This is a genomic window from Rhodococcus sp. Leaf278 (assembly GCF_001426085.1).
Taxonomy (GTDB): Bacteria; Actinomycetota; Actinomycetes; order Mycobacteriales; family Mycobacteriaceae; genus Rhodococcoides.
This window is the reverse complement of record NZ_LMRR01000006.1, coordinates 57,672-168,629: the sequence shown is the minus strand read 5'-3', so window position 1 is coordinate 168,629 and position 110,958 is coordinate 57,672. Positions and strand designations below refer to the sequence as shown.

The following is a 110,958-nucleotide window of genomic DNA, read 5'->3' as shown; positions in this document are numbered from 1 at the left end:
TGGACCCGCTCCACCGCCGCCTCACCCGAGGGATGCTCCGCACCCGCGAGACGTTTACGAAGATCGGCCAATTTACCCGCAGTGGTATGGATATCGGGTTCGGTTGTCGTCATGCAGATGTCCCCTACGTTGTTGGAAAGCCGGGTACGGACCGTCAGTTGGTTGCGAGCGACCGCGCGATGACCAGACGTTGAATCTGGTTGGTGCCCTCGAAGATCTGGGTGATCTTGGCGTCACGCATGTATCGCTCGACGCGGAAGTCCCTGGTGTAGCCGTAACCGCCGAACACCTGAACTGCGTCGGTGGTCACCTTCATGGCGGCGTCCGTGGCGATCAGCTTTGCCACAGAAGCGTTGCGGGAGTAGGGAAGTCCTGCATCCCGGCGACGTGCTGCATCGAGATATGTGGCACGGGCGGAATCGACCGCAGCCGCCATATCGGCCAGCACGAAGCCCAGCCCCTGATGGTCGATGATCTTCTTGCCGAACGCAGTGCGCTCCTGGGCGTACTTCACTGCATCGTCGAGCGCTGCCTGGGCGATACCTACTGCGACAGCAGCAATTCCGAGCCTTCCGGCATCCAGCGCACTGAAGGCGATCTGAAGTCCTTGACCCTCCGCCCCGATTCGCCATTCGGTGGGTACGTGCACGGTGTCGTAGTGCGCGGAGGTCGTCGGGATCGCATGCAACCCCATCTTCTCCTCGGGCTTGCCGAAGCTCAGACCCTCGGTTCCGTTCGGAACGAGGAAGCACGAGATTCCCTTCGAGCCTTCTCCGGTGCGAGCGAAAAGGTTGTAGAAATCAGCCACACCGCCGTGCGTGATCCAGGCCTTCGATCCGTTCACCGTGTAGCCACCGTCGGTTGCCGTGGCCTTGCAACTGAGCGCGGCGGCGTCCGAACCGGCCTGCGCCTCGGACAGCGAGTACGCGCCGATTTGTGCGCCGCCGAGCATGCCGGGGAGCTTGTCTTCCTTCTGCTGATCGGTACCGAACGCCATCATGGGATAGCAGGCCAGACCGTGCACGCTCACCGCGACAGCCACTGCGGCCCAACGTGATGCCAGCTCTTCGAGAACCTGCAGGTAGACCTCGTAGGGCTGGCCGCCACCACCCCACTCTTCGGCGTACGGCAGGCTCAGCAGGCCCGCCTCGCCCAATGTTGCGAACACCCCGTCCGGGTAGGTCTCACGACGTTCGTGTTCGTCGACGATCGGGTCGAGTACCTTGTCCGCCACATCTCGGGTGAGCGCTATGAGGTCACGTGCTTCTGAGGTGGGCAACAGGCGATCGACGGGCACGGACAACCTCCGGGACTTTCAGCATCAGTACTGCAGGGTGATCCGCAGTACTGATGAACAGTACTGCACAAGTCGATGCAGTACCATCCTTGATGTGAACGCACCCGTGACCTCGCACGCCACGGCGCGCCGTTCCGAACTCTTCGACCAACTCGTGAGCCTGTTCTTGACCGAGGGATTCGCGCACCTCACACTCGACACCATCGCGGCACGGCTTCGCTGTTCCAAGTCCACCCTCTACACCCTGGCGTCCAGCAAAGATCAGCTGGTCGGCGCAGCCACAGTGCACTACTTCAAGTCCATGACCACCCAGGTCGAGAACGCCGTCGCCGAGGTGGACGGCACGCGCAATCGCATCACCACCTATCTCACCGCCGTCGGAGCAGCTCTGGAATCGGCATCGGAACAGTTCATGACCGATCTGGCATCACTGGAGTCGGCGCGTTCGGTGTACGAGCGAAACACCGCAATCGCCGCACGACGTGTCCAGGAGCTGATCAGCGAAGGAGTCGCCAGCGGCGAGGTGCGTGACGTGCACGCGGCCTTCGTCGGCGACGTCGCATCCTCGGTCATGGTCCGAATTCAGACGCGAGAGGTGTTCCGACTGACCGGCCTGAGTGACGGAGATGCGTACCTCGAACTGGCGAAATTACTGACGGCCGGCATCGGGGCATAGCAGCACAGTCGGGAATGAATTCACCCAGACACGTGCTGAAGTACAGTGAATATGGTTGATCCTTCAACGAAAGAGCACGTGATGAAGAAGATCGGATTCCTGTCCTTCGGTCACTGGTCCCCGTCCCCGCAGTCACAGACGCGATCGGCGTCGGATGTGCTGCTGCAGTCGATCGATCTTGCGGTGGCAGCCGAAGAACTCGGAGCCGACGGCGCGTACTACCGCGTGCACCACTTCGCCAACCAACTCGCCTCTCCGTTTCCGTTGCTCGCCGCCGTCGGTGCGAGAACGAGCACAATCGAAATCGGTACCGGCGTCATCGACATGCGATACGAGAATCCCTTCTACATGGCCGAGGATTCCGGCTCGGCCGACCTCATCTCGGGCGGGCGGTTACAACTCGGCGTGAGCCGAGGATCGCCCGAGCAGGTCATCGAGGGCTACCGGTACTTCGGATACTCCCCCGCGGAGGGCTCCGATCATGCCGACATGGCTCGCGAGCACACCCGCATCTACCTCGACCTCCTCGAAGGCAAGGGCTTCGCTCAGCCGAACCCGCGGCCGATGTTTCCCAACCCGCCCGGACTGCTGCGCCTCGAACCTCATGCACCAGGTCTGCACCAACGCATCTGGTGGGGTGCGGGCACCCGCGAGACGGCCGAGTGGACAGCACGCCAGGGCATGAACTTGATGAGCTCGACCCTGCTGAGCGAAGACACCGGAGTGCCCTTCCATCAGTTGCAAGCCGAGCAGATCGAGCGTTTTCACAAGACGTGGAGCGACGCAGGCCACGACTTCGCCCCTCGAACATCCGTCAGCCGCAGCATCTTTCCGATCGTGAGCGACCTCGATCGCGCCTACTTCGGACGGGAGGGAAGTGGCGACGACCAAGTCGGCTACCTCGACGGCGGCAAGGCGCGATTCGGCAAGACCTACGCGGGTGAGCCCGATCGGCTGATCGAAGAACTCGCCGCAGACGAGGCGATCGCCGCCGCGGACACTCTCCTGCTCACCGTCCCGAACCAGTTGGGCGTGGACTATTGCGCTCATGTACTGGAGACGCTGCTCAGCGAGGTGGCCCCCGCACTGGGGTGGCGCTGATCACTCCGTGACCAGGCGCGATTGGTTTCGGTGAATACGGGTACTGGCAGCAGGTTCACCCACCGCCACCTGCAGGAGTCCCCATGCTCAAACGTGACGTATCCGCGCGCCTCGATGTAGACATCACCGCCGCCACCACACTCGAATTCCAGATCGCGATTGCCCCGCACCCAGGCACGACGGTCACCGAATCGCTGTCCTTCGTCCTCGACGGCAACCCGATCGAGGCGAAGGAAGTGAGCGGGCCGCACGGCAACCGCATTCACGTCATGCCCGCCGATGTCGGCAACCTTCAGGTTTCGTACGACGCTACGATCCTGGGCAACACCGCTCCGGCTCCGGTCACCGATTACGACATGTCGCTCTATCTGCGACCGAGTCGGTACGCCGAGGCCGACAAGTTCTACGGCTTCGCCGCAACAGAATTCGGCGACTACGCGGACTCCGAGGAACTGCTGGCGAAGATTTCGGCGTGGGTCGGCGCTCGGCTGAGTTACGTTCCGGGAAGCAGTGATCCGATCGACGGTGCTGTCGACACGTTGCTCGCCGGACAGGGCGTCTGCCGGGACTACTCGCACCTCGTGGTCGCCATGCTGCGTGCGGTCAACGTGCCGGCCCGCCTGGTGGCGGTGTACGCACCCGGCTGCGATCCGATGGACTTCCATGCTGTGGCAGAGGCGTTCGTGGGCGGCCAATGGCGCGTTGTCGACGCTACCTGCCTCGCACCCCGGTCGACACTGGTTCGGATCTCCGTCGGTCGCGATGCCGCCGACACGGCATTCCTGGACAACCACAAGGGTGCCATCACGCTGAACAGTTCCGTGGTCACCGCCGTGGTCGACGGCGAGCTTCCGCACGACGACATCACCGAGCTGGTCTCCCTCACCTGATCTCCCGCGTCGCATCAGTGATGTAGATCACACTTCCTCGGCGTTTGCTTTTGGTCGAGAAAACCGACTATTTATCCGTTACCAACATTCACAGCCACCTGAAAGGCGAACACCATGAGCTTCATCGACAAGGCCAAGAACGCAGCAGAAGACGCCATCGGCAAGGCGAAGGAAGTTGTCGGCGACGCCACCAACAACAAGGACCTCGAGGCCGAGGGCAAGAAGGATCAGGGTTCGGCAGGCGTGAAGAAGGTCGGCGAGAACATCAAGGACACCTTCAAGTAACCCCCACCCCATCGAGTGCCGCCGATCTCGATGATCGGCGGCACTTGCACTTCATCCACCTTCACACCCCAGAACGGAAACCCCTCATGACCGCATCGACCGACACCACGACCACCAAGCGCCGCGGCGGATTCGCCTCGAAGCTCGCCCTGCTCATCACGCTCGTACTCGTCGCAGCACTGGTGATCTTCGTACTGCAGAACACCGTGCACACCACGATCAACTTCCTGGGCTGGAACTTCGATCTTGGCCAAGGCGTTTCGCTGCTCGGCGCAGCCGTCGTGGGTGCCGTCATCACGCTGACTGCTACCGCCGCACTGAAGGTACGACGCGCCGTCCGCTGACAGACTCCCACACGAGAGGACCTTTTCGATGCTTCCCTTGCTGGCACGCAAGTACCTGTACCGCTACCTCATCGTGGCGATCGGGCTTCCCATCCTCGCTCGACTGTTGGCTTTTGCTGGGCAGAGCCTCGAAAGGCGAACGGGCAAGGACAACGTCGTGTCCAGGGGCTTGAAATCAGCCGGCAGATTCGCACAACGGCGGGCCGACAAGGCGCAGGGCAAGAAGGAACGCAAGTCCAAGAAATCCCTGCGCTAGGCCGGTCGGCGGACACGTCGACCGGTTGTACCGGCTGCTCGGACTGCGATCAGTGTCCAGCCGGGTCGGTCAGCGACTTGCCTTCCAGGGCCTTGACACGCTTACGCTCCAAGAGGACCAAGGCAACCCCGGCCACGAGAAGAACCGGTGCGGCAATCGCCCCGATCCACACCCACCCGGTGAATCCGTAACCTGCCGCGGTGAGAGTGAGACCGACGCTCACCAATGCCACTCCGATGCAGATGTAGCCGGGCCAGTTGCGGGTGTCGACAATTGCCTCACCCGCGTGCCCGCGGGTTGTCCGATCGTCGTCGGTCGCCCCGGCGTCGGCTTCGCGCGAGTTCTGGTCTGCCATGTGGATCCCCTCCGGATTCGGACCGTTTGCTCTATTCGAGACAAACCGTCCACCTTGCCTGCCCGATCGAGGCCGGAGGTAAACCTGGCGTTGGACCGGACGGTCAGTCGTGCCAGCTCACGGCGGCGAACGGAGCGCGGCTCGCGAGCCGGCCGACGATGCCGGCGTGCGCAAAGTCCTTGGCCGTCGCAACGGCGTCGAGCACGTCCGCGCCCTTGGCCAGCTCTGCGGTGATGGCCGCTGCGAATACGCAGCCCGCACCCGACACGCGTTCTTCGCCTACTTTGGGAGCGCGCAGCACCGTCAGGTCGGAACCGTCGTAGACGACGTCGACGGCTTCGTCGCCGGGCAGCCCGGCACCACCCTTGACCACCACGAACCGCGGTCCGAGGTCGGCGATTCTCTTCGCGGCTTCGCCGAGGTCGTCGACGGTGACGATCTCATCCATTCCGGACAGCGTCTGCGCCTCGAACAGATTGGGGGTGATCACGGAGGCCAGCGGAAGAATGTCGCGGCGAAGGGCATTGTCGGTGTCGAGCGCGGCACCGGGTTCCTGGCCTTTGCAGATCAACACCGGGTCGACGACCACGTGCCGCCACGGCTGCAAACGCAACGAGTTCGCGACCGTGTCGACGGTGCCGGGGGTACCTAGCATGCCGATCTTGACGACATCGAGATCGTGTGCGGCAGTGGCGACTTCGATCTGATCGGCGATGACCGAACTGTCGATGGAGACGAACCGGTGACCCCAGCCGGACTTCGGGTCGAACGAGACGATGCAGGTGATCGTTCCGACGCCGTACACCCCGAGCCGCTCGAATGTCTTGAGGTCTGCCTGCAGACCAGCTCCGCCGGTGGCTTCCGAGCCTGCAATGACATACGCGATTGTCGACATGCACTCAGTATGACAATTCGCGGTCGACCGCGAATCAGGTGGTCGGCATCCGATTGAGTCCGGCAGTTTCGGGGCATACGACCGATTCGGGGCGTTTTCCGACGACCCCACCCCGCGTTGTACATCGACTTCGAGCCCAGGAGCAGCGGACACCACGAGAGTTCGGAGGCCGAATCGTGCCCACCCAGCGGAACACGACAGCCAGCTGTGACGACGTATGGGACGTTCTCACAAACGGATGGAGCTACGCGACATGGGTTGTCGGCGCTTCTCGAATACGTGCCGTCGACAGCAATTGGCCTGCTGCCGGGAGCTCGATCCATCATTCGGTCGGCGCGTGGCCCGCGGTACTCAGTGACGTGACCCGATCGGTGGGAATGCACGTCGGGCGTGAAATCCGACTCGAGGCGCGTGCACTGCCCTTCGGAAAGGCGTCGATCGTGGTGCGATTGCATCCGACAGCGACCGGATGCCGCATCGAGATCATCGAACATGCGATCACTGCACCGTTCGACCTGATGCCGGACCGCATTCAGCATGTGCTCGCGCATCCACGCAACGCCGAGGCGTTGCGCAGGCTTGCACTTCTGGCCGAGCGGTCCACTGCACCGTGAGCAACACTCCACTGCGACAAGCAGTCTCGGGGAAGATGCTGTTCGTGTTCATTCTCGGCGACGTGCTCGGTGCCGGAATCTACGCTCTCGTCGGCGAGATCGCGGGTGAGGTAGGCGGAGCTATCTGGCTTCCTATGCTCGTCGCCCTGCTGATGGCGCTGCTCACCGCGGCGTCGTACGCGGAGTTGGTCACCAAGTACCCACGAGCGGGCGGCGCAGCCGTGTTCGCGCAACAGGCGTACGGAAAACCGCTCGTCTCGTTCCTGGTCGGGTTCTCGATGCTCGCCGCTGGAGTCACCAGCGCGGCCGGTCTGGCGCTTGCATTCTCGGGCGACTATCTGGGCGTGTTCTTAGACGTGCCGGCCGTACCCGCTGCGGTGATCTTCCTGCTGCTCATCGGTTTGCTCAACGCGCGCGGGATCACCGAGTCTCTTCGGGCCAACCTCGTCATGACGGTGGTCGAAGTGTCCGGTCTGGTCGTCGTCATCGCGCTGGCCGGTCTCGTACTGAGCCGCGGCGATGGCACCCCCTCTCGCGTCCTCGAATTCACCGATGAAACAACCCCTACGCTGGCCGTGCTCGGGGCGGCCCTGCTCGCGTTCTACTCGTTCGTGGGCTTCGAGACTTCGGCGAACATCGCCGAAGAAGTCGAGGACGTGCGTCGGGTCTACCCCCGCGCTCTGCTGGGGGCCGTCGCGGCGGCCGGGGTGGTGTACGTGCTCGTCGGGCTCGCAGTCTCGACCGTCGTTCCTGCCGACACGCTGGCGCAATCGACAGGCCCACTGCTCGAGGTCGTCACCGCCGCAGACGCGGGTATCCCGCCCTGGGTGTTCAGCCTGATCGCACTCGTCGCGGTGGCCAACGGCGCGTTGCTGACGATGATCATGGCGTCGCGACTGACATTCGGGATGGCGCGGGACGGTCTGCTCCCCGGAGCGCTGGCCAAGGTTCTGCCCGGTAGGAAGACACCGTGGACGGCCATCGTGGGCACCACCCTCGTCGCAATGATTCTGTGCTCGACCGGTTCCGTGGCAGCATTGGCCGAGACAGTCGTGCTGCTCTTGTTGTTCGTCTTCGTGAGCACCAACGTCGCGGTTCTCGTCCTGCGCGGTGATCGTGCGGATACCGACCACTTCCGAACGCCCACAGCACTTCCCATGCTGGCGCTCATCACCTGCGCGGTACTCCTGACCCAACAGTCGGGAGCAACGTGGCTTCGGGCCGGACTGCTCCTTGCGGTGGGAATCGCGTCGTATTTCGTCAGTAGGGTTCTCAGCAGCAGGAACATCGAGCAGAGGAGCATTTCCCCATGACTTCCACCGAAGTCGACGCAATCGTCATCGGCAGCGGTCACAACGGATTGGTGGCTGCTGCAGCGATGGCCGACGCGGGCTGGGACGTCGTGGTCCTCGAAGCTGCCGAGCAGCCAGGCGGTGCTGTACGCAGTGCCGAGCTGGTTCCGGGCTTCACCAGCGACCTTTACAGCGCCTTCTATCCGATGGCGCTTGCATCGCCGGCCATGACCGCGCTCGAGCTCGAACGACACGGGTTGCAATGGTCGCACTCCCCCGCGGTGTACGGCCACGCCCGGTCTCCACAGGACACCGACGCGCCGGTGGTCCATCATGATGTCGAGACCACGGCCGCAATGCTGGCCGAGCACGACGCGCGCGACGGCGATACCTGGCTGCGGCTCTTCGAGCAATGGGAACTCGTTCGGGGGCCGCTCCTCGGTTCCCTGTTCGGGCCATTCCCGCCCGTGGCACCCGCAGCTCGGTTGGCCCGCGCCCTCGGACCGTCCGAAACTCTGCGTTTCGTGCGTTTCGCGGCCCTTCCCGCCCGGGTGATGACGCACGAGCTGTTTCACAGCGAGGCTGCGCGTTGCTTGCTGCTGGGAAATGCAATGCACGGCGACGTGCCCACCGATGCCCCGGTCAGCGGAATGATGGGCTACCTACTCACGATGCTGGCGCAGGACGTCGGCTACCCCGCCCCTGTCGGTGGCTCATCGGCGCTGACGGGGGCTCTGATTCGCCGAGGGGCCGCATCGGGTGCCGCGCTCGAATGCGGACAGCTGGTCGAGTCGATCGACGTTCGCGGCGGTCGCGCGCGTGCGGTGCACACGGCGGCCGGAGACACGTTCCGCGCCCGTAGGGCAATCGTCGCCGATGTGTCGGCACCGGCTCTGTACGGCTCACTGCTTCCGTTCGACGCAGTTCCGCGCCGAGTGCACGACGATCTCCGCACTTTCGAGTGGGACACCCCGGTCGTGAAGGTCAACTACGCCCTCGATCGTCGAATACCCTGGAACTCACCGTCTTTGGCGGACGCGGGCACAGTTCACCTCGGTGCCGACGACAACGGCCTGGTGCACTGGGCAGCCGACCTCACCACCGGAAACCTTCCACAGAGCCCGTTCATGCTGTTCGGCCAGATGACCACGGCCGATCGGACCAGATCGCCGGAAGGTACCGAAAGCGCGTGGGCCTACACCCATCTACCGAGAGGCGTCGTCGACGATGCGTCGGCCGACACCGTCGCCGACCGTGTGGACAGCGTTCTCGAAGCTCATGCGCCGGGATTCGTGGATTCGATCGTCGGCCGGGTCGTGCAGCGACCGAGCGATCTGCACGGGGCCGATCCCAATCTGCATGGGGGCGCAGTGAACGGAGGGACCGCACAGCTGCAGCAACAGTTGATTTTTCGGCCGACGCCGGGGCTGGGACGGTCGGAGACCCCGGTCGAGGGTTTGTTTCTCGGTTCAGCATCGGCACATCCCGGTGGCGGGGTACACGGGGCAGCCGGACTCAACGCGGCACGGGCTGCACTCGGTCAGCGCGGAGTACGCGGCTGGATGAAGAAGAAAGTCACCAGTTCGCTCATCGAATTACTGGCCAGGTAGTGGCGTTATCGAACCGAGATCTTTCGTTATCGGTTCGATACATTCGGCGACGCCTTCCGAAATCGGGCACTGGCATAGTTGACAGCACAACAACTCAGCGCCTCGCGCCGTACGGGTACACCGATCGGCTCGAGCGCTTCGGGGAAGAGGTAACGACATGTTGACGAGCACTGCAACCATGGAACGGTCCCTTCGCGACGACGAAGGCGTATTCCGACTCGAGACGGTTCGCAACCACGGTGGTCACAGCACATTGCGCGTGTTCGGCGAACTGGACATGTCCACCCGGGCCGAATTCGTCCACAGTCTCGACCGCCTGGCGTCCACCAGCGAACAGGTCGTGGTGGACCTGTCCGAGGCGTCGTTCATGTACTCGGGTGTCGCGAACGCGATCATCGACGCGACATACGTACATCCCGGCAAGATCGCAGTCTTCGCACCTGCGCGATCGATGCGCATGGTTCTCGACGTACTCGGTGCCGGTGAGTTGTTGATCGACACTTTTCGGTCGTGAATCGCTCTCGATAACGGGTAACGTCGGAACCATGTCAGAGGAGCCGACCGGAGGGCCGTTCGAGATCGTGTCGGCTGCGCACGACTCGACGACCGTACTCACTGTTCGAGGAGAACTCGATCTCGACACCATCCCCGCACTGTCCGCCACAGCGTTCCCAGCAGCGGATACCGCCGACGGGGGCCTGGTCGTGGACTTGACCGACGTGAGTTTTCTGTCATCGAGCGCAATCACCGTGCTGGTGCGGGTCTGTGATCGACTGCCGGACGCCTCGCGCATGGCGTTGGTCGCAGTGAACGGAGTCGTCGTTCGACCGGTGCAGCTCAGCGGAATCGATCGCGTGATGGCCACCTTCACCACCGTTCCGGACGCGGTTGCGCACGTGCAATCGTCGGCTCACAACGGCGAGGTCGACCGATGACATCCAATAGCCGGCCGGAGCGAAGATCGTGACCGAAAGCACTTCGGCGTCCGCTCCTCTGCGTTGGAGCCACACAGCACAAGCCGAGCCCACAACGGCAAGCACGCTTCGACGGCGGTTGCAGCGCTGGGTTCTCGAACTAGGAGTGAACCGGGCTCTGGTCGACGACATCGTGCTCGGGGTCTACGAAGCCCTCGCCAACGTCGTCGAACACGCTTACCGCACGTCACCCGAGACCGGAACGATGACGATCACCGCGGCATACGATCACGAGACGCTCACCGTGACCGTCTCCGACACCGGAACGTGGCACCCCCCGACACCGACGACCACTCGCAGCCATGGCCTGCAACTGGCCGCCGCCGTGTCGGACGAGTTGTCGGTCGATCACCGCCCCGGACTCGGGACGGTGGTGACCGTCGTGTGGAGCAATCCGCTCGCCGCGGCAGGCCCCATCGGATCGTCCCATCGCGCGACCTGACCAGGAGGAGTGAACATGACCGCTTCGGCTGCCGAACTACTCGCCTCTGCGCCCTGCGGAGTGTTCTCGGTCGACGTCGCCAGCGGAAGAATTCTGTACGCGAACGTGGCCGCCTCTCGAATCACGGCCCGCAGTCGCGAATCCTTGGAAGGAACCCCGGTCGCAGATCTCTTCGGCACCGAGTTCGCGCCGGTGCTGGCCGGCCTGCTCGACGCGGCGTCCACCTCCGAGTCGGACGTGCCTATCGGGACTGCTGCGCATCTGACCGGCGCGCCGGGGCGAGCATCGTCCACCGCGGTGTCCGTGCTGGCCAACAGGCTTCGCTCGGAGTCGGGCGCGATGACCGTCACGATGACGCTGCACAACGAGACCGAACGCCGCGTTCGCGAACAGGATCTGGTCGACGCCCGTATCAATGCCGAGGCAGCTCAGGACGATGCCGAAGCAGCACTCGATCGATCCCAGGATGCGTTGGGAGAGTCGGAGCAAGCCCGGAAACTGGCCGAGGCCGAACGAACTCAAGTACAGATCTTGGCGTCGACGCTGCAGCGGACTCTGCTGCCACCGATCCTTTCCGCTCCCACCGGCATGAACGTAGCAGCTCACTATCACCCCGCGTCCCTCGACGAAGTCGGTGGTGATTTCTACGATGTGTTTCCCCTCGACAAAGACACGTGGGGCTTCTTTCTCGGTGACGTGAGCGGCAAGGGTGCCGGTGCCGCCGCCGTCACGTCTCTGACCCGGTACACCTTGCGGGCCGCGGCGGTGTTCGACCGCAACCCGATTGCGGTGCTGGAGAACCTCAACACCGTTCTGCATCACGAGTTTCACGGCGACGACCCGAGGTTCTGCACGGTGGTGTTCGGCACCATCACTCCGCAACCGAACGGCGCGGTGGTGCACCTCGCGAGCGGCGGGCACCCACCTGCGATACGCGTAACCCACAACGCTGCAGTCGATTTCGTCGACACGACCGGCGGGCAGCTCGTCGGTGCCCTGTCCGAGCCGCACTTCGAGTCGGCATCGGTGACACTCCAACCGGGTGACGTCATGGCTTTCTACACCGACGGCCTCACCGAAGCCATCGTGGGGCCGGGCCGAACCCGCTTCGACGACAACGGGAACCTCGAGACCTTCGTCGCCGAGATGGGGCCCACCACAGCTCCGAAGATCGTCGACGACCTCACTGCCCTGCTGGCGTCGTTCGGCGACGGACTTCAGGACGACGTGGCTCTGCTCGCCTTCGACGTCCCCATTACCGAGACCGGCGCGGTCGAGGCGTAGCTCTCAGAAAGTTCAACGAGACAGCATTCCGGACAGGAACACCCTGAGTACGTTGTCGGCGATTTCCTCCGGAGATTCTGCCGATCGTGTCAGAGATCTGATCACGACGTTGTTGGCGAGCATGGTAGCCAATTCGAGTGCAGACGCATCGGTAGCGAAAACACCTCGGCGCTGCCCGCTTTCGATGATCGGAGTGAGCGCTGACGGCACAGGGAGATGCTCCCTGATGGTGGTGACGGTACCGGGCTCGTGAATTTGCTCGAAACTCAACGCAAGCAACATCCCCGAGCTCATGGCTCGGTTACGCGCCACGAACTCTGCCAAGCGACTGACCGAACGCCTCAGTGCAACAACGGGTTCCACTTCGAGCCGGGCATCGGCGCGGCCCAGCCGAAGAACACGCTCGAATTCGGGGGTGAGTGCGGCGACGATGATGTCGACCTTGCTAGGAAAGAGGCGTTTGAGATCGGTGACGGTCAGCGAGGAGGCCGACGCGATGTCTGCGAGAGTGACCGAGAAATATGCATGTTCCGAGAACAACGTCTCGGCAGCCGCAATGACATCTGATTCGATGTCATCGTGTGCAGGATCGACCGTGTCGAGCGATCGGGGAGCATCGACCTGCTGCGCGGTGCCCTGCCATCGATCCGAATGCACCGGGTCTATCGCCCAGTCCAGCAGCGAATCGACGACCTCGGCCACCCGTGCCGGGGAGATGGTTCCCGGGCTGACAGTTTCCCGAAAAGCGAGGCCGTCGAGCAAGGCAACGAAGACAGTGGACAAGTCGGCCACCGTCAGTGGCCTTTTCACCGAACCGCCGCGAGCGCGAAGCTTGTTCCGAACTGCGCTCGCCGCGGCGCGATCCATGGCATCGAATTCCGGTGCCAGCGACGATCGGGCCCCGGCATGATCGGAGGCGATCATGCCCCCGATCATTCTTCTCCGCATCAACCCTGATGTCAGGTGCTCGAAATAGTCCGCGAGTTCGGAGGAAGACTGCTCGCCGGGCTCGTCGAGCGGCGAGTACTGCAACGACACATGTGCGAGTAGATCCTCCACGAACGCTTCCTTGCCGCCACGTTCCCCGGCACGAGATGAGCCGGGATACACGTTGTGAAAGGTCTGATGCGACAGTCCCGCCTCGTCGACGATCGCGGCAATCGACAACGATTTCGCCAGCACCGACATATCGAGATCGGCCAGCAAGCGCAAACCCGCCCCGAGCAGTTCTTCACGTGGTGTGGATTTCGAGCTCAACGACAGCCGCCTACGGATGTTCGATCTGGTGGATGGACGACTATAGCAATACGCATGTCAGGCAATTCTTTATAGCTACATAAAGTTTGATGGATATCAATGTCCAATTAGGGGTCGATCCTCGAACACAATGGTGTTGTTTCATATTTTGCGGCGTGGTCGGATGAGCGAAACACCCAAGACGACAACGGGGGTCGGATGCCATGCGGAACACGAACACGGGTGCGACGACCACGACGCTCGACAGTGCGTCCGGTGCGCCGATGCACCCGTCACATCGATTTGCGCCTCGTCGAAGCGCGTCGACGGTCCGCTCACGAACCACCGCAAACCCCGGCACCGAGAAGCCTCGGGTGCCGGCCGAGTTCGCTGATCCGGGTTTGACCACGCGCGAAATCGCGGTCCTGGGTGCCTGGTTGCGTTGCGACTCCAAGCAAGAAGTGTGCGCGGTCCTGCATATCGCGCTGGGTACGGTCAACACTCATCTGTCCCGTATTCGCGCGAAATATGCCGGGGTCGGTCGGGCCGCACCCACCAAAGCGTCGCTGGTCGCGAGAGCACTGCAGGACGGCCTGGTCACCCTCGACGACCTGTAACCGATTGCGCCCCCCATCGCACGGTTCGGTGCTAGGTTCCCAGACGCACGTCGATCTCGTTCCGATGGTGGGGGCCATGACAAATCTTGCGGACCATGTGCTGCGCTCGTTCGTAGGTCCAACTGTGTGCGCTGCACTGGTGATATCGGTTGCTGTGGCGGTACCGCCATCAGTCGCTGCCGAGTCGATGACGGGCCGCACCGAACGGAGGATCGAGTCTTCGTCACCCGTCACCGGTGTCGTGGCGACGGTCGTCGGTCTGGACGCACCGCTCCCGGCCGACTTCGGCCCACACCCGGCGGAATGCGATCGACTCTCGTATCTGCGATACCGCGCTGCGGACGGTCCCGAGGATTCAGAAGACGCCGACCGAGTGCTGGTAGCGCAACCCGGGATTTTCGAGGGTGCGGGTGCCTTCGAGTCGGTTGCCCGCAACACCGTCGCCGCAGCCGACGCCGAGGGCAGACACATCGAATTCTGGGCTCTCGACCGTCGCTCGAACTGCCTGGAGGATCACACCGGAACGCAGGCCGCCCTCGCCGCGAACGACCTCGACATCGCCACCGACTACTACTTCGGTGGGGGCACCGCCGACGGCCGAACCTTCGCCGGATACGCAGACGGTGTCGGCACCGCATGGTTGAAAGACCAAGGGCTGGCGCAGACCATGCGCGACCAATACGACGTGCTTCGTCTCGAGTTTCCCGATCAGGCCGTTCGCAAGCAGAAGGTGCTCTGCGGCGGACATTCACTGGGCGGGTTTCTGACCGGCTACTTCGCGAACTGGGATTTCGACGGCAACCCGGCGACCACCGACGACATCGGATACAACCAGTGCTCAGGGTATTTCGCCCTGGACACCGTGATCAAGGCCGGTCCACCGAATCCCGTCAGGAACTTCGAGATTCCCGAGGTTCCGCCCTCACTCGCCGCCCCACTCGAGGCTGCGTCGGGCGCGCTGACAGACGTGTATCCCGTGACGCGGCTCCCGGCCGTCATCAATCCGGAGACCACGAATCTCCTGGCGATGGCGGGGCTTGCCGCGCGATTGAACCCGACCGGAATCAACGACATCGTGGACCGACTTCCGCACAGCCTCAATTTCGACACGACACTACGAACCTTGCTGTCGAAGGACCCGCTGATGGCCGCCACCGGTCGACCCGACGTCCGGACGTTGTACGCGACCAACGACGCAGTTGTCGGCGCTCTGCTCGACGACAATTCCCAGCCACTCGGGTTTCTGCAGACGAGCGTCGGCTTCATCGGCGGCGGCCCCGTTCAGGACAAGTACTTCCCGATGCCCAACCAAGTGATCGCCACGATTCCGTTTCTCGGCCAGCTCTTCGGCAGCGACCGCAAGGCGGCACCGACGAGCTATGGAGATCCGTCCGTCGTCTACACCTGGCAGGACTACGACGAGATGACCCCGAACGACTACACCGATCCTTCGAAGGAGGTCACCTCCATCTCGCAGATCGCGCGGAGCCTGAGCGAACCACCCCTGGACTTCACCGAGTGGTACTTCCCGACGGCTATCACCACCGATCTGGGGCAACCGACCTCGCCGTCGATTGCCGCCCACTACCTCCACCGCGACGGCGTGAGCCGCAACCCCGTGCTGACCCTGCAAGGCGACGGTGGCCTGGATCTGGGTGCGTCCGACAGCCCGAACGACGTTCCGATCACGCTGCACGGATACAACCATCTCGACGTCCTGACGGCGGCGCAGAAGCAGAACGACGGTTTACCGGAGCAAGTGTCGACTCGCCTGGCAGCGTTCAGCCGATGAGGACAAAACCGGCCTTGATGTTGCTGCACGGCGTCACCATGTCGGGAGCTGCGTGGGACGACGTCGTACCGTTGCTCGCCGAACGGTTCGACGTCATTGCTCCCACCGCGGCCGGTCATCGTGGCGGCCCGACGCTCGCCGGCGCAGCCACCATTGCTGCCGTCACCGATGCTGCAGAACGCGAACTCGACTCGCGCGGACTCGATGCAGTACACATCGCCGGAAATTCGATGGGCGGATGGATGGCCGTCGAGCTGGCGAGACGGGGACGCGCGCGTTCGGTCTGTGCATTCTCACCTGCAGGACTGTGGAAGAAGGACGAAAAGCCGGGCGCGAGTCGAGCCACCTTGATCCGTACCAAGAGATTGGCCGACGCGACTCGTCACCTCGCCCCAGCGCTGATGAATTTCGGGCTTGCTCGCCGAATTACAATGCGCGACATCGCAGTTCACGGAGACCGCATGACGCCGCAGCAGGCCGTTCGATCGTTTCGAGATCTCGTCGGGTGCGACGCAGCGTACGAATTATTGAACACTCGTGAAAGCATGGACCCGCTGCTCGAGCTGCCCTGCCCGATCACCGTCTCGTGGGCGGCTCACGATCGCATCTTTCCGCCGGCAGAGTTCGTCCCCATTGCCCGACAGCGCCTGCCCCGGGCCCGGTTCGTCACCGCACCGGACGTCGGCCATGTTCCGATGATCGACGACCCGGCTCTGTGTGCGCGGTTGATCGTCGAGTCGATCGAGGATCAGACGGACTGACGCGTCCCTCGGGCCCACGGGTCGCCGCGTCGCCACAGCGTCGGTAGCTCGAGGACAATTCCGTCTCTTCGCGCGCAGTCGTTCAGCACAGCGATCGAGGCGGGCATATCGTCGAAGGCGTACGGGAGTGCGTGCAGGGGCTTGTGCACAGGTCGAAAGAAGTTGTCCCAGTGCGTCAGAACCACCCGTCGGGCTCCGACCGCCGAAACCGTCTCGCGCCAGTACTGCTCGATGAACGCGCGCGATTGCCGGCCGAGTTGGCCTATCGACAGGTAGGCCACGTCGGCGTGGCTTCCGTCTAGCATGCCGACCCGGAAACCTGCGCTGCTGTGGACGAGTGCGGTCCGGCCACTGGGCATGTGGTTCATCAGCATCGACCACGCCTCGCCGCACCGATATTCGCGCGCTCGTGCGGGCTGGCTCAGTGGTCGCTCGATCTCCCCGTGCGCCCGATCCGGATGAGAGTGCGCGGATTCGACGAAGGTGACGGCGAAATTTCCATGCTCGGTCGTTCTACCGTTCTCCACCACGACGATTCGGTCGTCGGGTAGGTCCGAACCCCGCCCGATGAAACCGGTCGAGGAACCACCGACCAGAACCGCCCCGGTCATCCGAGCCACCGCCGCTGAATCGAGTGCGTGATCGAAATGCGAATGGGCACACAGCACAGCGTCGAGCGAGGTGATTCCTGCTCTGCGCAAGGCAGCGTCGATGCGTTGCATGTCGGAGCGAAGCGGCAACACAAGGGTTTTCGCCAACGAGGGGCGCGAGAAGAACCCATCGGTGAGAATTGCGGATTCGCCGTCGTCGAACAAGACCGTGCTGACACCGAGAAAGGACACCGTCACCGGCGAGCGAGGAGTGGCCGAAGCGGTGGTGGCGATCTCCGACGGGCCCGGCAGTGGGGGCCGACCGAGGCGTCGGAACACCGTCACGCCTGCGCCGCGAGCGCACGCCCGGCTTGGCGGCCCCCGAAGATGCACCCGCCCAGAAACGTTCCCTCCAGGGAGCGATATCCGTGCACTCCTCCACCGCCGAATCCGGCAATCTCGCCTGCCGCCCACAACCCCTCGATCGCCTGCCCCTCGCTGTCGAGAACGCGGCCCTGAAGGTCGGTTTGGATTCCGCCCAACGTCTTTCGGGTGATGATGTTCAATCGCACCGCAATCAACGGCCCCGATTTGGGATCGAGAATCTTGTGCAGAGACGCAGTACGCGCGATGCGCTCCCCGCGCGAACGACGGGAATTGTGAATCGCGGAGACCTGCAGGTCCTTGGTGAACGGATTGTCGACTTCACGGTCGCGAGCCTCGATCTGCCGGCGCAAGTCCACCAGGTCGATCAGGTCCTCGCCGGCGACCTTGTTCATTCCCTGCACGAGTTCACCGATGGTGTCGGCGACAACAAAATCCTCGCCGTTCTTCTTGAACGCCTCGACCGGTTCACTGGCACCGGGCAAGACTCGGCCGAGTACGAGCTTGAGGTTCTTGCCGGTGATGTCCGGGTTCTGCTCCGATCCCGACAGCGCAAATTCCTTCTCGATGATCTTCTGGGTGAGGACGAACCACGAGTACTCGAAACCGCTGTCCTGGATGGCTTTCAATGTTCCGAGGGTGTCGAAGCCCGGGAAGTTGGGAGCCGGGAAGCGGCGGCCACGCGCATCGAACCACATGGACGACGGTCCTGGAATGATCCTGATTCCATGGTTCTTCCAGATCGGGTTCCAGTTCTTGATGCCCTCGGTGTAGTGCCACATCCGGTCCTTGTTGACCAGACGACCGCCGACCTTCTCGGTGATACCGAGCATGCGGCCGTCCACGTGTTCGGGGACTCCCGAGATCAAAGATTTCGGAGCCGTTCCCAGACGAGCCGGCCAATTCTCTCGCACCAGATCGTGATTCGCTCCGATGCCACCTGCAGTGACGAGCACCGCACCGGCGCGCAACTCGAACTCTCCTACCTCGACGCGAGTACTGCCCGCACCGCGCTCCGCTTCGCTGGGCTCGAGAATTGCGCCGCGCACACCCTCGACCACCCCTGCGCTGACGACGAACTCGTCGACCCGATGACGAAAACCGAAGCGCACCAGCCCTTTGTCGGCGGCTTCGCGGACGCGGCGCTCGAACGGTGCGACGACACCCGGCCCGGTGCCCCAGGTCAAGTGGAAGCGTGGAACCGAGTTCCCGTGGCCGTCGGCGAGGTATCCGCCGCGTTCGGCCCAGCCGACGATGGGAACCCACCGCACGCCCTGGGCGTGCAGCCAGGACCGCTTCTCTCCCGCCGCGAAATCGAGGTAGGCCCGCGCCCACTGGTGACCCCAGTAATCCTCGCCGGCGGGATCGTCGATACCGCGGTCGAATGTCGCGGTGCCGAGCCAGTCCTGCCAGGCCAGTTCGGCCGAATCTTTGATACCCATGCGTCGCTGTTCCGGAGTGTCGACCATGAACAGCCCGCCGAGTGACCAGAACGCCTGTCCGCCCAGATTCTGCTCGGGCTCCTGGTCGAGGAGGAGCACACGCTTTCCTGCGTCGGCCAATTCGGCGGTTGCCACCAGTCCGGCCAAGCCTGCGCCCACCACGATCACGTCTGCGTCCATTGCCCCACTCTTCTGCTCGACCCGGATGTCTCCCTCGACTGTGCTGTCGTCGCCGCCGGAACTCAAGGAAATCGACTCGAATGACTATACGATTTATCAGATACTGACAAAATGTGGGGAGGTGGATCGATGTACCCAGCGCGGGTCGCCGTCGTCGCGAAGATCGAATCGGAGCTGGGCCCCGTCGTCGCATCCGCCGTACACGCGATTCGCGACGCGATCCCGGTCTACCGATCACTGCAGGGTGCACAGTTGGCCGATGTCGAGGCCATCGCGTATTGGTCACTGAGGCGTTTGATGGCCCTGTGGGCACACGGCGATCGGACGATCGACGACCGTGACCACAAGAGATTCCGAGCAATAGGTTCCGCGCGCGCCGCAGACGGTCGGCCACTGGCCGATGTGCTGCGCGCGTATCGAGTTGCGTCGAGCGTGTTCGTTCGGCACGTCACAACCGAGTATCTGGATGTACTCGACCCACCGGACATCGCCGAACTCGGCCTCGGCGTGCTCGACGCCATCGATGCCATCTCCGAGGAGATCATCGGCGCGTACGTCGTTGCGCGCGAACAGCTCACATCCAACCGTGCGCAGGCGCACGCCGCGTTGCTCGACGACTTGCTGGCTGCCAGACACAACTCACCCGGGACGGTGTCGGACCGTACTCGCGAACTCGACCTGAAGCTGCCCACACACCCGAACCTGCTCGTGGTGCAATCTGCCGATCCGGGTCGGCCCATGTCCGACGACACCGTCGAATCGCTAGTTCTCGCAGTGGGACTCGTTCCACCGGACCGCACCGCGACGTCCGGTCAGCGGAGCCACCTGGTTACTCGGCACGAGCATCGCGCGATCGTGCTGCTGCCACCATCGATCCACCGCACCGAGGCCGACCTCGCGTGTCGAGATCTGCGGCTGCGTGGATGCTTGGTGGAAAAATCGACCATTACCGGTATCAGTAGTTCGTGGCGACTCGCCTCGGAAGCGCTCGACACCGCACCGGATCACGCGTTCGACGACCGCGCATTGCTCGATCACGGCGACGGGCAACTACTGGCACTGTTGACAGCGCGCCCCACAGCGAACACGTACGAGGTGGTGCGTAGCGTGCTCGGTCCGCTGACCGAGGCGGCGAACGAACATATTCTGCAAGGTCTTTCGGCCTTCATCTCCACCGGGACAGCGACGGCCGCTGCCACCCGTCTGCAGGTGCACCCGCAGACGTTGCGCTATCGGTTGCGGCGGGCTCAGCAATTGACCGGTCGGGATCCGCGTTCGGCGTGGCATCGACTGGCACTGGACACCGCGATCCAACTACGCCAACTCGGTTGACCCGGCTCGGCTGAACCCAGCGTCGTCGGTGATCATGCGCACACGCGACCGTGCCTGATTGCTCGAGCTGGAGTGGTCGATCCTAGGATGACCGGTATGTCGGAACAGGTCACCTTTCCCAGCGCTACCGGACCGACCCTGGCCGGCGTGGTCGATGTTCCCGAGGGTGAGGCGCGAGGGTGGGGCGTATTCGCTCACGGTTTCACGCTGGGCAAGGACTGCCCGGCGGCGAACCGAATGTGCAAGCAGCTCGCGGCCGACGGCATCGGAATGCTTCGCTTCGACAATCTCGGTCTGGGTCACTCCGAGGGCGACTGGGGCGACGGTTCGTTCTCGAACAAGGTGCACGACACCGTCAAGGCCGTCGAGTTCATGAACGCGACCGGTCGCGAGGTGAAGTTGCTCGTCGGCCATTCCTTCGGCGGCTCGGCGGCCATTGCTGCGGCGCACGACTGTCCGACGGTCGAAGCAGTCGCCATCGTCGCCGCCCCGTTTCAGCCCGCGCACGTCGAGCACAACTACGACGCACTCATCCACCGGATCCAGGAGGAGGGCGAAGCGCCGTTCCACGCCGGCGGCAAAGCGCTCACCCTCAAACGACAGTTCGTCGACGACGTCCGCAAAGCTGACTTGCGCGAGCGCATCACCACCCTGCGGAGACCGCTGCTCGTCATGCACTCCCCCACCGACAACACGGTAGGGATCGACAACGCCAGCGAGATCTTCCAGGCCGCCCGCCACCCCCGGAGCTTCGTTTCGCTCGAGGGGGCCAATCACCTTCTCACCGGCAAGAATCAAGCAGCTCGTGCCGGTCGGATCATCAGCGCCTGGGCGGATCCGTACCTCTGACAGGCGGGGTCGAGCGATTCAGTTGATGTTCCACGACTCGACAGCATCGAGTCGCTGGCCGTCGGAGTCGTACGTGTAGAAGCCTTCACCGTCCCCGAGACCGGTCTTTCCCGCGTCGATACCCTTTTGCAGTATGTCGGCAAATTTGACCTGATCCTCGCCACCGTGTGCGCGCGCGATGTGTGCTGCGACGTTGAAGCCGACGGTGTCGTATATCTGGAACGGACCGGCGGGTGCCCCGGTGGCTATGCGCCACACGTTGTCGATGTCTGCCGGATTGGCCACCCCGCCGACGTACAGGTTGGCTCCCGCTTGCAGCAGCGGGATCAGCAGACTGTTCAGCACGTATCCCGGAATTTCCTTTCGGACCGGAACAGGAACGAGACCGATCTCCGAAGCAAAGTTCAATATGACATCGAAGTAGGCAGGATCCGTTGCAGCAGTTGCCATCACCTCACCGGTGTTGTACCGCCACACGAGATTGGCGAAGTGCAATGCAAGAAACTTTTCCGGCCGACCGGTGGCCTCGGCAAAACTGCTGGGTAGTAGCGACGACGAGTTGGTCACGAAGATAGTTTTCGGCGGAGCGGACGCGCCGATATCCGACCAGACCTTCTTCTTCAGGTCGAGATCCTCCGGGACTGCTTCGATCACCAGGTCGGCGTCCGAAACGGCCTCGGCGACGCTGGTGGTGGTCGTGATGGATTCGATGGCCTCGTCGAATCGCGCCTCGTCGAAAGTCTTCAGGTCACGCTTGTAGTATCCGCGCATCCATTCCCAGCGATCCGGCAGCTTGGCAAGTAGTTCGTCGGAAATGTCGTATCCCACAACGGTTTTTCCGTGGTAGGCAGCCTGCATCATGATCTGCGAACCGAGCACTCCGGTTCCGAATACGGTCACGTTCTGAACATCGGTCATGGACGACACACTTCCCTTTGTGGAGTCACTGGCTTCCTGCTCTCCAAGTTCTACCGCTGAGCGCAGAGCCACCGTCTCGTGGGGTCCAACAGTGGATCGACTCGACCGACGACCTGTTCGCACCGCGGGGCCTCACGGCGTTGCGAGCAACTTACTGCGGAACAGGTCGAGTACCTGGTCCAAAGCCTGCCGGGTCGGCTGACCCGGCTCGTCGATGAGTCCTTCGGTGACGACGGAGTGTGGCGGCCCGAATGCTTCCGGATTGAACGCGGAATCAGGCAATTCCACCGACACGAATGCGTCGCCGAGTTGTTCCCTCAGAAACTCGAACCGTGCAGGTGGACACATCTTGTCGCCCTCAAACCGCATACCGAGAACAGTGAGTTCTCCGGCAGCACAACGGCTTTTCACCTTCGAAAGGTCGCCGGCACTGATGTCGATGGAACGACTACGTGACGTCGATGCCGCGAACGGAAGAGACGGTTGGGAGAGCACCGGTGCGATCAATCGGTCGTCGGCGGCCATTGCGAGGGCGAACCCGCCCGTGAAGCACATTCCGATGGCACCGACGCCCGGTCCGCCGCACCGCTGGTGTTCCTCGGCCGCGAGGGCCCGCAGCCACACGACGATCCGCGATGACTTGCCGGTGGCCAGGATGGTGAATTCTCGACTGATGCAGGCCGGCACCATGGCGCGCGACATGGTGGCAACGGTGCCGAGCACTCCCAAGGGCGCGGTCAGCGGGTCCTTCCCGTCGACGCCGAACAGATGCGGAACGATTGCGGTGCATCCGATTCCGGCGACAGTACGTGCGAAGTCCGCCACTTTCGGCGTGATGCCCGGCATTTCGGACATCACGATGACCGCAGGCCCGGTGCCGATGCGATAGACAGGTGCCGTGCGCCCGTCCGCGGTGAACTCGGTTCGCTCGAAATCTGCCAGAGTGTCATCGGCCATCTGAGTACGTCCTTGCGCGAGGGAGTCGACCGCGTCGGGCAGACGCATGTGAGCAACGCTAGATCATCGAATCGGCTTTCGCCCTGGGTCTGAACTACGCAGCAGCAGCGGTACGATCTCGGGCAACATCCGGCCATCAGGGGGTCTGTAGTGCGCAGTAGGACGAAGCGGTTCGGGCTCGGTGTCGTTGCGGTTGTCGTGCTCGCGCTGTCGAGCCCTCCCACCGCCGCAGCATCCCCGATCGCGCACGTCAATCTGGGCGACAGCTTCAGCGCAGGAAGCGGAGTGCTTCCGCTCGCGCCGAGCACTCCCCTTCGGTGTCTGCAATCCGAGCAAAATTTCGCGCACATCGTGGCCAGTCAGCAGGGCTACAGTCTCACCGACATCAGCTGTGGCGGCGCAGCGACCGATGACTTCTACGCCCCGCAGTTCGAGGGCGCGCGAGCGCAGTTCGACGCGTTGTCGCCCTCCACCGACGTGGTGACCGTGATGATCGGCGGGAACGACAGCAGCGTGTTCTCGGGAGCGATCGCCGCGTGTGTGAGCGCTTTGGCGACCCATGCCGGCGCGTTCGATCCGTGCACGCAGCAGAACGGCAGCACCTTCGACGACAAGATTCTCGACAGCACACTGCCGGCCGTTCGACAGGCATTGCGAGACATACACACTCGCGTACCCGAGGCGAAGGTGATCATCGTCGGCTATCCATGGCTGATCCCCGCCTCGAGCACGTGCGCGCCGCAGGTCCCCGTTGCGCTCGGCGACGTTCCGTATTTGCGCAACCTCCAGGCCACGCTGAACGATGCCATCCGCCAGGCTGCAGTGGACACCGACACGACGTTCGTCGACATGTCCGTGGCGTCGGAGGGGCACGATGCATGCCAACCCGTCGGAGTGCGGTGGGTCGAACCACTGCTGTTCGCAAATCAGTTCGTGCCGCTGCACCCCAATGCTCTCGGTGAGGCCGCCATCGCGGCCGCGGTGACCGAGGTCCTGACTGTCTGAAGTCGATCCCCGATCGGCTGCCTCGAAACGGTCGTCGGCCAGTTCATGACGCCACCGGTTCCGCGATCGGAGTCTGGAACGACCACAGATGTCCCTCCGGATCGCGCACGCTGTACTCACGGACGCCGTACGGCATATCGGTGGGCGGGTAGTCGATGGCCGCCCCGGTTGCCGCCACGCGGGCATGGTGGGCATCGACGTCGTCGACGAGGATCGCCAGCGATGCGGTGACCGAGCCGGTGGTCAGTGGCGACACCATGCGATGTTCGGGGGCCTCGCGGTGCAACCAGACCACACCGTCACCGGCGTGCACCTCGCCGTGGACTGCGCGGTCGCCGTCGTATTCGATCTGTCCGGGAGCCAGTCCCAGCACGTCCACGAGGTAGGTATGGGCAGCTGCGATGTCGCGGTAGACCAACAACGTGGTGCGGCGAGTGACTGTGGGCTCGTCGGTCGACAATCCGGACAGCAAGTCCAGTAAGGCGTCGTCGCTCGGGCGAGCACCGTGGAGAAGTCGGTCCTCCACGGCCCGAACGCGCTCACGGACGCGGGCGAGTTCGGCCATCCGGTGATCCAGATCGGCCAGATGCTGCCGTGTCAGGTGTTGGAGGTCCACTGCCTCCGGATCGACGTCTGCAAGCGGAGTGCCCAATTCGCGAAGCAGCCGAATCCGGTAGAGGCGGTCGAGGTCGCCTCCGTCGTACCGACGCCTGCCACCTCCGTCCCGGGTGGGGGTCAACAACCCCAGCTCTTCGTAGTAGCGCAACGTGCGCTCGGTGAGGCCGGTTCTACGGGCCACGTCGCCGATGCCCCAGGTGGTCGAAGCCGTGCTGTTCATGGAGGCAACGGTAGAACCTGACGCCACGTCAGGAGCAAACTCTCGGCCCGCGACGTCGAGCCCTCTACGGTTAGCGCATGACCGCGACCCACAACTGGCGAACCTACGAGGGCTCGAACCTCTCCCCAGCTCTGGCGTCGGCGCTGAACATGTTCGTCGAGCAGGGGTACCACGGCACGTCGGTCCGGCAGATCGCCGCCGGTGCCGGGCTGTCGGTTCCCGGCCTCTACCACCACTTTCCATCGAAGCAGGACCTGCTGGTCGGCATCATGGACGCATCGATGGACGAACTGTTGTACCGAACTCGAGCGGCCGAGGACGGAGCAGGCGCGGCACCCAGCGACCGATTCGACGCAGTCGTGGAGTCCTTGCTGCTGTTCCACATTCACCGGCGCGACGCCGCCTTCGTCTGCTCGACGGAGATCCGCAGTCTCGACGCAGCGAATCGCGCCGCGTACATCGCCAAGCGGGACGAAGAGCAACGCCTGCTCGACGTGATCGTTGCCGACGGAGTCGAATCCGGGGTCTTCGATACCCCACACCCGGCGGACGCCAGCCGTGCCGTCACCACCATGTGCGTCGGCCTCGCCACCTGGTATCGCTCCGACGGACCGATGACACCGAGCGAAGTGGTCGCCGTGTATCTCGATATCGCCCGACGGACGGTCGGTGCCGTGACCGGGATACTCGAGTAGGGGCTGAGGCGGGTTCCTTGACCCTGGCGGGCAGTTGTGCCAACCTTCGAGGAACCGAGCGAGTGTTCGGTCGGTACTGAACAAGGAGCATATGGTGGCCATCGATCTGACGTACGACCCGGACATCGAGAAGCTGATCGACCGGACTCGCGCATTCACTCGAGACCACGTGCTTCCCATCGAGGACCGGTTTCTGGGCAACGTCACCGATGCCGGCGGCGACCGACTCCGCGTCGAGATGCAGGCGGCCGCGAAGGACGCGGGCGTCTTCGCACCACATGCGCCCGTCGAATACGGCGGCCACGGCCTGTCGATGAGCGACCGCGCCCCGGTGTTCGAGGAAGCCGGCTACTCACTGTTCGGCCCCATCGCACTGAACCTCGGTGCCCCCGACGAGGGCAACGTCCATATGCTCGCGCACATCGCGTCGGTGGCGCAGAAGGATCAATTCCTCGCTCCTCTCGCACAGGGAGACGTGCGTTCGGCTTTCGCGATGACCGAACCCGCACCCGGTGCCGGTTCCGATCCTGCGGCATTGACCACGGCGGCCGAACGGGTCGAGGGTGGATGGAAGATCAACGGGCACAAATGGTTCATCACCGGCGCCGACGGTGCGGGGTTCTTCATCATCATGGCGCGAACATCGGGTAAGCCGGGCGATCGAGGCGGAGCAACGATGTTCCTGGCCCCCGCCGACACTGCGGGCATCACGGTCGGCCGACATATCGGCACCTTGGACAAGGCCATGATCGGCGGACACTGCGAGGTGTTCTTCGAGAACGTTTTCGTGCCCGACGAGAACGTGCTGGGAGCCGTCGACGAGGGATTCGCCTACGCCCAGGTTCGGTTGGGGCCGGCCCGCATGACCCATGTGATGCGCTGGCTCGGGGCCTCTCGGCGGGCCCACGACATCGCCGTCGCCCAGGTCGCTCGGCGTGAAGGATTCGGCGGCAAGCTCGGCGATCTCGGCATGGTGCAGAAGATCGTCGCAGACAACGAGATCGACATCGCCGCTACCCGCGCACTGTTGATCAAGGCATGCTTCGAGCTGGACCGGGGTGGTCACGCGAGCAACGAGACATCCATCGCCAAGACGTTCGCAGCGGAGGCGATCTTCCGCATCGTCGACCGCAGCATCCAGATGTGCGGAGGGCTCGGCGTCTCGGACGATCTTCCGCTGGCGAGGCTCTCACGCGAAGTGCGGCCGTTCCGCGTCTACGACGGTCCGTCCGAGGTACATCGCTGGGCCATCGCGAAACGGACGATCGGTGCCGCCAAGCGCGCAGCGCGGGAGGCACAGTCGTGAGCGAGCTGCGGGGTATGAATCGCGATGCGCTCGAACGGTTCCTGCGCGAGAACGATATCGAGCTCGACGGCAGGCTGTCGGTCGAGATGATCAGCGGTGGTCGCTCGAACCTCACCTACAAGGCATACGACGACACCTCCACGTGGGTTGTTCGTCGTCCGCCCACCAGTGGCCTGACCCCATCGGCGCACGACATGGCCCGCGAATGGGCCGTCACCGAAGCTCTTGCATCCACCGACGTCCCCGTCGCCCGGACAGTCGCATTCGATCGCGACGGTTCGGTCCTCGGTGCACCGATGACCGTCGTCGAGTTCGTACCCGGTCGAGTCGTCCGTACGCGCGAGGACCTTTCCGACCTCACCGACACGCAGATCACGTCCAATGCAGAGGAACTGGTCCGGGTGCTCGCCAGGCTGCATGCCGTCGACCCCGCGGCCGTAGGCCTCGGCAGCTTCGGGCGACCCGACGGCTTCGTCACCCGTCAAGTCGCCACCTGGGCTCGGCAGTGGCAGAGCGTCAAGACTCGCGAGCTACCCGATGTCGATCGACTTCATCGCGCACTCGAGGCAGCGATACCGTCGCACTCGGCGTCGTCGATAGTCCACGGAGACTATCGCGTCGACAACACCATTCTCGATGCCGACAACGTCGGATCTGTTGCCGCAGTAGTCGACTGGGAGATGTCCACCCTCGGCGATCCCCTCACCGACGTAGCGCTGATGTGCATCTACCGCCAACCCGTGTTCGATGCGGTCCTGGGCGCGGACGCGGCATGGACGAGCGACCGGTACCCCTCGGCCGACGACCTTGCACAGCAGTACGCCGCGGAATCGGGGCGCGAACTGCAGAATTGGGGCTTCTACCTCGCCCTGGCCAATTTCAAGCTCGGGGTGATCGGTGAGGGCATCACCCACCGCGCGCTGGCAGGTTCCGACACCGGTGCCGGTGCCCGTAACGCTGCAGACGCCACCGGTGAGTTCATCGCGGCCGGGCTCAGGGCGCTCTCCGGGACGAACGAGTAAGCGCGCCTCAGACAGGTTCTCGCATCACGCCGATGTGGCGCACGGTTCCGGACAGGCCCGGGAGCTCCTTCGGTTCGGACCAGCCCACCATGTCCTTGCTGTCCGAGTAGAAGTACTTCTGGTTGGTGTAGTCGTCGTAGTAGAGCCGCCAGGTGCCGTCGGGCAACTCGACGACGGCGGGCCCTTCCTTCAAGGGACCGAAGTCTCGGAAGGTGGGATCCAGAACGTACGGACCACCGAGCGAGGGTGCAATCCAGTGCTCGATGACCTTCTTGTTCTCGCCCTTGGTGAATGCGTGGTAGACGGACCCCGCCTTCACCACCGTGGTGTCGATGTGATCGTTGATGATCCCCGTCAACGGGGTCGGCGAGCTCCATGTGGTCAGGCCTGGATCGGTCGCGGTCATCAGATACGGCACGAACCCGCCGCCGGCAGACAACGACACGATGATGCTGACGCGGTCACCCTCGACGAACCACTCGGGTGCCCAGGCCTTGGTGGTGAACGGCGACAGTGACGGTAGTTCCGATGAGCCCGCCGAGCCGGTGCCTGCTCCGGTACCGGGCAGAAGGAAGCAGCAGAAGGGAATCGGAAGGTTCTGCAGGAACGTCCAATTGACGCGATCGGTGCTGCGCGCGAAGCCGATCTCCGCTCCTCCACCCGTCGTGTACGTCACGTAGTACATGCCGTCGGTGTGCCTGAAAACGCTCGAATCACGCACCACACCGGCCGGCGGTCGGTACGCCCCGGTCTGCAGCGCGGTGTAGTTCGCGGCGTCGCTGGACTGGTAGACGTCCATGTCGCGGTCGCTGTCGTTGCTGAACGCCACCATCGTGTAACGCCACGCAGACGGTGCGGCGGTGCCGGTCCCCGCAGAGGAGAACAACAACCCCGCTACGGCGAGGACGACCATCGACACGGCGACCGATAACTTGCGAATGTTCGATGTCACCGATGCAGTATGTCCGACTCACGTGCACCATGCGTCACATCGAAAGCCGGTACGACAAATCGTTACCGCCGTTGTTACCCCTGCGAGAGAAACTGCGTTGCGGGCTTGGACTGGTACATCTCGTGATCGGCGTCATCGAGGATGTCCATCGCGCTTCGGGTGTCGTCGCGATCGACGGCGACACCACCGATGCTCGCCGTCACCGTCAATACCCGTCCCCCGGTCGTGATGGGAGAGGCCAGTTCGGCGCGCACATCGTCGGCTTCGGTGCCCGCACGATGCGGAATCACTGCCACGAACTCGTCGCCACCGATACGTCCGACGAAGGCGTCAGCCGGAAGTGCCCTAGTCAGGCGCGCGGCAACCACACCGAGCACGGCGTCACCGACGATGTGTCCGTGCAGGTCATTGATCGTCTTGAAGTTGTCGAGGTCGATGAACAGCACTGCCATCGCGCCGTCGCGAGCCGGCCGCGCCAGCTCTTCGTCGAGCCGCGCCAGAATCAGCGGCCGGTTCGGCAACCCGGTCAGATCGTCGTGCGTCGCGGCATGTTCGAGCTTCATGTTCATGCGGTAGGCGTCGGTGATGTCGACGAACGTGGCGACTACGGAGGAGGCCTGGCTGCCCGAAGTCAGCATCGTGGCCGTCAACGACAGCCAGAAGTTCCTGCCGTCTCGTCGACGCTCGACGCCGATCACCGCCTGGCTCGGCTGACCGGTTTTTCTCGTCACGGCGACCGGATGCTCGAACGGGTGAATCGGACTCTCGTCGGTGCCGTACACCCGAAATGGGAGGGATGACGCCCGCCCTGCCGTCTCGGCCCCGACCTGAAGGTCGAGGATGGTCTTCGCAGCGAGGTTCGCCGACTCGACTCGGCCGGTGTGATCGAGCACGACGACCCCGGCTTCGAGTGATTCCACGACCGCGGTGAAGTGGTCCTCGGCCCGTCTCACCGCGCTTCGGTCGGCGCACACCAACACCCAGCCGTCGGGCATCTCGGCCGCGGACACCACCACGGCGAGCGCGGTGCCGTCCGCATGACGATGCGACTCGCACAGCTGTCCACCGGCCCGAAGAATCGAGATCGGATCACACGGAACGCCGACCGCGTACGAGACGCTGCGACCGAGAACGTCGGCCGAGCACCTGCCGTACACCGATTCGGCGGCAGGGTTCCAACTCGACACCAGGCCGTCGGACGAAACACCCACGATGGCATCGCTGACATGCTCGACCAAGGCGGCTTGGTAGCGCAACGCCTTCTGTGCGGCCTTGTGCTCGGTGAGATCTCGCAGAATGACCTGAAATGCAGGCTCGCCGTTCCACACCGTGCGGACGGACACTGCTTCCATCGTCAGCGTCGTCCCGTCGAGTGCAAGTACCGTTGCTTCCGACGCTGCGCTGGCCGTGCCGTGAGTGTCGAGAGCGGCGATGCGCTCGAACATGGGCCCGATCGACTCGGCCGCGATGAAGTCCACGATCGGCCGACCTATGACGTCTCCGGCGCTTTCTGCGCGTAGATACCGCATGCCGGCAGGATTCAGATAGACCAGTACGCCCCGTCGGTGAACTCCGATCGCATCCGGTGAATGCTCGACCAGAACCCGGTAGCGGTCTGCCAATCCAGGCGACGCGGAACTCGAGTCAGGGTCGCCGACGCTCTCGCGCTCCCCTGGGGCCATGCTCGGTCCTCGCGTTCGTAGACAGGCGGTCAACACCCGATTGAACCATCAGATCGTATGTCGGTGCAGTTTCATGCCCGATATGGAACGAACGTCCTGTTCCCGACTGGACCGAGTACCGGTTTCAGGGGCTAAATCGAGGAGCGAGCCGAGTCCGGTTCGTTTACCTCGCAAAGAAACGGATATCGACGATGAGTACTCAGGGGATCGACATCACCGGGATCGGTGCAGTGTCCGGCTACGGCTGGGGCACGGACGCGCTGTGGAATGGTCTCGCCTCGGGCAAGGCGGCGGCCAGTCTCCACCACGATCGCACTCGACCGGGCAGAAATCCGGTGTGGCTGGCGAAAGTACCCGAAGGTGGAGACCACGCCGATGGCAGTCGGTTCGGACGGGCGCTTCGTGGGGCCGCGCGCGAGGCGATCGACGACGCGATGTCACGGGGCTGGCGTCCGGGTCGACGTGTCGGTCTCATCCATGCGGTTGTCCTGGGAGAGGTGGACGAGTGGCGAAACTTCTACCTGGAGGACGGCGGCGAGCGCCGGGTTCGGGACTACTTGACACTGATGCCGTCGACGCCGGTGTCGCTGTTGATGCAGGAGTACGGCTTCCACGGCCCCGCAATGAACGTCTCGGCCATGTGCGCGTCGGGCAACGCGGGTCTGCTGACTGCCAAGATGTGGCTCGATACCGGCTTCGTCGACGACGTCGTGTTCGTCGCCACCGATCTGTCGCTGACGCCGGAGAACATCGATCATTTCGTCAAACTCGGCGTCGGCGTCGTCGACGTGGAGCCCCAGGAGGGCTGCCGGCCGTTCCAGGAAGGCAGCCGAGGGTTCGGAATGGGCGAGGCGGCAACGGCTTTCGTTCTGTCAGATCGGAGCTCTGCGCCGTACGCTCGGGTATTGGGCGGTTCCATGACGCACGACGCCTTCCACGCCACCTCGATCGACCCGTCACTCACTCAGGTGCGGGCCTGTTTCGAGGAGGCGTTGTCCGACGCCGGCGTCACACCCAGCCAGGTGCGGTACCTCAATGCCCACGGACCCGGCACCGCGCAATGCGATGCAGCGGAGACGGAGATGTTGGAGACAGTGCTCGAGTCTCGCGCCCAGGTGTATTCGGTGAAGCCGTTGACCGGACATTGCCAGGGTGCGGCGTCGGCGATCGAAACCATCTCTGCGGTCATGGGATTCGAGCGCGCAATCGTGCCAGCGGCACCTCGGATCTCCGATGCCCATCCCCTGCTGATCGATGGATTCACCACGGCAGAACCGGGATTGACCGTCAAATCGTCATTGGGCATGGGCGGACACAACTCGGCGGTCGTGTTGGCTCCGGCGTGACTCTCGTTTCCTCACACTTGAGTGGCAGCTCCGCAGATTCCGCACTCTTCGAATTCGACGCGCTTCCAACGCGCGACCGGGACGAAGAACAGCGTGAACTGCTGGTACTGCTTCATCCGCATCCACTGAGTGGTGTTGTGGCACCGCGGGCAGCTTCGCGTTGCGCCAGGGCCGACGTGTTTGCGCTTGCTGCCGAAACCGAAGAGTAGGAACATCACCCCAGCATAGGTGGCCCGAACGACCGCCCAGCTCGGCGCAGTACACGTTCGAGCCACCATCGCATTCTCGCGATGGTGGCTCGAACGACTGCCGGGTCGGACGCAGTCAGCCGGCGATCATGCCATGCGGGTCGATGACGAATTTCTGTGCGACACCACTGTCGAATTCGCGGTAGCCGCGCGGTGCGTCGTCGAGCGTGATGACCGTGGCGTTCACAGCCTTGGCGATCGAAACTCGTTCCTTGAGAATTGCATTCATCAATTCGCGGTGATAACTCATCACCGGGCACTGCCCGGTGGCGAAGGACAGCGACTTGGCCCAACCGGTACCGAGACTGAGCGAGAGAGCGCCGCGCTGCGCAGCCTCGTCCACACCACCCGGATCGCCGGTGACGTACAGCCCTGGGATTCCGATGCCACCACCCGCCGTGGTGATGTCCATGAGCGAGTTGAGTACCGTCGCCGGTGCCTCGTGAGACGAATCTCCGCCGTGACCGCGAGCCTCGAAGCCCACTGCGTCCACCGCGGCGTCGACCTCGGGGATACCGAGAATCTGTTCGATCTGATCCTGCGGTGCGCCCTTGCCGACGTCGACGGTCTCGCAGCCGAAGGTTCGCGCTTGGGCCAACCTGTCGGCATTCATGTCGCCGACTATCACCACCGACGCGCCCAGCAGTTGCGCACCGACCGCAGCAGCGAGGCCGACTGGACCCGCACCGGCAATGTAGACCGTCGCACCGGGTTTCACTCCTGCGGTGACGGCTCCGTGAAATCCGGTGGGAAAGATGTCGGACAACATCGTCAGGTCCAGAATCTTCTCCAGCGCTTGGTCCCGGTCGGGAAACTTCAACAGGTTGAAGTCCGCGTACGGCGCCATGACGTACTCGGCCTGGCCTCCGACCCAACCGCCCATGTCCACGTACCCGAACGCCGAGCCGGGTCGATCGGGGTTCACGTTGAGGCAGATACCGGTCTTGCGCTCCTTGCAATTTCGACACCGTCCACACGCGATGTTGAACGGCACCGAGCAGATGTCTCCTACCTTCAGGAATTCGACGTCACGTCCGACCTCGACGATTTCGCCGGTGATCTCATGGCCCAGTACGAGCCCCTCGGGTGCAGTCGTGCGCCCGCGAACCATGTGCTGGTCGCTGCCGCAGATGTTGGTCGAGACGACCTTCAGGATCACACCGTGTTCACATTTGCGGCCGACGTTGGCCGGGTTGACTCCGGGTCCGTCGGTCAGCTCGAGGCCCGGAAAGGCGATGTCCTGAACCTCCACCTTCCCCGGTCCGGCGTACGTGACTGCGCGGTTGTCTGCCATGAGCTCTCCTCTTCGGTGAGTGAAATGCATGACCAGCGGGCCGAGATCATCGACCGGACGCGGATGTGGTCTGCATCACACCAGTATGCACAGTTTTGCATGTGCGCGTCTGCGTGGAACCAAGAACGAGCGCTACTTGACTCACTTGATGTTAGCGCTCACACTGTGTTGCACACGTCACAAGTCGGTGGCACAGCGAAGGAGATCTGCATGCCGGTGGACCAGTACACGGTAGGAGTGGATTACGGCACTCTCTCCGGCCGTGCAGTAGTCGTGCGCGTCTCCGACGGTGCCGAAATAGCATCTGCCGTACACGAATACCGCCACGCCGTGCTCGAGGAAACTCTGCCCGGCAGTACCGTCCGACTGCCCGACGCCTGGGCTCTGCAGGTACCGGACGACTATCGCGACGTCCTCCGCCGCGCGGTTCCCGCAGCAGTAGCGGCCGCCGGAATCGCACCGGACCAGGTAGTGGGCATCGGTACCGACTTCACCGCATGCACCATGGTGCCCACCTACGCGGACGGCACCCCGCTCAACGAAGACCCTCGATTCGCCGATCGACCACACGCATACGTCAAACTCTGGAAACACCACGCAGCGCAGGGACAGGCCGATCGCATCAACGAACTGGCCGCCCGACGCGGCGAGAGCTGGCTCCCCCGCTACGGAGGCTTGATCTCCTCGGAATGGGAATTCGCCAAAGCACTGCAGATTCACGAGGAAGACGCCGAGATCTACGAGGCCATGGACCGGTGGGTCGAGGCAGCCGACTGGATCGTCTGGCAGCTGTGCGGAACCTATGTACGCAACGCCTGCACCGCGGGCTACAAAGGCATCTACCAGGACGGGAAATATCCCTCGGTCGATTTCTTGACCGAGCTCGCGCCCGGTTTCGCTGGATTCGTCGCCGACAAACTCGATCAGCCTCTGGGCGAACTGGGCTCGCGCGCAGGCACATTGACCGCCGCAGCTGCGGCATGGACAGGGCTACCCGAGGGAATTGCCGTCGCGGTCGGCAACGTGGATGCTCACGTCACGGCACCGGCTGCGGGCGCAGTCGAGTCGGGTCGCATGGTCGCCATCATGGGAACCTCCACCTGCCACGTGATGAGTTCGACCGTGTTGACCGACGTTCCCGGCATGTGCGGCGTCGTCGACGGCGGCATCGTGGCCGGCTCCTACGGGTACGAGGCGGGCCAGAGTGGCGTCGGCGACATCTTCGGATGGTTCACGCGCACTTCGGTTCCCGCGTCGTACTCCGACGCAGCGGCGGCAGCCGGGGAGTCGGTGCACGAGTACCTCACTCGTCTCGCGGACATGCAGGATGTGGGCGAGCACGGTCTGGTCGCGCTCGACTGGCACAGCGGCAATCGGTCGGTGCTGGTCGATCACGAACTATCCGGGCTGGTCGTCGGAACCACACTGGCCACTCGGCCCGAGGACACCTATCGCGCACTGCTCGAGGCTACGGCGTTCGGTACCCGCGTCATCGTCGAGACATTTCGTGACAGCGGCGTCCCCGTCGAGGAATTCGTCGTGGCCGGGGGTCTGGCCCGAAACCCACTGCTGATGCAGATCTACGCGGATGTACTGCGAATGCCGTTGTCCGTCATCGCTTCCGCGCAAGGACCCGCACTCGGCTCCGCCATCCATGCCGCTGTAGCCGCCGGCTGCTATCCCGACGTGCCAGTCGCATCGAAATCGATGGGCAAGGTTCGCCGCGGTGCTTACGTTCCGGACGAGACGAGGTCGAAGGCGTACGACTCGCTGTACGAGATCTATCTGGAACTGCACGATCACTTCGGTCGAGACGTGCCGACGATGCGGAGGCTGCGAACACTTCGACGCGCCGCCCTGACAAGGAAGCTGGACGCGAAATGACGGTGGTCGACGACGTCCGCGAGGTCGTCGAGGAAATCCGCAAGGACGTGTGCGCACTGCATGCGGAATTGGTGCGCTACGGACTGGTCGTGTGGACGGCCGGCAATGTGTCCGCGCGCGTTCCCGGACGAGATCTCATGGTCATCAAACCCAGCGGCGTCTCCTACGACGATCTGACGCCGGACAACATGGTGGTGTGCGATCTGCACGGTCGAGTGGTCGAAGGTGAGCATGCGCCCTCCTCGGACACCGAGGCACAGGCATACGTCTATCGCCACCTCGACCACATCAACGGTGTGGTGCACACTCATTCGCCCTATGCAGTCGCATGGGCTGCGCGAGGAGAACCCATTCCGGTCGTCACCACGATGTGCGCCGACGAATTCGGCGGAGACATTCCGGTGGGTCCGTTCGCCGTCATCGGCGACGACTCGATCGGCCGCGGCATCGTCGACACCCTGGCCGGGAGTCGGTCTCCCGCCGTCCTGATGCAGAACCATGGAGTGTTCGCAGTGGGAGCCAGCGCTCGATCCGCGGTGAAGGCGGCTGTCATGTGCGAGGACGTTGCGCGGTCGGTGCATCTGTCTTACCAACTGGGACAACCACTTCGCATTCCGAGCTCCTCGGTCGACGCACTGTACGACCGATACCAGAACGTCTACGGCCAGCGCTGACCAGCGCCACGCACTCTTTCCACGGAAGGCACATTCTCCATGTCCGAAGTATGGTTTCTCACCGGCAGCCAAGGCCTCTACGGTCCCGAAACGCTCGAGCAGGTAGCAGTCCAATCACGAGAGATCGCAGACAAACTCGACGACGCCCTACCGGTGTCGGTCGTCTGGAAGCCGGTGCTGCTGGACGCCTCGTCCATCCTGCGGTGCATGCGCGAGGCCAACGCCGCCGAGGACTGCATCGGCGTCGTCACCTGGATGCACACCTTCTCCCCTGCCAAGATGTGGATCGCAGGCCTCGATGCACTGGACGTTCCGCTGCTGCACCTGCACACCCAAGCCGGAATGTCGTTGCCGTGGTCGACGATCGACATGGAGTTCATGAATCTGAACCAGGCTGCGCACGGTGATCGCGAATTCGGGCACATCGAATCCAGGGTCGGCGTCCTGCGGACCACCGTGGCAGGACACGTCGACAATCCGTCGGTACGGACGCGGGCGGAGCAGTGGGCACGTGCGGCACTCGGCCGGGCCGAGTTGCGATCGCTCAAGCTGGCCCGCTTCGGCGACAACATGCGCGACGTTGCGGTCACCGAGGGCGACAAGGTCGAGGCGCAACTACGCTTCGGCGTTTCCGTGAACACCTACGGCGTCAACGATCTCGTGGACGTGGTCGACAGCGTCGGTGATTCGGCCGTCTCCGAACTCGTCGACGAATATCGGTCGCTCTACGACATCGCCCCCAGTCTGGACAAGGACGGTGACCGCCATGAGTCACTCCGCTACGGTGCCCGCGTCGAAGCCGGTCTGCGGCAGTTCCTGACCGACGGTGGATTCAAGGCATTCACCACCAATTTCGAGGACCTCGGTGGGCTTCGTCAGTTGCCGGGGCTCGCAGTGCAACGACTGATGGCCGACGGCTACGGATTCGGCGGCGAGGGCGACTGGAAGACCTCGATGTTGTTGCGCGGCATGAAGGTGATGGCCGAGGGACTCGACGGGGGCACGTCCTTCATGGAGGACTACACCTACCATCTGGTGCCCGGAGAGGAGAAGATCCTCGGTGCCCACATGCTGGAGGTGTGCCCATCGATCACGACGTCTCGCCCAACGCTGGAAATCCACCCCCTGTCGATCGGCGGCCGTGAAGATCCGGTGCGGCTGCGATTCACCGCAGATCCGGGACACGGGGTCGTGGTCGGGCTGTCCGACGTCGGTGAGCGATTCCGATTGACGGCCAACGTGATCGACGTCGTCGAACCCGATGAGGCTCTGCCGAAACTGCCCGTGGCCTGCGCAGTGTGGGAACCGCAGCCGTCACTGTCGGTGTCGGCAGAATCGTGGTTGACCGCCGGCGCACCTCACCACACGGTTCTCAGTACGGCCATCGGTCTGCCTGTGCTGGAGGCATTCTCGGACATGATCGGAGTCGAGCTGCTCGCCATCGATTCCGGCACCACTACTCGTGGGTTCCAGCAGACTCTCCGATGGAACGCGGCATACCATCGGCTGGCTGCGAGGTTGTGAGCTGGTAGCGCCCATCGATCACCCATGTCGTCGGCGGTATTCCTGCTCGGCTCCGGGGTGCAGCGGAATGCTTCCGGTCATGACGAGCGATCGGGCGTCGAGGAACTGACTACCGACCGCCTGCCCCGGAACCAGTGCTGACGATCGATCCAGCAGTACTCCCACCAACGTCGCGACAACGCCGTCGGGCACCGCGGGGTGCGCCAAAAGCACGTTCGGAATCCCGACGGTGGTCACCTCCGGATGCTCGCCGTATACGTTCGCCGGAACGAGCACCGCCTCGTAGGCGGTACCGAATTCGCGGCGAAGATCAGCGACGACGGCTCCCAGATCGAGCAAGCGGATCGCGGTGCGTGGCTCGGCGAACGCCGGAGTCGGCAATCCACCAGCCCACATCACCGCGTCGATCTTGTTGTCGGCCAACGCATCTGCGGCCGAGGTCATCGACAACTCGACCTGCTCGACCGCAGCCGATCCGGAGACGCCCACCGCGTCGAGAACCCGTTGCGACACCATGGTCGCACCGGACCCCGTGGCTCCGATACTCACCCGACGCCCTCGCAGATCACCTGCAGTCCGAATGTCGGAGTCCGCTCGTACTGCTACCTGGAAATAGTTCTCGTACACGCACCCGACCGCCACGAGATCTGCGCTCGGATGGCTGTACGCCGCATCGATGAGAGTCAGCGCCAATTCGGCCCGTCCGGCATCGAGCGCCTCGAGGTTGTCGATGGAGCCGGCCGACGTCAGCGGAACGACCTCCGCTGCACCGGTGTCTGCGGCACCATCTGCCAACAGTCCGGCGAACTCCCAGAAGAAGCCGCCGACCTCACCGGCGGCGAGACGCAACCGTGGCGGCGGGTCCGAAGCGCACGCTCCCGTCGCAACGGCCACCGAGGAAACGAGAGCGGCCCGCAGAGCTGTCCTTCGAGAGAACAACGCTGCGGGCCGAGACATGTCACTTACTGTAAGACGCCACAGGTCGCTCGAATGCGCGCCCCTGTTCGCGGTCGAGCACGGTCTCGGTCTTGTTCCGCAGCACGAAGATGTACACCAAGAGCGAGATGGCGATGACGATCGTCACGTAGAGGATGAACCAGCCGACGTGCCCACCGTTCTTCGCGGCTTGATAGATCAGCGGAGCGGTACCGCCGAAGGCAGAGTTCGCGAGTGCGTATCCCAAACCGACCCCGAGAGCACGGATGTGAGAGGGGAACAGCTCGGCTTTGACGATCGCATTGATCGAGGTGTAGCCGGTGAGAATGACGTAGCCGACGCAGACCAGCGCCAGCGACTGCACCACCGACGTCGCCGACGGCAGGTAGGTGATGAGCACGTAGGTGTACAGCACCCCGCCGACGCCGAAGAAGACGAGCAGTGGCTTGCGACCGACCTTGTCGCTGATCAACCCGCCGATGGGCTGCAGCAGCATGAGGAAGACCAGCCCGAACAGGTTGATCCATGTTCCGGTCATTCCGCGGTCCTCGTACGCAGCCTTGATCATCGAGGGTGCGTTGACGCTGTAGGTGTAGAACGCGATGGTGCCGCCGGCGGTCACCATGAAGCAGATCAGCAGGGCGCGCCAGTGCTTGGTGACCAGTTCTCTCATGGATCCCGAAGATTGATCGGCTCCGCTACGAACGGCCTCGAGCTGATCCTTGGTGAGCGACTCGTCCATACTGCGGCGCAGCCAGAAGACGACCACGGCGGCGACGCCGCCGATGAAGAACGCGATCCGCCAACCGAAGTCCTCGATCTGCTCCCGCTCGAAGAAGACCTGCATCAACAGCAGCGTCACCTGCGCCAGAACGTGTCCGCCGATCAGCGTGACGTATTGGAACGAGGAGAAGAAGCCGCGACGCTCACGGGTGGCCGCCTCGGACATGTAGGTGGCCGACGCTCCGTACTCACCACCGGTGGCGAAGCCCTGCACCAGACGGCACAGGATCAGAATGACGGCGGCCCACACGCCGATGCTCTCCCGGCCGGGGGTGAACGCGATGACCATCGAGCATGCCGCCATCAGCGAGACACTGAACGTCAACGCTGCACGACGGCCTCTGCGGTCTGCGTAGCGTCCGAAGAACCACGAACCGACCGGACGCATCAGGAAGGTGACAGCGAAGATGCCGTAGACGTAGATCGTCGAGTTCTTGTCTGCCGAGTCGAAGAATTGATTCTCGAAATACGTCGCGAAGACGGTGTAGACGTACACGTCGTACCACTCGACGAGGTTGCCCGACGACCCACGCAATGTGTTGTAGACGGCGCGACGGGTGGCGGCGGGAGACGAGACCGGCGGTGTCGGACGAGATGAACCAGCGGTCGAGGTGGCCTCGTTGGCCATGGGCAGGTCCTTCCACGGATAGTTGTCGGGTGGGTCACCGAACTCGCTTCGGCAACCGAGTCCCTCCACTGTGACCCCCAGCACAGCCAGAACCAAGCTGTTTCGCGATTCCTAACACTCCCTTAGGAAACGGCCCTCGGTAGCCGAATCTCGACATGCAGTCCCGACGGACGACGAGACACGACCCGGAGGGATCCGCCCGCCCGGTCGGTGAGCGCATGAACGATGGACAGACCGAGGCCGGTTCCGTCGCCGTGCGCAGTCGACGCCCGAAAGAATCGATCGACGACTTTCGGCAGCTCGTCGTCGGGAACGCCGGGCCCGGTATCGGACACCCACACCGCGATGTCGGTGTTCGATGTTCGACAGCCCATCTCGACATTCGAACCGGCACCCGCGTACTTGGTTGCGTTGCTCAGTAGGGCATCGAAGATCCGAGTCAGGTCGTCCTCGGACATCGTCACTCGGCAGTCGTCCTCGCACTCCTTCGACGAGACGTGGACAGTCATGCCCGCCAGTACCACTGCACTCGACCAGAACTCCGCTCGATCAACAATGACAGCGCTCGGATCGCACCCTCTCGATCGCGTGCCGGACGGCGCTTCGGCGGCCGCGAGAGCGAGCAGGTCTTCGACGACGGCACTGAGTCGGTCGACCTCCAGGGTGGTCCGACGGTGCGATTCGGCTGCCGAATCGGGCACACGCATCCCGAGCACATCCAATCGTATCCTCAACGCAGCCAACGGGTTACGGAGCGAGTGAGCAGTATCTGCAACCAATCTGCGCTGCGCCGCGGTGGCTGCCTCCACATCGTCGGCCATGGCGTCGAACGCCCGGGACAGCTCGCGAACCTCCGGTGGCCCGTCGTAAGCGGCCGGCTTCGTCGTCGGTGCCTCGTCGACCGGTAGCCGATCGTGGAACTTGCCGCCGAACGAATGAACGCGCGAGGACAATGCAGTCAGGGGCCGAACGACCCAGCGTGACAACGCAACAGCGATCACCGCCACCGTTGCGAGAATCAGGAGAGCTCCGCCGGCGATCACCATCCAGGCAGTACCGACATCCCGACGTGCCGAGGCAGTCGACGCCTCGAGGACCACCGCGCCGTCCACCTGGGTTCCGCCGCCGACCGGTGCGGCGATCAACGCCGTCGGCTGCGACCACGGCACCAGACTCGACGGCATCTCACCCCGTTGGTTTCGCAATGCTCCTGCGATTGCCTCCTGCACGTCGGCACGTTCGAAATCCAGGCCGGAAAGCGCACGCGCCTGCCCGTTGCGATCGACGACGGCGATTCCCTCGCCGTACAGAGTGCTGTAACGCTGAACAGATTCCTGAAGGCGAGGGATCCCGGACCGGTCCTCGCGCGACCCCAGATCTGCGAAAAACGTTGCCGCCGCTGTCCTGTTCTCGGCGAATCGCTGGGTCCGCTCCCTGCCCACCAGCAGGGCCAAGGGGACCGCCAACGCCAGCACGACGACGGTCGAATAGATCATCAGCACCATCAGTACACGCAGTCGCACGTCAGCCGTCCCAGCGGTAGCCGAAGCCGCGAATGGTGACGATGGTGCCGGGCCGATCGAGCTTCGAGCGCAACGCCGTCATGTGCACATCGAGCGTCCGCGAAATCGCAACGTACGCATCACCCCAGATGGAGTCCATCAACTGCTCCCGGCTGACCGCTTCGCCGCGTCGAGTCACCAGATGCGCCAGCAGATCGAATTCCTTCGTGGTCAGCGCGATGTCTCGTCCGTCGACGTCGACCTCTCGACCGACCAGGTCGACGACGATGTCGCCGAGAATAAGCCTGTCTGCGCCGACGTCGCTCGTGGTACTCCGACGCCGCGCCGCCACCTCGAGCCTCGCATGCAACTCCCCCAAACGAGCCGGCTTGACGACGTAATCGTCGGCACCGGTGCGCAGAGCACGCACCACCGACCGCTCGTCATCGCGCGCGGTGAGTACCACAACCGGAATCGAGGTCAGGGTTCTCAGCTTACGAAGGACGTCCAGGCCGTCCATGTCCGGTAGCCCGAGATCCAGGAGCACTATATCCATCCGGTGATAACCCAGGAGCACGTCGGCACCGCGGCGCATGCGGACAGGGGCGTGCCCCACCTCGGTCAACGCGTCCACCAACGCGTCGCCGACTCCGTCGTCGTCCTCCACCACAGCAATGCGCATCGCCCTCGAGATTAAGCCACCACCTGCTTTCGCACGCTCGCTGCCCGGTGGCCAGGCTTCGAATCAGCGTGATTCGAACCGTCGCTATCACGATGCGGACGGGTTAGCTTCGGGGTTGATGCTCTGCTCGAATCGATGTGGTGGACTCCAGGTCTACCCGACAGTGAGGACTCTCCCGTCGTATGGCGCTCAACAACGGAACACTGATTCACCTCGTCGCGAAAGAGGGAAGGCAGGACGAGGTCGCTGCCATTCTCGGCGAAGCCCTGGGGGCCGTGGCTCGCGATCCGAAGACCGCCACATGGTACGCGTACCGAATCACCAACACCGAGTTCGGAATCTTCGACTCCTCCGAGTATTCGGACAGATCGGCCACCGATACCCATCCGGTCCTGACGCGACTGTCGGAGGACCTACTGGACCGCACGCCGTCGGTGCAGCCGTTCGACGTCATCGCAGCCAAAGTCTGAAGCTGCCTGCGAATCCCGCAGCTCGACCTCGTACCCGACACACCGATCGAAAGAGCCAGACATGAACGCAGGGCCGGACACCGCACGCAAGCAGCTCGTTCTGAGCGCTTTCGACATGGCGTGCGTGGTACACCAAAACCCAGGTATGTGGACCGACGCCGATGATCAGACCCACCGATACACCGATATCGAGTACTGGGTGGAACTGGCGCAGACCCTGGAAGCCGCTGGATTCGACATTCTTTTCCTTGCCGACGTACTGGGCTTCTACGACGTGTACGGCGGCAACCGCGATGCTGCGTTGCGCACTGCCGCACAAGCTCCGGTCGCCGATCCACTGTTGACGATCTCCGCCATGGCCGCAGCCACGAAAACGCTGAGCTACGGGGCGACGGTCTCGTCCACCTACGAATTGCCCTACAAGTTCGCCAAGACGATGACGACCCTCGATCACCTCACCAAGGGGCGCGTGGCGTGGAACGTTGTCACGTCCTACCAGCAGAGCGCGGCGGTCAATCTCGGCCTCACACAGCAGATTTCGCACGACGAGCGCTACGAGATCGCAGACGAGTTCATGGAGGTCTGCTACAAGCTGTGGGAGGGCTCGTGGGACGAGGACGCCGTGGTACGCGACCGCGAGCGTGGCGTCTACACCGAGCCGTCGAAAGTGCACGACATCAACCACGCCGGCAAGTACTTCACGGTCCCGGGCGCTCACCTCGGTGAGCCGTCGCCGCAGCGCACACCGTTTCTGTTCCAAGCAGGAGCGTCGGCTCGAGGCCGCAAGTTCGCCGCGAAGCACGCAGAAGCGGTGTTCCTGGTGGGAGTCAACCCGCACGATGTGCGGCCCATCGTCGATCAGTACCGGATGCTCGCAGCCGAACAGGGGCGTGATCCGCGAAGCCTGAAGATCATCATGATGCTCACGCCCATCGTTGCCGAGACCGACGAACTCGCTCACGAAAAGCTGCTGCAGGTTCAGAAGCACGCTCAGGTCGACGCCGCGCTGGCACTGTGGGGCGGCTGGACCGGTGTGGATCTCTCGGGAGCCGACCCCGACAAGCCGTTGGATCAGTTCCGGGGCGACGGCATCCGCGCGTTCAGCGACATGCTCACTCGGGTCGACAGCGAATTGGTATGGACTCCGCGGAAATTGGCGGAATGGCTGTGCGTCGGCGGCATGAGCGCGAGCATCGTCGGATCGCCGAAGACGATCGTCGACCACTTCGAGGAGTGGATGGAGGTGGCAGATGTGGACGGCTTCAACATCGCTCGCGTCACCAACTTCGAGACGTTCCGAGACTTCGGTGAATTGATCACCCCCGAGCTCCGCCGTCGTGGATTGATTCCCGACACCAACCGAACCGAGGCCACCTCCCTCCGTGAACTGGTGCTCGGGCAACCGCGGCTTCGGGACGACCACCCCGGTGCGTCTTTCCGCCCGGCGACGAAGACTGCCCCCAAGCAGGCCCCACCCACGACGATTCGCGTGGCACCTCGCAACGTCGGCCTCCTGGTCACCCTCACGGCTAAGCCCGATACCGTCGATGCTCTCGAAACCTGGCTGACCGAAATGCACGCCCACGCGGTCGACGAGCCCGGAACGACAACGTGGTACGCGATCAAGCTGGGCGACAATCGATTTGCGATCTACGACACCTTCCCCGACGAAGACGGACGCCAGGATCACATCCACGGAACCATCGTGAAATCGCTTCGTGAACGGCAACAGGAGCTTCTCGCGGAGCCGCCGGTCATTCGTCAGGTCGACTTGCTCGCGGTCAAATCCTTGCTCACGGCCTGACCGAGTACGAACTTCGTCACCGATGGCACTGCAGGACTGCCATCGGTGACGAAACAGGCTATTCAGCGGTGTCGACGGACGGCATCGGAGGTATTGCCGCAACCAATCGATCGATCACTGATCGCACGACCTCGGGTGATGGAGCGTGGGTCAACAACCCCTCCACGACGAACGTTCCGATGCGCAGCATGGCATCGGCCTCGGCACCGGACAGGCCCGATTTCTGGATATCGGCGGCGAACAACGACTCGGCAAAAAAATGGAAACCGTTGTGCCAGTTCTCGATTGCTGTCGACTTGGCGACACGGTCGTGCACCGTCGAGACCAGCGGTCCTGCTTTCTGCAGCCGCTCCACCAGCCAGACCAGACGATCCGCGAGTGAGTGATCCGCGACGTTCAGGTAATCCGCCGCATCGTCGGCGGCGATGGCTTCGAGAACTGCGACCAGAATCTCGTCTTTGTCGTCGAAATACCAGTACACCGTGTTCGGAGTGATACCGGCAGCTTTCGCCAGTCGACTGATCGATGCGCGATCGAAGCCGTCGGACACGAACATGGCGCGGGCGGCAGCGACGATGTCGTCTCGCTTGCTCTCCCGGTCATGTAGTCCACGATTTCTGGGCATGCTCGAGAGTTTATCTTGAACGACCATCAAGACACTGCTACCGTTCTTGACGACCGTTCAAGAGAAGGAGCCTGGCAGATGTCGAGTACCGGACGTACAGCACTGATCACCGGCGCGTCGGCAGGCATCGGTGCCGCATTCGCCCGTCATCTCGCCGCCGAGGGGCACAACCTCGTCCTCGTGGCGCGCCGCGAGGATCGGCTGACCGCGCTGGCCGCCGAACTCACCACTCGCTACGGCGTGCACTGCGACGTGGTGGCCGCAGACCTGGCCGATCCGCGCGCCCCACGTTCCATCATCGAACGCACCCATGCACTGGGAGTCGACATCGATATCCTGGTCAACAACGCCGGGATGTCCGGAAATTCGGCGTTTGCAGACGTACCGTTCGAGACACTCGCCGCGGAGATACAGGTAATGGTGACGGCAGTGACAGAACTAGCCCACCTCACCGTTCCCGGTATGAAGCAACGCGGCTACGGACGGATCATCAATCTGTCGTCGCTGGCGGCGCTGCTTCCACCCGCGGCGAGCCTGCTCTACACCGGCATCAAGTCTTATGTACTCAACGTCTCGCAAGCACTCGACATGGAATTGCGTCCGCACGGTGTGCACGTCACTGCGTTGTGCCCGGGATTCACCCACAGCGAGTTCCACGACGTCATGGGAACCAGGGATGCCGCGACCTCCAAGCTCCCCTCACTGCTGTGGCAGAACCCGGAGGATGTCGTCAGGGAGGGATGGCGAGCAGTCGAAAACGGCACCCCGGTGTGCGTTCCAGGCATGGTGAACAAAATTACCGCTGTTGCGTCCAAACCGATCCCGACGCGCATCGGGTACTACCTCGGCAGGACTTTCAATCCGTTCAAACACTGATGTCGAACCTGCACGTCTTGCTGCTGACCAGAGGAACAAGCGCATGATCACTGACGACCACACCGACTTCACCCGGACCGAGACATCGTTCGCTTCGCACGGAATTCGTTGCGCGGTCACGGTTTTTCGTCCCCGGACTCCCGTTGTCACGACTCTGCCGGCAATCGTGATGGCACACGGATTCGGCAGCCCCCGAGCCATGCGCCTGTACGCCTATGCGGAGCGCTTCGTCGCGGCCGGTTATGTGGTGTGCGTCTTCGACTACCGCTTTTTCGGGGACAGCGAGGGCGAACCTCGCCAGCTGTTGGATGTGCAAGAACAGCTCTCCGATTGGCGGAACGCAGTCGAGTTCGCCCGCTCTCTCGACGGTGTCGACGAGAACAGGATCGTCGGCTGGGGTACATCGTTCGCAGGCGGCCACGTACTCACGTTGGCGGGCAACGGTGTTCGGTTCGCAGCGGTCATCGCCCAGGTACCACACATCGACGGCATCGCCGCCGTTCGCGCCACCGGGTTCGGACAGGCATTGCGACTGGCACCGGCCGCCATCACGGACAGCGTTCGTGCAGTCCTGGGGCGATCGCCTTACTACGTGGACAGCGTCGGACTACCCGGCACACGCGCGGTGATGGTCTCACCCGACGCAATTTCAGGGCGTGACCGATTGGTCGGCGAGTCCGGTCTGACCGACGGCGATTACCCCGAAACCGTTGCAGCACGCATTCTTCTGAAGATCTGGCGGTACTCCCCCGGCCGGACGATGTCCGAGATCGAGTGCCCCACGCTCGTGCAGATCGCGTCGAACGATTCGGTCACTCCGGCGGCGGTCGCGCAGCGCGCTGCGGCGAAAGTTCGCAGAGCCACCGTCCGTACGTACGTGGGGGGTCACTTCGATCCTTACACCGAGCCGCTGTTCTCCTCGGTGATCCGAGATCAACTGGCATTTCTCGCCGAGAGTGTGCCTCTGCACCCCCGCGCTGCACCCTCCACCTGACCGCACGAGCGGTACCCCACAGTTCTCGGATTGGACGGCCATGCCACACGGCGCGAGCAGCTCCGAACTCTGGCTGCTGCGAACATATTTCGGTGAGGGTGACGACACCACGTGGGCGTCCTTGATCGACACGGCGCGCAGCGCTCGATCTTCTGTGTCCGGTGCCGCGTTGGTCGTGTCCTCGGATCTGACGCAGTGTCAGCAGCGCATACGGCGGGTCGTCGGACGACTCGCGACGCGCGCGGAGGCAAACGACGGTTTGTACGTCGCGCTCGCCGACAAGCAGACCTTCATGCGTCACGATCGACTGCTGCTCACCATGGACTGTTCCGCAGCTCCGTTGAACGCTGAGCGCATACCGACTACCCGCATGTCCCCTGCGATGGCCTTTCGGTTGGGGATCGATGAACGATCACCCGGGACCGGACTGCCGATCCAACCCGTTCACCTGACTCCACCGAAAACCATTCCTGCGCTCCCGGATTCCGAACGGACGAATACAGATTCGGACGCGAGCGTGCGCGATGCCATCCGAGCCAGCCTGAATTGGCGAAGACAGATGACGCGAGACGGTTCCTTTGGGTAGACACCGCGAATCGCCAGCAAGAACAAGGCCTGCCGACAGACCGGAGGGCCCTCGCCCGCACGACGGAACACCCAACTCGCTGCTGCGATTGGGCGTCGTCGTTCAAACATTGCTGTTCGGTTTCGTCGGCGTCGCCACCACGTTCACACGAGACGGCCCCACCGAGGGTTTCGGAACCGTTCTGACCTATGCCGTGTGCGTCAGCACCATTCCCGTCGCATGGGTGATGAGTGGGGCCGATTTCGGGATGGATTGGTGGTCCCGGCGTTCACCGGTCAACAATTGGTTCGTCGTGTATTGCGAGATCGGTGTCACCGTTGTGACGGCAACATACGCCGATCCGCTGGCCGCAATTCAGGGCTCGATGTTACTTGCGCTGGTCGGTGCGTACGCCGCGCATTTCGCCCGACCGAGGGTGATTTGGCTCCATGTCGTGTGGAGCACGGTGTATGTGCTGGTACTCGGGACTCTGGCGCTGTCGAAGAATCCTACCGACTCCGTGTCGATCGTTCTGCGAATGGCAGTGGCCATCATGGTGATCAACGGCGCTGTCACGTTACTGGCCGCATTCTCGCGAGCGGTTTTGCACTCTTCTCGGGTTCACCTGTCCGATGCGATCACCGACCCGTTGACCGGAGTGCTGAACCGGCGGGGACTCGAAGCCAGAGCAGTCGGTGCCCGCGAGGGCTCCGTCCACCCGGCACTGCTGCTGGTCGATATCGACCACTTCAAAGCCGTCAACGACTACCACGGTCACTCCGCGGGCGATGTCGCGTTGAGGCTGACTGCAATGCGGTTGACAATGAGCGCCGGCCGACACGCGACGGTCTCACGACTGGGCGGCGACGAATTCGTCGTCCTCGTTCCGGATCCGACGCCCACACTCGGAGAATTCGCCGAGCGTCTTCGACGGGCAGTGCACGACGTCGCAGACGATATCCCGATCACCGTCAGCATCGGGGCCGCGCTGCCCCAGGTGAATCCACACTCCACCCAAGCCGAGTTCGACCGAACACTCGCCGCCGCCGACGAAGCTCTCTATCGCGCGAAGCGCAACGGCCGCAATCGCGTCGCGCTAGCGCGTCCGCCGATCGAGGGCGTCCTCTGACCGACGGCACTCATATGCCACCCACACCGCTCTTCGACTCGATCACCCGATCGACCGATGTCACCGACGAATCCCGCCCGGCCCTCCATCCGCACACCGTCAGCGGAATCATTACCGCCAACAGTGCGAGAAGGGGCGCGGTCCACGAGCCGGTCGAGCTGTGGATCGCACCCGTCGCGACGGGTCCCGCGGCGGCAACCAGGTAGCCGATCGACTGCGCCATGGACGACAGGCTTGTTGCCGTCGCAGTGTTCGGAGCTCTCAGGTTGATCAGCGTCAGAGCGAGCGAAAGTTGGCCTCCCTGACCGAGTCCGAGCAGAATGGCCCACACTGGAGCAAGCTCCACGCTGCCTGTCAGGACGCCGATCAAACCGGCGACAGACAACGCCACGACCGCTGTTGCGAGCACACTCTGCCGACGGATGCGGGCGGCGAGTACGGGGACGGTCAGCGCCGTGGCGACGCTCGACACCGACAGTGCTGTCAGCAGCAGTCCCGCGTTTTCGGCACTGAGCCCGCGATCTCGGTAGATCGTGGGGAGCCACGCAATCATCGAATACGCAAGCAGCGATTGAAGTCCCATGAATCCGGTCACAGCCCAGGAGACAGATGATCGTAGAACAGCGGTCTGCCCCCTCGGTACCGAAGACCGGGTCGCGGAAGTCGGCCTGCACTCGACGTGCCGAAACCGCAGTGCGAGAAATGCCATGGCCACCAACGCGAGTGCGGACGGTATCGCCCAGGCCATGAGGGTCGTTCGCCAGTTGTGGAATACCGACGAGTCCAGCGGGACCGTGGCCCCCGAGGCGATTCCTGCGCTGGCACTGACCAGTGCGGTGAACAAGCCCGTCATCAATCCGATTCGGTGTGGAAAGAGCAGTCGGATCAACACCGGACCGAGTACGTTCGCCACTGCGATGCCCATCCCGGCGAGCAGGGTTCCGATCAGTAGCGCCGGCCACGAGGGCGCGCCCCGTAGCCCCGTCCCGACGAGTATCAGCATCAGGCATCCGGTCAACACGACGGGTACGGTCCATCGCCGAACTGCCCTCGTCGCAACGACAGCAAATACGCCCAAGCACAGGACCGGTCCGGTGGTCAGTAATGCGGCCGAACCGGACCCGAGAGCGTAGGACTGCCGAATTTCGGCAAGCACTGCCGACGCACTCCCGAACACCAACCGCAGATCCAGGCCCAGCAGAACGATTGCTGCCACAGCCGCCGTCGTCCCCACCACGGAAAGAGCAGTTCGACCAGAACCCTCCACGCTGCCCGACGGGTGTTTCGAGCCGGTATCGGCCACCGGTGCTCCCATCCTCGAATTGCCATTGCCCGTTGTCGACCATCGCAGGCGGACGCCGGCAAATCAACCACACAGGCACATGAAGTGACCCTGTGGGCAATATCGATGCGTACCATTTCCCCCATGCCAGACCATCCGAGTGACGACAACTGGATCGGACGCAGGATCGCGAGCCACCGGCGCGAACGGGGTTGGACACTCGCCGCCCTCGGGAATCGAGTCGGCCTCTCGACAACTCAGCTCTCACGCATCGAGTCAGGGAGCCGGCAGTCGTCGGTGGGCACGTTGATCGAACTTGCGCGCGCCTTCGAGGTGACATTGAGTGAACTCGTCGCCGAGGAGCCGACGCTCGCGTTTCATCTGGTGAAAGCCGGAGAGCACCGTCCACATGAATCTGCCAACGGATCGATGACGCCCCTGTCCGGCAACTACCCCGGCATCGATGCGGTCCTGCTGACCATCCTTCCGGCCTCGGATGCCCCGGTTGCCCACCACGCCGGCGAGGAATGGCTCTACATCCTCGGCGGCTCGGTGGAAGTCACCATCGGAAACGACACCGTACGACTCCACACCGGCGATGCGCTGCACTTTCCGTCGCTGAACACTCACTCCGTGCGAGCACTCGGTGACGAATCCGCACGTGCACTGTTGGTATCCACCACCTCATGCACCCACTGACGAACGGGCGACGAACAAGTGGCCACCGCAGCTCTGCTCCAACGCCGGGACAGTAGGGTCGGGGAATGACTGTGCGAGCGGGTGTAGTGGTCACGGGAACCGAAGTGCTGGCCGGTCGGGTCGCCGACCGAAACGGCCCGTGGGTCGCCCAGCAGCTACTCGAGCTGGGTGTCGACGTCGCACACATCACGATCTGTGGCGACCGGCCCGATGACCTGACGGCACAGTTGCGATTTCTCGCGGATCAGCGCGTCGATCTGATCGTCACCACCGGCGGCCTCGGCCCGACCGCCGACGACCTCACGGTGGCGACCGTCGCGGCGCTGTACGGCCGACAGATGCACCTCGATGTCCAACTCGAGAAGCGAATCTCCGAGATCGTCGAGCGTTGGCGCAGCCGGCTCAGCTCTGCCGTCGACTCCGAGCCGCTGAAGGCAGGAATTCGCAAGCAAGCGATGGTTCCCGAAGGCGCGCACTCCATCTCGCCGACCGGAACTGCGCCTGGCGTGGCGATCGCAGCGAACGACTCCGGGACGCTGCCCACGGTGCTGATCCTGCCCGGCCCTCCTCGCGAACTACAGGCGATGTGGGAAGAGGCCCTCGCGTCCGCGCCCGTCGCCCAGGTCTTGACGCGACGAGCACAGATCCGTCAGGACACCATTCGCGCCTACAGACTGTCCGAAGCCGATCTCGCCGCGACATTACGGACGGCAGAACGTGACATCGAAGGGTTCGACGCCCTCGAGATCACCACATGCTTGAGCCTCGGAGAACTCGAAATGGTGACCCGCTACGGGGAGTCGGCAGCAACCGCATACTCCGAACTCGTCGCGCTGATCGTCGAAGATTATGGCGAACAGGTCTTTTCGACCGACGGATCCACCATCGACGACATCGTCGCCGACAGACTCACCGGCCATAGAATCGCCACCGCGGAGTCCTGCACCGGAGGCATGATCGCGGCCCGGCTCACCGACCGCGCAGGCTCGTCGGCCTACGTCATCGGCGCAGTGGTGTCCTACGCGAACGAGGCGAAAACGGGCCTACTCGACGTCCCGGCCGAGACCATCGAACAACACGGAGCCGTCAGCGAACCGGTGGCGGCATCGATGGCCGAGGGCGCACGGAATCGACTGGGCGTCGACATCGCAATATCCACCAGCGGAGTCGCAGGACCGGGCGGCGGGACGGAACTCAAGCCGGTCGGCACCGTCTGCTTTGCGATCGCCGCCGCCGACCGACCGACCGTCACCCGCACACTCCTACTCCCGGGCGACCGGGCAAGCGTGCGCGCCCTGTCCACCACAGCAGCGATGCACATGCTCGCCGACGCGTTGAAACCCGACCGGTGACCGAGGACTCCGACCGAGTCACTTCTCGCCGACGATCACCCAAGGGAGCCGCGCGCCGATCGGCGATCCTCGAAGCCGCGTTGAACGTCTATGCGACCAGCGACCGACTCGGTCCACGGCTACGCGACATCGCCGAGGCGGCCGGAGTAACCGAAGCGGGCGTGCTCCACCATTTCGGCTCGAAGGACGAATTGTTCGTCGCAATCCTCCGCCGCCGCGACGAAAACGCAGCGGTGATGCACGATCTCAGTACAGCCGAGGGGCAGAACGCCTATTTGGCGGAGACGACCACCACTCCAGGACTCACGAAGCTCTTCGTCGACATGTCCGCTGCAGCAGCCGATCCCACTCATCCAGCACATACCTTCATGGCCGAGCACCGCGCCGCTGTTGTGAGTGTGATCACCCGACTCGCTCCTGATGCCGACATCGACGCCGTCGAAGCCGTCGCCGCACTCGCCGAGGGGTTACAACTGCAGTGGCTGTCCGATCCCAGCGTCGACGTCGCCGGACGCATGCGAAGGTTCACCGCCATCTTGCTCGAACTGGATCGATAGCACCTCCCCTGTCGTGTTGAAGCGCGATGCCCGGCATATCGTTAAACCTTGCGCGATTCAGTTTTGATGTTATCGTTAGACGAAGTAAGGGCTTGCGCATTCGGCACACCCATCACGCCTTCGGTTACCGGGGTACAACTCAGCAAGGAGTATGCAAGGTGCACAGAAACATTCGGCGAGTCTCGACCCTGCTCGCACTGACAGCAGCAGCGGCAACCTCGGTCGCGGTCGGTACCGCATCGGCCGATCCACTTTCCTCACCGCTGAATCTCGAGACCTACAGCCTGCCCCAGTCGGGGTTCTGTGCCGCCAAGATCGACGTCTCGATTCGCCCCGGCGCGGAATCCAACTCCTACGTGATCGTCGGACCGGACATTCAGTACCTCGGCATCGGCCCATGCGACCTCACCGCCACACTCAGCTGGAAGGAACTGGCCACCGGCAGAACAGGTTCGGACGACATCCCGGTCACCAGCGGTCTGGTGAACTACGGACTGAAAACCTTCTCGGGGCACGGCCTCGTCGAATACACGCTGACCACCAACGGTCCGCACACCACCGACAGAGCGACGGGCACGGTCCAGATTCCCTGAGCAACGCTTCACGAGCAGGAGGCAGCGATGAACCGAACTGGAGTGGTGTCGGCATTCGGGATAGTCGGCCTGATCGCCTTGGCCGGATGCACCACCGTGGAGACGGCACCGTCGGACACCGCGCCCACTCCGTCGACATCGGCTGCGCAACAGCCTGTTCAGGCTGAACCCACCGGCACGTCGTCATCGGGCGGGACCGCGGCCGGCGGTGCCGACAACGAGGTCGGTTCTGGAGGAGCCGCCGTTGCGGCGTGCACCGCCGCGAACATCACTCCCACCCTGGGAGACATCACACCGAGCGATGTTCAAACCACGGTTTCGTTGCGCTACACCAACTCCGGATCCGTACCGTGCAACGTCACAGGCTTTCCCGGCGCAACGCTGCAAGGGCCCGACGTCGACGGTCTCGGACCGGAGTACAACCTGGCTCGCGGCGAGGCCACACCGTCGACCACGATCACGCTGGAGCCTGGGGCGACCGCAGTTGCCGATCTGACTCTCGGCACGGTGAACAAGAACGACGAGCGGGCATGGATCCCGACCGCATTCCTGACCACCGCCCCGGGAGACACGACGGTGATGACGCTTCCCTTCCCCGCAACGGTCGGCGTGCAGCGTCAGGACGGTGCGACGCATCCAGCGAGCTTCATCGGTGCATTCCGCGGGCCCGTCGATTGATGCAACGTCGGAGCGACTGCCAGGTGTAGGTCTGTGTCCGGCGGGGCACTCCCGTACGGTCCTGAAAATGGCGACCAGTCGCCTCGACCCATAGGAGACTCCATGACGATGCCGAGCGACGCAAGCGAAGCAGTCCCGTCCCAGGGAAGCAATGACGGCCCGCGCGAACATACGCCCGAGACCGATGCAGTCGAAGGCGCGCACGTGGACGAAGAGAATGTGCCTCACCCTCCGAAAGACACGGATCCACAGAAATGAGCTTTCGCCCGGTCGCTGCCGACTGACATAGTCGGGGCATGATCGCCTCCCCGTCCATCGAGCAGTTTCGTCGACTGGCACAGTCGTCGCCCTGGCGCTGGAGAACTGTCGAGTTCGAGTTCGTGCCCGCTCGTCACAGTTCCCCGGTGCACGCTTGGATTCGCCGCCCGGACTCCCTACGAGTGGAGACTGCCGACGGCCAGGTCACCGAATTGGTTTCCGCAGCAGGCCCGTTCGCAGGAACGATGGTGGTTTACTCGAACCCTTCCGGCCATCGACCACCTGGCCGTTGGGCAACGGATACAACTCCGGTATTCGACGCCGACGGGATGGTGTCGGAGCTACCGTCGGAGACCGATTCGTGGCTCGTGGACTGGGACGACCCGTTCTACGAGAACTATCAGTGGATCGCGATGCTCAACCCTCTCGAACTGACCCGCTCGGCCCACGATCGTTCGTCCACCACGATATGCACGGAGATGTCCGAGGTGACGGTCGTCGAGCACCACGGCCGGCCGGCGTGGGAGTCGATCGTTCGCACCACCGAGCAGTACGACGCTCGATGCGAATGCTGCCCGTTGTTGAGTGGGCACTACGACTTCGATGCAGACCATTGGGTTCCGGGGCCACCGGCCACCGTGCGCCTCGACGTCCAGACCGGGATCTGCGTCTACGTCGGTGCCACCACCGACCAGCCCACCGGGGGCTTCGATATCGACGTGACGATCCTGTCCGTGGACGACAAGATGGACGACAGCATGTTCGTGCGGAGCTACCGATAGAATTCGGTGCATCGGGCCGACACCTATCCCGAGAAATCACACGAAGGCGCGGAGGAACTCGATCTTCAGACGGTTGTAATCGTCGGTCCACCTCGAACTCACTGCCATGAATCCGTGGTCCAGTTTCGCCTCGTTCTTGGTGTACAAGTTCAGGCGATTGGCGACGCCTACTCTGTCCAGCTTGGCGCTCAATTCGGCTGCCTGGTCGGGGAAGGTACCGGTGTTGCCGTCGGAGATGAAACTGGGTGGGAAGGCGGCTGTGACGTTGTCCATGACGTTCGCCTGCGCCAGCAGAGCCGTGTCGGTGGTGTCCAGGTAGCTCCGGGCCGAGATGTCGAAGAAGAATCCGTTCGACGGGCTCGGTGATTGCGGTTCGCCCGCTCTGCCGACATCGAGGGCGGCGCTCTCGAACACCACCGACTTCAGGGCATTTCGGTCCATGGTCGGCTCGACGCCCAGTGCGCGTGCGTAAACGGGGTCGGTCTGCACGATGGCGTAGTTGCCCACGATGTGGCCACCCGCGCTGGTTCCGGCGAGCACGACGCGACTCATGTCGAGTCCGTACCGGTCGGCGTTCGTGTCGAGGAACCGAATGGCCTGGCCCAGTTGGATTGTCTGCGTGGGAAAGCGGTACTGCGGCGCCAATGCGTAGTTCAGCGACACCACGTTGTAGCCGGCGTCGAGCATGGGGCCCGCCCAGGACGCGCCACCCGAATCTGCACTGGGAGCACCGTCTGCTTTGTCTCCGACGATCCAGCCGCCACCGTGCACCGTGATGTACGTGGGCCGACTGATCGATGCATCGTTGTCCGCGATGTAGATGTCGAGAAACGAATTGGGTAGCGCCGAGCCATATTCGACGTCGCTGGTGCGTCCTGCACCGTTTATCACCGCCGTCGCGGTCTGCGCGTCGGGCTCGAACGAGTTGCTCTGCCCCAAGGCATGCAGGGATCGGATCAGCGGCACCGGACTGGCCGCCGTGGTGATCACCAGGGCGGAGACCACCACCGCGCTCGCCGCAGCGACACCGGCCGATACGACGGCAGCCGCACTTCGGGTACCAGCCCGACGCGATGGGCGCACCGTACGGCCCGCCCAAGCCGACGCGAGCACAAAGGATCCGAGTGCGATCGCGGCGGTCAAACACAGGACCCACAGTGCGTGAACGCCGGTCACCAGCCATGCCAGCTGAGTGACGACGGCGACAGCGCCGAGCGAAATTCCCAACGCTGCGCGCTTCCCGGCATCGATCGAGACGAGCCGCATCGACACCGCTGCCACGGCGATGACCCACAATCCCACCGCGAACTGCTGACGAATGAGGACGAACTCGAGCCATGCGAGTACGACGCTGACGCCTCCGGTCACCGCGAGCGCAGTTGTCATCGCACTCGTACGCTGTCTACTGTCGATTTCGATGCCGTCCTGCACGCGCTTCCCCCTTTGTTATTCGAGTGCGCTACTGCGCAGCAGCGTGACTGCGCCGGTGTAGTTCACGGACGGTATCGCCGAACTCGGCGACCGGCCCGTCGACCACGATCCCCGGCACGATCTGTTCGATGGGCAACGGTGTGATGGCGAGTGGTGCAGCACCCAATTCTTCGAGCCACGTGAGCAATTGAGCGGTAGACGTGGCGTACACGATGCGGCCGAGCCCGACTATTCCGTGGCTCGCAGCGCACATCACGCAGTGCTCACCGGAGGTGTAGACCGTCGATGCCCGACGCTGCACTGGGCTCAGATTGGTGGCAGCCCAACGAGACAGAGCGATCTCGGGGTGCTGGGTGGGATCGTTCCGGTCGCCGACCCGATTTCTGTCCTCGGCCAACACTTCCCCGCCCTCCGAGACGAGTATCGATCCGAACGGATCGTTGCCCGTCTGCACTGCGTCCGCCGCCAAGTCCACAGCACGGGCCAGGAATGCGCGGTCGCTCGAAGAAATACTCACATCGCACCACCGGGTGCGTCGACGATCGAAATGTTCACGTCTCGACCGTACCGCCTGGGCTTTCGCCGCCTGCCGACCCACCGGTCCCGACACCGCGTGCGTTCTGCAGGTCGACGACGACCGATCCTCGGTACGATCATCAGGTGAAATTCTCGGTACGACCTGCTACGTCGTTCGCGGATCTGAGTTCGATTCTCGGTCCCAAGAACCCGACGTCCTCGGTCTGCTGGTGCCTGAGCCACCGTATCGATTCCGCGACCAACAGGGCACTCGTCGGCCCCGAACGCGGTGAGTACGTGGAGAAGCTGACCCGTCGCAGTATCGCGCCGGGGGTACTGGCCTACGACGGCGACGAGGCAGTCGGTTGGGCGGCAGTTGCACCACGCTCGGAGTTGCCGTTCGCACGGTCGAACAAGATTCCGCATGTCGACGATCTGCCCGCCTGGACGGTCTGGTGCTTCCGAGTCAAGGCCGGCCACCGAAAGCGCGGGATCGCACATGCGTTGTTGGACGGTGCAGTTCGGTTCGCGGTCGACCATGACGCCCCGGCGGTCGAGGGGTATCCGGTGGACAACAGGGGTGCGAAGGTCGACCTGACGATGGCATACGTAGGCACCCGCGGGTTGTTCGAGTCGGCGGGCTTCGAGTTCGCTGTGGAAACAACGTCGGTGTCGGGTGGCTTCCCTCGGGTGATCATGCGAAAAGACCTGCGCCACTGAGCTGGTCCGTTTGACCGCTACCCCACAACGGGAACGGGCGTCGCAACCGAGGTGATTCAGCCAGATGCTGCCATCTGGTCGGTGATCCCCGGCAAAACCGACGAGGGGTGTTCTCCCGGTACACCCCTCGACAGAGACTGTCTCGATCTCATCGGCTCATGTTCTATCGAGAGATGACAACTTCCGTGAAGGCCTACGCCGCCACCGCAGCCGACCAGCCCCTGTCCCCCGCCACCATCGAACGCCGCGACCTCGGGCCGCACGACGTTCGCATCGACATCGAATTCGCCGGCATCTGCCACTCCGACATCCACACCGCACGCGGCGAATGGGGACCGATCAGCTACCCGCAGGTCGTCGGACACGAAATCGCCGGCACCGTTGCCGAGGTCGGCTCCCAGGTCACCACGCACGCGGTCTGCGATCGCGTCGGAGTCGGCTGCATGGTCGACTCCTGCGGCGAGTGCGCCCAGTGCGTCAAGGGCCTCGAGCAGTATTGCCTCGTCGGCAATGTCCAGACCTACGGCGGCACCGACCGCGACGGCACTACCACCCAGGGCGGCTACTCCCAGCAGGTCGTCGTCACCGAACACTTCGTGGTGAAGATCCCCGAGGGCATCGAACTCGACGCCGCCGCACCCCTGCTGTGCGCCGGCATCACCACCTACTCACCCCTCCGCCACTGGGGTGCCGGACCCGGCAAGAAGGTCGCCGTCGTCGGCATGGGCGGACTCGGCCACATGGCCGTCAAGATCGCCCACGCCATGGGTGCCGAGGTGACGGTTCTGTCGCAGTCGCTGAAGAAGCAGGAGGACGGACTCCGACTGGGGGCCGACCACTACTACGCAACCAGCGACCCGGACACGTTCGAGACACTCGCGTCCACATTCGATCTGATCATCAATACCGTCAGCGCCTCGATCGACCTGAACGCACACCTGTCACTGCTCGCCGTCGACGGCGCCATGGTCAACGTCGGTGCCCCCGCGGAACCGCTTCCGTTGCAGGTCTTCTCGCTCATCCCCCACCGCAGGACCTTTGCAGGATCGGCCATCGGATCGATCGCCGAAACTCAGGAAATGCTCGACTTCTGCGCCGAGCACCACCTCGGAGCCGAGATCGAGGTCATTTCCGCCGACAAGATCAACGACGCCTGGGAGCGGGTCCTGGCATCCGACGTCCGCTACCGATTCGTCATCGATACCTCGACCCTGGCCTGACGGCCTCGGAACGCGATCAGTAGCCGCAGAAGGAAAGTCCATTATCGATCCGAGAGAAAACGCCGTGTCCTCCACCGAAGAGCGAAAGCCACTACCCTTTCTGGTCACCGTCCTCGCAATGGGTACATTTCTCATGGGAACGTCCGAGTTCGTCGTGGCCGGTCTCCTCCCCGATCTTTCCGCCGATCTGGCAATCGGCATATCGGCAGCAGGCCTCCTCGTCACCGCTTTCGCCATGGGAATGATCGCCACACCCCTGGTCGCGATCGCCGTGCTCAAAATCTCTCAGCGGACCACCCTCGTACTCGCACTCGGTGTGTTCGCCGCCGGTCACATCATCGTGGCACTGACCGATGAGCTGTCGGTCATTCTCGTGACTCGTTTCGTGACAGCCCTTGCGACAGGGGCGTTCTGGTCGATCGCGGCGTCGGTCGCCTCAGCTGCAGTAGAACGGGAATCGAGCGCACGAGCCATCGGTCTGGTACTCAGTGGCGGTATTCTGGCGACGGTGGTCGGCGTGCCGCTCGGATCGGTCGCCGGTCAACTGGTCGGGTGGCGTGGCCCGTTCTGGATCCTCGCGGTTGCAGCGATTCTGGCTGCGTTCGTCATTGCTCGGTTCGTCCCGGGCGGCCGCGCAGACACCGCGGTAGTTCCAGTCCGCTCGCAGCTTGCTGCGCTGGCCACAGGACGATTCTGGTTGGTGATGGCCGCATGCGTGCTGATCTCCGGCGCGGTGATGTCCACGTATTCCTTCATCTCTCCTCTACTCACCGACCGCGGCGGCCTCTCTGCCGATCTACTCCCCCTAGGCCTTGCCGTCTTCGGGGTCGGGGCGGTGACCGGCACTCTGAACAGTGGCCGATTCGCTGATCTTGCGCCATACGGCACTGCGCTGACCGGCGGCATCGTGGTGGTTGTCGCACTCGGCCTGCTGAATGTGTTCTCGCACTATGCCGTGCCCTCGATCGTGTTGCTCGCCCTCGCCGGGATGGCCGGTCTGGGAACGAATCCGGTCCTGATGTCGCTGGCCGTACGATTCGCTCAGGGAGCACCGACCTTGGCGACCTCGCTGTCCACCTCCATGTTCAACCTGGGAACTGCTGTAGGCAGCTGGGTCACCGCGCGCGCGATCGGCACGTCCGGCCCCGCCGCCATTCCACTCGTAGGCGCATTGTTCGCTGTCGCGCTTCTGATTCCGTTGGCGGCGCTCGTTCTCGTCGATAGGGCCCGCCGACGCGGGCAGGAGTCAGCGAAGCTCACGAGGGCCACCGACGACGCGGTGTCGTGTTGAACCCGCGACCGACGGGTCCTGCCGAAGGGTGTACCGGCAGGGCATCGTTCGATCCGAAGAACGGTCTTACCCTTGACGGTATGGACAACAAGGCCGAAGTGCGCGAGTTCCTCATGACCCGCCGAGCCAGGCTCACCCCGGATGCGGCCGGGATCCCGGGTGGAAGCAACCGTCGCAGAGTCGCCGGGCTACGGCGAAGCGAAGTGGCAGCCCTTGCAGGCCTCTCAGTCGAGTATTACGCACGTATCGAGCGCGGTGCCATCGGCGGTGCGTCGGCGTCCGTGCTCGATGCACTTTCGCGCGCTCTGCAACTCGACGACACCGAACACGCACACCTCCTCGATCTGGCCCGAGCCGTCGACGGAGTACCGACGTCCGGGCGTCCGCGGCGTAAGGCGGCGCGTCCTGCAACCCCGAGGATCAGCCTGCAATGGGCGCTGGACTCGATCACGGATGGAATCGCCTTCGTTCGCAACCAGCGTCAAGATCTACTGGCGACCAACGATCTCGCAAAAGCCTTCTACGCTCCGGTGATCGGGGACGGTGGACGAACTCCCAACCTTGCCCGATTCCAGTTTCTGGATCCGTCGTCGCGGGAGTTCTACCCCGACTGGGATACGTTCGCCGAAATGTGCGTAGCCATCATGCGAGCCGAAGCCGGCCGCGACCCACACGACAAGGGACTACAAGACCTCGTGGGTGAGCTGTCCACCCGTGACGAGACATTCCGAAAGCTATGGGGTGCCCACAACGTTCGGAACCACGGAGCGGGAATGAAGCGCTTCGCCCACCCGGTCGTGGGCGAGATCCACCTCGCCTACGAGGCGCTCGCCATCACCGCCGACCCCGGATCTGTCCTCATGGTGTACACCGCCGAACCAGGTTCGTCGAGCGCGGAACGTCTGCGCCTGCTCGGATCATGGGCAGCAGAACATACCGGAGCTCAGACTCAGGCGTGAATGATCTTCCGGTTGGCGAATGTTTCTTGGGGCCGAGGGTGAGATGACGGTTCCGGGACATATCGCACCGACACGCATACCACGCTGTCTACATTGCAGCGCAACGCTTTTCGTCTTCACTCGACTATTGCGAGCGTGTCAGGGTGACGGTCACGTCTCCGTCGATCGAGCCGATTGCCTCGGCCCCTGACGCGGCCATGCTTCCCAAAATGACAATGCCCGGGTATTCGCTCTGATCGCCGTAGTAAAGGACGAAGTCGTTCCCCGGCGCGTAGTACCCGATGTCGCCCGAATCGGGATCCGCACTCCCGGGCGCTCCGTCGGTCGACAACTCGGAAGGGAGCGGCCCTGCCTTCTCCACCGCACCGTGGTCGGACAGCGTCAGTGTCAGAGGAAGCAGCGCGAGGAGATCGCGACTGGCCGCGCTATCGTTCATCGTTCCCACCACAGTCCGTTCACCTATCCGAATGTCGATACGCATGGGCTCTCCGTTCTCACCCTGTACTCGAGCAGATGCACCGGCCACACCTGTAGGCGGACCGATCGAACCTGTGACGCTTGCGGATTCAGTCGAAGATTCCTCGCCGGCCCCGGTCGAACAGGCGGCCAGCACGACCGACAATCCGACCACTGCCATGTACTGCTTCTTCATCGTGCATTCCTATTCGGGTGCTGGGTGCGATGACATCAGCGGCCCTGGTACTGCGCGTCGGTGATGTGCTCCGCCCACGTCGTCGTCGCGGTGGGATCCTCCCCGTTCTGAAGCATCGCGATGTGCTCCATGAACACGCCCGGTGCCGCGGCATGCCAGTGCTCCTCGCCTGGAGGGGTGTACAGCGTCTGGCCCGGGTGAACCTCGATGATGCTGCCGTCGCGACTTCCGAATCGCGCTATTCCCTGTGTGACGCGAAGATATTGGCCGTTCTCGTGTGAATGCCACGCGGTGCGAGCACCGGGTGCAAAACGTACGGTGGCAACCACCATCGACTGGCCCTGTTCGTGCGGCATCGCAATCGGGTCCAGCCACACATCGCCGACAAACTGCGAAGCGGGGTTCTTGGACGTGGGAACAGCAGGTTCGATATTCACGGGACGCTCACTTTCTGCACAGAAAAACCCCGGAAAGAGTGTGCGGTGCGCTCACCGCGAATCGCTGGTTCAGTCAATCGCGAAAACAGAGTTGTGGGGAGTCACTGGCGAGAGGTGTACCGGCAGGGCACCTCTCGCTACCGATTCGATATCCGTAGCGAGGAGTCCGGTGATCATCGACGGTGCTTGCCGGGAGCTCCGTCCGCCGGTCTCGTCAAGGAAGGTGTCGAGCTCGCCGACGGTCATCCGGCCCGTGCGACGAGTCCGACAACCCCACCTGACCCGACGGATGCGCGGCACCGACTACCGCACTATCGGCATGACCTGACGCACCTTCGGATCTCGCAGATACAGCGCGCCCCACGCAAGAACGCCGACGTACGCCGCGAACAAGACCGTGCTGAACAACGGCTTGTCCACTCGCCAATTGGTGAGGACGGCACCACCGAGATATCCGGTCAGAAGCACCGCACCGAGAAATGCGGTGCGCGGTACCAGGTACAGAACCAGGCACACCAGTAGTACGACGCCGATGACGGGCGTCATCTCTTCGCGCAGCCCCAAGTCCACTGTCGCATCTTTCACCTGTTGCACATTCAGCAATTTGCCGACGATATCGAAAATCAGAAACAGCGCGAGCAGGCCCGTCAGGACCCAACCCACGCGTCCTGCGTTGCGCGAGTTGGTCGCAGGTTTTGTCGTCATGGTCATGATGGTCTCCGATGCTCGATAGTGAGGTGTCGCCGGTATCGACTGCCATCGGTACGAAAACTCACCGCCGTCAGCACTAGGTCCGGACTATTCGGGCCTCGATAGTGTCGGGTCGATCATCGAAACCGACCGTTTCGACGTTGTCGAGTCTCCGACTTGTCAGACTCCCGACCACGAGCGCACAATTCGTCACTATGGCACTGATCTCGAAGGGCTTCGTCGGCCGCAGACGCGGCGACGACGGGCGCACTCCCCCCGGTCAGTATCTGACCAAGGATTTTCCCGTCCTCGCGATCGGCCCTGCGCCCGTGGTCGCCACCGACACGTGGTCCTTCTCGATCACCACCGAACGCGGCGAGACTCGCAGCTGGAGCTGGGACGAATTCGCGGCACTTCCGCACGAGACCCCGACCGTCGACATTCACTGTGTCACCAAATGGTCGAAGCTCGACACCACCTGGCGCGGCGTGAGCCTGGACGTTCTGCTGGACGGCCTCGATACCGACGCCGGCTACGTCGTGGTGCACGGCTTCGACGGCTACACCACCAACCTCCCGCTCGAAGACCTCAGGGACGGCAAGGCCTGGCTGGTCACCGAGTTCGACGGCGCTCCGCTGGCCCGCGAACACGGTGGTCCCGCACGGCTTTTGGTCCCGCACCTGTATTTCTGGAAGTCGGCGAAATGGGTCTCGCGTATCGAGCTGACGGTCGAGAACGAACAAGGCTTCTGGGAACGCGGCGGGTATCACGACTACGGAGATCCGTGGCGCGAGCAGCGCTACCAGGGCGACTGACATGGTGATGACCGCTGGGGCAAAACCCTGGCTCGTTGCCACCGTTCGGGCCGTGCGGCGTGAGACACCCACCGCGTCCACTCTCGTTCTGGACGTGGACGATTGGCCCGGTCATCTCGCCGGCCAGCACGTGGACGTCAAGCTCACCGCCGAGGACGGCTACAGTGCGCAGCGAAGCTACTCTTTGGCCTCGGCACCCGACGGCACGTCGCGCATCGAGATCGCGGTGCAGAACGTCGCAGACGGAGAGGTATCGCCTTACCTCGTCGACGCCGTCGACGTAGGCGATCAGATCGAACTGCGCGGACCGGTGGGGCGATGGTTCGTGTGGCGGCCGTCCACGCCTTCCGAGACCCCGTCTCCGCCGATCCTGTTGGTGGGTGGCGGTTCCGGCATCGTCCCGCTGCGCGCGATGGTTCGCGCACAAGCGTCTGCGACGGGCGGACGGGTACCGTTCCGAGTCCTGTACTCCGTGCGCGAACCCGCCGAGGTCTACTTCGCCGACGAGTGGGCTCGCCCTCCGGCCGGCGTGGACGTCACCATGATCCACACGCGGCGGGCACCTGCGGGCAGCGCGCGGCCACTCGGCCGCATCACACTCGACGATCTCGACGCCCACGGGTGGCCGGCGGAGTTCGAGCCGCGGTGCTATATCTGCGGCCCCACCAGTTTCGTCGACACGGTGGCCGACATGTTGGTGGGACGTGGTCACTCGGCAGCCAATATCCGAACAGAGCGTTTCGGACCGAGCTGACGGAGGCGGTTGAGGCCGCAGTGCAGCCGTCAGCCTCCGTGCTGTGAGACCCAGCCACTGAGCAGTACCGTCGACGGGTCGACCGGACCGGCCATCTTGCCCTGCGCAGTGAAGAAATCGACCAGGTTTTGAGCCTGCTGGACGTCGGCTTCGGTGAAGTCTCGACCACCGAAGTCGATCTGCGACAACCGATCCTGTGCTTCGCCGGCATCCATCTGGATTTCCGAGGACACCGCCCTGGCTGCACGAGCCGGATCGGTGTTCACGATCTCCGAAGCCTCGGCAATCACCGAGAACACCTTGCCGGCGAGTTCCTCGTTGGCCGCGAGCCAACCATCGGATGCGATGATCCACTGGGAGTATCTCGCGCCGAAGTCACCGGTTGTCGCGACAACTGTCGACCCCGCATCCTTGGCTTGGGCTATCCACGGGTCGAAGGAGATGAATCCATCGATGTCCCCTCGTGCCAGAAGCGCCGGCTGCTCCGGCGGACTCGTGGTCACCAGAGTCACCGCAGCGGGGTCCATCCCCAAGCTTCGGAGGTACAAGTCGGTGAAGTACAAACCGATACCGGGAAACACTCCCATGGTCTTGATGTTCGCCGGCGAGACCCCGTCGCGCAGGACGACCTGGAAGTAGCGATCCGAATCCTGGAACGCTCCGAGTGCGCGAAGGCTCGGGTTCGCGGCCATGACAGTGAGCGCAGTGGAATCGGCGTTGCCGGACAGCTCCGACGTTCCCGCCACCACGTTCTGCGCACCGGCGGCCCCGCCCTCCGTCTGGATGACCTCGACATCGAGGCCTGCGGCCTCGAACATTCCCTCGCTGTCGGCGAGGAAGATCGGCGCGTACGACGGGTCGACACCGACCGAGATGCGTACCAGATCAGCGGTCGCGGCTGCTTCGGTGGCAGGTCGCGAGCAGCCCGCGGCGAGCACGACCACCGAGGCCACGACGACGGCCAGCGCCCGACCGGCGGTCGGAAAAGTGCGTTTCAAGAGCATGTTGTGCCTTTCGATGTGGAGTGCGGTCGACACGGATGCGGCAGCAGTCCCATGTATCGGAAGACATGATGATGTCGGTGTTCGCTCTGACGTGTACGTCCGACGGTCCGGCCACCAAACCCCGCTACGAATCCGTCCGAGATCGGTGCGCTGGGTTTCGGCCACGTTAAAGACATCGGTCGGGTCCGCACGGTGGACCGCGTTGGTGGGCGCGCACTCGGACCGCCACTAGCTTTGCCTCACACCACCGCGAATGCGGTCCAGATCACAGTAAGGAGACCGTGCGCCCATGGCCCCACGATCGATATTCGGCAGGTCGAGTCTTGTTGCAATCGCGGCAATCACCGTGCTGTTCGCAGGTGCATGCAGCCGTCCGGCAACCGAGGCCGCGGAGGCGACCAGCTCCACCGGCAGTATTCGTATCGCAGTCGGCATCGACGCGTCGTACGCGCCGTTCTTCGTGGCCGACGAGCAAGGCCTCTTCGAGAAGGCCGGTCTCGACGTCGAACTGGTTCAGTTCGGCCGTGGTGGCGAAGCAGTCGACGCGTTGTCCACCGGTCAGGTACAGATGGCGGGTAGCTCGGATACCACCACGATCGCTCAGCTCCAACAGAACCCGGCACTACGCGCCATGTACTCGTACGAGTCGTCGGGTGACTACATCAAAGTTGTGCTCCGCAACGGCGTCGACGGCCCCCAGGCGGTACGCAAGCTCGGCATCGTCGCCGGACTCAGCCAGATCTCGACCGTCAAGTACCTCGAAGCGAACGGTGTTTCTCCGGACTCCGTCGAGATGATCTCGGCGACTCCGACGGATATGCCTGCACTTCTGAGTCGAGGTGACATCGACGGATACGTGATGTGGGAGCCATGGCCGAGCGCTGCGATCGACCAGGGAACCGGCAAGGTCGTGGCGACCACCGGCGACTTCGATTGGTTCTACCACCATTGGGCGATCACGACCCAGTCGTGGCTCGAGGGTAACGAGGACACCGCACGCGCCGTACGAGGCGTGCTGTCGGAGGCAACAGCAGCGGTAGAAGCCGACCCGCAGGCCGCGGCGGTGGCGACCGAAACAGCAGTGAACGTCGAGCAAGCGCAGACGGTGAAGGCAATCGACGAAATCGACTTCGAGGTCGAGGATTTGACGGCAACCAGTGTCGCCGATGCACAGAGCGTGGTCGATTTCTACACCCAGATCGGCGCAATGAACAACCAACCCGACCTGAACACGGCACTGCTCGTCGATTGGTCGACGGAGGGATCGCGATGAGTGTGGACACGGTGGAGGGCGTTCCTATCGAGGCACGCGACGTAGCAATCAGATTCGGCGAATTGGAGGTGGTCAGCGGCATCGACCTCGACATTCGACCGGGCGAGTTCGTCTGTCTCCTCGGGCCGAGTGGGTGCGGCAAGTCGACCCTGCTCTCGGCCCTCGCCGGTTTCGTCGACGTGGCGGCCGGCGGTATCAGCTGTGACGGAGAGTCGGTGAAGGGAAACAACACCCATGCCGGCATGGTGTTTCAGAGTTCGGAAGCATTGTTCGAGTGGATGACCGTCAACCAGAACGTTGCGTACGGACCCCGGATGCACGGATCGAGCAAGTCCGAGCAGGCCCGTATCGCCGCGGAGTACTTGGCAATGGTCGGCCTGAAGCACGCCGGCAGTAAATACCCGACGCAACTGTCCGGTGGCATGAAACAACGTGTGCAGATCGCGCGCGTACTGGCCAATCAACCTCGTTTGGTGCTGATGGACGAGCCGTTCGGCGCACTCGACGCCCAGACGCGTCAAGTTCTTCAGACCGAGCTGGACGGAATCTGGCGGCGCACCGGATGCACCGTCGTGTTCGTGACCCACGACATCGACGAAGCGATCACGCTGGCCGATCGTGTCGTCGTCATGACGGCCGGTCCCAGCGCTCGAATCAAGAGTGTCTACGAGGTCGATGCTCCCCGTCCGCGCGACCGCAATCATCCCGCCGTTGTCGATCTCTACGAACGACTACGAGACGACATCCGAGCCGAAGTGGTTGCCTCGCTTCGCAATCAAGGAATCGAGGAGGACACGCTATGACCGCCGTGATCGCTGGACGCACCGAGGCAGCGCCGCCGACCAAGCCCGGCAGGGGAAATCGAGCATGGGGTGCAGGAAAATCCGCGATGCGTACCGCTGCGCTCTTCGTCGTCTCGGCAGCAATCGGTCTCGCACTCTGGTCTTTCCTGGCATGGTGGTACGGACCGACGACCATGGCGTCGCCCGCGGCCGTCGTCTCGGCCGCGAAGGAACTGTCCGACACCGGTGTCCTGTGGACATCGATCCAGGCGTCCGGACAACGCATCCTCATCGGTTGGGTTCTCGGTGTGATCGTGGGGGCACCGGTGGGAATCCTCATGGGCCGCATCAACATCGTCCGTCAATTGCTCGATCCCTACATCGAGTTCTTCAGGTTCATCCCGCCCATCGCGTTCGTTACGCTGGCTGTGGTGTGGTTCGGCATCGGCGAAACGTCCAAGGTCGTCCTCATCTTCTACACCTCGGTGTTCATCGTGACCGTGAGTACGATCGCTGCGACAGTCGCGATCAGCGACAACAAGTTGCAAGCGGCGACGAATCTCGGCGCCGGCAGGCTACAGATAATGAAGACGGTCGTGCTGCCGTCCACCGTGCCGGGAATCGTCACCGGAGCTCGGTTGGCCATGGGAAACAGCTTCTTGACCATCGTCTCGGCCGAGATCGTCGCCGCCGACGCAGGCATCGGCTCCATGATCTGGCAGGCACGAAATTACGGCCGCATCGATTGGACGTTCGTCGGCATCATCACCCTCGGAATCATGGGCTTTCTGTTCGACCGCGTACTGCGGTTGCTGTCCAGGAAGTTCCTCGGCCGCTACGGGGTCAAGTGATGCCGGGTCCGGCCGCATCCATCGCGGAACTCGCGTCGATACCGGATGCACCTGTGGGTCTGACCACCGAACAGGAACGCATGCGACGCAAGATCGCGGTAGTGGGTGGCTACCGCATACTGTCGCGATTCGGCCTCGACGAAGGCATCTCCGGCCATATCACCGCCCGCGATCCGGAAGATCCCGACACGTTCTGGACTGCTCCGTTCGGACGTCACTTCTCCCAGGTGCGGCCCGAGGAGTTGTTGCACGTCGGTGCCGACGGCACCGTTCTGTCCGGATCGGGGCCGCTGAACCGAGCGGCCTTCGTCATCCACTCCAAGGTGCACGAGGCTCGCCCGGACGTGATCGGCGCGGTACACGCACACGGGCTGCACGGCAAAGCGTTCTCGTCCCTGCACCGGCTGCTGCGGCCGATCACTCAGGACGCGTGCGCTTTTCACCAGGATCACTCGTTGTACGAGGAGTATCACGGGGTCGCGCTCGACGCCGAGGAAGGGTCCCGAATTGCCGCGGCTCTGGGTACGAACAAGGCCGTGATCCTGTCCAATCACGGCCACCTCACCGTGGGAACTTCGGTCGAGGCTGCCGTGTGGTGGTACGTCTCGATGGAACGGTCCATGCAAGCCGAATTGGCCGCATATGCCGCCGGCGATCCGGTGGTATTGCACGACAAGATCGCGGCACAGACGTTCGAGGCCGTCGGAGTGGACAAGGTCGGCTGGTTCGCCTACTCGACCATCATTCAAAAGATCGCGGCGGAGGAGCCGGACATCTTCGACGCCCCGCCGTCGACCGCGCATTGATCGTTACCGCGGCCATATGTAAACAGCTCGAAACGGGTTCACTCAGTGGACCCCGAAACCCGAACAAAAAGTGAACAAGGGCCTAACGTCGAATTGTCGGAGACCCCGACAATTCGACCTCTGAGGTGAGCATGTCTTCCGCACTCTCCGCACGAACTGCGAACAATCCTCGACCGCTGGAGATAGAGCCGACTGCGGACATGACCTCGGTGTTGGCCAAAGCCAAGCTGATCGTCGACGCATTCGACAGTACGAACACCGATCTCTCGCTGACCGAGCTCACGCGTCGCAGTGGCGTGTCCAAAGCCAGCGTGCACCGACTGGCCGGCGAACTGGTCGATTGGGGTCTGCTCGAACGCGCAGGCACGAAGTACCGGTTGGGGCTACGGCTGTTCGAGCTCGGCCAGATGGTCCCGCGGCAACGCATTCTTCGTGACGCCGCCCTTCCGTACATGGAGGACCTACTGCTCGCCACCCAGGAGACCGTCCACTTCGCGGTGCGTGAAGGTTTCGACGTGCTCTACATCGAGAAGATCGTGGGCCATCGAGGCTTGAACGAGAACTCGAGGGTGGCGGGACGACTTCCGTTGTACAGCACGGCAACCGGAAAGATCATGTTGGCCTTCTCGCCGCGAGAGGTCTTCGACGAGGTCGTCGCACAGGGCTTCGTTGCACATACCTCGCGCACGACGATGTCGGTAGCAGTGTTGGCGCAGCAGCTCGAGCGAATGCGCAAAGATCAGTTGGCAGTGGAAGTAGAAGAAACCCGACTGGGCTACATGAGCGTCGCAGTTCCGGTTTTCAGCGGTAATGCGGTCTTGGCCGGTGCCCTGTCGGTCACTGCACCGACCTCGAGAATGAACGTCAATCGTGTTGCTGGAGCACTACGTACGGCCGGAATAGGAATTTCCCGCAGCCTGCAGGCGATGCGATGTCTGCAGCCGGCGGGCGCCGCTCGCAGAGACGGAACGTGTCACCCCACCGTGTGCGCATTCAACGGCTGCGGCAAATAATTGGAAGAGCGGCTTCGCCGCACGTGAGCGAAAGTTCGTAGCAGAGAACGAGTTTCCGTGCACATGCAGCGAAGCCGCTCACTCACGGCGATGGACGAGGCTTCGGTCCACCGCCGTGCGGCTTCGGCCTACTGGGCGAGGTTGATGAACGTCGTCTTGACCTCGGTGTAGGCATCGATCGAATGGGAACCGAATTCACGGCCCCAGCCACTCATCCCGAAACCACCCCAGGGTGATGCCGGGTCGAGCAAAGGCAGCTGATTGACGAACACTGTGCCGAACCGCAATTTGGGCGGGAGCGTGAGTGCGGAGTCGAGTGCCTTCGTCCACACCACCGCAGCCAAGCCGTAGTCGGTGTCGTTCGCCCGGGCGATGACCTCGTCCTCGTCGTCGTACGCCATCACCGAGAGCACCGGCCCGAAGATTTCGTCCCGGGCGATGGTCATGTCGTCGCGCACTCCGGCGAACACCGTTGGCTTGTAGAAGAACCCGTCGGCCAGATCGCCCTGGACGCGGCTTCCGCCCGTCACCAATTCGGCTCCTTGTGACCGACCGGATTCCACGTACGAATGCACTCGATCGAGATGCTCCTGGGATACCAGGGGGCCGATGACCGTGGCCGGATCGAATCCGGGACCGATCGGCAACGCGTCGGCTGCCGCGGCGATCTTGGAGGTGAACTCGTCCGCGCGTGAGCTGTGCACGAAGAACCGGGTGTAAGCGCCACAGGCCTGCCCTGTGTTGAACACGGCACCCTGCAGGTTGCCCGCGACCGCGGCGTCGATGTCGGCATCGGCGGCGATGATGCTGGGGGCTTTTCCACCGAGCTCGAGCGATACTCGCTTCAGATTTCCGGCCGAGGCTCGAACGATGTGCTGCCCGGTTTCGGTCGACCCGGTGAACGACACCTTGTCGACGCCGCGATGGGACACCAACGCCTTACCGACTTCGGGTCCTCCGGTCAACAGGTTGACCACGCCTGCGGGAACTCCTGCCTCGAGGCACAATTCGACCAGCTTCATCGTCGACAGCGGCGTCTGTTCGGCAGGCTTGAGGATGACCGAGTTACCCGTGGCGAGTGCCGGTGCCAGCTTCCATGCTGCGATGGCCAGCGGGAAGTTCCACGGGGTGATCAGCGCGCACACACCGACCGGTACCCGCTGTTGGAAGCTGAGGTTTCCGGGAATGGACACGGGCGAGACGGTGCCCTCGATCTTGGTGGCGTAGCCCGCGTAGTACCGGAAGACCTGGGCGGTCAGCGGAAGGTTGACGCCGACGCTCATGAACGTCGGCTGCCCCTGGTCGGCGGTTTCGATTGCTGCAATTTCCTCGGCATCTCGGTCGAGCAAATCGGCGATCCGCCACAGGAGCTGCCCGCGTGCATCGGGGCTCATCCCCTGCCACGCATTCGACTCGAACCCCACACGCGCTGCTGCCACCGCAGCGTCGACGTCCGCGATCGTGGCTTCGGCGAACCGCCCGATCACCTGGTTGGTAGCCGGATCCACGGTCTCGCCGGTACTGCCATCGGAGGCATCGACCCACTCGTTTGCGATGAGCAATTGCGTGTTGTGCATGTGTTCCCTCAACATCTCGTTCGGCGAGCGCCATATCGGACTTCGACGGTCCAATGTGCCAGCCGCAGACCGACCCGGTGTCGGGGAGTTTCGGTGACCGAACCGACCCCGAATGTTCGACCCGTCGTAAACAACACGTTTCGATCCACTCACTGGGCTTTACATTGTTATCCATCTGGATAATGATGGTGTTTGTGACGGGGCGCACACCCTTCACCCGTGAGCACAGGAGGCAACCATGTCAGTGTTGGCACATTCGTTCGACCTGGACGAGGATTCGTCGCTGACCCCGCCCAACTCCGTGCTCGGGAAGGCCTTCTCGATACTGTCCGCCTTCGACGGCGACAGCGACTCCCTGCGCTTGGTCGACCTCTGCGAACGCAGCGGCGTCCCCAAGCCGTCGGTCTACCGGCTGGCACAGGAGTTGGTTGCACTCGGCTTGCTGGAGCGGGTCGGTCACGAGTACCGAATCGGGTTCAGCGTGTTCGCCCTGAGCCAACGTGCGGGGAGCACATCGCTGCTTCGCCGAGTGGGCCGGCCGGTCCTCGTCGACCTCGTCGCATCGACGAGGGGCACCGCACACCTGGCCATTCGCGAGGGCACGCACACGTGCTACTTGGAGAAGCTCGGAGGAACGCGGAGCGTGCACTCGCTCTCCCGTGTCGGCGGCCGTCTCCCGCTGACCTGCACTGCATCGGGGAAGCTGCTTCTCGCAATGGCTTCCGACTCCAACCGGCTTCTCGAGCAGCTGGTGGAGAGCGACTTTCCACGGCTGACCGCGCAGAGCGCGCGAACCATGCAGGCCGTCCGCCGCGAGATGGTGTCGATCCGCACGCAGCGCCTGGCCACCGAGCGCGAAGAGGCTCTGGTCGGATACAAGAGCTTCGCTGTGCCGATCTACGACTCCGGAGACAACGCCATCGCGGCGCTGTCACTGACCGTTCCGGTGGACCACACCGGTGACGCCGCACTGATCAACGCACTCCGGCTCGCCTCGCACGCGATCACTCGGCAGCACACCCGCGCGGCAATGCACACGTCCGGCGTCTCGGCGACGCAACGACCGGCCTAGTCCGTATCGCTCAACGGACCCGATTCGTGCGTCGATCGCCGTTCAGCTGTGAAGCTGGACCAGTTCTGCCACAACGGCAGTGACGCCGCAGTCCGTGAGTGAGGTAAGCCCATGCCAATCGCCACCAGAGTCGCCATCATCGGATCTGGGAACATCGGGACCGATCTGATGATGAAGATCGCTCGCTCCGAGGTCCTCGAGATGGGTGCCATGGTCGGAATCGATCCCGACTCCGACGGCCTCGCCCGTGCGCGGGCGCTCGGCGTACCCGTCACCCATCGTGGCGTCGAGGGGTTGATCGAGCTCGACGGGTTCGACGAGATCGAGATCGTGTTCGACGCGACGTCGGCAAAAGCCCACCAGGCCAATGCCGCTCGGCTCGAACCGCTGGGAAAGACGATGATCGACCTGACCCCGGCCGCGATCGGGCCGTACGTCATCCCGGCCGTCAACCTCGAGAACCACATCGATGCCCGCAACGTCAACATGGTCACCTGTGGTGGGCAGGCAACGATTCCGGTGGTCGCAGCGATCAACCGAGTCGCTGCCGTTGCGTATGCCGAAATCGTCGCGTCGATCGCCTCCCGGTCCGCAGGACCGGGAACACGTGCGAACATCGACGAGTTCACCGAAACCACGTCGGCCGCGATCGAAACGGTCGGGGGCGCAGCACGCGGCAAGGCGATCATCGTCCTCAACCCGGCCGAGCCGCCACTCATCATGCGTGACACAGTCTTTGCCCTCGTGACCGACGACGGTCTCGGCGGACTCACCGAACGTATCCGCGAGTCCGTCTCCGCGATGGTGGCCGATGTCGCCGCCTACGTGCCCGGCTATCGGTTGAAGCAGGAAGTCCAGGTTGTCGCGGTCCCCGACGATCAGCCCGTCGAGACGTTGCTGGCCGACCCGTCCGCACCCCGGCCCACCCATCAGGTCTCGGTATTTCTCGAAGTCGAAGGTGCCGCAGACTATCTTCCCGCCTTCGCGGGCAACCTCGACATCATGACCTCCGCCGGCATCCAGGTCGCCGAACGCATCGCAAGCCGAAAGGTGGCACTCCGATGAGCACACCCATCTACGTCCAGGACGTCACGTTGCGTGACGGTATGCACGCCGTCCGGCACCGCATGTCACCCACCGACGTTGCCCGCATCGTCGTCGCGCTCGACGCTGCCGGCGTCGACGCGATCGAGGTGGCACACGGCGACGGGTTGGCGGGTTCCTCGCTGAACTACGGTCCGGGATCGCACAGCGATTGGGCGTGGTTGGAGGCTGCCGCGTCGGTGATCGAACGAGCCACCCTCACCACCCTGCTGCTCCCCGGTGTGGGATCGATCCACGATCTGAAGCGGGCGTACTCCCTGGGGGTGCGGTCGGTTCGCATTGCCACTCACTGCACGGAAGCAGACATCTCCGCGCAGCACATTGCGGCGGCCCGCGAGATCGGGATGGATGTGTCCGGCTTCCTGATGCTCTCGCACATGGCAGAGCCCGAGGCACTGGCCAAGCAGGCCAAGTTGATGGAGTCGTACGGTGCCCACTGCGTGTACGTGACCGACTCGGGTGGTCGTTTGACGATGGGCGACGTGCAGAAGCGCGTGCGCGCGTATCGGGACGTGCTCGAACCGGGGACCCAGATCGGTATCCACGCCCACGAGAATCTCTCTCTGTCCGTTGCCAATTCGCTGGTTGCGGTCGAGAACGGTGCCTACCGAGTGGACGCGTCGCTGGCCGGACATGGAGCCGGGGCAGGCAACTGTCCCATCGAAGCCTTCATCGCCGCTGCGAACCTCACCGGATTGACCCACGGCAGCGACCTGTTCGCACTTCAGGATGCCGCGGACGACATCGTCCGCCCGCTTCAGGATCGACCGGTCCGGGTCGACCGCGAGACGCTGACCCTGGGTTATGCCGGCGTCTACTCGAGCTTCCTCCGGCATGCGGAGGCTGCGTCGAGCGCCTACGGCGTCGACGTTCGTGACCTGCTGATGGAATGCGGCCGTCGCCGACTGGTCGGTGGCCAGGAGGACATGATCATCGATATCGCTCTCGGTCTCGTGGCCGAAAGGGAAGCACAGCCGGCGTGATCGCCCCGACCTCGTGGGCCGAGGCGGTGGAGCTCCGTGCGCACGCCGAAGCCGATGGTGAAATTATTCGCCGTGTCGGCGGGCGAGGCATCAGCGCCGGTCGGCTACTCGAGGACGCGGTGGCCATCGCCGGCGCGCTGGCCACCACCGTCCGGGTCGGTAGCGTCGTCGCGACCGCGTGTTCGTCCGGGCCCGCGGCCGCGACCCTCACCACGGCCATCTCCTGGCTCGGGGCAATCGAGCTCCCGATCCCGACGGCTCTGGATCCCGATGTCGCTCGTCAGCTGATGACTGCGGGCGGCGTCGCGCTCACTGTCGCCTCACCGGCACGGTTGGCCGCGGAGCCACATCTGCTTCGGCTCGCCGATTCTGTCGGTGCTGCGACGATGACCATCGACGGCCATTACGACGGTCTCGCTTCGGTGACGGACCACACCGGGCCCAGGCCGCCTCGTCATCGGTCGTCGTCGAGCGACCCGGCCGCGATCATGGTGACCTCGGGGACCGGAGGCCGCCCGAAAGGCGCTCTTCTGTGCAACGGCGTCGGGCTCGGTCAGGCCCGACGGGTCTGCCGCGCTATGGATTACGGCTCCGACGATGTCTTGCTCAACGTATTTCCCTGGCAACACGTCAATGCCCGTCAGGCGGCGTTCCTTCCTGCGGTGATGTCCGGTGCTCGCCTGGTGGTCGACGACTTCTCCGCGCGACGGTTCTGGCGCACCGCACGGGAAGAGAGCATCACCGCCTTCAACTTCATGGGTGCAGTGTGCGCGATACTGCTGCGCTCCCCCGCCACCGAAGACGATCGCGCGCACACCATTTCGCGCGCGTACGGCGGCCCGGCACCGGACTGGATGTTCCACAGCGTGGCGCAGCGATTCGGTATCGAGCTACGGCAGGCATACGCCTCGACCGAGCTCGGTGACGTGGCGACGACCGACGTGGCACCGCGCCCGGGCGCGGCGGGTCGAATCGTCGACGACTATCGAGTACGCGTGGTGGACGACGACGGACGTCCGATGGACGACGGATCGGCCGGCTCGATCGAGGTGCGGCCGTGCGGCGATGATCTGACGTTCACCGAGTACATCGGAGAACCGGAAATCACCCGAAAGGCGTGGCGCGACGGTTGGTTCGTCACCGGCGACCGCGGGCGTCTGATCGACGGCTGGCTCTACTATGAGGGACGAACTGCTGACACGATCCGGCGCCGGGGTTTGACCGTCGACGCCGAACGGGTGGAATGGGTGGCATCCGGCCACCCGGACGTCGCCCACGCTGCTGCTGTCGGCGTGCCATCCGAGTTGACCGAGGACGAGGTGCTGCTCGCGGTCGTCCCCCGGCCCGGGCGACAGATTCGCCCGCGTGACCTTCTCCGCTACTGCGCGCAAGAACTGCCGCGCCACGCCGTTCCCCGGTACGTCAACGTGGAGACGGCTCTGCCGACCACGGCCAGCAAGAAACTCAATCGGCGCGCACTACGCGATCGCGGTATTCCGACCGCCGCGTTCGATGCCGAAGCGCACCAACAAGATTAGGAGCTTTCCCTTGTCCGTTCCCGCGATTCGCGTACTGGACCTCACCGACCGACTCGGATATCAGGCCGCGCGTGTGTTCGTCGGCCTCGGTGCCGACGTGGTACGGGTAGCGCTGCACGAACATTCCGATACAGCGGCGGACCGACTGCATTGGCACGCTGGAAAGAAGATCCTCCGGCATTCGGCCACCGTCTCGGACACCACGTTGATCGAGCTGATCGGCCAGGCCGACGTGGTCCTCGAGTCCGGCCCCGCGTCCAGGCTTCGCACCCTCGCTCTGCGTGAGACTCGACCGTCACTGTGGGACAGTGTCGTCCACACGGTGATCACTCCGTTCGGAATTTCGGGCCCGCGCCGGGACTGGCTCGGCGACGACACGGTGATCACCGCAGCAGGCGGCATGGCGTGGCTGTGCGGCGATGCCGGGCAGGCCCCCGAGCCACCGCCGCGCGAGCAGGGGACCCAACTCGCCGGCACCCAGGGTGCCATCGGGGCACTCCTCGCTCTCATCGCGCGACGTCGCACCAACTCAGGTCAATTGGTCGAGATCTCTGCTCAGGAAGCTGTCGCCGCAACCCTCGAGATCGGCGCTATCTCGTGGATCCACGGCAGGACGATTCCCGGACGCACATCGGGCATCTACGGCCACGTCGCCCACCGAGTGTTCCAGGCATCCGACGGGTTCCTCGCCGGCGGCTACTCCGGATCCCCCCGCATGTGGACGGACCTGCTGGCGTGGATGGTCGAAGAAGGCGAGGCCGAGGACCTGGCCGACGAACGCTGGCAGGACAACGAGATTCGGTGGCGCGAACGAGCACATGTGGATGCGGTGGTCTCCCGCTTCACCGGTCGACGCTCGGCCCGGCCGTTCGCCGAGGAGGCTCGCCGCCGCGCACTACCGTGGGCCGAGGTGGCGAACGGGCCCGCGCTGCTGGACAATCCGCAGCTCATCGATCGGCAGTTCTTCGTACACAGTGGAAGCAAGGGCAGCTACCGAGACGTGGGCTTCGGCTGGGAGTCACCCGCGTTGCCCAGACCCGTACGCCTCGACGAACCCCGCGACGTCGCAGCGAACGAAGCATGGGCTGTCGTGCGCCCCGGCCCGAGCGTCGATGCGGCCGAGAAACATCACGACGAGAACGCACACGCCGGCACCACCGGCGCACTGGACGGGGTCAGAGTTCTCGATCTGACCTGGGTTCTGGCCGGACCGTACGTCACCAAGACCTTCGCCGAACACGGTGCCGACATCCTCAAGGTGGAGTCGTACCACCGAAAGGATCCGACCCGCTTCTCTCCGGGTATGAGACTGCGCCCCGAGGCGGGGTTCGACGACGGTGGCTACTTCCTCAACTTCAACCGTAACAAGAGAAGCGTTGCGTTGAATCTGAAAACCGAAGCGGGGCAGAAGCTCCTGCGTCGACTGGCCGCCGATGTCGACGTCGTCGTCGAGAATTTCAGCCCCGGCGTCCTGGCACGGTGGGGGCTCGATTACGAACAACTCCGGAAGATCAACCCGGGAGTGGTGTTGGTGTCGATGGCCGGGACCGGCCAGACCGGACCGTGGCGCGACGCCGTGACCTTCGCTGACACCCTCGCAGCCATGTCCGGACTGACGGCGGAGACAGCACGGCCCGATCGCGATCCGCAGGGGCTCACATTCGGACTCGGCGACATGGTCGCTGCGAATGCGGCCGTCATCGGCGCACTCGAGCTGCTCTATCGCGGCGAAGGCGGCCACGTCGACCTCTCGCAGCTCGAGGCGATGGCCTCCCATTTGGGCTCCGCGGCACTCGAAGGCCAGATGGCAGAGGATGTTCCGACCGCTACCACGAGGATCCTGAAGAGTCTCGGCGAAGACCGATGGATAGCCGTCGGGAGTTGCAGTTCCGACGCACTGCGCGAGGCGCTCACAGGAATCGGCACCGCCGTCGAGCATGATCCATGGGAGGCACTCACGCAGGCGGCCTCAACGATGGACGCCGAGGTGCTCGCGGAGAGCCTGCAGAACGAGGGCATCGCGGCGTATCCCGTCCGCGACGGACGCGACCTGGTCGAGACGGACATACAGCTGCGAGCTCGCAACTTCTACCCCACGCTCGAACACCCGATTGCCGGGCCCGTTGCGCACGAGGGAATCGTCGCGCACCTCTCCGCTACCCCCGGTGGCTTACGCACAGCGGCACCACTTCTGGGCCAACACACCGACGACATCCTCGTCGAACAGCTCGGTCTGACCCAGGACGAGCTGGTCGACCTGCACAACGAAGGAGTTCTTTCATGAGCGCTGAACCGACCGGCCACCGCTACAAGCGCAACGGCGACATCGTCACCGTGGTGATCGACCACGGACCGATCAACATCGTCGATCCGGAACTCATCGAATCGATGATCACCCATCTTCCCGCCGTCCTGGACGACCCGACGGTCCGGTGCGTGGTGGTTCGCGGCAAGGACCGGATCTTCGTCGGCGGAGCGAATCTGCGCGTCATGCACCGACTCGATCCCGACACCTACCGCGACATGCGCCGATGGGTGGTGGTGCAGCGCCTTCTCGAACTGGCTCCCAAGCCGGTGATTGCCGCGCTGAACGGTCATGCTCTCGGTGGAGGTGCCGAGTTGTCGCTGGCCTGCGACCTGCGAATCCTGCACGCACAGGCCCTGTTCGGATTCCCCGAGACAGATCTCGGAATCTTTCCCGGTGCAGGCGGGTCGCAACGGCTTCCCCGATTGGTGGGCGCGCATCGGGCCAAGCGTTTCATCATCGACGCCACCAAGTTCACCGCGGAGGACGCTCTGCGAGAGGGCTTGGTCGACGTGGTCGCTGGCGACGATTTCGAGGAGGTCGTTGCCCGGGAGGCACGCCGTCTTGCCGATCGTCCCACTGCCACAATCGGATTGGTGAAGTCCGTGATCGATCGCGGACTGCATCTTTCCATCGACGAGGCCATGGCGGTCGAAGAGGAGCACGTCATGGCCAATCTCGAATTGCGGGACGCCGCCGAGGGTATCGGATCGTTCCTGGACAAGCGCACGGCGCAGTTCGAGGGTCGATGAGCTAGGGGGTCAGTTGACCGCGCCGGTAGCCGAGACGTTGTCGCTCAACGACTTCACGAGAGTCGCCAAGTGCGCCAGGTCCGATCGGGCAGCCGACGCGGTCAACGATACCGCCGCCAACAACAGACCGGTGGGCCCGAAGACCGGCGCTGCGACCGAGCAGTAGCCTGCGGTCATCTCTTCGCGTTCGGATGCGTACCCGTCTGCCCTCGCCCGACGCAGTTGCTCGGCCAACATGCCGGGCAACACGATCGTCGCCGGGGTCACCCGCTCGAGCGGGCCCCTGGCGAGCACCTCGTGAAACAGCTTCGGCTGCCCGAAAGCGAGCAGAACCTTCCCAGTGGCAGTGGAGTGCAGGGGAAGTCGACCCGCGATCCGTGACGGGCGAGCGGAGGTGGGACCGCCGGCGACCTTTTCCAGGTACAGGACTTCGTGCCCGTCGAGTACTGCCAGATGCACGGTCTCATGGGTGCGGTGATGGAGGCTCTCCATGAACGGCCGGACGGCGTCGCGCAGGACCCGCAATCTCGGAACGCGGCTACCCAACTCGAAAGCTCGCATCCCGAGGCGATATTCGAGGCCTGACCGCTCGAGCATTCCCCATTCGAGAAGCTCCTGGCTCAGCCGGTGAACCGATGCTTTCGAGATCTGGGTGCGCTGTGCCAATTCGGTCAACGTGAGACTGTCGTCGTCGAGTCGAAACGCTTCGAGAATCAACCGCGTCTTGCCCAGCACGGAGTTCGCACCGCCGGGTGTAGCGCAGTCATCCTGCTTGGTCACGGTCGGCTTTCGAGGGGAGAAGGAACACGGTCCGGATCAAAATCTCTGCCAACCGACGCATCTCGCGTACGTCGACGAGATTCATGCCCCGGGTGAAGTCGATGCTCGAACCATCGGGCGTCGCAGCCACTTTGGGCATTCCTACCCGAGCCGTGGGTACGCCGCGCATGCGGAGGATGTTCGCGTCCGTTGCCCCACTGTTGTCCATGACGATCTCGTGCGGCGAGCCGGAGACCGTCTCGAAGGCGTCGACCGCCGCCCGAACAACCGGCGAATCAGGGGGCGTGTGGGTCGCCGGAATGGCCGCCACCGCTCGTGCCGACACCTCCACACCGAGCTGCTCGCTCACCCCGGCCAGCATGGCGCGAACTTCGCGCAGCACCGTGGCCGGCGTCTGTCGGGTCGTCAGCCTCAGATCGAGCCTGAGCGTCACTGCCGCAGGGGTCGACGCCGCGAGCCGGCGAAGGCCGCCGCTGATCGACGAGACGATTCCCTGGGGTGTCATCGTCGAGTATCGGTGCCGCTGTGCGTATCCCTCGAGCCAGTCTTCGAGAGCGATGGCCACGCGGCCGGCCGAGGCGACCGCATTGCTGTACGGGATGCGGTGGCGACTACCGACATAGGTATGTCCACCGTGCACGGTCACGTCGATCCACACGAGCCCGACTTCCTCGTGCAGAACCGTCCAACCGGGCTTGGCTATGACGGCGAAGTCGGTAGTGCAGCCGCGCTCGAGCATGAACCCCGCGCCCACCCCGTGACCGGTGTTCGTGCGGTCCGGCGCGCCTACTCCCGACACCGCGAAACTGGGCATGCCGCCGGCGCCGAAGCCTCCCACGATATCGCCGGGCGGGGTGACGCCGGCTGCGTGCAACGCGTGCAGCACAGCCAGCACCACTGCGCCGTGGCCCTTGGGATTACCGGCTCCCAGGCCCTCGACGATGTCGCCAGAGACCACCGCCCGCGGTGCAAGATCGGGCCGCCACGACGCCGACGCGCCGGGGATGTCGAGCGCGGGGTCTCCGGTGGTGAACGTATCGATCGGGGCGTAGAGCAGAAGGGACGGACCGTCGCCGCCGGGGACGGTCGCAACGGCATTCGCTTGGCTCGAGTCGATGCGTTGAACCTCGGCATCGACGCCGGCCGACGCCAGATCCGACGCGATCCACTCGGCCAACGGCGCCTCCCCGCCCGTGGGGCTGGGGATGTCGACCATCGCCCGGACGGCCGCGAGCAGACGTTCTCGCGTGAGATGTGCGAGGACGCGCTCGATGGCCCCGTCGGCGGAGTCCCTTCCGCTCGCGGTCGTCACTTGGGAATGACCACCGCTCGTCCACGGACCTTTCCTGCGCCGAGCTTGTCGAGCGCAGTCCCGGTCTCGTCCAACGTGAAGCTCTCGTAATCGAGCGTCAGATCTCCTGCAGCCAACAGAGCAGCGAGCTCGGGCACGGTGGAACGAGCAGACTCTTCACGCCGAATCATGTTGACCGGCAACAGTGCAACGTCGTCGAGCAGCCAATTGGACAGCCCGATCGACACGTCGTTGCCGGTGACGTATCCGATCGATACCGCGCGGCCGCCGGGGCGCACCCAGCGGGACCGGACGATGAGATTCGATCCACCCAGTGTGTCCACCAGCAAGGTGGCCGGGCGTTCCTTCGCCAGTTCGGCGAACTGCTCGTCGTCATCGGCGACCAATGCGGTGGCACCGTCAGGGACCCGCGAAGCCTGCTCGCGGTCGGCCACGAGGGCCGTCACCTTCGCTCCGTACCGCAGGGCCAACTGAGTGACCATCGAACCGACGGCACCGGCGGCACCGGCGACGATGACGTGTTCCTCGGCAGCGCTGCCGACGTCGGGCAACCACGAGCCGAGCCGGCCGACATCGACGAGTGCGGCACGGGCAGTCGTCGTCGGTACCCAGAACGTCGCAGCGACCTCGGGTGAGAGTCCGTGGGGCACTTCGACCAACGCCTTGTCCTTGACGACGACGTACTCGGCCCAGGTTCCGTTCTTGAACAGGCCGAGGCCGCCGCCGCGCAGTACCACCTTGGTGCCGGGTTCGAAGACGGCCGACTCGACGATGACGCCGCTGCCCTCCACGCCTCCGGTGTAGGGCAGGTTCGGCTTGATACCGAACTCACCACTGGCGACGGTCACATCGAGGTGCGCAACCGATGCGGCCTCGACGCGGACGAGTGCCTCCCCCGCTGCGGGCACCGGCACATCGACGTCCTCGACGACCGGCGGCTGTCCCCACGCGTGCACCCGGGCTGCGCGCATCGTCCCACTCATGCGACCGGGTGCTTCTCGAGGAACGCGAGACTGGCGGCGTTGTACTCGTCCGCGTGCTCACGCTGAGGCCAGTGGCCGCAGTTGTCGAACAACAGCAGCTCGGAACCGGCGATGTTCTGGTGCATCGCATTCGCCTCCGGAATGTCGCCGAACGGGTTGTTGCGGCCCCACACGACCAGGGTGGGAACGGTGATCTGGGCGAGGTCCTCGGGTGTGAGGATGTTCCGCAGCCGCGTTTCCATGTTCTGCAGCGACAGGAGATTGTCGATACCGGCGATGAAGTCCGGCTGGTGGTAGATGGTGTGCCGAACCGAGATCAGTTCCTCGCTCGCGTTGGCCGGATCGTGCATGAGCAACTGCATCCGGCGGCGCGTGAGCTCCACGTCGTCGGTCTCGACGGCCTTGCGCGTGCTCGTGCGAATACGATCCATGACCTCCGGGTTGGCCACCGTTCCACCGGCCGCGATCATCTGCAGCGAGGCAACACGTTCCGGGTTGTCGATTGCGGTCCGACCGCCCACCCAACCACCCAGTGACTCTCCGCCGATGTGCGCCTTGTCGATTCCGACGGCGTCGAAGTACGCGAGGAGATGGTCGCGGTAGCGCGGAATCTCGTACGGGTAGTCCGGCTTTCCGGTGTAGCCGTGGCCGAGCATGTCGATGGCGTGCACGGTGTAGCGCTCCGCGTGCGGCTTGATGTTCTGGATGAACGCTTCCAGGTGACCGCTGGTGCCGTGCAAGAACACGATGTGCTCGGCACCGTTACCTGCCCGAAGCGATCGGGTGGGGATTCCACCCGCGTCGATGGTGCTGACACTGAAGTCCAGCCCGGCCAGTTCCGTCCAAATTGTTCGTGCAAGTTCTTGCGTCACGTTGGATGCTCCTACTCAGTCGATACGGTGCTATTGGTTGATGCGATGTACTTGGGTGTTGACGTGCGCCAACGGGTTCGGGATCAGACGCTGGTGGGTGGCCAAGCGCCCGCTGAAGTAGCGCAGCGCGCCGAGCCCGGTACCGATGGCCAGCGGGATGTAGAGAATCTTCACGACGGTGTCCTCGTTCGCTCGATCAGGGATTGTGGCTGGCAGTGAAGAATCCGGTGACCACCGCGTGGTAGGCAGCGGGTCGCTCTTCCTGCAGATGGTGCGAGACGTTGTCCATGACATGCAGATTGCCGCGTTTGATCATGCGCGCGAGCATCATCGGATAGTCGGGCGTGAGAAACGCATCCTCTCGACCCCAGATGAACAGGGTGGGTGCCTCGATCATGCCCAATTGCTGTGTCAGGTCCTGCCATTCGCCGCGCGGGCTGTCCGACATCGCAGCGAGCGCTGTTTCCTCGGGATCGAGGCTCTGCTGGTAGCGCATGTCCAGGGTCTCCTCCGGGAGACGATCCGGGTCGCACCATTCCAGCCGCGTGATCAGCGTCCGCATCTTCTCCCGGGTGGGGCCTTCGCCGCCGTAGTACACGTCCCGAGCGGTTCGTCCTCGATGGCCACGTTCGGGAAGCGGAGCCAACGGACCGTAGAACACCGGCATACTGCCGGTGATCACCAGTGAGCGAACACGTTCGGGGTAGAGGGCCGCCACGTTGAGCGCGATCGTTCCACCCCACGAGTTGCAGACGAAGTCGGCTTGCTCGATGCCGAGTGCGTCCATCAGCGCCACGGTCTTGGCCGCGTGGAAGTCCCACATCGGGCCTGTGATCAGGCACTTCTCGGACTGCCCGTACTGCAGGATATCGACCAACACGCAGCGTCGGTCCGCCTCGAAATACGGTGCTACCGGGCCGAAGTCACTCCACGCGGTACACCCGGGGCCGCCGCCGTGCAGAAAGATCGTGTCCTGCCCGGTGCCGATGTCGTAGTAGTGGTAGGTGGCACCGTCCGCTTCGATGAAGCGACTTTCCGGGGGTGCCGAAGCGGCGGGCGACTTCCCGACCGCAACCGGTGTTGCGACAGTCATGAGTTCTTCTCTCCTGGCAAGGATTCGGGTTCGATCACGGCCACGCCCATTCCCGTCAACCATTCGGGCATCGGCGAATACGCAAGGGTCTTGCCCGGCGCGAAGCCGAGAGCGGCAGCCATCATCAGCCACGTTCGTAGCTCCTGGCCACCGTTTCCTGCGTGTTCGGCAATCTGCTCGGACGTCCACTGCGTGTATTTCTGCAGATCACCGTGTTCGAGGTCGCGCAGAAACTGTTCGTCGAATTCCGGGAATATGGTCGGCTGCGCACCGACGATGATCTCCCGTCGCCGCTTGTCGTATCGCTCCCACTCGCCGCGCCCGTTCAACCAGGCTTCGACGAGGAACTCCTCGTCCTCGCCCTCGGGAGCGGTCCAGTCGCTGGGCCAGGGCAACTGGTGCGACAGTCCGCCCGAGGCGACGACCACGACGCGTCGGTCACCGATGCTCTCGATCGCCCGGGCAATGTTGCGACCGAGCTCGGCGACGCGAGGAAGCGTCGGCAGGGGCGCAGCGAAGACGTTGACCACCAACGGCACCACCGGCACGTCGATTCCGTCCAATAGATATTGGATTGCGTGGGATTGACCGTGGTCGATCTGCAGCCGCGCCGAAATGGCCACTTCGGTGCCGGCATCGACGAGGTGCTGCGCCAACGCACGAGCGAACTCGGGATCGGTCTTCTGCGGGCCCTTCGGTGTTCCGCCGTCACCTGCGGCAATCACCTCGCCGACGCCCATGGTGAAGGACGGAATCAGGTCCAGCCAGAAGCCCCGGAAGTGGTTGGATCCCACCAGAACCACGACGTCCGGACGTGCTTCGATGATGCGGTCGCGGGCCGTCGTGAGTCCTTCTCGAAACGCCTCGGCACGGTCGGTGTGAACGACCTTGTCCCAGTGGGTGTTCATCAACGTGGAGTGAGATGCCCCGATTCCCAGCACGATTGACATGTTTTGCTCCTTAGGTCGAGCTCGAATCAGAGGAAGAGGTCATTACGGGGTCGGCACGTCGATGCCCTGTTCGGCCAACGCATCGATCCGATCCTCTGTCGTGTCCTCGGCGAGCTTGCGCCACTGCAGAAGCGAGTCGTCGGGCCGGTACAGCTTCTCCGGCGGTGCATCGGTCACCTCGACCATCCACTTGTCCTGGCTGGAGAACTGACCGTGGAACAGCCAACGGACCGCTCCGAGGTACTTGAAGTAGAAGGGAATGGTCCTGAGCCCCTTCTGGAAATCCGCCATCACTCCCACGTAGAGGTGGTTGTCCTCGTCCACCGGTACGTAGAACTCGTAGTGAATGAAGGTGGGGTAGGCAATTCGCAGCACGCCCGGCATACTCACCGACGCGAAACCCGGGAACTCCTGTGCCGCAATCACCGGGTTCACCTCGCGGTGAGATCCCGTGTTGCCGATGTTGGTGGTTGTTTTCGGCGGATTACTCTTGAACCAGGCCTTGCCCGTCCACTTGCCGAGCCCCGGGAAGTCTGCATCCCAGAACTGCTCGAGCTGAACTCGGTAGATCCAGCGGCCTCGCTTGACGATCTTGGTGGTGTTCCACACGGGCATGGCCTTGAACAGGCGCCACAGCGCCGTGCGGTGCAGGTACTTCGCGTGCCCCTCGTCGTATCCGTTCTCACACGCGAAGCGCCAGTTACCTTCTCGCGGCATGATCCGCGAACCGATGACGGCAGCGTTGCTGACGAGTTCCTCGGGCAGCTGCTCGTCGATGGGATGTGGCTCTTCACCGTCGCCGACGAAAATCCACACCATTCCCAGTCGTTCCTCGACGTGGTAAGTCGGTTGGGTGACCTTGCCGCAGATCGGCGACTTGGGCCCGTCGGTGATGGCGGCCTTCAGGTCGCCGGTCTCGAGGTCGAACGTCCAGCCGTGGTAGACGCACGAGATCGTGCCGGGAAACTGCTTGTTGCCGTAGCTCAATGGCACGCCGCGGTGGGGGCACCGGTTCGCCATGCCTCGAACGACACCGCGGTCGCGGATGACGAAGATGTCCTCGCCGAGCAGCTTGACCCGCACGGGGCGTTCGCCGACCTTGGACGAGAACACCACCGGGTACCAGTAGCCACGGAAGCCCGCTCCGGCTGCCTGATACAGGGGCCAACTGGACCAGTCCTGCCGACCGGGCAGGTTGCCGTCCTTCTTCTTCTGGGCCGGCGTCTTCACTCGGTCCGCTTCTGTCGGCGGTGTCGCGACGGTAGGGCGCGATACCGTCGACGCCGCGCGGGGTTCCAGCGTCTCGCTCATATGTGCTCTCCAGGTGCAGTTCACTCGAATCTTGCGAAGCGATCGACTTCTCGACTGATCGCTCCGAGTCGGCACAGCACATCACTGCGATGTGGACATCACAATCGAACCGGTCCGCCTACCGGAATTTGTCTCCGCGCCCGGCTGCCTCGGCCCGAGAACACCGCCCGGTTCCGCTCAGCGGTCCAATCCACGTGATGTATCCGACGGCGGCGCCTACTGTCCCTGGAACACAACGAACTCGAAGGAGACCCGATGACCATTCAGCCCTCGGTCGTCACGACCGACGTCGCCATCGTCGGCGCTGGCCCGACCGGACTCTACGGCGCGTACTACGCCGGCTTTCGCGGGCTGGAGACCGTAGTCATCGACGCTCTCCCCCAGGCAGGCGGGCAGGTGATGGCCCTGTACCCGGAGAAGCAGATTCGGGACGTGGCCGCGTTGCCGTCGATCCGGGGTCGTGACTTCGTCGCCAACCTCGTGGAGCAGGCCGGCGCCTTCTCACCGACGTACCTGCTCGGCCGTCAGGCCATCGAGCTGACCCACGAGGACGGCCTGCCGGTCTTGACACTCGACGACGGCACGATCGTTCGCGCCGGTGCCGTCGTGCTGACTGCCGGGATCGGTACCCCGACGCCACGCGCGATGGAGACCGGTACGGAGTGGCTGGGATCAGCACTCTCCTACTTCGTCACCGATCCCACCGTCCACGCCGATCAGGACGTCGTCATCGTCGGTGGTGGCGACTCCGCTCTCGACTGGGCAGACGCGCTGGCCTCGATCGCACGATCGGTCACGCTGGTACACCGACGAGCTACGTTCCGAGGTCATGCTGCAACCCTCGAGCGTGTCCGTTCGGGCAAGGTCGCCATCCACACCGACACCGAAGTCCTCTCTCTGGTAGGCGATCTGGAATCCGGGTCTCTGTCGAAGGTGGCGCTCAAGGCGAAAAGCGGCGAGGAAACCGTAGTCGCGGCCGATCACGTGATCGCGGCTCTCGGCTTCATCAGCAATCTCGGCCCCATTCGCGACTGGAACCTCGAACTGCGGGGCCGGTCCATTGCCGTCGACCGTGCGGGTCGAACCAACCTGCCGCGCGTCTACGCCGCCGGCGACGTGACCGACTACGACGGCAAGGTCAAGCTCATGTCGGTCGGATTCGGCGAGGTTGCCACCGCGATGAACCACGTTGCGGTCGACCTCGACCCCGACCTCGTGCTCTTCCCCGGGCATTCGACCGACGGCGCCTGAGCGCCTCACCACACCAGACCTCACCACATCAGGAGGAACCAGCATGTCCTACGTCATCGGAATCAACTGCATCGATCAGCTCGATCGATCATGCATCGAAGTGTGCCCCGTCGACTGCATCTACATCGGCGACCGTCGCAGCTACATCAATCCCAACGAGTGCATCGACTGCGGCGCATGCGAAGTGGAGTGCCCCGTGGACGCCGTCTTCGTGGACCGCAAGGCACGCAAGGATCCTGCGCTCGCAGAATTCGTCGCAGATTCCATCGCCTTCTTCAACGAGCCGTTGCCGGGACGAAGCGAACCCATCGGCGATCCGGGTGGATCTCAGAAACTGGGACCCTTGGGCGTGGACACCGAGTTCACGGCGAATCACTGATCGATCGGTTCGTCGCCAGGCGTCGAAGGACCTCTCGCAGCTGCTCCAGCAGCTGCGAGGTCCGGGCGTCGTCGGAAAACACCATGTGTTGCATTACCAGACCGTCCAGGGCGGAGAACACGAGCTCGGAGACGCTACCGTCCGGGTCGGGCACGCCGGCATTGTCGAGGGTGCTGCGCACCTGAGCGGCGTATCGCCGATACAACCCGCGCACGTTCTCGATCGGTAGATTACCGCGGACGGCCTGGGTGGTCTCGTCGTATTGCAACAACTGACGCTTACGCGAATTGTTCAACGTAGGAACAAGATTGGCGGCGAACTCGTCGATCGAGTTCGCCTCCAGACCTACCTCGTCCGAATCCTGAATTGCAGCCCGGCGAAACGCTTCGATCAGTAGCTGCTCCCGGGTGCCGAAGTGGTGCCGGACCAAACCGTGCGCCATGCCGACGCGGGTGGCGACTGCACGGTACGTGACGGCCTGCACCCCGGTCTCACCGGCGATGTCGATGGCCGCATCCAGCAGTCGATTCCGGGTGGACTGATCGGAGTCGTGTTCCGTCGAGTCGTCGGCAACGTTCATACCCACAGCCAATCACGCCACCGACGACTTCGTCGCTACTGCCCGGCCAATCCCCACAGCGGTGGTCGATCGCTTCCGAGATCGATGTTGACCGACTTCACTGCGGAGTACTCACGCAGCGTCTCGAACGACAATTCACGTCCGAACCCGCTGTCGCCTCGACCGCCCATCGGCATACCGGGGGGCAGATCGAACCATCGGTTCACCCACACGATTCCCGCGTCCAAGCGATCGGCGAACTGGTGTGCGCGACGCAGGTTCTGCGTCCAGACTCCGGCCGCCAAGCCGTACGGCGATGCGTTCGCGCGCGTGATGGCTTCGTCATCGGTTCGGTAGCGTTCCGCGACGGTGACCGGACCGAAAACCTCGGTCCGCACGATCGTCGCGTGGCCCTCGGGATCGGCGAGCAGCACCGGCCGATGATAGAAACCGCCGTGCAACGAGTCGTCGAGATCGAGGGGCTCGTCTCCGACGACAACCGAGACACCCTCTGCGCGCGCCCGTTCGACGTGACCACTGACCAGTTCGAGTTGCCGACTCGACACCAACGGGCCCATTTCACTGCTCGGATCGGTCGCGTCGCCCACCTTGATCTTTCGAGCCACCGCAGCGAACCGCTCGATGAACTCGTCGTGGATGTTCTCGTGCAGCAACAGACGCGACGCCGCGATGCACGCCTGACCGTTGGCCAGGAAGATCCCCATCAGCGCGTCCTGAACTGCGAGGTCGAGGTCTGCGTCGGCGGCGACGATCATCGGTCCCTTGCCGCCGAGCTCCATCAGACTCGGTCGCAGTGTACGGGCTGCGGAGCCGAGGATTGCCCGTGCGGTTTCCGGACCGCCGGTGAACGTTATCTTGGCGACGTCGGGGTGCGAGACCAGAGCCGCTCCCGTCTCGGGGCCGAGACCGGTGACGATGTTCAGCACACCGGCCGGCAGCAGGTCACCGATCAGACGAGTGAATTCGAGAATGCTCGCCGACGCGTACTCCGAGGGCTTGACGACCACGGTGTTGCCGGCGGCGAGTGCGGGTGCCACCTTGTTCGCGAACGTGATCAAGGGAGAGTTCCACGAAATGATCGCGGCGACCACGCCGAGAGGCTCGCGCTTGGTGTACAGCAAGGTATCGGGATTCGACAGCGGAATCTGCTCGCCGTTGAAAGCGCGAATCACGCCCGCGTAGAACCTGAAAATTGCGACGACCGTAGGAATGTCGGCGATGCCTGCTTCGCGGACCGGTCGGCCGTTCTCGGTCGCCAACAAGGCACCGAAACGCTCGCCCTCGGACTCGAATCGATCCGCGATCGACAGCAGGATTGCCTGGCGCTGATCCTGAGTCGTCCTGCGCCACTGATCGAAGGCACGGACCGCCGCCGCCACGGCGGACTCCGCGTCGGCGGCCGTGCCCTGCGGCAGAGCCGCCCAGGCACTGCCGACACTGGGGTCGATGGCTTCGAAGGTGCTGCGGCCGCTTACCCAGTCGCCACCGATGAACTGCTGATAATCCCCGCTGGGGACGAAAGCCGCGCGTGCGGTTTCCGGGAGGCTGATCGACGACATTGTTCTCCTTCTGACGTGACACGTTGCAAGTGCAACCCGCTTCCGGCGCGATACACGGAGAACGGGTCGACTCGGTTGACTACTGGAAGGAAGCGCTCACCGATCCGAGACCGGTCAGGGTGGCCGTGACCGACTGCCCTGCGGCGACAGCCCGCATCGGCCCCAAGGCCCCGGACAGAACGACCTGTCCGGCACGCAACGGACGACCGAGATCGGCCGCGGTCTGCGCCAGCCACACCACGGCTGCGACCGGGTCGCCGAGGCAGGCAGCACCGTTGCCCTCGGACACCGCAGTGCCATCGATCGACATGGTCATCTGCACCTCGGTGAGGTCCAGATCCCCGAGGGGCACTTTCCGATCACCGAGTACGTAGGCACCCGCCGACGCATTGTCGGCCACGGTGTCTGCGAAACTGATGTCCCAGTTGCTGATTCGGCTACCGCAGACCTCGAGCGCCGCGACCACGTAATCGGTGGCGCGTCTGACGCGATCTGCGTCGAGAGGCCCATCGGCCAGGTCCTCGCGCAGCACGAAGGCGATCTCGGCCTCGACGCGCGGCTGCGACACCCGCTCGGCGGAAATGACGGCATCGGCACCGTAGGCCATGTCGTCGAACAACATTCCGAAGTCGGGGCGATCGACACCCAATTGCGCCTGAACAGCTTTCGACGTCAAACCGATCTTTCGGCCGACCACGACCTTGCCGGAATCCAAGCGCTGGTTGTTGATGATTTCCTGTACCGCATAGGCCGCGGTCACGTCGTCACGGCCGATCAGGTCGCGGACCGGCTCACAGGTCTCGCCGCTGTTCACAGCGTGATTCAACCGCTCGGCGGCGGCCTCGATGTTGTTCTGGCTCACAGTCACGACGCAAGCTTCGGCCACAGGGGCGTCGCCGACAACCACTGCGTCTCGCTCAGCGGTCCTCACCGAGGGCCTGGTACCGAAGAGCACCAGCAGCAACGCAACCGAAGCCGCGAAAGCCATCATGAACGCCACCGCGAGGGCGTCGTTGCCGAGCATTCCGACGACCGGCGCGGCTGCCGCGGCGAAGGCGAATTGCACGCCGCCTATCAACGCCGACGCAGTACCGGCCACGGATCCGTAACCGGCCAGCGCTTGTGCCGGGGCGTTCGGCAGGACCGTTCCCATCACGGCCAATATCAGCAGCACCGGCACCGCGAAACCGGCCAATCCGCCGGTGCCGGTGGCGGCCAGGACGACGAACACGACCGCCACCACAGTGCCGATCAGCAGCGCGGACAGCAGGACGGTCCGGGTCGACCATCGACGAAGAACGACGACGTTGAGCTGCGAGGAGCCGATCAACACAACTGCGCCTACAGCGAAGGCGATGCCGAATTGCTGTGGTGTGAGCCCGAAGCTACCTTGCAGGACGAACGGCGAGGCGGAGATGTAGGAGAACATCACCACTCGGCCCAAGCCGCACACGAGCACCATCGAGACGAAGGCTCGATCCGTGCCGAGTCGCGCGTAATTCCGCAATACCGTGCGCGCACCGTTCTGTTGCCGCGCAGCCGGGGGCAATGTTTCGGGCATGGCGAACGAGCCGATCGCGACGGCGGCCAGTCCCAGAGCCGCGAGGATCACGAAGATCACGCGCCACGTCGACACTTCGACCACCAGGCCACCGATCGACGGGGCCAGGATCGGCGCCACGCCCATCACCAACATCAACCGCGACATCATGACCGCAGCGGCGTTGCCTTGGTACAGGTCTCGAACCACGGCCATGGCCAGGACGGCCCCGGCGGCACCTCCGAAACCCTGCAGAACCCGGAGCGTGGCCAGCACCTCGATACCCGGCGCGACCACGCACCCGAGAGAGGCCGCAACGTGAAGCAGCGACGCCACGATCAGTGGACGTCGCCTACCCAGTGCATCCGACATGGGACCGATCACCAGTTGGCCGACGGCGAAGCCGATCAGAGTGCCGGTCAGGGTGAACTGCACCGCCGTCTCCGAAATGGCGAATTCGGTTGCGATGACGGGAAAAGCCGACAGATACATGTCGACGGTGAACGGACCGAGTGCGGTGAGCGCACCGAGCATCACGACCAAGCGAAGACGGCCTCGGCCCGATGGCGCCGACACCGCGGACGCGGAAACTCCGGTGCCGTCGGCACCGGAGTTTCCGAGTTCGCGGTCGGTCGCGGCGATGGGTCTACTCACCGCTGCTACGCAGTGCACGCACGGATGCGCCCACTGCCAATACGACCTGAAGAGCTGCGAAGAACAACCCGGCCTGCATCAATCCCTCGAACGATCCCGCCGACAGAACATTGCCGGAGCCGGCCATGTCCATCGCCCCGTGCCCCATTGCCGCGTGATCCATTGCAGCGGGATCCGCCGACGTGTGGTTGTGGTGGCCCAGCGACGTCGACATGAGCGCCCAGTGCACGGTGAGCATCGCGATACCGAAACCGGCGGTGACCGCATACTCGCGTACCCGGTGGCCGTTGCCCTTCCTGCACGTGAACGCCACGCACAGGCCGGACAGGACGAGCATCGACACAACCATGACGAGCATCGACGTGCCCGTCACGATCAGCAACACAACGTGCACGACGAAGCACAGAATCGCAACTGCTGCGAGGGCGGAATCGACTCCGGCCGAGCTTTTTTCGCGCCCGACCGGCGCGTTCACCGGAGGCCCGAGTGTCAGTGACATGACGCTTCTCCCGGCTGGTCCCCCGCAGTGCTCCCGCCGTGTGCACTCGACGAAGCAGGCACGTCCAGCGCCGGGTTCTTGTCGAAGAAGTTCACCGGTAGCAGATGGAATCCCACGACCTCGGTCGGCATGACGGGCCAGTCCTCGGCGCGCGGAATGTGTGTCACTCCCAAGGTGTGCCAGAGCACGACGTCCGTGTTGTCGGTCGCGCGATTTTCCGCAGTCCATCGGGGAAGACCGTCACCGGAGCGGCTCTGGTTCGGGAAATCACCCGAGGGGCGCATTTCTGCGGGCGAGTACGGCGTCACCCACATGTTGCGGGTGCCGAATCCGGCTCGCTTGGCGATCAGTGAGGGATCCTGCGCCAGCATCGTGGCCGACGACCAACCGGGCAGGAACTTGTAACTGACCGGATTGCCCCATGCGTTCTTCTTGGCGGTGTTCATGATCTGCCAACTGCGAGACGACTGCGTGTTGGTGTGGTCGTCACCGGTCAATTCGCGGTCGATGACCGTTTTCTTGACTCCGATTGCGTTGCCGTAGGGGTTGTCCGGACCGACCGGCACGCCGTAGGCATCGTTCTGTACGACGGTGTTCTGCCATCCGTCGATTTCGGTATCGAGCCGGAACGAGAACAGATGCTGGTGATAGCTGGAGACGATGTTCTTGGCGATACGGGTGCCGTGCGCAGAGGTCTCGCCTTCTTCGACCGAGCGGGTCTGCACGATCCCCAGCAACTTGACCTCCATCTGAATGGACGCGTCCTGGTAGAAGTTCCAGTAGAAGCCGTAGTGGTAGTTACCGACGGTGGCGATGAAGCTGACGACCAGGCGACGCGAACGACGCACGTCGACCTTGCCGGTCATCCAGTCGGTGTGCTTCCACAGGATGCCCGCATCCTCCTCGTGGATGCAGATTGCATTCTCGATAGTGGTCGGTTCACCGTTCTCGCCGGCGTTCTCCGCGTCCAGGTAGACGATCTCACCGAGGCAGTCACAGCCGAGTCGAAGCGAGTTGGCGAGCTTGCCGAGGCCGAACTCGCCTGCGTCGAATGCGCTGCGCCAGAAGTGCTCCTTGGACGGATCGCCGTAGGGTACGACCATTTCGCCCAGCGACGCGCGGTGCAGGACCGAGCGGTACTCGTCTCCGTCCAGGTACTCCACTGCATGCAGCACCAGGCCCTCGAGCGGATGCCAGTTGATCCGGAAGCGCCACTTCTGCCAGGTGAGCTCGCGGCCGTCGATCTTGAAGCCGACGCCCTCGGGCTGCGTGATGACGAGCGGGGCGACGTCCGAGCGCATCGGCTGGTTCGCGTCGGCCGTGTAGTTGGCCTGCTCGACGTTCATCGGACGAACACCGAAGTCGTGGACGTCGATGACCTTGTTCGCAACCAGGTCGACCACAGCGATGACACCCTCGATGGGGTGCGCGTATCCGTTGTCGTCGGGGAAATCGCGGTAGTAGGAGACAGAACCGGCCAGGCGTCGGCCGTCGACCGGGTAATCGAGCACACCGGGAACGGCCATGTTGCCGACGCCCCACGGATCGATCTGGACCTTGTCCATGTCCGTGATGCCGCGCAGCGCAAGCGCCTCGACGTACCGCGGATCCTGCTTGATCAGGTCGGGAGCGAGATCGAACTCCTCGAGCAGGACGGGTGCAGCCCCGTCGGTGATCACCGAAGACGACACGACGGCGTCGGCATCGAGATCGACGACGACATCGTGTGTGGTGCCGGATGCCCGATCGACCAACAGAACCCTTGCGCGACGGGCGATCTCGTGACCTTCACGGAGCAGTCGCTTGTCCGGCTCGTCGGTGTAGACCGCGGCGAACCCCGGCCTTTCTGCAATGGCCTCACGACGAACCACATCTGCGACGCGGCGAAACTCGTCGGATGTCAGGGAATCGAACAGCGGATGACGCACTGGTGTTCCTTTCATAGCATTCATCTGGTCGAGATCTCGAGTCGCCAGCGTGTGCTACCCACACAACCAGCGCGCGGTCGAGCGCGCAGCCCGATGTTTTGCTCAGCGGTCCTCGAGAGATTCCGGCTTCCTCTTCGCCACCTCCAGCTGGGCTTCAGCACAGTTCGGACTGCTGCGAGTGGTTCGCTCACCGAAACTGCACGAGCCTGCGATCGAGGGCCGAGGTGAACACTGGCAAATTCTGACCCGTAAGGAGTTCTGGTGACTGTCGATCCCGCACAACCATCCTGGAACCACCGAATCTTGGCCGCACTCTGCGACACCCTGGTTCCGCGAATCTCTCCGCCCCCAGCGGCGACGACCGAAGAACACGTGTTCTGGAGCACGAGTGCGTCCGACCTCGCGGTGGATCGGATTCTCGATTCCGTCCTTCCCCTCTGGGCCCCGCACGTACACATCCTCGTGGCACGGGTACTCGACAGACTCTCGGAATCGTTCGCGGACAGCCCGGCTCACCAACGTGCCGAGCAATGGCTGACGGTGCTCGCCGACCCGTCGACGCGTCCCGGTGCCTTGGTACTGCAGAGCACTGTGCTGGCAATGTTCTACACCGTGCCGGACGATGCCTCGAGCAATCCGACGTGGCCGGCACTCGGCTTCCCCGGTCCGTTGCTCGAACCGCCGACCGCAGTGCAATTTCCAAAGACCCTGACCGTGGCGGAACTATCCGAATCCGGCTCGACCACAGTGTCGGTCGACGCGGTGGTGGTGGGTTCCGGTGCGGGCGGCGGCGTAGTCGCGGCGCGTCTTGCTGCCGCGGGTATGAGGGTTCTCGTACTGGAGAAAGGTGCCTATCGGAACGAGCCCGATCTGCCTCAGCTGGAGGCGTTGTCGTTCCCGAACCTGTATCTCGGCGGCGGCTTCGTCTGGTCCACCGACGCCAGCGTCGGCCTGCTGGCGGGCTCGACCGTCGGTGGCGGAACCACGGTCAACTCCATGGCGTGCCTCCCGACACCCGAGTACGTACTGGCGGAGTGGGCCGAGGCGGGTATGGAGGGCGCGTCCACGGACGAATTCGGCCCCCACATCGAATCGGTGATGGCGCGGATAAACGCGGTGCCCGCCAACACCGTTCACAACAGCGTCAACCGAATTCTCAATCGTGGGCTCGACGCTGCCGGACTCAACCGAAAAACGTTGGCACGCAACGCACAAGACGACGACGCCCGCTTCTGCGGGGAGTGCAATGCCGGTTGCCTCGTAGGATGCAAACAATCCACGATGAAGACATTCCTTCAGGATGCCAGCGACTCGGGCGGCCAGCTGCTACCCAACTGCGACGTCCGGGAAATCAAGCACGCCGACGGTCGAGCAGTCGGCGTCCATGCGGTGGTGAGCACGCCCGACGGAGACCGCGACGTCGTCGTCGAGGCACCGATCGTCGTCGTGGCCGCGGGTGCGCTCGCCTCACCCGTGCTGCTGCAACGTTCCGGGTTGGGCGGGCCGAGCGTCGGTCGAAACCTGCACGTTCACCCCTCGTACTTCGTCAGCGGAGTCTACGACGAGGTCGTGAAGGGTTGGGCCGGGCAGATTCTCACCAGCGTCAGCCACGACTTCGAGCACGCGGAAGGCGAACACGGGTTCGTCGTGGAAGCCGCGCCCATGGGCCTCGGCTTCTGGACAGGTCTCACACCGTGGCACTCCGGTGAGCAACACAAGCAGGAGCAGTTGCGCCTCGAGCACGTCTCAGGGGTCTGGGGTTTCGTTCGCGATCACGGCTCCGGACGTGTGGACGGCGATGCACACGGAATGCCCGTCGTAACATGGGGTCTCGACGATCCAGTCGACCTGGCAGTGGTCCGTCGCGCACATCGGGAACTCGCGCGCATCCTCCGTGCGTCGGGTGCCAAGGAGATCTTCACGTTCCTTCCGTCCGACCCTCGTTGGCGTGAGGGCGAAGACTTCGATGCATTTCTCGATTCGCTCGGCAGCCTGGACGCCGCGGACATCCTGACGCTGTCCGCCCACCAGAGCGGCTCCTGCCCAACCGGTCTCGACCCCGAGACCTCGGTGGTCAACGGGCGCGGTCGCCTGCACGATTGTTCCGGAGTGTACGTCGCAGACGCAAGCGCACTACCCACTGCACCCGGGGTGAACCCGATGGTGTCGATCGAAGCCTACGCACGCCGCACCGCGGAATTCATCGTGCAGGAGTGGTATTCGGCTCAGCGGAATTCGGTTCAGCCATGATCTGAGCGGACTCCTCGGAGCGCGAAAAAGCTCGAACGCGGGTGTGTTTCCGATACACCAGCGTTCGAGCTTTTCGGTATCTGCTCAGGCGTCCTTGGGCGTGTGGGTGTCGAGAAAACCCAAGACCGCCGTGGCAACAGGTGCCGGGAGTTGCTCCACCATGGGAATGGTGCCGCCCTCGACGACCACGATGTCGACAGTCGATGCCTGAGCGAGACCGTCTCGAACGACACCGATATCGGGGAAGGAGAACGGGTCCGCGTCTCCGCCGAGAATGAGAACCGGAGCCATCACCAGACCGATGCGATCCTCCATGAGGTAGCGCGAACACGCGATGTGGCCCTCGGCCGGATCCACCCCGGGCGCAAGCGCATCACGGACGAAGCGATCGAGCAGGTCCGGACGATGCGGCGGGTAGTACGGCTCTCGCTGCCCCCACCACGTCGCGATATGGCCGCCGTGATCGTCGATTTCCGCGACGTCGACACCGGGGCCGTCGGCGTGGCCGGCGCGGTATTCGGGCCCGGTATACGACGGAGACGACAGAATCACGGACTTCACCCGCCCCGGTGCCGCACAGGCGACCTCCACCGCCACTACAGCGCCGGTGTGGTGACCCATGACCGAGAAGTGTCCGAGACCCAACGCGTCGGCCAGATGCAGCACACCCGACGCATACTGCTCGATCGTCTGCGGCCCTACAGGTTTGGCCGATTGACCGAACCCGTACATGTCCATGGCAATGATGCGACGGGACGGCGCGACGAGCGGCATCAGCTCGGCGAATTCGTCCCACGAACGCGGGGTCTGGTGCAGGCAGATCAACGGCACACCGTCGACCCCCGCCTCTGCATAGTGCAATTGACCGAGCGGGGTATCGGCGTAACCGAAGCGCACGAGGGTCGCAGCGTTGTGAAGCAAGGATTCAGTCGACAAGGGTTCGGCCCATGTTCGCATACGTATCCTTACGGTTCTTCCGTGCGTACAGCGCGACCCCGATCGCCACAACGATCGTCAAGAGGTGCAGCAGGGGCAGTCCGTTGATGATCGGCGAATCGGTACCGGTGATAGCCGGGAAGTTCGACAGTGCGAAATATGTGATCGTGCCGAAACCGATCAGCGCCAGCGCCGGCGCAACAGTGTGACCCCAGCCGAATCGACGCTGACGAGCGAAGAACACCAACACTGCCAGAGATGTCGTGGTGATCAGGACCATCAGACCGACTGCGCCGAAACCGGTCAGCGCGGACGTGAGAGTCGTCAAAGGGTCGAGGCCGGCGACGGCGAAGACTATGACGACCAGCGTTTCGATCACGTAGCTCGTCGAACCGGCAACCACCGGCGACTGATGGCGCGGGTGCAAGGACTGCATGGACCGCGGCAAGAAACCATCCCGGCCCAGTGCGAAAAGGTACCGAGAGGCGGCGTTGTGGAAAGCGAGCACTCCGGCAAAGCAACTCGTCACGATCAATGCCTCGAGAGTCGTCGTCCACGCCGGTCCGACGAACTCGTCACTGAGGTCGTAGACGAATGCGCCCGGGCTCGCCGCTGCTGCGGCGGTGGCACCACTCGAGCTGGCCAGGAAAGCCCAGGACGTCAGAACGAAGAAGACACCGATGCAGCCCATCGAGATGTACGTCGCACGAGGAACGGTGCGCTGCGGATCGCGTGCCTCCTCCGCGTAGATCGCTGTGCCTTCGAAGCCCTGGTAGCACGAGAACGCGAAGATCATCGCGACTCCGATGGCCCCGGGAACGAAAACCTGACTGGGGCTGAACGATTCCATCGGAAAGCTGCCGATTCCGTTTCGAGCGATGATTGCGATGTCGAGTACCAGAATGACGACCAGCTCGACGACGAGAGCAACGCCGAGTACGCCCGCGGCAAGCGTGATCTTGCGGTAGCCGAGCAGAAACACGATCACAAGACCCACCAGGGTGTACGACCACCACGGAAGATCGATTCCGAGAATCTTGTTGACGCTACCGGAGGCGAAGAAACCCATCGCGCCGCTGGTGGCGCAGGCCAGCGCGATGTACGCACTGGTAGCAATGTATGCACCGGCCAAGCCGACAGGACGCCCCAGACCTCGCACGATGTAGGCGAAAAAGGCTCCCGCGTTCTGCACATAAGGAACCATCCGGGTGAAACCGACGGCGAACAGAAGCATGATCACCAGTACGAACACGTACATTCCGGGTGTACCTACACCTACCCCCAGCCCGATGGCAAGAGGCAGAATCGCAACCGCGCCTCCGGCGGGCGCGACCGTGGCCATGACCATGAACACGATGTGCGCGACATTGAGGCTTCCCTGCGCGAGCTCGGTCGAACCCTCAGCCGTGGATGCACTGTTCTGCGTACGTGGCACCATAGATTTCAACTCCTCCTGCGAACACAAAGGACGACGAGCGCCGTCGAATAGCGATCAGTGTGGAGAGATATTCATCTCGTCGCCACGCGAAAGGTCCACTCAGCGACACCGGGCCGACCTCGACCGACTCCGAACCTGCCGTGAGCTTGCAGTATCGACTATCTCGGACCGTCGGCGAGCGGTTCGCTGACCGGAATTACGCCACCACCGCTCACACACCTAGTCCGCAGGTGCGTGACGGCGTCTGTGCAGATCGCGAACGGTGTCGACGAACTCGGCGACCGGCCCGTCCACCACGATCCCGGGCACGATCTGCTCGATCGATGCCGGCGTGATGGCCAGCGGTGCCGCTCCGAATTCGTTCAGCCAGGTGAGCAACTGGGCGGTCGAGGTGGCGTACACGATGCGTCCGAGCCCGACGATCCCGTGGCTTGCTGCGCACATCACACAGTGTTCGCCGGAGGTGTAGACCGTCGACGACCGGCGTTCATCAGGAGCCAAGTTGGTGGCCGCCCATCGCGAGAGAGCGATCTCGGGGTGTTGCGTGGGATCGTGTCGGTCACCGACCCGGTTTCTGTCCTCGGCCAGCACTTCTCCGCTGCTCGACACCAGTACCGACCCGAACGGATCGTTGCCCGTATCAGCTGCCTCCGCCGCCAGATCCACGGCACGCGAGAGGAAAGTGCGGTCACTCGGGGAGATGCTCACAGCGCGCCAGCGCGAGCGTCGACCGTCGAATTGCTCACCGTTCGACCGTACCGCTCGGCCGTCCATCGGATTCATCCCGGATGAGGCCGGGTTCACCTAGTCTCGGCACCATGACCGTTGATCGCGTTGCGGTATCCGGTGGTGACCTCGTCGTCGAAACACACACCGGTACCAGTGAGCCCATCGTCGTGGTGCACGGAGTGTCCAGCCAACGCAGGCTGTGGGGCTGGCTACGAGCGAAATCACCACACCTCACACTGGTCGCACCAGACCTGCGCGGCAGAGGCGACAGCGTCGACGTCACGGGACAGTCGTCGTTAGCTCAGCACGCAGACGACCTGGACGCCGTCATGGACGCCCTCGGGCTCGACGCTGCGCACGTGTGTGGAATGTCGATGGGCGGCTTCGTGTCGGTGGAGTTCGCAGCTCGGTACCCATCCAGAGTGAAGAGCCTGATACTCGTCGACGGGGGCGTTCCGGTAGCACCGCCCGCCGGTCTCACCCGAGAGTCGGTGGCAGCGGTGTTCGCAGACAGGATCGCGCGAACTCGGCAGCGCTTCGACGCCGTCGAGGACTACGTCGACTTCCTGGTGTCGACGTCGCTGCCGCTACTGGACCGCGACAACCCACTCCTGCGTGCGTACGCCGAACACGACCTGGTGGACGGGTCGGTGCGGCTGTCGTCCGATGCTGTGGTCGCCGATGCCGAGGACGTGTTCTTCGGCGTTTCACGGTTCCGAGAACTGACGATGCCGATACGACTTCTGCACGCGCAGTGGAGCGTTGGAGCGAACTCGGCACCGATGTACTCGCCCGAGGATATCGAGAGGCACGCACTGACATCGACAACACCGATGATGGCACTCGACCATGCGGGCACGATCATGACTTCAGTGGGTGCCGCCGCTGTGGGAGCAAGAATCGACGAGGCACTGCGAAACGGGTGATCGAGCACGTGCCTCGGCGGAGGTGTACTCCGGCTCCTCGAGCGCAGTGAGAAGCACACAACCGCAGTCCGCAAGTCCGAAATGGAGCGGGCCGAGACCTCCGCATGTCCATTTCGTCAGCTGTGTCGTGGGTCTCGTGCGGCCACACTTACCCACGGCGAACGTCGCCCTACCTCGTCGAACATGGTCAGGAGAAAATCATGAGCGGTGCCCGTGCGGTTCGGGACGCACCCAACAGCGGGGTGCGGCTTCGATTCATCGACACCGCCGATCAGCGAATGCCGGTTGCCATCATGGAGTGGCAGCATCACGCTCCACCTCTCGCCGATCTGGTCGCACTGTTCGCCGATCTCGGGTTGAGTGTGGCAAACCACGAATCGGTGCACTCGGGTGACACCGACACCGACACCGACACCGACGCCGCTCCGGTTCACAGATTCGGGTTCATCGCTCATGAAAGTCATTGGTCTGCAGCAACTCCGAACCTGCTGCGAGATGCTTTCGAGGCCGCTGCGTCGGGCTACCTCGAGGTGGACGGTTTCACTCGTCTCATCGCATCGGCGTCCATCCCGTTCGTCGACGCCGTTCTGGTTCGCGCCGCAGCCCGCTATCTGGCGCAGGTCGGGTTGGAACTGTCCGAACCTACCGTGGTCTCGATCCTGCTGCGCCACAGAGAATTTGTTCGCGGCTTCTGCGCGCTCTTTCATGCACGATTCGATCCCGACCTGACCGAACGCGACCGCCGTATCGCTGCAGCCGAGAAAGTTCTCGACACCGCGATCGAGCGCACCTCGACACTGGACGAGGATCGCTTGTTGCGCGGACTGCAGTCATTTCTCTCGGCTGTGTTGCGCACCAACTGGTTTCGACACGATCGGACGGTCGGTGCCCCGTCCGCAGCGTTCAAGATCGACCCGGCACGACTGTCCCTGGCTGCGGCTGTCACTCCGTATCGCGAAATTTTCGTGCACTCGCCCATCGTCGAGGGAAGTCACGTTCGGAGCGGTGCGATATCTCGCGGGGGCCTGCGTCATTCGGACCGACACGACGACTTCCGTACCGAAGTACTCGACCTGATGAAAACACAACACGTCAAGAATTCACCGATCGTGCCGATGGGCGCGAAGGGCGCTTTCGTGGTTCGATCGGAGGCAACGCCAGAGGGCGTCCGCACTGCATACACCGGTTTCATAGAGGCTTTGCTCGACGTCACCGACAACGTCGTCGACGGCGCGGTGGTCCATCCGACCCGGACGGTGATTCGTGACGGCGACGATCCGTATCTGGTCGTCGCCGCGGACAAGGGAACTGCCCGATTCTCCGATCTCGCCAACAGCATTGCACTGCGCCGAGGATTCTGGCTCGGGGATGCGTTCGCATCGGGTGGCTCGGCGGGGTACGACCACAAGGCCATGGGAATCACCGCCCGTGGGGGGTGGGTGTCGGTACGACGCCATTTCGCCGAGAAAAGGGTCGATGTCGATACCGATGCATTCACCGTCGTCGGTATCGGAGACATGTCCGGTGATGTGTTCGGCAACGGCATGCTTCTGAGCCACGCCATCCGACTCGTCGGCGCGTTCGATCACCGACACATCTTCCTCGATCCGAACCCCGACCCCGAGGTGTCGTACCGCGAACGGGAGCGACTCGCGTCGATCCCAGGAAGCAGCTGGGCAGCGTACGACTCGAGCGCACTGTCCTCGGGCGGCGCGGTGTGGCCTCGGTCGGTCAAGTCCATCGAACTGTCACCGCAGATGCGAGAACGACTCGGAATCGACGTCAGCGCACTCTCCCCCAATGCACTCGTGAAGGCATTGCTCACCGCACCGGTGGATCTGCTGTGGAACGGAGGAATCGGCACCTACGTCAAGGCCTCCAGCGAGAGCCACTCCGACTCGGCCGATCCTGCCAACGATTCCGTTCGCGTGGATGCGTCCGCGCTGCGTTCTCGGGTGGTCGGCGAGGGCGGCAATCTCGGCCTCACGCAGCGTGCTCGCATCGAGTTCGCCCTCGCCGGGGGTTGCGTCAACGCCGACTTCATCGACAACGCCACGGGAGTCGCAACCTCCGATCGAGAGGTGAATCTGAAAATCGCGGTGGATGCGGCCGTCGCGGACGGCACGCTGTCCGTCGACGAGCGAAACAGAGCACTGTCCCGAGTGCAGGACGAGGTCGCCCAGTCGGTGCTGGCCGACACCGCGTCTCAGACCCTCGCGATCAGCCTCGCCGAGGCCCACGCCCCGTTTCTGCTCGGTCGCCACGAACGGCTGATCGACAACCTCGAACGCGACGCGGGAATCAGTCGAGTCGCCGCGGTCCTCCCCTCACCCACCGAGTTGCGGGCGCGACACCGCTCGGGGCAAGGATTGGTTCGGCCCGAGATCGCGGTGTTGTTGGCGCAATCGAAGAACCTGGTGGCCAGCGAACTGCTCGACTCTCCCCTGCTGGAAGACCCGGTGTTCGACGGGGTACTTGCCGAATATTTTCCAGAATCGATCCGCGTCCTGGTACCCCACCACATCCGCAGGCACCCGCTGGCGCGGGAGATCGTGGCGGTCGTCGTGACCGGACACATGATCGATCGCATCGGGCCCGGCATGATTCACCGGCTCGAGGAGAGGCTGGGAGTGGGCACGGCCGAGATCGCGGTCGCGTACGCCGTGGTGCGCCAGGTTTTCGACATCGACCACATGTGGGACGTCGTTTCCGATCTACCAGGAATCTCGCAGAACACCAGGCTCGCACTGCACTTCGGCATCCAGGACCTGATCGAGCGAACCACGTCGTGGCTGTTGCGACATCGCGACGAAGAATCGACGCCGCTCGAGACGATCGAACGCTTCACCGCACCTGTACGCGAACTTCGAGCCGGGTTACCGCCTCTGACCGGGGATCTCACCGTCGACCGAGGCACACTGCGCATTCTTTCCGAGGCATTCGCTGTGGCGACCACGGCTCGGTCCGTCGCTCGACCGGTCACCGACGTCGCGGACACTCATCTCGAATTCGGCCGGGTCGTGGGCCTGGACCGATTGGTGGAACGGTCCACCGTCGCCTCCGGCGGAGCCGATTACTGGGACGCGATGGCGGGCACCGTTCTGGTCGACGCGCTTCGAGAGCACTGGCACGAGATGACCGAACAGGTCCTGCGCGATGCGGCGCACACCGAATCCGCCACCGACGCCGTGGCCGCGTGGCAGTCTGAGCACACCATGTCCGCCGAACGCTTGGCCCAGATGATCGGTGAACTCCACAGCGTCGAAGAGCCGAGTAATTCGCAAGTCTGCGTGGTGAGCGCGGAGCTCTCGCTCGCCCTGTCTCGGTGCCGATGATCCGCAGGAGCGGAGCCTGCGGAGTGACCATTCGAGCAGGAGCGGAGCCTGCGGAGTGACCGATTTGCGCAATACCCCTAACTTTTCACTGAAACTAAGGAGCTGTGCCCATGCGCTTGGTCGTCGGATATCTCGCCACCCCCAGCGGTAAGGACGGTCTTACCCTCGGGGTGCAGCTCGCCCGGAGCCTGGGTGCTCAGCTCGACATCTGCATGGTTCTACCGCCGGACCGGACCGTTGCGTCGAGAGTCCCCGCGGAAACCGGCTACGAGGACGTCCTGGTCACACGAGCGCAGGGCTGGCTCGACGAGGCGAAATCGTTGGTGCCGTCCGACATCGAGGTCGCCGTGCATGCGAGTTTCAACGATTCGTTCGCCCAGGGACTGCTCGACGAGGTGGCTCGGCTGGGAGCCTCGGCCATCGTGGTGGGTGCGTCCGGAGACGGCCTGCTCGGACGGCATTCCGTCGGCTCGGTCTCGACCGAACTGCTCCATTCGGCGCACGTGCCGCTTGCCCTCGCGCCGCGCGGCACCCGGCACTCGACGGCCGTCGACATTCGTCAGGTGACCTGCGCACTCGGGACCAGGACGGGAGCGGACGTTCTGTTGCGAACCGCAGTACGAACCTGCGAAAGGATGCACACTCCGCTACGGCTGGTGTCCCTGGTTGCGCTCGATCCCCGCAACGATCTTCGCGATGCCCGCGACAGCTATGACAGCGCGCGTGAACGTGCCCTCGCGCACACACGCGCGCTGATGGACGAAGCGAAATCCACCTTGCCTGAGGACTTTCCGCTTTCGGTGACCATCGCGGACGGATCGTCGGTCGAGTCTGCGGTGCGGACACTCGACTGGCAGGACGGCGACCTGGTGATGGTCGGCTCGAGCCGCCTCGCTCAACCCCGCAGACTCTTCCTCGGATCGACGGCAGCGAAGATGCTTCGCGTCCTGCCCGTCCCCATGGTGGTAGTCCCCAAGCAGGAGTTCGAATCATGAATCCGTCGACGGAAGGCTCGAATATGGAGAACGCAAGCGGGCCCTCGACCGCTGCCGGTGGGGTCAGCGCCAAGGGGCTGGCAACCGGCACCGTCGGCACCTTCTCAGGTGCTGTGCTCGGAATCTCCTCTGTGGCACCGGGTTACACCCTGACCGCAAGCATCGGTCTGATCGTCGCTGCCGTAGGCCTGAAGATGCCGGCGATCCTGATCGCGGGTTTCGTTCCGATGTTCCTCACCGCGTACGCCTACCGCGAGCTCAACTCCGAGTCGCCCGACTGCGGCGCGTCGTTCACGTGGTCGACCAAGGCATTCGGACCCTACGTCGGGTGGATGTGTGGGTGGGGCATGGTGATTGCGACGATCATCGTGTTGTCCAACCTTGCGGCCATCGCTGTGCAATTCTTCTATCTGTTCATAGCGAAGTTGTTCGACACACCGTCGATCGCCGATCTACCCGGCAACAAGTTCGTCAACGTCGCTACGACGTTGGTGTTCATCGCTGCGGCCACCTGGATCGCCAGCAGAGGCATCACCACGAGCGAGAAACTGCAGATCGTCACGGTGGGCTTTCAGATGGTCCTTCTCGTCATCTTCGCCGTCGTCGCGCTGATTCATGTCGGTGCAGGCGACGCCCCGGGCGGACTGACATTCGACCTGGATTGGTTCAACCCGTTCACGGGTGTGGCGGTCGGCGCGTTCGTGATCGGACTCACCGGGTCGATTTTCGCATTCTGGGGTTGGGATACGTGCCTGACTCTCGGCGAGGAATCGAAGAACCCGAAGACGACGCCCGGCCGCGCCGGGTTGCTTTGCGTAGCAACCATTCTGCTCACGTATTTACTCGTCGCAGTGGCCGCCATGATGTACGCGGGAGTAGGCGAGGACGGCCTCGGCCTGGGCAACCCGGACAACGCCGAGAACGTCTTCGGCTCTCTGGCCGACCCAGTCCTCGGTAAATGGGGCGGGATGCTGCTGTTCCTGGCAGTTCTGGTGTCCTCGCTGGCGAGCCTGCAGACCACGTTCCTGCCGGCCGCTCGAACGATGCTGGCGATGGGTTCCTACGGCGCGTTCCCCAAGAAGTTCGCCGAGGTGTCACCTCGCTTCCTGGTTCCCTCCTTCGCGACCGTCGTCGCGGGGGTCGTCACCGCAGGGTTCTACACAGTGGTCACATTTCTGTCCGAGCGCACGCTGATCGATACCATTGCCGCGCTCGGCATCATGATCTGCTGGTACTACGGCATCACCGCGTTTGCCTGCATCTGGTACTTCCGGGGACGGCTGTTCGACAGCGTGCGCAATACCGTCTTCCGTTTCCTGTTTCCACTTCTCGGTGGCCTCATGCTGCTCGCCGTTTTCGTCGTATCGCTCGGCGAAAGCATGAATCCCGAGAACGCCAGCGGAGCGTCGATCGGCGGCATCGGACTCGTGTTCTTCCTCGGCTTCGGCATCCTCGTCTTCGGCGCTGTACTGATGATCGTCATGAGGTTCCGTAGTCCCGCATTCTTCGAGGGCCGAACACTGGACCGGAACACCTCCGCGTTGCGAGACGAGAGCGATTTGGCGGACAGGTAGTCGAGCGTCACGGACTTCGTTGCGAGTCGACTCTGCAACGCCGTGGTGACCACGTCGACGATGTCGTCGTTACCGACTGGAGGTCGGTGGTCACCACGGCCCGGGCGGAGAGGATGACACCGTCACAGGGTCGTCGTCCACGCCCGGAGCTGCGGGATCGCTCGGCTGAGGACGAGATGGGACCTATGTCGAAGTTTTACTTGCTGTACGGCCAGTAAGTGGTTACGGTGTGATCGACAACACTAATTCGAGCTTCTCGACCGTGTTGTCCCGAGCTGATGAAAGAGCCGAATCGGTGTCCACGTCCGCGCGAACCGTGCCTGCGCGCACACACGACACCGTCCACGCTTCGATGCACACCACCGTCCGACGAATGCTCCAGCAAAGGCGAAGATGAACACTGACAAATCGGAACCACCACTGAGCACCGCTCCGGCCGAGGCAACGACCGCGCCCATCAACCACCGCCGCCAGTTGTTCGGTGGGATACTGGGTCACGGAATCGAGTTCTTCGATTTCCTTGCCTACGCCTATCTAGCGGTCTACTTTTCCACCTCCTTCTTCCCGGAGTCGGATTCGCGGTTGCTGCCTTTGCTGCAGACATTCGGCGTGTTCGCCATCGGGTTCTTGGCCAGACCGGTCGCCGGTCTGGTGATCGGATTGTTCGCCGACCGCTTCGGCCGGCGTCGGGCGATGACCCTGACCATCTCGATGATGGCCGGCGGGAGCGTGATGATCGCTCTCAGTCCCACCTACGAACAGGTAGGAATTCTGGCTCCGGTCATTCTGGTCACAGCCCGGCTACTGCAGGGACTGAGCGCGGGCGGCGAGTACACCAGCGCCTCGGCCTTCATCGTCGAGTCTGCACCCAAGAACCGACGAGGGTTCTACTCCAGCTTCATGTTCGTCGCGTCCACCTCCGGCAAACTCTTCGCCTTGGGTTTCATCACTCTGCTCGTCACCGTTCTGGGAACGGAGACCATGACCGAGTGGGGATGGAGAATCCCATTCGCAGTGGGTGGACTGGGTGCCGTTGTCGCGTGGTGGATTCGGCGCACCACCGTCGAGACGTTGGACGTATCCTCCGAAAAGCAGAAATCCTCGCGGCCGCGACCATTCGATGCAATCCGGGCATATCCGAAACAGACTCTTCAGATCTTCTTCCTGACAACAGGTTTGGCGGTCGGACAATATTTCTGGGCGACCTATTTGACCGCCTATTTCGAGATCAAGAACGGTGCAGCGTCGTCGACGGCCTTGGTGGCCGGTATGATCTCGCTGGTCTTCTACCTCGCAATTCAGCCACTCGCGGGGCTGTTGTCCGACAGGATCGGCCGCAAACCCAGTCTGTACATCTACGGCATTTCCTCGATCGTGCTGACCATTCCGCTCTTGTCCATCGAGGGAACCAGCTTGGCAGTCCTGATACTCGTGCAAGCCACAGGAATGTTGATGCTCAGCTTTGCCACCTCCATCGGATCGGCAGTGATGGTCGAAATGTTCCCCGCTCGCGTGCGCGTCACCGGACTCGGATTCCCCTATTCACTGTCGATCGCTTTGTTCGGCGGTACGGTGCCCCTGATCGCTACCGCGCTCGAAGATGCCGGTCACTCCAACTACTTCGCGTGGTACGTCGTCGCCACCGCAGCAGTCAGTCTCGTCGCGGCATTCACACTGCGAGAGAGCCGCGATGTCGATATCGAGTCCGATGACCTGAGAGATACGCGAGCGGTGAACGTCGACCAGTAGCAACTGTCACCTCGACCCGCCTCCACCTCACGGTGAAGGCGGGTCGCCTGTTGTCTGCATCGGCGGGTGCCGATGCGCAATCGTTCAGCGCCATGGTCGTTCAGCGCCACAGTCGTTCAGCGTCACAGTGGGATTTCACTCAGCGGAGACATGCGAAAGGCCCGGGCCGGCAAGTGCCGACCCGGGCCTTCGGTGTTCCGGGCTTCGATCTACCGGTCGGTCCACCGTGCTGGACGCTTCTCCAGGAATGCCGCGATACCTTCGTGCCGGTCGGGGGACGACAAAGCCGGTTCTGCGATCGTGAATTGAGCATCGAACGCATCGGCTTCGGTCGCCCACGAATTCGAACGCCGCACAATCTCTTTGGTCGCCCGCACCGCACTCGGCCCGTTCGCCGCGATCGTGCGCGCCAGCACCATCGCGTCGTTCAGCGCTTTCCCAGGTTCGGCGACCGAACCGACCACTCCCCACTGGTGCATCTGCGACGCCGAGATCTTCTCGCCGGTCAGCGCCATTTCCATCGCTCGGTGGTACGGAATCCGCACGGGCATCCGTATCAGCCCCCCGCCCACTGCGACGAGGTTTCGACGCACTTCCGGCAAGCCGAAAACGGCGTCGTCGGCCGCCACGATGAGATCGCACGCGAGAGCGAGTTCCAGTCCGCCGGCCAGGGCATAGCCCTCGACCGCAGCGATCACGGGCTTCGCGATCGATGTTCGGGTGAAGTGGTTCTGCGCTTGCTGTCGCGAGGTGTACATCGGCTCACCGTCTTTGGCGGCCTTGAGGTCGCGTCCGGAACAGAACGATCCGCCGGCCCCGGTGAGGATCACGACCAGAACGGACGGGTCGGTGTCACACCTGCGCAGCGCCGCGTCGAGTTCCGTACGCAACTGCAGATTCAACGCATTCTTTGCCTCGGGCCGATTCAATGTCACCACTGCGACATCGCCGTCCACTCGGCTCAGTACTACTTCGTTCGTCACGATCGCGCCCCTCCTGGTCGGTGGTCGGGTGTGCGCGTGTGCATGCCGTCGGATGCATTCACAGCGCGAAGGAGTATCCGCCATTGACGGGAATCGTCTGACCGGTGACCCACGACGATGCGTCGGAGGCGAGCATGAGGACCATGTTCGCCGCGTCGTCCACCTCGCCTGGACGACGAATGATGTAGCGGCTCATCATTTTCTTCACCGCAGCCTCGTTCTCCATGCCCTTCTCCGTTCGTGGCGTTCGGGTTGCGGCGAGAGAAACACAATTTGCGGTGATGCCGAACCTTCCGAGGCTCGCGGCCAGAGAGCGAGTGAAGCCTGCGGTACCGGCTTTACCGGCGGCGTACGTTTCCCTGCCCGGCTCCCCGAAACGAGCCGCATCGGAAATCATGTTCACGATTCGGCCGTACCCGTGTTCGATCATCGCCGGAGCCACCGCGTGGCACACGTTGAGCGGCCCGTACAGGTTGGTTCCCAGATAGCCATGCCATTCGGTGGGCGTCTGCTCCCAGAACGGACGAGTCATCTCGTCGGTCGGATTGGGACCCGCGTTGCCCGCATTGTTGACGAGGATGTCGATGCTGCCGAACATCTGAAGTGACTGTGCAACTGCGTCGTTGACCGACTCCAGGTCCGACACGTCACCGGCGATCGCCAGTGCTTTCGCACCCGCCGCCTCGATCTCGGCTGCAACGGCCTCGGCACGGTCGAGCCGGTAGTCGTTGATCACAACAGCTCCGGCCCCGTGCTCCGCGAAATGCAG

The 110,958-nt window shown here is 63.7% G+C and carries 106 protein-coding genes and 2 pseudogenes (1 of these 108 cut by a window edge); 63 read left to right on the top strand and 45 right to left on the bottom strand.

Features of this window, described 5'->3' with window-relative positions:
• Window positions 1-154: 154 nt before the first annotated feature.
• Entirely contained in the window at window positions 155-1,297 is a 1,143-nt protein-coding gene (locus tag ASG84_RS08405; RefSeq protein ID WP_057476531.1) for an acyl-CoA dehydrogenase family protein, read from the bottom strand.
• A 94-nt stretch (window positions 1,298-1,391) separates the two neighbouring features.
• On the opposite strand from ASG84_RS08405, the gene ASG84_RS08400 reads away from it, so the two are divergent.
• The 6 genes from ASG84_RS08400 to ASG84_RS08375 all read left to right on the top strand — a co-directional run bounded on the left by ASG84_RS08400 (window position 1,392) and on the right by ASG84_RS08375 (window position 4,849).
• A complete protein-coding gene (locus ASG84_RS08400; protein WP_235581591.1) occupies window positions 1,392-1,973 on the top strand; it encodes a TetR/AcrR family transcriptional regulator in 582 nt (193 codons plus the stop codon).
• 81 nt (window positions 1,974-2,054) lie between these two features.
• On the top strand, window positions 2,055-3,074 hold the full coding sequence (locus tag ASG84_RS08395) for an LLM class flavin-dependent oxidoreductase (protein ID WP_057476530.1): 1,020 nt from the start codon (window positions 2,055-2,057) through the stop codon (window positions 3,072-3,074).
• A gap of 83 nt (window positions 3,075-3,157) precedes the next feature.
• Complete coding sequence (locus ASG84_RS08390; protein ID WP_057476529.1) at window positions 3,158-3,964, top strand: transglutaminase-like domain-containing protein; 807 nt, start codon at window positions 3,158-3,160, stop codon at window positions 3,962-3,964.
• 114 nt (window positions 3,965-4,078) lie between these two features.
• On the top strand, window positions 4,079-4,249 hold the full coding sequence (locus tag ASG84_RS08385) for a CsbD family protein (RefSeq protein WP_027495724.1): 171 nt from the start codon (window positions 4,079-4,081) through the stop codon (window positions 4,247-4,249).
• Window positions 4,250-4,335: 86 nt separating this feature from the next.
• Complete coding sequence (locus ASG84_RS08380) at window positions 4,336-4,593, top strand: lipopolysaccharide assembly protein LapA domain-containing protein (RefSeq protein WP_057476528.1); 258 nt, start codon at window positions 4,336-4,338, stop codon at window positions 4,591-4,593.
• Window positions 4,594-4,621: 28 nt separating this feature from the next.
• Entirely contained in the window at window positions 4,622-4,849 is a 228-nt protein-coding gene (locus ASG84_RS08375; RefSeq protein WP_057476527.1) for a hypothetical protein, read from the top strand.
• A 49-nt stretch (window positions 4,850-4,898) separates the two neighbouring features.
• Here the strand turns inward: ASG84_RS08375 and ASG84_RS08370 are convergent, their stop codons facing one another.
• Complete coding sequence (locus tag ASG84_RS08370; RefSeq protein WP_057476526.1) at window positions 4,899-5,204, bottom strand: hypothetical protein; 306 nt, start codon at window positions 5,202-5,204, stop codon at window positions 4,899-4,901.
• 103 nt (window positions 5,205-5,307) lie between these two features.
• Complete coding sequence (thiD, locus tag ASG84_RS08365; protein ID WP_057476525.1) at window positions 5,308-6,099, bottom strand: bifunctional hydroxymethylpyrimidine kinase/phosphomethylpyrimidine kinase; 792 nt, start codon at window positions 6,097-6,099, stop codon at window positions 5,308-5,310.
• A gap of 176 nt (window positions 6,100-6,275) precedes the next feature.
• Here thiD and ASG84_RS08360 point away from each other — a divergent pair, with 176 nt between their 5' ends.
• The 7 genes from ASG84_RS08360 (at window position 6,276) to ASG84_RS08330 (ending at window position 12,315) form a co-directional block, all read left to right on the top strand.
• Window positions 6,276-6,713 (top strand): SRPBCC family protein, encoded by a 438-nt coding sequence (locus ASG84_RS08360; RefSeq protein ID WP_057476524.1) that lies wholly within the window; start codon window positions 6,276-6,278, stop codon window positions 6,711-6,713.
• A 35-nt stretch (window positions 6,714-6,748) separates the two neighbouring features.
• A complete protein-coding gene (locus tag ASG84_RS08355) occupies window positions 6,749-8,026 on the top strand; it encodes an APC family permease (RefSeq protein ID WP_082520877.1) in 1,278 nt (425 codons plus the stop codon).
• Window positions 8,023-9,615 (top strand): phytoene desaturase family protein, encoded by a 1,593-nt coding sequence (locus tag ASG84_RS08350; RefSeq protein WP_057476522.1) that lies wholly within the window; start codon window positions 8,023-8,025, stop codon window positions 9,613-9,615. The genes ASG84_RS08355 and ASG84_RS08350 overlap by 4 nt, the downstream gene beginning before the upstream one ends.
• A gap of 157 nt (window positions 9,616-9,772) precedes the next feature.
• Complete coding sequence (locus ASG84_RS08345; RefSeq protein ID WP_057476521.1) at window positions 9,773-10,129, top strand: STAS domain-containing protein; 357 nt, start codon at window positions 9,773-9,775, stop codon at window positions 10,127-10,129.
• Window positions 10,130-10,160: 31 nt separating this feature from the next.
• Window positions 10,161-10,550 carry an STAS domain-containing protein gene (locus ASG84_RS08340; protein WP_057476520.1) on the top strand — a complete coding sequence of 130 codons (390 nt, stop codon included), beginning with the start codon at window positions 10,161-10,163 and terminating at the stop codon, window positions 10,548-10,550.
• A gap of 28 nt (window positions 10,551-10,578) precedes the next feature.
• A complete protein-coding gene (locus ASG84_RS08335) occupies window positions 10,579-11,031 on the top strand; it encodes an ATP-binding protein (protein ID WP_057476519.1) in 453 nt (150 codons plus the stop codon).
• Between the two features lie 15 nt (window positions 11,032-11,046).
• Entirely contained in the window at window positions 11,047-12,315 is a 1,269-nt protein-coding gene (locus ASG84_RS08330; RefSeq protein ID WP_082520867.1) for a PP2C family protein-serine/threonine phosphatase, read from the top strand.
• 12 nt (window positions 12,316-12,327) lie between these two features.
• Here the strand turns inward: ASG84_RS08330 and ASG84_RS08325 are convergent, their stop codons facing one another.
• Entirely contained in the window at window positions 12,328-13,572 is a 1,245-nt protein-coding gene (locus ASG84_RS08325) for a TetR family transcriptional regulator C-terminal domain-containing protein (RefSeq protein ID WP_057476518.1), read from the bottom strand.
• Window positions 13,573-13,775: 203 nt separating this feature from the next.
• On the opposite strand from ASG84_RS08325, the gene ASG84_RS08320 reads away from it, so the two are divergent.
• The 3 genes from ASG84_RS08320 (at window position 13,776) to ASG84_RS08310 (ending at window position 16,721) form a co-directional block, all read left to right on the top strand.
• Complete coding sequence (locus tag ASG84_RS08320) at window positions 13,776-14,168, top strand: LuxR C-terminal-related transcriptional regulator (RefSeq protein WP_156399427.1); 393 nt, start codon at window positions 13,776-13,778, stop codon at window positions 14,166-14,168.
• 76 nt (window positions 14,169-14,244) lie between these two features.
• Window positions 14,245-15,960 carry a hypothetical protein gene (locus ASG84_RS08315; RefSeq protein ID WP_057476563.1) on the top strand — a complete coding sequence of 572 codons (1,716 nt, stop codon included), beginning with the start codon at window positions 14,245-14,247 and terminating at the stop codon, window positions 15,958-15,960.
• Window positions 15,957-16,721 (top strand): alpha/beta fold hydrolase, encoded by a 765-nt coding sequence (locus tag ASG84_RS08310; RefSeq protein ID WP_057476517.1) that lies wholly within the window; start codon window positions 15,957-15,959, stop codon window positions 16,719-16,721. Before ASG84_RS08315 ends, ASG84_RS08310 begins: the two co-directional genes overlap by 4 nt.
• Here ASG84_RS08310 and ASG84_RS08305 read toward each other — a convergent pair.
• Together ASG84_RS08305 and ASG84_RS08300 are read right to left on the bottom strand one after the other, a co-directional pair.
• A complete protein-coding gene (locus tag ASG84_RS08305) occupies window positions 16,709-17,656 on the bottom strand; it encodes an MBL fold metallo-hydrolase (protein WP_235581590.1) in 948 nt (315 codons plus the stop codon). The genes ASG84_RS08310 and ASG84_RS08305 overlap by 13 nt on opposite strands.
• Window positions 17,653-19,317, bottom strand: coding sequence for an FAD-binding dehydrogenase (locus tag ASG84_RS08300; protein ID WP_057476561.1), 1,665 nt, complete (start codon window positions 19,315-19,317; stop codon window positions 17,653-17,655). Before ASG84_RS08300 ends, ASG84_RS08305 begins: the two co-directional genes overlap by 4 nt.
• A gap of 129 nt (window positions 19,318-19,446) precedes the next feature.
• Here ASG84_RS08300 and ASG84_RS08295 point away from each other — a divergent pair, with 129 nt between their 5' ends.
• Both ASG84_RS08295 and ASG84_RS08290 read left to right on the top strand, forming a co-directional pair.
• On the top strand, window positions 19,447-20,649 hold the full coding sequence (locus tag ASG84_RS08295; protein WP_162248324.1) for a helix-turn-helix domain-containing protein: 1,203 nt from the start codon (window positions 19,447-19,449) through the stop codon (window positions 20,647-20,649).
• 96 nt (window positions 20,650-20,745) lie between these two features.
• Window positions 20,746-21,498: an alpha/beta hydrolase family protein gene (locus ASG84_RS08290; protein ID WP_057476560.1), complete on the top strand. Its 753-nt coding sequence runs from the start codon at window positions 20,746-20,748 to the stop codon at window positions 21,496-21,498.
• An 18-nt stretch (window positions 21,499-21,516) separates the two neighbouring features.
• Here the strand turns inward: ASG84_RS08290 and ASG84_RS08285 are convergent, their stop codons facing one another.
• Together ASG84_RS08285 and ASG84_RS08280 are read right to left on the bottom strand one after the other, a co-directional pair.
• The gene (locus ASG84_RS08285) at window positions 21,517-22,416 is read right to left on the bottom strand and encodes a 3-hydroxyacyl-CoA dehydrogenase (protein ID WP_082520866.1); all 900 of its coding nucleotides are present in this window, start codon (window positions 22,414-22,416) and stop codon (window positions 21,517-21,519) included.
• 132 nt (window positions 22,417-22,548) lie between these two features.
• Window positions 22,549-23,373 carry a dienelactone hydrolase family protein gene (locus ASG84_RS08280; protein WP_057476558.1) on the bottom strand — a complete coding sequence of 275 codons (825 nt, stop codon included), beginning with the start codon at window positions 23,371-23,373 and terminating at the stop codon, window positions 22,549-22,551.
• Between the two features lie 150 nt (window positions 23,374-23,523).
• Here ASG84_RS08280 and ASG84_RS08275 point away from each other — a divergent pair, with 150 nt between their 5' ends.
• Window positions 23,524-24,378, top strand: a complete 855-nt coding sequence (locus ASG84_RS08275) for an SGNH/GDSL hydrolase family protein (protein ID WP_057476515.1) — start codon at window positions 23,524-23,526, stop codon at window positions 24,376-24,378.
• 43 nt (window positions 24,379-24,421) lie between these two features.
• On the opposite strand, the gene ASG84_RS08270 is transcribed toward ASG84_RS08275, so the two are convergent.
• Window positions 24,422-25,216, bottom strand: coding sequence for a MerR family transcriptional regulator (locus ASG84_RS08270; protein ID WP_082520875.1), 795 nt, complete (start codon window positions 25,214-25,216; stop codon window positions 24,422-24,424).
• A 77-nt stretch (window positions 25,217-25,293) separates the two neighbouring features.
• On the opposite strand from ASG84_RS08270, the gene ASG84_RS08265 reads away from it, so the two are divergent.
• From ASG84_RS08265 to ASG84_RS08255, 3 genes are all read left to right on the top strand, one after another.
• On the top strand, window positions 25,294-25,911 hold the full coding sequence (locus ASG84_RS08265; protein ID WP_057476513.1) for a TetR/AcrR family transcriptional regulator: 618 nt from the start codon (window positions 25,294-25,296) through the stop codon (window positions 25,909-25,911).
• Window positions 25,912-26,005: 94 nt separating this feature from the next.
• Complete coding sequence (locus ASG84_RS08260; protein ID WP_057476557.1) at window positions 26,006-27,217, top strand: acyl-CoA dehydrogenase family protein; 1,212 nt, start codon at window positions 26,006-26,008, stop codon at window positions 27,215-27,217.
• Window positions 27,214-28,239 carry a phosphotransferase family protein gene (locus tag ASG84_RS08255; protein ID WP_057476512.1) on the top strand — a complete coding sequence of 342 codons (1,026 nt, stop codon included), beginning with the start codon at window positions 27,214-27,216 and terminating at the stop codon, window positions 28,237-28,239. Before ASG84_RS08260 ends, ASG84_RS08255 begins: the two co-directional genes overlap by 4 nt.
• A gap of 7 nt (window positions 28,240-28,246) precedes the next feature.
• On the opposite strand, the gene ASG84_RS08250 is transcribed toward ASG84_RS08255, so the two are convergent.
• Together ASG84_RS08250 and ASG84_RS08245 are read right to left on the bottom strand one after the other, a co-directional pair.
• Window positions 28,247-29,152 carry a hypothetical protein gene (locus ASG84_RS08250; RefSeq protein WP_057476556.1) on the bottom strand — a complete coding sequence of 302 codons (906 nt, stop codon included), beginning with the start codon at window positions 29,150-29,152 and terminating at the stop codon, window positions 28,247-28,249.
• A gap of 113 nt (window positions 29,153-29,265) precedes the next feature.
• Window positions 29,266-30,873 carry a sensor domain-containing protein gene (locus tag ASG84_RS08245; RefSeq protein WP_082520865.1) on the bottom strand — a complete coding sequence of 536 codons (1,608 nt, stop codon included), beginning with the start codon at window positions 30,871-30,873 and terminating at the stop codon, window positions 29,266-29,268.
• A gap of 191 nt (window positions 30,874-31,064) precedes the next feature.
• Here ASG84_RS08245 and ASG84_RS08240 point away from each other — a divergent pair, with 191 nt between their 5' ends.
• A complete protein-coding gene (locus tag ASG84_RS08240; protein WP_057476510.1) occupies window positions 31,065-32,219 on the top strand; it encodes a beta-ketoacyl synthase N-terminal-like domain-containing protein in 1,155 nt (384 codons plus the stop codon).
• Between the two features lie 11 nt (window positions 32,220-32,230).
• On the opposite strand, the gene ASG84_RS08235 is transcribed toward ASG84_RS08240, so the two are convergent.
• Entirely contained in the window at window positions 32,231-32,434 is a 204-nt protein-coding gene (locus ASG84_RS08235) for a zinc-ribbon domain-containing protein (RefSeq protein WP_057476555.1), read from the bottom strand.
• Between the two features lie 109 nt (window positions 32,435-32,543).
• Window positions 32,544-33,761: a formaldehyde dehydrogenase, glutathione-independent gene (fdhA, locus tag ASG84_RS08230; RefSeq protein ID WP_057476509.1), complete on the bottom strand. Its 1,218-nt coding sequence runs from the start codon at window positions 33,759-33,761 to the stop codon at window positions 32,544-32,546.
• A 210-nt stretch (window positions 33,762-33,971) separates the two neighbouring features.
• Between fdhA and araB the strand changes: the two genes are divergently transcribed.
• The 3 genes from araB to araA are packed head-to-tail and all read left to right on the top strand — an operon-like array spanning window position 33,972 to window position 37,843.
• Window positions 33,972-35,645 (top strand): ribulokinase, encoded by a 1,674-nt coding sequence (araB, locus tag ASG84_RS08225; RefSeq protein WP_057476508.1) that lies wholly within the window; start codon window positions 33,972-33,974, stop codon window positions 35,643-35,645.
• Complete coding sequence (locus tag ASG84_RS08220; RefSeq protein WP_057476507.1) at window positions 35,642-36,319, top strand: L-ribulose-5-phosphate 4-epimerase; 678 nt, start codon at window positions 35,642-35,644, stop codon at window positions 36,317-36,319. The genes araB and ASG84_RS08220 overlap by 4 nt, the downstream gene beginning before the upstream one ends.
• Before the next feature lie 39 nt (window positions 36,320-36,358).
• Window positions 36,359-37,843: an L-arabinose isomerase gene (gene araA / locus ASG84_RS08215; protein WP_057476506.1), complete on the top strand. Its 1,485-nt coding sequence runs from the start codon at window positions 36,359-36,361 to the stop codon at window positions 37,841-37,843.
• Between the two features lie 18 nt (window positions 37,844-37,861).
• On the opposite strand, the gene ASG84_RS08210 is transcribed toward araA, so the two are convergent.
• From ASG84_RS08210 to ASG84_RS08195, 4 genes are all read right to left on the bottom strand, one after another.
• Complete coding sequence (locus tag ASG84_RS08210; protein ID WP_057476505.1) at window positions 37,862-38,800, bottom strand: TAXI family TRAP transporter solute-binding subunit; 939 nt, start codon at window positions 38,798-38,800, stop codon at window positions 37,862-37,864.
• Between the two features lies 1 nt (window position 38,801).
• Entirely contained in the window at window positions 38,802-40,190 is a 1,389-nt protein-coding gene (locus tag ASG84_RS08205) for an MFS transporter (RefSeq protein WP_057476554.1), read from the bottom strand.
• A gap of 122 nt (window positions 40,191-40,312) precedes the next feature.
• Window positions 40,313-41,695, bottom strand: a complete 1,383-nt coding sequence (locus tag ASG84_RS08200) for a sensor histidine kinase (RefSeq protein WP_057476553.1) — start codon at window positions 41,693-41,695, stop codon at window positions 40,313-40,315.
• Between the two features lie 19 nt (window positions 41,696-41,714).
• Window positions 41,715-42,374 carry a response regulator transcription factor gene (locus ASG84_RS08195; protein ID WP_057476504.1) on the bottom strand — a complete coding sequence of 220 codons (660 nt, stop codon included), beginning with the start codon at window positions 42,372-42,374 and terminating at the stop codon, window positions 41,715-41,717.
• Between the two features lie 182 nt (window positions 42,375-42,556).
• Here ASG84_RS08195 and ASG84_RS08190 point away from each other — a divergent pair, with 182 nt between their 5' ends.
• Together ASG84_RS08190 and ASG84_RS08185 are read left to right on the top strand one after the other, a co-directional pair.
• Window positions 42,557-42,844 carry a hypothetical protein gene (locus ASG84_RS08190; RefSeq protein ID WP_057476503.1) on the top strand — a complete coding sequence of 96 codons (288 nt, stop codon included), beginning with the start codon at window positions 42,557-42,559 and terminating at the stop codon, window positions 42,842-42,844.
• A gap of 61 nt (window positions 42,845-42,905) precedes the next feature.
• Window positions 42,906-44,291: pseudogene (locus tag ASG84_RS08185) on the top strand (LLM class flavin-dependent oxidoreductase); the annotation flags it as partial.
• A gap of 415 nt (window positions 44,292-44,706) precedes the next feature.
• Here the strand turns inward: ASG84_RS08185 and ASG84_RS08180 are convergent.
• The gene (locus tag ASG84_RS08180) at window positions 44,707-45,273 is read right to left on the bottom strand and encodes a TetR/AcrR family transcriptional regulator (RefSeq protein WP_057476552.1); all 567 of its coding nucleotides are present in this window, start codon (window positions 45,271-45,273) and stop codon (window positions 44,707-44,709) included.
• A gap of 78 nt (window positions 45,274-45,351) precedes the next feature.
• Between ASG84_RS08180 and ASG84_RS08175 the strand changes: the two genes are divergently transcribed.
• The 4 genes from ASG84_RS08175 (at window position 45,352) to ASG84_RS08160 (ending at window position 48,837) form a co-directional block, all read left to right on the top strand.
• Complete coding sequence (locus tag ASG84_RS08175; protein ID WP_057476501.1) at window positions 45,352-46,149, top strand: SDR family NAD(P)-dependent oxidoreductase; 798 nt, start codon at window positions 45,352-45,354, stop codon at window positions 46,147-46,149.
• 43 nt (window positions 46,150-46,192) lie between these two features.
• Window positions 46,193-47,143, top strand: coding sequence for an alpha/beta hydrolase (locus ASG84_RS08170; RefSeq protein WP_057476500.1), 951 nt, complete (start codon window positions 46,193-46,195; stop codon window positions 47,141-47,143).
• 40 nt (window positions 47,144-47,183) lie between these two features.
• Window positions 47,184-47,729 carry a DUF6924 domain-containing protein gene (locus ASG84_RS08165; protein WP_057476499.1) on the top strand — a complete coding sequence of 182 codons (546 nt, stop codon included), beginning with the start codon at window positions 47,184-47,186 and terminating at the stop codon, window positions 47,727-47,729.
• Window positions 47,730-47,817: 88 nt separating this feature from the next.
• A complete protein-coding gene (locus tag ASG84_RS08160; RefSeq protein WP_057476498.1) occupies window positions 47,818-48,837 on the top strand; it encodes a GGDEF domain-containing protein in 1,020 nt (339 codons plus the stop codon).
• Window positions 48,838-48,847: 10 nt separating this feature from the next.
• Here the strand turns inward: ASG84_RS08160 and ASG84_RS08155 are convergent, their stop codons facing one another.
• Window positions 48,848-50,140 (bottom strand): CynX/NimT family MFS transporter, encoded by a 1,293-nt coding sequence (locus ASG84_RS08155; protein ID WP_162248323.1) that lies wholly within the window; start codon window positions 50,138-50,140, stop codon window positions 48,848-48,850.
• Window positions 50,141-50,263: 123 nt separating this feature from the next.
• On the opposite strand from ASG84_RS08155, the gene ASG84_RS08150 reads away from it, so the two are divergent.
• The 6 genes from ASG84_RS08150 (at window position 50,264) to ASG84_RS08125 (ending at window position 55,038) form a co-directional block, all read left to right on the top strand.
• On the top strand, window positions 50,264-50,818 hold the full coding sequence (locus ASG84_RS08150) for a helix-turn-helix domain-containing protein (protein WP_057476496.1): 555 nt from the start codon (window positions 50,264-50,266) through the stop codon (window positions 50,816-50,818).
• Window positions 50,819-50,883: 65 nt separating this feature from the next.
• Window positions 50,884-52,170 carry a competence/damage-inducible protein A gene (locus ASG84_RS08145; protein WP_057476495.1) on the top strand — a complete coding sequence of 429 codons (1,287 nt, stop codon included), beginning with the start codon at window positions 50,884-50,886 and terminating at the stop codon, window positions 52,168-52,170.
• A complete protein-coding gene (locus ASG84_RS08140; RefSeq protein WP_057476494.1) occupies window positions 52,167-52,727 on the top strand; it encodes a TetR/AcrR family transcriptional regulator in 561 nt (186 codons plus the stop codon). The genes ASG84_RS08145 and ASG84_RS08140 overlap by 4 nt, the downstream gene beginning before the upstream one ends.
• Before the next feature lie 158 nt (window positions 52,728-52,885).
• Window positions 52,886-53,320, top strand: a complete 435-nt coding sequence (locus ASG84_RS08135) for a hypothetical protein (RefSeq protein WP_057476493.1) — start codon at window positions 52,886-52,888, stop codon at window positions 53,318-53,320.
• A 27-nt stretch (window positions 53,321-53,347) separates the two neighbouring features.
• A complete protein-coding gene (locus ASG84_RS08130; RefSeq protein WP_082520864.1) occupies window positions 53,348-53,998 on the top strand; it encodes a DUF4232 domain-containing protein in 651 nt (216 codons plus the stop codon).
• 296 nt (window positions 53,999-54,294) lie between these two features.
• Complete coding sequence (locus ASG84_RS08125) at window positions 54,295-55,038, top strand: hypothetical protein (RefSeq protein WP_057476491.1); 744 nt, start codon at window positions 54,295-54,297, stop codon at window positions 55,036-55,038.
• Window positions 55,039-55,074: 36 nt separating this feature from the next.
• Here ASG84_RS08125 and ASG84_RS08120 read toward each other — a convergent pair whose 3' ends face one another.
• Complete coding sequence (locus ASG84_RS08120) at window positions 55,075-56,424, bottom strand: alpha/beta hydrolase (protein ID WP_156399426.1); 1,350 nt, start codon at window positions 56,422-56,424, stop codon at window positions 55,075-55,077.
• 73 nt (window positions 56,425-56,497) lie between these two features.
• The gene (locus ASG84_RS08115) at window positions 56,498-56,986 is read right to left on the bottom strand and encodes a nucleoside deaminase (RefSeq protein ID WP_082520863.1); all 489 of its coding nucleotides are present in this window, start codon (window positions 56,984-56,986) and stop codon (window positions 56,498-56,500) included.
• 143 nt (window positions 56,987-57,129) lie between these two features.
• Between ASG84_RS08115 and ASG84_RS08110 the strand changes: the two genes are divergently transcribed.
• The 4 genes from ASG84_RS08110 to ASG84_RS08095 all read left to right on the top strand — a co-directional run bounded on the left by ASG84_RS08110 (window position 57,130) and on the right by ASG84_RS08095 (window position 61,175).
• Window positions 57,130-57,705 (top strand): GNAT family N-acetyltransferase, encoded by a 576-nt coding sequence (locus ASG84_RS08110; protein WP_057476489.1) that lies wholly within the window; start codon window positions 57,130-57,132, stop codon window positions 57,703-57,705.
• 173 nt (window positions 57,706-57,878) lie between these two features.
• Window positions 57,879-58,925 carry an NAD(P)-dependent alcohol dehydrogenase gene (locus tag ASG84_RS08105; protein WP_057476550.1) on the top strand — a complete coding sequence of 349 codons (1,047 nt, stop codon included), beginning with the start codon at window positions 57,879-57,881 and terminating at the stop codon, window positions 58,923-58,925.
• A gap of 118 nt (window positions 58,926-59,043) precedes the next feature.
• Window positions 59,044-60,216 carry an MFS transporter gene (locus ASG84_RS08100; RefSeq protein ID WP_057476549.1) on the top strand — a complete coding sequence of 391 codons (1,173 nt, stop codon included), beginning with the start codon at window positions 59,044-59,046 and terminating at the stop codon, window positions 60,214-60,216.
• An 80-nt stretch (window positions 60,217-60,296) separates the two neighbouring features.
• On the top strand, window positions 60,297-61,175 hold the full coding sequence (locus tag ASG84_RS08095; protein WP_057476488.1) for a helix-turn-helix transcriptional regulator: 879 nt from the start codon (window positions 60,297-60,299) through the stop codon (window positions 61,173-61,175).
• Between the two features lie 124 nt (window positions 61,176-61,299).
• Here the strand turns inward: ASG84_RS08095 and ASG84_RS28130 are convergent, their stop codons facing one another.
• The 3 genes from ASG84_RS28130 to ASG84_RS08080 all read right to left on the bottom strand — a co-directional run bounded on the left by ASG84_RS28130 (window position 61,300) and on the right by ASG84_RS08080 (window position 62,975).
• Complete coding sequence (locus tag ASG84_RS28130; RefSeq protein WP_268793486.1) at window positions 61,300-61,656, bottom strand: cyclophilin-like fold protein; 357 nt, start codon at window positions 61,654-61,656, stop codon at window positions 61,300-61,302.
• A gap of 206 nt (window positions 61,657-61,862) precedes the next feature.
• Window positions 61,863-62,264, bottom strand: coding sequence for a (R)-mandelonitrile lyase (locus ASG84_RS08085; protein WP_057476486.1), 402 nt, complete (start codon window positions 62,262-62,264; stop codon window positions 61,863-61,865).
• Window positions 62,265-62,567: 303 nt separating this feature from the next.
• On the bottom strand, window positions 62,568-62,975 hold the full coding sequence (locus ASG84_RS08080) for a DoxX family protein (protein WP_057476485.1): 408 nt from the start codon (window positions 62,973-62,975) through the stop codon (window positions 62,568-62,570).
• 194 nt (window positions 62,976-63,169) lie between these two features.
• On the opposite strand from ASG84_RS08080, the gene ASG84_RS08075 reads away from it, so the two are divergent.
• Window positions 63,170-63,769: a sulfite oxidase-like oxidoreductase gene (locus ASG84_RS08075; RefSeq protein ID WP_057476548.1), complete on the top strand. Its 600-nt coding sequence runs from the start codon at window positions 63,170-63,172 to the stop codon at window positions 63,767-63,769.
• Between the two features lie 7 nt (window positions 63,770-63,776).
• Complete coding sequence (locus ASG84_RS08070; RefSeq protein ID WP_442970911.1) at window positions 63,777-64,523, top strand: ferredoxin reductase; 747 nt, start codon at window positions 63,777-63,779, stop codon at window positions 64,521-64,523.
• A gap of 29 nt (window positions 64,524-64,552) precedes the next feature.
• On the opposite strand, the gene ASG84_RS08065 is transcribed toward ASG84_RS08070, so the two are convergent.
• Window positions 64,553-65,521, bottom strand: coding sequence for an ABC transporter substrate-binding protein (locus ASG84_RS08065; protein WP_235581587.1), 969 nt, complete (start codon window positions 65,519-65,521; stop codon window positions 64,553-64,555).
• Window positions 65,522-65,816: 295 nt separating this feature from the next.
• On the opposite strand from ASG84_RS08065, the gene ASG84_RS08060 reads away from it, so the two are divergent.
• From ASG84_RS08060 to ASG84_RS08040, 5 genes are all read left to right on the top strand, one after another.
• Window positions 65,817-66,800 (top strand): ABC transporter substrate-binding protein, encoded by a 984-nt coding sequence (locus tag ASG84_RS08060; protein ID WP_057476483.1) that lies wholly within the window; start codon window positions 65,817-65,819, stop codon window positions 66,798-66,800.
• A complete protein-coding gene (locus ASG84_RS08055; RefSeq protein WP_057476482.1) occupies window positions 66,797-67,603 on the top strand; it encodes an ABC transporter ATP-binding protein in 807 nt (268 codons plus the stop codon). The genes ASG84_RS08060 and ASG84_RS08055 overlap by 4 nt, the downstream gene beginning before the upstream one ends.
• Window positions 67,600-68,433 carry an ABC transporter permease gene (locus ASG84_RS08050; protein ID WP_057476481.1) on the top strand — a complete coding sequence of 278 codons (834 nt, stop codon included), beginning with the start codon at window positions 67,600-67,602 and terminating at the stop codon, window positions 68,431-68,433. The genes ASG84_RS08055 and ASG84_RS08050 overlap by 4 nt, the downstream gene beginning before the upstream one ends.
• Window positions 68,433-69,239 carry a class II aldolase/adducin family protein gene (locus tag ASG84_RS08045; protein WP_057476480.1) on the top strand — a complete coding sequence of 269 codons (807 nt, stop codon included), beginning with the start codon at window positions 68,433-68,435 and terminating at the stop codon, window positions 69,237-69,239. Before ASG84_RS08050 ends, ASG84_RS08045 begins: the two co-directional genes overlap by 1 nt.
• 200 nt (window positions 69,240-69,439) lie before the next feature.
• Window positions 69,440-70,252 carry an IclR family transcriptional regulator gene (locus tag ASG84_RS08040; protein WP_200936525.1) on the top strand — a complete coding sequence of 271 codons (813 nt, stop codon included), beginning with the start codon at window positions 69,440-69,442 and terminating at the stop codon, window positions 70,250-70,252.
• 128 nt (window positions 70,253-70,380) lie between these two features.
• Here the strand turns inward: ASG84_RS08040 and ASG84_RS08035 are convergent, their stop codons facing one another.
• A complete protein-coding gene (locus ASG84_RS08035; protein ID WP_057476546.1) occupies window positions 70,381-71,829 on the bottom strand; it encodes an aldehyde dehydrogenase family protein in 1,449 nt (482 codons plus the stop codon).
• Between the two features lie 238 nt (window positions 71,830-72,067).
• Between ASG84_RS08035 and ASG84_RS08030 the strand changes: the two genes are divergently transcribed.
• From ASG84_RS08030 to ASG84_RS08005, 6 genes are all read left to right on the top strand, one after another.
• Window positions 72,068-72,901: an IclR family transcriptional regulator gene (locus ASG84_RS08030; protein WP_057476478.1), complete on the top strand. Its 834-nt coding sequence runs from the start codon at window positions 72,068-72,070 to the stop codon at window positions 72,899-72,901.
• A gap of 111 nt (window positions 72,902-73,012) precedes the next feature.
• A complete protein-coding gene (locus ASG84_RS08025; RefSeq protein ID WP_057476477.1) occupies window positions 73,013-73,966 on the top strand; it encodes an acetaldehyde dehydrogenase (acetylating) in 954 nt (317 codons plus the stop codon).
• A complete protein-coding gene (gene dmpG / locus ASG84_RS08020; protein ID WP_057476476.1) occupies window positions 73,963-74,988 on the top strand; it encodes a 4-hydroxy-2-oxovalerate aldolase in 1,026 nt (341 codons plus the stop codon). The genes ASG84_RS08025 and dmpG overlap by 4 nt, the downstream gene beginning before the upstream one ends.
• Window positions 74,985-76,526, top strand: coding sequence for an AMP-binding protein (locus tag ASG84_RS08015; protein WP_057476475.1), 1,542 nt, complete (start codon window positions 74,985-74,987; stop codon window positions 76,524-76,526). The genes dmpG and ASG84_RS08015 overlap by 4 nt, the downstream gene beginning before the upstream one ends.
• Before the next feature lie 10 nt (window positions 76,527-76,536).
• Entirely contained in the window at window positions 76,537-78,810 is a 2,274-nt protein-coding gene (locus ASG84_RS08010; RefSeq protein ID WP_057476474.1) for a CaiB/BaiF CoA-transferase family protein, read from the top strand.
• Window positions 78,807-79,583 carry an enoyl-CoA hydratase/isomerase family protein gene (locus ASG84_RS08005; protein ID WP_057476473.1) on the top strand — a complete coding sequence of 259 codons (777 nt, stop codon included), beginning with the start codon at window positions 78,807-78,809 and terminating at the stop codon, window positions 79,581-79,583. The genes ASG84_RS08010 and ASG84_RS08005 overlap by 4 nt, the downstream gene beginning before the upstream one ends.
• 9 nt (window positions 79,584-79,592) lie before the next feature.
• On the opposite strand, the gene ASG84_RS08000 is transcribed toward ASG84_RS08005, so the two are convergent.
• From ASG84_RS08000 to ASG84_RS07970, 8 genes are read right to left on the bottom strand one after another with little or no spacing between them, the layout of a single operon-like run.
• The gene (locus tag ASG84_RS08000) at window positions 79,593-80,363 is read right to left on the bottom strand and encodes an IclR family transcriptional regulator (protein WP_057476472.1); all 771 of its coding nucleotides are present in this window, start codon (window positions 80,361-80,363) and stop codon (window positions 79,593-79,595) included.
• Window positions 80,347-81,675, bottom strand: coding sequence for a M20 family metallopeptidase (locus tag ASG84_RS07995; protein ID WP_057476471.1), 1,329 nt, complete (start codon window positions 81,673-81,675; stop codon window positions 80,347-80,349). The genes ASG84_RS08000 and ASG84_RS07995 overlap by 17 nt, the downstream gene beginning before the upstream one ends.
• Entirely contained in the window at window positions 81,672-82,658 is a 987-nt protein-coding gene (locus ASG84_RS07990) for a quinone oxidoreductase family protein (RefSeq protein ID WP_235581586.1), read from the bottom strand. Before ASG84_RS07990 ends, ASG84_RS07995 begins: the two co-directional genes overlap by 4 nt.
• Window positions 82,655-83,530 carry an alpha/beta fold hydrolase gene (locus tag ASG84_RS07985; RefSeq protein WP_057476469.1) on the bottom strand — a complete coding sequence of 292 codons (876 nt, stop codon included), beginning with the start codon at window positions 83,528-83,530 and terminating at the stop codon, window positions 82,655-82,657. Before ASG84_RS07985 ends, ASG84_RS07990 begins: the two co-directional genes overlap by 4 nt.
• Window positions 83,531-83,560: 30 nt before the next feature.
• On the bottom strand, window positions 83,561-83,704 hold the full coding sequence (locus tag ASG84_RS27375) for a hypothetical protein (protein ID WP_156399425.1): 144 nt from the start codon (window positions 83,702-83,704) through the stop codon (window positions 83,561-83,563).
• Between the two features lie 22 nt (window positions 83,705-83,726).
• Entirely contained in the window at window positions 83,727-84,623 is an 897-nt protein-coding gene (locus ASG84_RS07980; RefSeq protein WP_057476468.1) for an alpha/beta fold hydrolase, read from the bottom strand.
• The gene (locus tag ASG84_RS07975; protein WP_057476467.1) at window positions 84,620-85,573 is read right to left on the bottom strand and encodes a catechol 1,2-dioxygenase; all 954 of its coding nucleotides are present in this window, start codon (window positions 85,571-85,573) and stop codon (window positions 84,620-84,622) included. Before ASG84_RS07975 ends, ASG84_RS07980 begins: the two co-directional genes overlap by 4 nt.
• A 42-nt stretch (window positions 85,574-85,615) precedes the next feature.
• Complete coding sequence (locus tag ASG84_RS07970; RefSeq protein ID WP_082520860.1) at window positions 85,616-86,884, bottom strand: Rieske 2Fe-2S domain-containing protein; 1,269 nt, start codon at window positions 86,882-86,884, stop codon at window positions 85,616-85,618.
• 255 nt (window positions 86,885-87,139) lie between these two features.
• Here ASG84_RS07970 and ASG84_RS07965 point away from each other — a divergent pair, with 255 nt between their 5' ends.
• Window positions 87,140-88,135 (top strand): NAD(P)/FAD-dependent oxidoreductase, encoded by a 996-nt coding sequence (locus ASG84_RS07965; protein WP_057476466.1) that lies wholly within the window; start codon window positions 87,140-87,142, stop codon window positions 88,133-88,135.
• Between the two features lie 43 nt (window positions 88,136-88,178).
• Complete coding sequence (locus ASG84_RS07960; RefSeq protein ID WP_057476465.1) at window positions 88,179-88,514, top strand: indolepyruvate ferredoxin oxidoreductase subunit alpha; 336 nt, start codon at window positions 88,179-88,181, stop codon at window positions 88,512-88,514.
• Here ASG84_RS07960 and ASG84_RS07955 read toward each other — a convergent pair.
• The 6 genes and pseudogenes from ASG84_RS07955 to ASG84_RS07935 form a co-directional block, all read right to left on the bottom strand.
• The gene (locus tag ASG84_RS07955) at window positions 88,498-89,094 is read right to left on the bottom strand and encodes a TetR/AcrR family transcriptional regulator (RefSeq protein WP_057476464.1); all 597 of its coding nucleotides are present in this window, start codon (window positions 89,092-89,094) and stop codon (window positions 88,498-88,500) included. The two genes, ASG84_RS07960 and ASG84_RS07955, sit on opposite strands and share 17 nt — an antisense overlap.
• Window positions 89,095-89,129: 35 nt before the next feature.
• On the bottom strand, window positions 89,130-90,653 hold the full coding sequence (locus ASG84_RS07950) for an aldehyde dehydrogenase family protein (RefSeq protein WP_057476463.1): 1,524 nt from the start codon (window positions 90,651-90,653) through the stop codon (window positions 89,130-89,132).
• Window positions 90,654-90,732: 79 nt separating this feature from the next.
• Entirely contained in the window at window positions 90,733-91,539 is an 807-nt protein-coding gene (locus ASG84_RS28125) for a 2-keto-4-pentenoate hydratase (RefSeq protein WP_235581592.1), read from the bottom strand.
• 78 nt (window positions 91,540-91,617) lie between these two features.
• A pseudogene (locus tag ASG84_RS27915) lies at window positions 91,618-92,730 on the bottom strand (multidrug effflux MFS transporter); the annotation flags it as partial.
• A gap of 109 nt (window positions 92,731-92,839) precedes the next feature.
• Window positions 92,840-93,346 carry a hypothetical protein gene (locus tag ASG84_RS07940; protein ID WP_156399424.1) on the bottom strand — a complete coding sequence of 169 codons (507 nt, stop codon included), beginning with the start codon at window positions 93,344-93,346 and terminating at the stop codon, window positions 92,840-92,842.
• Window positions 93,337-95,274 (bottom strand): primary-amine oxidase, encoded by a 1,938-nt coding sequence (locus tag ASG84_RS07935; protein ID WP_057476461.1) that lies wholly within the window; start codon window positions 95,272-95,274, stop codon window positions 93,337-93,339. Before ASG84_RS07935 ends, ASG84_RS07940 begins: the two co-directional genes overlap by 10 nt.
• A gap of 261 nt (window positions 95,275-95,535) precedes the next feature.
• Between ASG84_RS07935 and ASG84_RS07930 the strand changes: the two genes are divergently transcribed.
• Window positions 95,536-97,524: a GMC family oxidoreductase gene (locus tag ASG84_RS07930; protein ID WP_156399423.1), complete on the top strand. Its 1,989-nt coding sequence runs from the start codon at window positions 95,536-95,538 to the stop codon at window positions 97,522-97,524.
• Between the two features lie 84 nt (window positions 97,525-97,608).
• Here ASG84_RS07930 and ASG84_RS07925 read toward each other — a convergent pair whose 3' ends face one another.
• From ASG84_RS07925 to ASG84_RS07915, 3 genes are all read right to left on the bottom strand, one after another.
• Window positions 97,609-98,445, bottom strand: a complete 837-nt coding sequence (locus ASG84_RS07925) for an alpha/beta fold hydrolase (RefSeq protein ID WP_235581585.1) — start codon at window positions 98,443-98,445, stop codon at window positions 97,609-97,611.
• Between the two features lie 4 nt (window positions 98,446-98,449).
• The gene (locus ASG84_RS07920) at window positions 98,450-99,898 is read right to left on the bottom strand and encodes an APC family permease (RefSeq protein WP_082520858.1); all 1,449 of its coding nucleotides are present in this window, start codon (window positions 99,896-99,898) and stop codon (window positions 98,450-98,452) included.
• A gap of 219 nt (window positions 99,899-100,117) precedes the next feature.
• Complete coding sequence (locus ASG84_RS07915; RefSeq protein ID WP_057476543.1) at window positions 100,118-100,606, bottom strand: nucleoside deaminase; 489 nt, start codon at window positions 100,604-100,606, stop codon at window positions 100,118-100,120.
• A 110-nt stretch (window positions 100,607-100,716) separates the two neighbouring features.
• On the opposite strand from ASG84_RS07915, the gene ASG84_RS07910 reads away from it, so the two are divergent.
• From ASG84_RS07910 to ASG84_RS07890, 5 genes are all read left to right on the top strand, one after another.
• On the top strand, window positions 100,717-101,553 hold the full coding sequence (locus ASG84_RS07910) for an alpha/beta fold hydrolase (protein ID WP_057476458.1): 837 nt from the start codon (window positions 100,717-100,719) through the stop codon (window positions 101,551-101,553).
• A gap of 200 nt (window positions 101,554-101,753) precedes the next feature.
• Window positions 101,754-104,888, top strand: a complete 3,135-nt coding sequence (locus tag ASG84_RS07905; RefSeq protein WP_057476457.1) for an NAD-glutamate dehydrogenase domain-containing protein — start codon at window positions 101,754-101,756, stop codon at window positions 104,886-104,888.
• A gap of 110 nt (window positions 104,889-104,998) precedes the next feature.
• Window positions 104,999-105,883: a universal stress protein gene (locus tag ASG84_RS07900; protein ID WP_057476456.1), complete on the top strand. Its 885-nt coding sequence runs from the start codon at window positions 104,999-105,001 to the stop codon at window positions 105,881-105,883.
• Between the two features lie 23 nt (window positions 105,884-105,906).
• Window positions 105,907-107,457 (top strand): APC family permease, encoded by a 1,551-nt coding sequence (locus ASG84_RS07895; RefSeq protein WP_057476542.1) that lies wholly within the window; start codon window positions 105,907-105,909, stop codon window positions 107,455-107,457.
• A 393-nt stretch (window positions 107,458-107,850) separates the two neighbouring features.
• A complete protein-coding gene (locus ASG84_RS07890; protein WP_057476455.1) occupies window positions 107,851-109,206 on the top strand; it encodes an MFS transporter in 1,356 nt (451 codons plus the stop codon).
• A 209-nt stretch (window positions 109,207-109,415) separates the two neighbouring features.
• Here the strand turns inward: ASG84_RS07890 and ASG84_RS07885 are convergent, their stop codons facing one another.
• Both ASG84_RS07885 and ASG84_RS07880 read right to left on the bottom strand, forming a co-directional pair.
• Entirely contained in the window at window positions 109,416-110,189 is a 774-nt protein-coding gene (locus tag ASG84_RS07885; RefSeq protein ID WP_057476454.1) for a crotonase/enoyl-CoA hydratase family protein, read from the bottom strand.
• A gap of 58 nt (window positions 110,190-110,247) precedes the next feature.
• Window positions 110,248-110,958, bottom strand: the 3' portion of a protein-coding gene (locus ASG84_RS07880; protein ID WP_057476453.1) for an SDR family NAD(P)-dependent oxidoreductase. 78 nt of this gene lie beyond the right edge of the window; 711 of the gene's 789 nt are visible here — the last part of the coding sequence; the start codon falls outside the window, past its right edge; it ends in the stop codon at window positions 110,248-110,250.

Coding starts and splice junctions, on each gene's coding strand:
- ASG84_RS08395 (WP_057476530.1), top strand. CDS start 2,055: ATGAAGAAGATCGGATTCCTGTCCTTCGGTCACTGGTCCCCGTCCCCG.
- ASG84_RS08390 (WP_057476529.1), top strand. CDS start 3,158: ATGCTCAAACGTGACGTATCCGCGCGCCTCGATGTAGACATCACCGCC.
- ASG84_RS08385 (WP_027495724.1), top strand. CDS start 4,079: ATGAGCTTCATCGACAAGGCCAAGAACGCAGCAGAAGACGCCATCGGC.
- ASG84_RS08380 (WP_057476528.1), top strand. CDS start 4,336: ATGACCGCATCGACCGACACCACGACCACCAAGCGCCGCGGCGGATTC.
- ASG84_RS08375 (WP_057476527.1), top strand. CDS start 4,622: ATGCTTCCCTTGCTGGCACGCAAGTACCTGTACCGCTACCTCATCGTG.
- ASG84_RS08370 (WP_057476526.1), bottom strand. CDS start 5,204: ATGGCAGACCAGAACTCGCGCGAAGCCGACGCCGGGGCGACCGACGAC.
- thiD (WP_057476525.1), bottom strand. CDS start 6,099: ATGTCGACAATCGCGTATGTCATTGCAGGCTCGGAAGCCACCGGCGGA.
- ASG84_RS08355 (WP_082520877.1), top strand. CDS start 6,749: ATGCTGTTCGTGTTCATTCTCGGCGACGTGCTCGGTGCCGGAATCTAC.
- ASG84_RS08350 (WP_057476522.1), top strand. CDS start 8,023: ATGACTTCCACCGAAGTCGACGCAATCGTCATCGGCAGCGGTCACAAC.
- ASG84_RS08345 (WP_057476521.1), top strand. CDS start 9,773: ATGTTGACGAGCACTGCAACCATGGAACGGTCCCTTCGCGACGACGAA.
- ASG84_RS08340 (WP_057476520.1), top strand. CDS start 10,161: ATGTCAGAGGAGCCGACCGGAGGGCCGTTCGAGATCGTGTCGGCTGCG.
- ASG84_RS08330 (WP_082520867.1), top strand. CDS start 11,047: ATGACCGCTTCGGCTGCCGAACTACTCGCCTCTGCGCCCTGCGGAGTG.
- ASG84_RS08320 (WP_156399427.1), top strand. CDS start 13,776: ATGCGGAACACGAACACGGGTGCGACGACCACGACGCTCGACAGTGCG.
- ASG84_RS08315 (WP_057476563.1), top strand. CDS start 14,245: ATGACAAATCTTGCGGACCATGTGCTGCGCTCGTTCGTAGGTCCAACT.
- ASG84_RS08310 (WP_057476517.1), top strand. CDS start 15,957: ATGAGGACAAAACCGGCCTTGATGTTGCTGCACGGCGTCACCATGTCG.
- ASG84_RS08300 (WP_057476561.1), bottom strand. CDS start 19,317: ATGGACGCAGACGTGATCGTGGTGGGCGCAGGCTTGGCCGGACTGGTG.
- ASG84_RS08295 (WP_162248324.1), top strand. CDS start 19,447: ATGTACCCAGCGCGGGTCGCCGTCGTCGCGAAGATCGAATCGGAGCTG.
- ASG84_RS08290 (WP_057476560.1), top strand. CDS start 20,746: ATGTCGGAACAGGTCACCTTTCCCAGCGCTACCGGACCGACCCTGGCC.
- ASG84_RS08285 (WP_082520866.1), bottom strand. CDS start 22,416: ATGACCGATGTTCAGAACGTGACCGTATTCGGAACCGGAGTGCTCGGT.
- ASG84_RS08280 (WP_057476558.1), bottom strand. CDS start 23,373: ATGGCCGATGACACTCTGGCAGATTTCGAGCGAACCGAGTTCACCGCG.
- ASG84_RS08270 (WP_082520875.1), bottom strand. CDS start 25,216: ATGAACAGCACGGCTTCGACCACCTGGGGCATCGGCGACGTGGCCCGT.
- ASG84_RS08265 (WP_057476513.1), top strand. CDS start 25,294: ATGACCGCGACCCACAACTGGCGAACCTACGAGGGCTCGAACCTCTCC.
- ASG84_RS08250 (WP_057476556.1), bottom strand. CDS start 29,152: ATGGTCGTCCTCGCCGTAGCGGGGTTGTTGTTCTCCTCTGCGGGGACC.
- ASG84_RS08245 (WP_082520865.1), bottom strand. CDS start 30,873: ATGGCCCCAGGGGAGCGCGAGAGCGTCGGCGACCCTGACTCGAGTTCC.
- ASG84_RS08240 (WP_057476510.1), top strand. CDS start 31,065: ATGAGTACTCAGGGGATCGACATCACCGGGATCGGTGCAGTGTCCGGC.
- ASG84_RS08235 (WP_057476555.1), bottom strand. CDS start 32,434: ATGTTCCTACTCTTCGGTTTCGGCAGCAAGCGCAAACACGTCGGCCCT.
- fdhA (WP_057476509.1), bottom strand. CDS start 33,761: ATGGCAGACAACCGCGCAGTCACGTACGCCGGACCGGGGAAGGTGGAG.
- araB (WP_057476508.1), top strand. CDS start 33,972: ATGCCGGTGGACCAGTACACGGTAGGAGTGGATTACGGCACTCTCTCC.
- ASG84_RS08220 (WP_057476507.1), top strand. CDS start 35,642: ATGACGGTGGTCGACGACGTCCGCGAGGTCGTCGAGGAAATCCGCAAG.
- araA (WP_057476506.1), top strand. CDS start 36,359: ATGTCCGAAGTATGGTTTCTCACCGGCAGCCAAGGCCTCTACGGTCCC.
- ASG84_RS08210 (WP_057476505.1), bottom strand. CDS start 38,800: ATGTCTCGGCCCGCAGCGTTGTTCTCTCGAAGGACAGCTCTGCGGGCC.
- ASG84_RS08205 (WP_057476554.1), bottom strand. CDS start 40,190: ATGGCCAACGAGGCCACCTCGACCGCTGGTTCATCTCGTCCGACACCG.
- ASG84_RS08200 (WP_057476553.1), bottom strand. CDS start 41,695: ATGGTGCTGATGATCTATTCGACCGTCGTCGTGCTGGCGTTGGCGGTC.
- ASG84_RS08195 (WP_057476504.1), bottom strand. CDS start 42,374: ATGCGCATTGCTGTGGTGGAGGACGACGACGGAGTCGGCGACGCGTTG.
- ASG84_RS08190 (WP_057476503.1), top strand. CDS start 42,557: ATGGCGCTCAACAACGGAACACTGATTCACCTCGTCGCGAAAGAGGGA.
- ASG84_RS08180 (WP_057476552.1), bottom strand. CDS start 45,273: ATGCCCAGAAATCGTGGACTACATGACCGGGAGAGCAAGCGAGACGAC.
- ASG84_RS08175 (WP_057476501.1), top strand. CDS start 45,352: ATGTCGAGTACCGGACGTACAGCACTGATCACCGGCGCGTCGGCAGGC.
- ASG84_RS08170 (WP_057476500.1), top strand. CDS start 46,193: ATGATCACTGACGACCACACCGACTTCACCCGGACCGAGACATCGTTC.
- ASG84_RS08165 (WP_057476499.1), top strand. CDS start 47,184: ATGCCACACGGCGCGAGCAGCTCCGAACTCTGGCTGCTGCGAACATAT.
- ASG84_RS08150 (WP_057476496.1), top strand. CDS start 50,264: ATGCCAGACCATCCGAGTGACGACAACTGGATCGGACGCAGGATCGCG.
- ASG84_RS08145 (WP_057476495.1), top strand. CDS start 50,884: ATGACTGTGCGAGCGGGTGTAGTGGTCACGGGAACCGAAGTGCTGGCC.
- ASG84_RS08130 (WP_082520864.1), top strand. CDS start 53,348: ATGAACCGAACTGGAGTGGTGTCGGCATTCGGGATAGTCGGCCTGATC.
- ASG84_RS08125 (WP_057476491.1), top strand. CDS start 54,295: ATGATCGCCTCCCCGTCCATCGAGCAGTTTCGTCGACTGGCACAGTCG.
- ASG84_RS08120 (WP_156399426.1), bottom strand. CDS start 56,424: ATGACAACTGCGCTCGCGGTGACCGGAGGCGTCAGCGTCGTACTCGCA.
- ASG84_RS08105 (WP_057476550.1), top strand. CDS start 57,879: ATGACAACTTCCGTGAAGGCCTACGCCGCCACCGCAGCCGACCAGCCC.
- ASG84_RS08100 (WP_057476549.1), top strand. CDS start 59,044: ATGGGTACATTTCTCATGGGAACGTCCGAGTTCGTCGTGGCCGGTCTC.
- ASG84_RS08095 (WP_057476488.1), top strand. CDS start 60,297: ATGGACAACAAGGCCGAAGTGCGCGAGTTCCTCATGACCCGCCGAGCC.
- ASG84_RS28130 (WP_268793486.1), bottom strand. CDS start 61,656: ATGCGTATCGACATTCGGATAGGTGAACGGACTGTGGTGGGAACGATG.
- ASG84_RS08080 (WP_057476485.1), bottom strand. CDS start 62,975: ATGACCATGACGACAAAACCTGCGACCAACTCGCGCAACGCAGGACGC.
- ASG84_RS08075 (WP_057476548.1), top strand. CDS start 63,170: ATGGCACTGATCTCGAAGGGCTTCGTCGGCCGCAGACGCGGCGACGAC.
- ASG84_RS08070 (WP_442970911.1), top strand. CDS start 63,777: ATGACCGCTGGGGCAAAACCCTGGCTCGTTGCCACCGTTCGGGCCGTG.
- ASG84_RS08060 (WP_057476483.1), top strand. CDS start 65,817: ATGGCCCCACGATCGATATTCGGCAGGTCGAGTCTTGTTGCAATCGCG.
- ASG84_RS08055 (WP_057476482.1), top strand. CDS start 66,797: ATGAGTGTGGACACGGTGGAGGGCGTTCCTATCGAGGCACGCGACGTA.
- ASG84_RS08050 (WP_057476481.1), top strand. CDS start 67,600: ATGACCGCCGTGATCGCTGGACGCACCGAGGCAGCGCCGCCGACCAAG.
- ASG84_RS08045 (WP_057476480.1), top strand. CDS start 68,433: ATGCCGGGTCCGGCCGCATCCATCGCGGAACTCGCGTCGATACCGGAT.
- ASG84_RS08040 (WP_200936525.1), top strand. CDS start 69,440: ATGACCTCGGTGTTGGCCAAAGCCAAGCTGATCGTCGACGCATTCGAC.
- ASG84_RS08035 (WP_057476546.1), bottom strand. CDS start 71,829: ATGCACAACACGCAATTGCTCATCGCAAACGAGTGGGTCGATGCCTCC.
- ASG84_RS08030 (WP_057476478.1), top strand. CDS start 72,068: ATGTCAGTGTTGGCACATTCGTTCGACCTGGACGAGGATTCGTCGCTG.
- ASG84_RS08025 (WP_057476477.1), top strand. CDS start 73,013: ATGCCAATCGCCACCAGAGTCGCCATCATCGGATCTGGGAACATCGGG.
- dmpG (WP_057476476.1), top strand. CDS start 73,963: ATGAGCACACCCATCTACGTCCAGGACGTCACGTTGCGTGACGGTATG.
- ASG84_RS08005 (WP_057476473.1), top strand. CDS start 78,807: ATGAGCGCTGAACCGACCGGCCACCGCTACAAGCGCAACGGCGACATC.
- ASG84_RS07990 (WP_235581586.1), bottom strand. CDS start 82,658: ATGAGTGGGACGATGCGCGCAGCCCGGGTGCACGCGTGGGGACAGCCG.
- ASG84_RS07980 (WP_057476468.1), bottom strand. CDS start 84,623: ATGACTGTCGCAACACCGGTTGCGGTCGGGAAGTCGCCCGCCGCTTCG.
- ASG84_RS07975 (WP_057476467.1), bottom strand. CDS start 85,573: ATGTCAATCGTGCTGGGAATCGGGGCATCTCACTCCACGTTGATGAAC.
- ASG84_RS07970 (WP_082520860.1), bottom strand. CDS start 86,884: ATGAGCGAGACGCTGGAACCCCGCGCGGCGTCGACGGTATCGCGCCCT.
- ASG84_RS07965 (WP_057476466.1), top strand. CDS start 87,140: ATGACCATTCAGCCCTCGGTCGTCACGACCGACGTCGCCATCGTCGGC.
- ASG84_RS07960 (WP_057476465.1), top strand. CDS start 88,179: ATGTCCTACGTCATCGGAATCAACTGCATCGATCAGCTCGATCGATCA.
- ASG84_RS07955 (WP_057476464.1), bottom strand. CDS start 89,094: ATGAACGTTGCCGACGACTCGACGGAACACGACTCCGATCAGTCCACC.
- ASG84_RS07950 (WP_057476463.1), bottom strand. CDS start 90,653: ATGTCGTCGATCAGCCTCCCGGAAACCGCACGCGCGGCTTTCGTCCCC.
- ASG84_RS07940 (WP_156399424.1), bottom strand. CDS start 93,346: ATGTCACTGACACTCGGGCCTCCGGTGAACGCGCCGGTCGGGCGCGAA.
- ASG84_RS07920 (WP_082520858.1), bottom strand. CDS start 99,898: ATGGTGCCACGTACGCAGAACAGTGCATCCACGGCTGAGGGTTCGACC.
- ASG84_RS07910 (WP_057476458.1), top strand. CDS start 100,717: ATGACCGTTGATCGCGTTGCGGTATCCGGTGGTGACCTCGTCGTCGAA.
- ASG84_RS07905 (WP_057476457.1), top strand. CDS start 101,754: ATGAGCGGTGCCCGTGCGGTTCGGGACGCACCCAACAGCGGGGTGCGG.
- ASG84_RS07900 (WP_057476456.1), top strand. CDS start 104,999: ATGCGCTTGGTCGTCGGATATCTCGCCACCCCCAGCGGTAAGGACGGT.
- ASG84_RS07895 (WP_057476542.1), top strand. CDS start 105,907: ATGGAGAACGCAAGCGGGCCCTCGACCGCTGCCGGTGGGGTCAGCGCC.
- ASG84_RS07890 (WP_057476455.1), top strand. CDS start 107,851: ATGAACACTGACAAATCGGAACCACCACTGAGCACCGCTCCGGCCGAG.